Raw genomic sequence first — 107493 nt, 5'->3', positions numbered from 1 at the left:
AATAGATTATAGCATCCGTCTATTTAATTGGGAACACCATGAAAAGTACGAGAAATGCGTAATAAAAATAGAAATGAAGAATGAAACCTATTTTTACGATCATACATATAGTACGAGAAAAAAGTTAGAAAATTAAAAATAGGGCTACAAGCTTGCATTTAGGTTGTATTCGACAAAGTTAGAACTTTTTTTTTGTCATTTTAGTACGTGGAATTCGTAATAAATTTATTAAGGTACGAGTTTTGAGTAATAATTATTAGAAAGTACGAAAAATAAGTGAGAATTACGTTAATATTTAGGTCCGTACCCTGTAGTGCAAAGCTTGAAACATCGAATCGAAGTACGAGTTTTTCGTAATAAAAATGAGACTGTCTTTTCAGTCCATTTTATATTGTGAATAATGAATTGAAGTACGAATAAAAAGTAAGAAAATGAAATCAGGTACGTTGTTTTCGTAATAAATTAATGTGTTGGAATTGCGCTAATGGCGTTGTAGTGGGATATTTTTTTTTATTACGAAATAAAGTACGAAAAAAAAGTAATAATATTATGGCAGTACGAGAAATGAGTAATAAAAATTCAATCAAGCAGCACTATAAAAAGCTAATATTTCTAATATGAGGGTAGATGGTGTACAGGAAAACCTACATAAGCAAAAAAAATTGGAGAATGAGGTTCATTCTCCAATAAGTTCAGTCTGTATAGGAAAGGTAAGCTGAATAGGCGGCTCGGCTTGATCGAAAAAGTCATGCATTTCCGTGTGTGTTAATGGAATAAAAGAGATCTCAAAAGAGGAATGAAGTCGCTTATAATCGGCAATCAGGAAATTCAGGCTTTTGAACTCCTCTAGCGCGTCCTGGATCTTTTTCATGTTTTGTTCCGTTTTTCTTTTGTCCATTCGGACTTTACGCAAGAAGTAGCTCAGCGGGAAGATATCGATGAATTGGTTCCCTTGTACATACCGCTCCAGACGCTCTTTCTGTAATGCATGGACCAAAATTTTAGAGATGTTTCCTTCAATGGAGTTGAGGCTGTCTCTATAGATTTTGACGGTCTGTTGATTAATGTATTGCTGGTGGAAGTACGTACCGATAACAATTTCGGCATAACGTCTGCCATTGGGATTGGAGTTGATGACAACCGAGTCAAATATGGACCAGTCGGCAGAACCGGATCTTGCCTTTTCGGACTTCTTCTTAATCACGGCCTGGAAGCCAAACGACCTGATTTTACGCAATCTTTTCTCAATTTCAACGTAGTTTTTTACCCCAGAAGAATTATAAGCTTTGCTGACCAGCTTGGATATATCAACCGTGATCGTCCGATCCGTGTAAAAGGATTCATCCTTCTGGGAAAGGACATAGAAAATGATATCCCGATCAGTACCATCCAGTGATTTCGTAAGACTTTTATCCGCGAGCAGGAAATCTCCATCTTCAACCTTGATAATGGTGCGCAGGAACTCATTGTCACTGATCTCATAATCATCAAAATAGGTTTGTTTGTTGGTGATTTCGTCCAATTCCATTCGGATCTTCAGGTTAGTTGATTTTTCCGCAAAAACGACATCTTCGATCAGGCCATGAGGCTGCACATCGACGGCATTGGTTAGATCGTGTTTATCAATAATATCAGCCACAATAAAGTGCAGATCGGTGTCGATGGCCTTTTTGATCTGATTGGTTTTTTTACTCGACAAGTAACGATAGTCCGTGAGGTAGGTGGAGCTGGTGGTTGCCCACTCACTAATTTGTTGCAAGCGTAAAGCGGGTAAATCATTCAGGTCCTTTACGCCAATCAATCTTTCGGATTCAGCAACGATATCCAGCCCCGCATTCGATGCTTTCATTTGCTCCAGCGCAAGTTTCCAAGAGCTAATCTCAATCAGAACAGGATTGTTTGGCACCGAATCCAGTTCCTCTTTAAATTTCTTGAGCCAGTACTTTTTGCTCTGTTGTCTTTTGCGATAATTTTTATCCCGAATCTCAACGTGGTCTTCCAGATGAGGCGTATCAAATCCAAAATTCTGGATTAAGAGTTCCTTGATGAGCTCAAACAGCCACGTCTCTTTTGAGGTGCTGGTCGTTTCCTTGTATACGTACATGTATAGATGATCGACAATTCTTGGTGGTAAGCACTCAATTGTCTTGGTAATTGCAAAAAGCGAAAGTTTAACCATAACCATTCTCCCTTAAAAAAGCTTCTCCTTAAAAATATATCATAACTTCATATCCATTAGGGGAGGGATTATCATGGAAATGGATTTAGTTTAGGGAAAAGATGATGCATCAATGTCTATCTCTTTATCAATGCTGTTTCTCATTCTATGCTGCAAGGCAAGAGGACAACAGTCAGATTCGTCGAACCATAAGGAGTAGATGGCCCAAAGGAGGGACTATAAATGGATAGAACGTTAAATGAGCTTCTAATAGAGGCAGACATCACTTCGCTACAGTCTGCGATGGAATCCGGATTGTTATCGTCCGAGGTCTGCGTTCGTTGGTATTTGGAGAGAATCGCGAGGCTCGACCCTCAGCTGAACTCGGTACTCGAAGTCAATCCGGACCCGATTGAGGAAGCTGTCGCGCTTGACGCGGAGCGGAGGGAACAGGGAGTACGCGGACCGCTTCATGGAATCCCCATCCTGCTCAAGGATAATATCGATACAGGAGATCACATGCATACCAGTGCGGGTTCAGTCGCGCTAGCAGAACATATTGCAAAGTCAGATTCAATGGTGGCTGCACAGTTAAGAGCGGCCGGAGCCGTATTTCTGGGAAAGGCAAACATGACGGAATGGGCAAATTTTATGTCGAGCACCATGTGGTCCGGGTATAGTTCAAGGGGCGGACAGACATTGAATCCTTATGGTCCTGGAGAGTTGTTCGTTGGGGGATCGAGTTCGGGCTCGGCAGCAGCCGTAGCCGCCAATCTATGTACCGCCGCCATTGGCACAGAAACATCGGGTTCCATTATTAGTCCTGCCTCGCAAAACAGTCTTGTTGGCCTTAAGCCGACGATCGGTCTGGTCAGTCGTACAGGGATTATCCCCATTACCTATAGCCAGGATTCAGCCGGCCCGATGACGCGTTCGGTCAGAGATGCAGCCATCTTGCTTGGTGCGATGACTGCAGTGGATCCGGATGATGCTGTGATGCATGAGAAAGGAAGGAAAGCTTATACAGATTATACGCCCTTTCTGGATGCGAACGGACTGCGAGGCGCAAGAATTGGCGTTCCGCGATTCTACTATAAGGATCTGGATGAAGCACGGGCAGCAGTTATCGAACGAGCTATCCGTGTATGTAGAGAACAGGGCGCAATCATTATTGACCCGGTGTCATTGCCTTGTGAGAGTGCGAAGTGGGACTGGGACGTAATGCGATATGAATTTAAAAAAGGGTTAAATAACTATCTGGCCAAAGCGGGTTCCGGTGCTTACGTTCAAACGTTAGATGAGCTTATCACTTATAATAAGGCAAATGCTGATGTTGCACTTAAGTATGGTCAGGATACGCTGATCTGGTCGAATGAAACAAGTGGTACCTTGTCTGAACCGGAGTACGCCGAGAGTTTGCAGCTTAATCGTCAGCTTTCCCGGGACCAAGGTATTGACTATGCAATCCGTGAGAATGAGTTAGATGCGCTAATATTCCTGGGTAACGAGGAAGGGCTCGATTTGTCTGCACGCGCAGGGTATCCTGTAATAACCGTTCCGGGTGAATACGTCGACACAGGTATCGTTGGTGAAGATGGTTATACGACCAAAGGGCCACAGGGAATTACATTTGTCGGAACTGCCTACAGTGAGCCGACCCTTTTCCGACTAGCTTACGCTTACGAACAAGCGACTCAGTATCGTTTTGCACCTAAAGATGAGCTCTAATCCGTTTGAAAATCAAACAAAATGTCTGAAATTTACATTACAGCTAAACACCAACAGACGTTAACCATAACAGGGTTGTCATGCAAAGGTTAAGGAAGTGGCGGTTATCGGAATCCCTCTCCCCAGTGAAGTTTAGGGCGATCATTCACCGAAGTGGATGATCGCCTTTTCTGTGTTCAGAATATGTTCAACTCTGCCCTGTATAATCGATTTTAGAATTTTTGGGATATGAGGTGGTTCGTTGTTAATCGGTGTATATTGCAAAAACGACCCTCTACAGATGCTGCCCGAGAGGCGCATCAACCTTAGGAGCATGATCCATACATTCGTCTGGTCCAAGACAAAAAGCCGTCCCCAAAATCAAATGACTTTGGAGACGGCTTATTATTGTTTGTTAGGCCACAAGGGAGCTTAAGCTTATAAGCTCAAACAATGAACCGATGTAAATCTTATTTTAGTGTTTAACTGCTTCGCCAGCAAAAACTTCCACGTTCATCGGTGCAGCCATGAATGCTGCTGCTTGTTGAACAAATCCTTGGAAATGAGCACTCGCGTTGTGAGCTGCTGTAGCGGCTTCGTCTTTCCACAACTCGATCATGACATACTGATGTTCTTGCTCAGTGCTTTTGTTCAGATTGTAGCTGATGTTGCCTTCTTCATTGCGAGTTGCTGCAACGAGTTCTTTGGCTGCTGCAAGGAATGCTTGCTCTTGATCCGGTTTGATGGACAGGTGTGCGTGAATGATAATCATGTGTGTTTACCTCCGTAATGTATATAAATTGTTGGATTGTTGCCAAAAGTTAATGGTGACGCAGTTCAATGAAAATTGCGATACATCAATTATGCCCAAGTTGTAATCGTATCAACTGGCAGACGGTAGGATGGATGACCTTCTTTGGCTGATTTACCCATGGAGATCAGCATAACCGGTTGATAGCGTTCTTTGTCCATACCGAACGCTTCAGCGATTTGATCTTTTTCGTAACCGCCAATAGGGTTTGTATCATAACCGTGAGCACGGGCAACCAGCATCAATTGCATGGATACCAGACCTGCATCAATCAGGTTGACATCGCGAAGAGCAGATTCTGGCATAGCCTTGTAATAAGGCATTACTTTGGCCAACTGCATATCTTTTACTTCTTGTGGCATATAACCAAGCTCTACCGCTTTGCCGAAGATTTCTTCCATATATTCGATGTTGTTCATGTCAACAAATACGCCGATAACTGCAGAAGAAGTCAACACCTGATTTTGATTGAATCTGGCAAGAGGAGCAAGCTTCTCTTTACCTTCAGCTGTGTCCACAACCAGGAAACGCCAAGGCTGCAGGTTGATGGAGGATGGGGCACGAGAAGCTTCGGCCAGAATCTCGGTCATCTCTTCACGGCTGATTTTTACCTCTGGATCATACAGTTTAACGGAACGACGGCCGTAAGTGATCTCGTTAAAATCGTTTGTTTTTTGAAATGTACTTTGAAAGGTACTCATTCAGTGGATCTCTCCTCTATATATAAGGTATCAAAAATTGTTCTGCATGCGTTCCAGATAACTCGCAAGATCCTGAATTTCATCTTCACTGAAATCATGTAGTATTTGATGAATAAAATTTTTCTTCTCTACTTTGTAACCCTCAATATGTTTCCGGCCATTATCGGTCAGACGAACAAAGGTAACCCGGTTATCTTCCGGATTTTTGCGTCTGGTCACCATGCCGTCCGCTTCGAGCTGTTTCAGATGGCGGGTGATGGCAGCACTGTCGATATTGATGATTTTTTGCAGCATCGATTGGTTGATCTCATCGACCTGATCCAATTCATACAGAATCTCAAAGCGAGATGAACTGATTCCTGTGCACCGCTCGAACTTTGGGCTGACTTTGTTGCCAAGTGCATTGAGCAGATTGATAATCTGCTCTTCCTTTGAAACGATACGTGTCATGACTAGACCTCCCGGGTGAATCTGGACATGAACAACGGCTTATGTTCACACAATCCGATTGTGGCTTATTTACGATGCCAGTGTGATAAAAAAATAATGGATGCCTCAACAATTGATGTGTCAATCATTGACTGCTCAACTAATATATCATGCCACTTCTCGTTTTGCAACCCAAAACAATATGAAAAAATATGCACATTAATCGATTCCTGTGTAATCACGCTATGCAGTAGGATGTCCTGTTATAGTCATAAATATTGAGAATATATTGAAGTCAGAATGGCTATCAACTATAAAAATGAAGAACTTTTGAGTAGAAAAGGGCTATATTTTACAAAGACAGCTGTTATCCTATATACTTTAAGCTATTGATCAATTAATTACTACAGTTAGAGGTGAAGTGACATGGCCAAAGATACAACAGCTTCAGTTAATCGACGGAACGATATTATCTCAGCGGCAATTGACGTATTTGCAGAAATCGGATACTACCGTGCAACGACAGCACAAGTGGCTGAGAGGGCGCAGATTTCGCAGCCTTATATTTTTCGCTTTTTCAAAACGAAGGAAGCACTGCTGTTGTCTGCATTGGAAGTATCATGGACGCGAGTCATTGATTCATTTCGACAGGTTGTAGAGACAGCAGCATCGGATCAACTGGAGCGCGAATTGATAGACGCATACGAGAAAATTCTGGAATCGCACCAAAATGAAATCCTGCTTCAGATGCAAGCTCAGACCATTCAGGAAGATGTAATTCGTCAGGCGATGCAGAAAGGGTTCAGTGAAGTGAGAACCATGGTCCTGAATGCTTTTAGCCATGCCGGCATTGCCGAAGCGAAGCAAAGAACGTTGGTTTTCCTGGCGATCGGCATGTTGTGCAATGTCTCGATAGCACTGGATATGCCTGAGCTCAAAGAGAGATAGGAAGGGTAAATACCCTTTTTCAAAATTAGTTATTGATCAATTACTAAATATGCGTTATATTGTTTTCAGGAGTTGTAAGTAATTGATCAATAACTAAATGAGTGAGAGGATGTATGGAGATGAAAAAGGCAATTGTTATTGGTGCAACAGGCGGAACGGGTGCTGCCATTACACAGGAATTGATTAAGCGGGGGATCGCAACGGTTGCTTATGGACGTTCACGGCATAAATTGGAACAGCTTGCTGCTAAGCTGGGTTTCCCGGGTCATCTTCAGCTCGCTGTGGGAGATGCATTTAACCCGAATGAAATAGTCGCTGCTTCCCAGAATGCGGATGTGATGTTCCACTGTGCCAACGTGCCATACCATGAGATGGAGAGCAGACTTCTACCACTGGGTGAATCCGTTATGAAGGCAGCTGAACAGCTGGGATTGAAAGTAGTGGTCATTGATGGGATCTACCCCTACGGGAGAAGGCAAATGAACGAAGTAACGGAAGAACATCCGAAACAACCGCATACCCGCAAAGGAAAAACAAGACTCGCCTACGAGCAGATGTTATTCAGCAGCAGGTGGTCCAGAGCACAGGTCATGATTGTACGTTTGCCTGATTATTATGGTCCGACCGCGAATGAAGCCTCTTATCTGGGATCAACACTTGAATCGATCGCAAAGGGGAAAATGGCTTTTTTCATCGGCAATATGAAAACACCTCGGGAATATATCTATCTGCCTGATGCAGCGGTTATGGTAGTGGAACTGGCAAGCAGGGAGAACACATACAATCAGAACTGGAATATTCCCGGTGCTGGCATTATTGCAGGCAAAGAGATCGTTAGGATCGCACAGAGGGCGGCGGGTGTGACAAAACCAGTCATGGCACTTGGGAAAATAGGACTGTCCCTGATTGGACTGGGGGTCCCGGTCATGAAGGAAGTCGTAGAGATGTTATACTTAACCAAGGAGCCTCTCGTCTTAAGCAGGCAGAAGTATGAACGCAGCATTGGTCCTGTGCAGGCGACGCCTTTCGCAGAAGGAATTACTGAAACCATTGCACAGCTTCAGAAAAAGTAAGTTATATTTTTGATGTTTAGTAATTGATCAATCACTAACAAAGCGTATAAATGAATACTGCTAATGAATGACAGACAGATCCGGAAGCATTACCCGGGTCTTTTTTATATTTGCACGCCTTGGTCATAACGATGACATCCAACTTTCAGTAACGGACAACATTTATTTGGAGGTGTATTTCGTAACGGTCAACAAGCATGTTAGCTATTTTTAGATTGGATGACAATAAAGCTTCCGTTATATTCAAAAAAGTAAAGGCAACCCATATACTAACGCTAATATAAATGTCGTAGATGCAGCGATAGCACTAAAAAATGAATTAAATATAACATAAACTTAACGTATGACTGAGATTGAATCGAAATCGATTAATGTACCTTGAAAGGGTTGGGGATCATGAGCCTGGAAGCTTTGAATCAACGAGTAAAAGAAGATCTCGCATATTTGGCCTATGGCGGTGCAAACTGGGTGCGTTCCATGGAACATGCTGAGGGTCATGTATATGACGTGATTATTGTAGGAGGAGGACAGAGCGGCCTGGGAGCAGCTTTTGGCCTGCTGCGTGAGCGGATTTCTAACATTTTGGTTATTGACGAAAATAAAGCCGGACTGGAAGGCCCATGGGAAACATATGCCCGTATGACGACTCTACGTACCCCTAAACATCTGACGTCCATTGATCTGGGTATTCCATCCCTAACCTTTCGTTCCTGGTGGGAGGCTCAGTTTGGACTGGAAGGCTGGGAAGCGGTGGACAAGATTCCACGCGGAGATTGGATGAATTATTTGCGGTGGTATCGAGACGTGCTGAATCTGCCTGTAATCAATGAAGTAAAGCTAAAATTGATCGAACCCGCCTCTGAGGGGATTCACCGACTTCATGTGGAGGGTTCCGGTGTCGATTCCGGCACGCTGCTGGCGCGAAAGGTCGTGCTGGCTACCGGCATACAGGGAGGGGGAGAATGGCATGTACCTCCGATGATTGCAGAACGACTGCCGAGAGAACTGTATGCACATACTTCCGAGGCTATTGATTTTGAGCGGCTGCGCGGCAAAAGAATTGCCGTATTGGGGGGAGGAGCTTCCGCTTTTGATAATGCGAGTTTTGCGCTTGCTGCAGGAGCTGCTGAAGCACATGTGTTTGTGCGGCGAGCACAACTGCCAAGTGTCAATCCCATACGCCAGATGGAGCAATCCGGGATGATTGAACGTTTTCATGCATTAGGGGCAGCTGATAAATACGCGGTCATTTCACACTTTTTTCAATATAATCAACCCCCAACCAATGATACCTTCAACCGGGCAGCAGCCTGGCCGGGCTTTGAACTGCATTTGAATTCACCCTGGCTCGGTGTGGAAGCAAACGAGGATGGAGCCGTAGTGACAACAGCCAAGGGGAAATTTGCTTTTGATTTTCTGGTGATTAGTACGGGGCTGCTAAGTGATCCTGCTTTGCGGCCGGAACTTAAACTGGTGGAAAGTCATATTGCTCGTTGGGCGGATTGTTATGAAGCGCCGGCTGAACAGCGCAATGAGCTGCTGGATACCCATCCCTTTCTTACTTCCGGATTTGCCATGACGAGCCGAAGTGAAGCAGGCGAGTCACAGCTGCACGGGCTGTTTGTTTTCAATTACTCTGCACTTGCAAGCTGTGGTCTGTCCGCTTCTGCTATCTCGGGTACCAAAAGCGCAGTTCCCAAACTGGTGTCAGCCATAGCGGACCAGCTGTTTTTGGATGATCGGGAGACGATCTTACAGCAATTTTTTGATTACGATGAGCAGGAGTTCACAGCATCTTGGGTAAAAAGCAGCGTTCCCAGCTGAACCAACTTTATTCTAGATTACAAACCGTACAGTGAGTTTCTGCTGTGCGGTTTGTTTATTTTGTAGGAGAACTTACACTCTGCATGGTTTTGTTGTAAAATGTCGAATGGAACATGTAAAGGGCAGGTGTACGTTGATGAAAGAAATGACCTACGAACAGTTTAGAGCTCACTTAAAGAAAGCTTCACGTAAGCGAGGTGTACCCATAATCAAGATTGTTGCATTCCAGGAGAAATACATGAAGATCGAAGATATTCAGTTCTTCGATGTCGAGCAAAATTATATGAGTGTACAGGCTTGTAATACACTTTGGATGAATCTGGAGAACAAGTCTTTTCGAAATATGGTATCTCATCCTCTGCAGTTTTATAAGGATATGGAGGATCTGGGAAGACAATCGTTTGAAAATATGATGAAGGAATTGTATGATACGGCGGTTCCACTCTGGTTGGAATATGACCCCGATGATTATTACACCTCTGAACAGCTCGCTGAGATTCTGGCTACCGATGAGCAGAAGCTGATTGAACAGCTCGAAATGGGGCGTTTCAAGGGTGCGTTTATAAATGAAGAAGGAGAATGGCTTAAACCCAAACCGGGAATAAACCAGTAATGCCTGAGATGATCCTGTATGCGATGAACGGCTGCAGGATTTTTTGATGTAAACAGGCAAGGGATAGACTTGGTAAGATACAGGGACACAGGTATAGGATTTTAGTATTGGATGATTGTGAACGTTTTAGTTAATATTATGGGAGATAATGGAGTGCAAAAGTCGAAAGATGCAAGTTTCTGAAGGTTTATAAATTATTTTGAACGAAAATGATTGTTTTTTGCGGAATTTATGTTACTATAGAAGCAGTTGGAGGAATGAAGATGCTGACTGAAGAACGATATGCTGCAATTATAGAGCGCTTACATCAACAAGGGATAGTTAAATTACAGGAACTTGTCGACGTGCTTGGTGCGTCCGAATCAACGATAAGACGCGATTTAATTGACTTGGAGAGCCGTCAGATGCTGAAACGCATCCATGGCGGGGCAGCGCTGATGAATGAAAAAACGCTTGAGCCAGGTATGGAAGAGAAAACATCCAAAAACATTCAACAAAAAGTGACGATTGCTCGTTTGGCTGCACAGGAGATCGAAAATGGCGATTGTATCTATCTGGATGCAGGTACGACGACGCTGGCCATGATCCCCTATATTGAAGCCAAGGACGTAACCGTGGTGACCAACGGTTTATCCCATGTGGAAGCGCTCGTTAGCAAGCGGATTCGCAGTTATTTGCTTGGTGGCATGATGAAAATCCATACCAAAGCCGTCATCGGAAGTATTGCATTACAAAATATGGACAACTTCCGTTTTGATAAATGTTTTCTTGGAACCAACGGTGTAGATCCCGAGATGGGGTATACAACTCCTGACCCGGAGGAAGCCTTGATTAAGAGAAGGGCGCATCAATTGTCCGGGAAATCTTATGTGCTGGCAGATTCCAGCAAGATCGGTGAAATTACGTTTGCCAAGTTGTTTGAGCTGGAGGAGGCTGATCTGATTACCGAGCAGATGCCAGCGCACTGGCGAGCCGTAATAGAGCAGAAAACTAAAATAATTGAGGGATAACAATGATATATACGATAACACTTAATCCTTCCATTGATTACATCGTGGAAGTGGATGACCTGAAGCTCGGCGGTTTGAATCGCATGAATCGGGATTTGAAGCTTCCAGGTGGTAAAGGCATCAATGTATCACGTGTGCTGAATCAGCTGGGAGCAGATAACACGGCGATTGGATTCCTTGGTGGATTCACAGGTCGTTTCATTAATGACAAGTTGCAGGCAGATCAGATACAGACTGATTTTGTTACCATTGCGGATGATACGCGAATCAATATCAAGTTGAAGCATGGAGACGAGACAGAAATTAACGGTCTTGGCCCAGCCATTCGTGAAGAAGAAGCAGCACAACTGCTGCAGAAACTATCCTCGCTGCAAACGGGAGATATCGTCGTTCTATCGGGCAGCGTTCCCCCATCCCTGGGAACTGATTTTTATGATCGTCTCATTCAGGTCTGCAAGCAGACGGGTGCAGAGTTTGTCATTGATACCACTGGACCGGCGTTAATGGAAGCACTTGTGCATATGCCATTGCTGGTGAAGCCGAATCATCACGAGCTCGCTGAACTTTTCGGGGTAAATATCGAAACTCGGGAAGAGCTGGTCTTGTACGGTCGCAAGCTTCTGGAAGCAGGGGCCAAGCAAGTATTAATCTCCATGGCCGGAGATGGAGCCCTGTTGATTACGGGATCAGATGTGTACCACGCGAGTGTGCCAAAAGGAAAGGTGAAAAATTCGGTTGGGGCTGGAGATTCCATGATCGGAGGATTCGTAGGCACTTATGTATTAAATGGAGACATCCTTGAAGCCTTCCGAACGGGAGTCGCTTCCGGAAGTGCAACGGCTTTCTCGGATGATCTTGCTACACGCGATTTCATTGAAGAGCTTCGAGGCGAGGTTACCATCACCAAATTGTAGATCAACATTTCAGAGGTAAGCCAATTGTAATTTATAAATTCGGCCTGACAAGCGCAGGCCGACTGAACTCAAGGGGAGTGTAACAGATGAGAATAACAGACCTGATGATCCAGGAAACGATGATCATGGACCTGCAAGCCACAACCAAAGATGAAGCAATTGATGAACTCATTGCAAGTCTGAACAACAGTGGACGCATTAATGATCCAGTTCTGTTTAAGGAAATGATCTATAAAAGGGAAGCAGAGTCCAGCACAGGAATTGGCGGCGGTATTGCCATGCCCCATGCGAAGACATCTGCAGTGAATGAACCAACAGTAGTATTTGCAAAAAGCAAAAAGGGATTGGATTTTGCAGCGCTTGATGATGAGCCGGCTCATATCTTTTTCATGATTGCTGCTCCTGAAGGTGCAGGTAATACCCATCTTCGCACACTCGCTGCTCTTTCCAGGCTGCTGATTGATAGCGATTTCATTGCTCAACTGATGAATACGGATACGCCTGCAGAAGTAAGTGCATTATTTGATGCGAAGCAGGAGGAAGCGGCGGAGAAAGAAGCTGCCAAGGAGAAAGCGAAAGCCGAAAAGGCTGCAAAAGCCGCAAGCGAAGCGGGTTCTGCACCGCAGCAAACTCCTGGCGTCATTGTAGGTAATGAGAATTCCGAAGATTTCGTCGTAGCGGTTACAGCATGTCCAACGGGAATTGCGCATACCTTCATGGCTGAGGATGCACTCAAGAAGAAAGCTCAGGAAATGGGCATTAATATCCGTGTAGAAACCAATGGTTCCGAGGGAGCCCAGAACGTTCTGACCGCAGATGAGATTGCTCGTGCCAAAGGGGTTATCGTCGCGGCAGATAAAAATGTCGAGATGGCCCGGTTTGACGGCAAGCCGGTACTGCAAAGACCGGTAAGCGACGGAATTCGTAAGTCTGAAGAGTTGATTCGCAAAGCGGTGAATGGAGATGCTCCGATCTATCGCAGCCAAGGCGGCAGCAATGGGAAGGAAGACGGAGCGAGTGCGAGTAAAATGAGCGTAGGCAGCAAGATCTACAAGGATCTGATGAACGGGATTTCACACATGCTTCCGTTTGTCGTGGGTGGAGGAATCCTCCTTGCGATTTCGTTCCTGATCGAACAGCTTGCGGGCGAGGATAATCCTCTCTTCCAGCTGCTGCAGACGATTGGCGGCGGAACGGGTGCATTCCACTTCCTCATTCCGGTACTGGCCGGATTTATCGCAATGAGTATTGGTGACCGTCCAGCCCTGATGCCAGGTATGGTTGGTGGATTGATGGCCGTGAACTCCAATGCCGGTTTCCTTGGCGGACTTGCTGCCGGTTTCCTTGCTGGTTATGTTGTTATCGGTTTGCGTAAGCTGCTCAGAGGCTTGCCTAAAGCTATTGACGGTCTGAAACCCATTCTGCTGTATCCTGTACTCGGATTGCTCATTGTTGGTGCAATCAGTTATTATGTTTTCGATCCGATCTTTGGCTCGCTTAACACGTGGCTTGTAGATGCACTTGGAAATCTTGGAACAGGAAATGCTGTATTGCTTGGATTGCTGCTTGGCGGCATGATGTCCATTGATATGGGTGGACCGTTCAACAAAGCAGCTTATACATTTGCCATTGGTGTATTCACATCCAGCGGCAACACGGACGGTGCCTGGATGGCTGCCGTTATGGCAGGCGGGATGGTGCCACCTCTGGCCATCGCTCTGGCTTCCACGTTCTTTAAGTCCAAATTCACGGAACAAGAACGCAAATCCGGCTTAACGAACTATGTTCTCGGATTATCCTTCATTACTGAAGGTGCCATTCCATTCGCTGCGGCAGACCCGCTGCGTGTACTGACATCCTGTATCATTGGTTCGGCCGTTGCAGGTGGACTGACACAGCTCTGGAGCATTAACGTACCGGCTCCGCACGGAGGAATCTTCGTAGCAGCACTGGCTAACCATGCTCTGTTGTTCCTGCTAGCCGTTGCGATTGGTGCAGTAATCTCGGGTCTGATATTGGGATTGTGGAAAAAGTCACCAAAGGTTGTAAAATAAGCAGTGTTCTAATGTAACAATACCAAGGCATTTCCTGAGTGGCTTCATTCAGGGAATGCTTTTTATTTTCGCTTGGCCCTGATCTGTGCTAAAATAGTTACAATAATTTAACTTTTGAAACGATGTTTCATCTATCGGAACATTAGGCAAGGAGGAAGCAGTATGACTCATGACGGAATGAAAGGACAAGTGCAGCAGCAATTCGGCAAAAATGCCGAGAAGTATGTGACCAGTCCCCTGCATGCTAAGGGCAAGGATCTAGATGTGCTGGTGGCTTCATCTGGGGCAAGTCCTGATATGCATGTACTTGATATAGCAACGGGAGGAGGGCACGTTGCGTGTGCACTGGCCCCTCTTGTTAAGCAGGTAATGGCTTTGGATTTGACAGAGGAGATGCTTCAGGTAGCTGAACGCTTTATACGGGAGAGTGGTCATCAGAACGTGAATTTTGTACTGGGAGATGCGGAACATTTACCCTTCGAAGATGATGTCTTCGATATCGTCACCTGCCGGATCGCTGCGCACCATTTTCCCGATGTTTTTTCTTTTCTAACGGAGGCGTTCCGGGTAACGAAACCAGGCGGAAGACTGCTGCTGATAGACAACGTGGCACCGGAGCGTGATGAATATGATCAATTCTACAATGAAGTAGAGAAGCGCCGCGATCCCAGTCATGTTCGTGCATGGCGCAAGTCGGAGTGGATTCGAATGATGGAAATGGCGGAATATCGCGTGGAAGCGATGGTTTCCTTCGAGAAAACCTTCCTCTTCGAAGATTGGTGCAAGCGTGCCGGGCTGCCGGAAGCAGATGCAGGAGAGCTGGAAGCCAGCATGCTCTGTGCACCTTCGGTCATTAAAAAGTTCTTCCGGTTTGAAGAGTCAGTACCGAATAAGCTGTCAAGCTTCGGGGGAGAGAGTGTACTCATTCAAGCCTCAAAAGCGAGATAGTTCAAGAGATGCAACAAGGGTACCCATTTTCATTCAGTCTGGCATATGAATAACAACACAAAAGGCAGATGACCTGTACAAGGGCATCTGCCTTATTGCTGTGCTCATTCTCCTACATTAAGGTTTCAGCACAACTTTGGTACATTCGTCTTCATGATCGTTGAAGATCCGATACGCCTCACTGGCATTTTCCAGCGCAATGCGATGGGAGACAATCTCGGTCGGATCGAATTCACCTGCTGTAATCTTGCGGAACAATTCCGGCATATAGTGGATGACAGGAGCCTGTCCCATTTTAAGATTAACGTTGCGTTCAAACATACTGCCAAGCGGGAACATGTTGTAGGACGAGCCGTATACACCTGTAAGCTGGAATGTACCAAATTTGCGTACGGCTTTCATACCAATTTCAATAGCACTCAGGGCACCACCGTGAAGCTTCAGCTTCTGTCCGATTTCCTCCAAAGTGGATTTTTTGCCGTCCATGCCGACACAGTCGATGACCACGTCGGTACCGCCACCCGTGATTTCGCGGATATGGGCGCCCATATCATCATAGTTCTCAAAATTGAAGGTTTCCACATCATTCATGCGCTTGGCTTTGTCGAGGCGATACGGAAGGCGGTCAACAGCGATAACCCGCTTCGCGCCTTTCATCCAGGCGAACTTCTGGGTCATCAGGCCAATGGGCCCACTGCCCAGTACGGTTACCGTATCTCCAGGTTTAACACCGGCATTTTCGACACTCCAGTACGCGGTAGGAAGAACATCGGATAGAAACAGCAAGGCTTCGTCTTCCAATTCACAGGATTCCGGAATGACAAACGGCATGAAATTACCGTAAGGCACACGCAGGAATTCCGCCTGACCACCAGGGTGATTGCCATACCGTTCCGTAAATCCGAAATAACCACCGGTGTGAATATCCGGGTTACCGTTGGAATTGTCACATTGGCTTTCCATGTCGTGATTGCAATAGAAGCATTCGCCACAAGAAATGTTAAAAGGCAGGACCACACGGTCCCCCTTTTTTACGCGTGTCACTTCAGGACCGACTTCCTCCACGATCCCCATCGGTTCATGACCGATGACATAATCCTTTTCAGCTGGTAATGCTCCCTGATAAATATGAAGATCTGATCCACATATGGCTGTAGAAGTAATACGAACGATAATGTCATCCTTTTGTTGCAGTCTTGGATCTTCAACCTGCTTTACCTGAATATCCTTTGTCCCTTGAAAAGTAACGGCTCTCATCATCATATTCCTCCTATCGTATAGTAGTTCTCTGAGAATTACCCCGTTTGGGACCATTTGATAGAGGTACATATGAAATTAAACGACAGGCCATTTCACTTTGCGCAGGGCATCAAGCAGCTCCGTTGGCGCGTTCAGATTGTCGCGGACAAGTTCACGAGGTGTAAGTGCCATCCATTGGTTTAATGAGATATCTTCAAAACGGTCACTTCGGAAGATCTCCAAAAACCATAAGGTATCGCTGCCCGTGTTTTGAACATAGTGTCCCATGGCCACAGGAACATACCCTATATCTCCGGCTCTGTAATTGAATGTGCGTGCTGTACCATTGCCGCCGAACACCGTCATTCTTCCTTGTCCCGTAAGGTAATACTGCCATTCATCCGCATTCGGATGCCAGTGTAATTCACGCATGCCACCAGGCTTAATCTCGACCAGCGCAGCAGCGACGGTTGTGGAGATGGGGAAGTTGGTGGAATCCACGATTCGTACACTTCCTCCCGGCGTTATAAGCGGCTCCTGAGCCAGCAAGCGATGTTTGAATGAAAAGGGAACTGTACCATAGGGTGAAGGAATCTCCTGACTCGCGAGTGAACCTGGAACCTGATCCTGAAAAATATAAACCTGATCTGTCGGCCTGGACTGGAATGCAGATTCGGGTACTCCGAAATTGACAGACAATACCTCTGTAGGGGTGTGCGCGAACCAGTCCGAAATGGATAACGTGTTGAGATCGGAGAAGGAGCCGTCATCAAAAACAAGTAGAAATTCACAGCCCTCTTCCAGTCCTTGAATGGAATGGGGCAGACCTTTGGGAAAGAACCACAGGTCTCCAGGTCCGACATCAGCGATAAAATTCCGGCCCTCCTGATCCACAGATGTGATTCTTGCCGTTCCCCAGATCATATAAGCCCACTCGGATTGCTGGTGCCAGTGGAGTTCCCGTACGCCGCCTGGAGTCAAACTCATGTTAACCCCAGCCAGTGTCGTGGCAATGGGCAGATCGCGTACTGTAATCTCGCGTGACCATCCGCCATGGTTTAACTGCATATGTGTATCGGAAAAGGACATCTTCAGATTGGGGAGCAGCCCTGCATCCGTTGCAGGTGGAACCAGCATATCCGGATTTTCAAGGTCTCTCATGACATCACGTGGACCCAAATCAGGCCCGCCTGCCCCGTCTTTTCGGATTGGTTGTGGAACAATGGTTGGTTTACTGTTAGGTTGTGATCCTTTTGTCATTCGTTTATCCCTCCAGTTCAGATCATGCTGATGCAGACCTGGTCGTCATTCATACATTTATGAAGCAGGGCCTGGATATTATGAAAGACAGGGGGAATGACGGGATCCGTGGCTTGACTGTGCAATAGAATCTTAAGATCTGGACGGTGATGAAGACGTTTTTGTCATTTGCTTGGTTGTGGTTTGGACATAAGGATTGACGTACATCGAATTTCATAGTACCTTAATATTGTTTCATATGAAACAAAATATATGCAAGCGGTATACATACTTATTCAGAAATGAGGAAGTTCATATGACAATAGCCGATACGATTCGCTCACGACGTAGTATCCGCAGCTTTAATGCACAACCGGTCTCCACGGACTTAATTGTTGAATTGCTTAATGATGCGGTCTGGGCACCTAATCATGGCATGCGAGAACCATGGCGTTTTATTCTGGCGGAGCGTGCAGAAGCAAAAGAACATGTGGCCGGTCTGATGCTGGAATCAGTGCAAAACATGAAATTGATGAAGTTGATGCCCGGCAAACTGCAGCAGGCGCTGAAAAATAAGTTCAGCCGCATGCCTGCGCACCTTATTGTGGTAATGAAGAATGAAAAGGATCCTCATAAGCAGGAAGAAGACTATGCGGCTGTGAGCTGCGTTATTCAGAATTTTCAACTACTTGCCTGGGAAAAGGGCCTAGGTATGATTTGGTCCACGATGGAATACATTCATTCCCCCATTTTTTGCGAGGGTTTGAACGTGAAGTCAGATGAGCGAATAGTCGGTGTGCTGCATATGGGGTACTTCGACAAAACACCGAAACCCAAGTTGCGTACTTCTGCTGAACAAAAGCTTACCCTGCTGTAGTCCCGGAACAGGAGTTTGATATATATCGTATCCATTCTAATTATATTGTTTCTATTGAAACAAATTTCGGTGTATAATATATGTTATTCAAGACTAGCTTGCATAATAGACCGAGACAAGAAAAGGTTGGGGAAACTATGGATCAGGAACAGACGGATCTGCGTTACATTTATGGATTGTTTATTAAGCTTTTGCATCAAAAAGAACAAAAGGATGATCAGGAAAGTCTATTTTTCATGAATATTATTCGCAAGACTCTGTCATCAGACGCAGCTATGAACATGACAGATGTGCATGTGATTGCGTGTATTGGGGAACACGAACCCATTAATCTGACTTCCATAGCTGAACGAATGGAGCTCAGCAAGGGGAACACCTCCAAAGTGGCCCATAAACTGCTGAAGCAAGGATGGCTTCGAAAAACACAGTTAAATGACAACAAAAAGGAGATTTATTTCCGGTTAACCTCACCAGGCAAAAAGCTGTTTCATGTTCATGCCGATCTGCACGAAAAGATTGAAAATCAATTCCTCCGTTTTCTGGGCGAATATAACAAAATGGAGCTTGAATTTTTAAAGAGATTTGTACTGGATTTGACTCGTTTCTATGAGCAGTTGGATACTCGAAGTTTAATGGATGGCCTGGAGGAAGAGTGATTTGACAGGGCACAAAACGGGAATGGAGAGAACCCCGTGGTGACACGGGGAGAATGTTACTTACCAAAATACAGCATTTCCAATGGTTAATCGCTTTTTTGATTTCCACTTCCTGCAGAGGTTGAACATAGAAACTCTTGCTCATAAATTTCATGTACCCGCTTCAAAATGAAGGGACCTTGATCTTTGAAACGAAGCTCAGTTGGTTTATTTTTAATCAGGAACGTACCTGACTCGTGATTGGTCTGTGAGAATGCAGCACTATACAGTAACGAAGCACCGTGACTTGGAGGAGGAAAAAACAGTTTCATGACGGGCTTGATGTAAAAGGGCAAACCGGATTTTTTGCTGCCGCGTAAAGTATTGTTTCCTCCAGGATCTACGCTCAGCAGACGAATGCCATCGGACTTCGCCGCCTCAGCCGCCTCGCGTGTCCATAAGGAGAGGCCAAGCTTCGAGGTGGCATATGGACCAAACAGCTTTTTGAATTCCGTTGGACGTTCCAGAATGTCCAGGTTGAACTGGCGGACCATACTGAATGCACTCGTTGAAGTATTAACAACGGTCTTGAAGGTGCTTCTGCGTATAAGATCATATAACTCCATATAAATGATATATGGAACGATGGTTTGAAGTTCAAAGTGCATTTCATGCCCTTGGTCAGAAAAACGAAGCTCTGCCGCACTGCCCCCTGCGTTATTAAACAGGACATCAATCGTATCCAATTGGATTTTAATCTGATCGAGTGCGATTTTCAGACTTTCGTAGTTGGTCAGGTTAGCCTGAACCAATTGAAGCTGACCTGAACGTAATGCACGTTGAATATCGCCTTGCTCTTCCGGAAAAGGTGAACGGTTGAGGCCGATGACCTGCCATCCTTCGGCCAATAACGAGCGGGTCAGTTCGAGGCCAATTCCTGAGCTTGATCCCGTAATCAGCGCGGTGTGTAGTTTGTTTGGTTTATTCATAGTTACCTCCAGTATGTTGGGAATTACAGAACGAATCTGTATGCTGCGCTCATTCTATAATTTGGAGTCGACTCCAAGTCAAGCGGTTGGATCGAATGAATTTTGAACGTTCATGTTGATTGGTTGTAGGGCTGAAATCCGGCTTGACTTGGAGCTGACTCCAAGTTGTAAGATGAAGGTATGAGGATGAGGGAGGCTGATACGGATGAGCAATGAGGTACTGTATTCCATTAAGGAAACAGCGGAGAAGGCGGGATTATCGGAAGATACGATTCGATATTATGAGAAGATTCAGCTTCTGCCGCGGGCAGATCGGAAGGCAAACAGGCACCGTGTATACCGTCAAGAGGATATTCAGACGATGAAGCTCATTACCTGTATGAAGAAGACAGGCATGTCTCTGGAGGAGATGAAGCCTTACCTGCATATGTCGATGGATTCGAATCTTGATGAATTCCCCGAAGAGCGTGAGATGCTGGTGAACCATCGCATGAAAATAGAAGCGCAGATTGCCTCGCTGCAGCAGGTCGTTGATTTTATAGATGAGAAGCTGGAGAAGCGGAGCATGTTTCCCGATGAGTGTCCAATAACTGGAGAGAATCAGCTGTCGGTTTTTGAGAAAAAGAACATGTTCTCCTGATAGGCATCATCCAACATCCGAATACATTCATTAAGCCCGAGAACCCACGTCTTGACGACGCGGGTTCTTTTCATTGCGATTAGCACTCCATTTGCAGCGCCTGACGAAGACGTTGGATATCGCTTTTTGGTGGCAGGCCGTACATTCGCGCATATTCCCTGCTGAATTGGGAAGGGCTCTCGTATCCAACCTGAAATGCGGCATCGGCAGCATCCGTTGAACCGGCAATGAGCATATTTCTGGCTTCCTGCAGCCGGATTTGTTTTTGAAATTGTATGGGGCTCATGGCGGTGATGGCTTTGAAATGGTAGTGAAGTGAGGAGGAACTCATATTAACCATGGCAGCAAGCTGGTCCACGCGCAGCGGTTTGTCATATTCGGATTGGATCACTTCGATCACCTTGGCAATGTGCTGGGCATGGCTGTTTTGAACGGCAAATTGTTTAATCGAGTGTCCATGTTCATCCTGAATAATTCGATATAAAATTTCACGGATAAACATGGGAGCGAGTACAGGAATATCTTCAGGTGTGTCGAGCAGTCGAACCAATCGGGTGATGGCTTCAAGAAGCGGGACCTTGATAGAACTGACAAATAACCCACGCTGGGTTGAGTTGTCCGGTTTGGATTGCATCGTAGATGGACTCTGTATCAGATCAAAAATCTGGCCAGAGTCAAAATCAAGTCGCACACATAGATACGGCTTCTCTGCAGTAGCTTGAACCACTTGTCCTGAAATAGGCAAGTTTACTGAAGCGACTAAATATTGTGTCCGGTCGTAGGTGTAACTCTCTCGTCCGAGTACAACTAACTTGGATCCTTGAGCGACAATGCAGAGTGCAGGTTGATGAACAGAATAGATGGGTTGCGATATCTGCGAAGCACGAATCAAAGAAAGCGAAGGGATAGCCGTAGCATGAATTCCGTCATTTAGGGTAAAACGCCCGATAAGATGAGCCATTTCCTGCATCTGACGAGTGACATCGTTATCCATATGTAGTGATGAAACCATGGTTTCATCCTCCTTTATTCGAATCGGTTTATTTTATTCTAGAATGTTCTGGAGGAATAGGCAAGATTGTTGGGGGAATCTTCTATCTGGTGTGAGATGATCTCCTCCATAATAAGGATAAGCAATTGAAGCTTTTGAAAAACAGCAAGGAGGTTGGGAAATGGAATACAATCCATCAGGTAACAGAGCGGAACATGGACACCCTTATGTTGGCATGTGGGTGACAAAGGACGGTTATATCCGGCATGAACTGCTCTCGAATGGTCGATATGATGAAGCCAGAGGTCAAAGGAAAAGTGCATATCAAGGACGTTATGTCGTGGAAGGAGATCATATTGAATATGTGGATGATACGGGTTTTACAGCGGATGGAGACTTTGTAGAAGGTATCTTATATCACGCAGGTATGGTTTTGTACAGAGAAACAAATATCAATAACCAATAATAAAGGAGTGGATTTCACATGTTTAATGTCAAAGGAAAAGTTGTTGTCATTACAGGTGCTAGCAGCGGAATTGGAGAAGCGACGGCTCGATTGCTCGCACAGCAAGGGGCTCACGTGGTTATTGGGGCTAGACGCGTCGAACGGTTGCATGCACTCGCATCTTCCATCCGTTCTGAGGGTGAATCCGTGGAGTTTCAGGCACTTGATGTAACCCGACTGGAAGAAATGCAAAGCATTGTGGATCTGGCGCTTACCCGCTACGGTCGTCTGGATGTCGTTGTCAACAATGCGGGTTTGATGCCATTGTCTCCTCTTGAAGCCTTAAAAGTGGATGAATGGAATCGAATGATTGATGTCAATATTCGTGGAGTTTTACACGGGATAGCCGCTGGATTACCTGTCATGAGAAAGCAGGGGGCGGGCCAATTTATCAACATCGCTTCCATTGGTGCCTATGCCGTAACACCGACAGCATCTGTCTATTGTGCGACCAAATACGCAGTCCGTGCGATCACGGAGGGTTTACGTCTGGAAGTGGGTGGAGATATTCGGGTAACACTTGTTTCTCCAGGGGTAACCGAATCGGAGCTTGCCGAGACGATCACGGATGTCGGAGCACGTGAGTTCATGAAGGATTATCGGCGTGTGTCCATCCCAGCTTCGGCCATTGCCCAGAGCATCTTGTATGCAATTAGCCAACCTGCTGAGGTGGATGTCAATGAAATTGTCGTCAGACCAACAGCAACTCTCGTTTAAGGCGAATACTCTTTTGGTATATAATAGAACCAACTATACGAAAAGAGGAATAACACGTTGACTCTGCAGCAATTAAAATATGTGATTGAAGTTGCCACGCGCGGCTCCATGAATGAAGCGGCCAAAAGGCTATTTATTTCCCAGCCGAGCCTTTCGAACGCGATTCGCGATTTGGAACAAGAGATGCGCATTACCATTTTTGAACGTACAAACAAGGGAATCTCCTTATCCAAAGAAGGCGTGGAATTTTTGAGTTATGCCCGGCAGGTCGTGGAGCAGGCAGAATTGCTGGAGAATCGTTATTTGAATGCCAAGCCTTCTCCGCAGCATTTCTCGGTATCCACCCAGCATTATGCCTTTGCCGTGAATGCCTTTGTACGTCTGGTACAGCAGTATGGTCAAGATGAATATGAGCTGGCACTGCGGGAAACAAAGACATATGAAATTATCCAGGATGTTAAGAGCCTGCGAAGTGAAATTGGGATTCTGTATTTGAACGAGTTTAATGCCAAGGTCATTAACAAATTGTTAAAGGATGCCGGTCTGGTGTTCACAAGCCTCTTTACAGCCAAACCGCACATCTTCATCAGCGTGAAGAATCCGCTGGCTAAGCAAGCATCCGTGGCAATTGAGCAGCTGAAGGACTACCCTTACCTGTCGTTTGACCAAGGGGAGTACAACTCTTTTCATTTTTCCGAAGAGATTCTAAGTACGTTATCCCATCCCAAGAGTATCCAGGTCAATGACCGGGCAACCTTGTTTAACCTGCTGATTGGTCTGAATGGATATACGATTTCAACAGGTGTACTCAGCGCTGATTTGAACGGAAATGAGATCATTCCTGTTCCGCTGGAGTGCGAGGAATCGATCAATGTGGGCTGGATCAGCCACAAAAGCACCTCTCTTTCCAATCTGGGTGTGGAATATGTGAAAGCTTTGCATGAGGCCATAGGGTCCTAACTGTACGGACAAGTTGGGGTTTTCCAGAAAAATGAGCGAACCTGTTCCAAGCCCGTGTTCGGGTGGGGTCATTATTAAAATTTGTGAGCTGATCTCAAGCCATTCAAAACCGTTTCCGGGTAACCGTGAACGGTTTTTTCTCATTTTTATGGAGTACGGCGATAGAGAATTGTTATAATGAAATATAGTTTATTTGCATGTAATGGATGGAACTTGAGAGGAGTACAGCTCGTGAGGGTTTTATATCGGAATATGAGTGAGCGGCATGCGTTAACCGTATATGACACAACCAGGCTTTATGGGGAAAAGGGACATTTCCGGGTTTTGGAGTTTTCGAACGAGGCTGTTCAGGGAGCCATGGATCTCGATGAGCCTTCACGAATGCTGCTTGAATACCCAAGGGCAATGGTTCATCTAATGGAGCGGAATACGCCTAATTACGAAAAGGTTTTTGTTGTGGGGCACGGAATTGGTACGCTTTCGACTTATCTGTCAAAACGCCAAGTGAAGATCGCTGAGTTGGACGAGGAAGTGGTTGAATTAAGCAAGACTTTATTTGGATATGAGGGCAGTGAAGTCATGGTGGGAGATGGCCGGGAGCTGCTGCAGCAGGAATCACCTGGAACGTATGATTATATTATTGTCGATGCATTTACCGCAGCAGGAACACCGAAGCAGTTTACCTCCAGATCTTTCTTTACGATGGCTCAAAGCAAGCTGCGATCGGGTGGAAGCATACTGTTGAATGTATTCGGACGTGCGGGCAATGACAGACTTGTAAACGCGATATATGCAACGATGGCTGATCAGTTTGATTACACACGTTCATTCGCACTACCTACGGAAACGCAGGATGAGATACAGAATCGAATTCTGGTGGGAAGCAATGCTCCTATTGAGTTCCAATCGCGCTTTATGGCTGGGTTTGTGCAACAGGAGCCTGGGGAAGGATACATCATCGAGGACGAGCTTTGATCCTTGAGAAGAAGACAGACGCCTGATTTATGAAGTTTGTCATGGAGTTGTCAATTTTAATTGAAGAAACTGTAAAATATTCATACAAAATTAATACATTCATAACAACTTTCGTATAGAATAGTGAGAATATGCCTTTTCATGAAAATCCGGGGGAAAGCACTAATGATCGCAAAGAACAAAGCATCCAGATGGCGAAGAAAAGCGAGAACCTATAAAAAAATCAGCCTTCCCGCTTTGCTCAGTGGGCTGGTCACCATTTCGGTGCTGATGACCTTAACTATCATGTTTATTTCGTCTTACACAACGCAGAAGCAGTCTCTCATTGATAATACCTTGTCTCTTAATTATTCAAGCGCAGCTCAAATGAGTCAGACACTGGATTCGCTATTTCAGTCGATGCAGAACAGCTTGAAATATGCTGCAGACTATTTTTCGCAGATGGACTATTCAGATACGGAAAAGTTGGATTCGACGCTGGAATTGATCCAACGCAGCAGCAATTATTTTAACTCTGTAGCCCTTGTGGACGAGAAGGGTGTGGTACGCAGCATGTCGCCGTATTCGGGTTTATCCGTCGGAGTGCAGGTTTCATCAAAGGCAGCCAAAAAAGCGATGGAGCTTAAGGCGCCTTATATTTCCGAAGCCTATCAGACCCCAAGGACGAAGCGCAGAAATGTTTTTGTCAGTGAACCGATCTTTGATGCAGCTGGACGATTTAAAGGGACCATTGGCGGTAACATTTATCTGCAGGAGAATAATATCTTGAACCTCTCTTTTGGAAGTCAGCTGAGGACAAGCAATGGTTCATATTTTTTTATTGTCGATGCGAAGGGCACGCTTCTATTTCATCCAGATACCAAAAGAATTGGTGAGGACATCAGTAAAAATGAAATTGTACAAAAGCTGATGGATGATCAAACCGGTAAGGAGCAGTACAAAAATCTGGCTGGCATAGATTCGCTTGCCGGGTATCAGAAGGTGCCTGCTACCGATTGGGGGGTCGTGGTCGTATCTCCAACCCAGACGGTATATGATCAGTTGAATGAGCATATTCGCATGTTATTGCTGTATACTTCGGTTCCGTTTCTCCTCCTGACCCTGATTGTCATTCGGGTAGCGCGGAAACTGGCGAGTCCGTTTGTCTATCTGGCCGATCTGGTTAATCAGGTGGATCAGGGCAAAGTGGATCTGCCCACAATGAAACCGCATTGGAACAGGGAGGCCGATTTGCTAACCCGCACGGTTTTGGGTGCATTGGTCAATTTTCGCAAGCAAACGGATCAGCTTACCTACGATGCCAGAACGGATGTGCTGACAGGCATGACGAATCGCAGGACATTTGAAGAAGTCATTCAGCAATGGATTGATGAACAGACGCCATTCTCGATTATTGTTCTGGATATCGACCGCTTCAAATCCATTAACGATACTTACGGGCATCATGCTGGAGACGAGGTACTGAAGCATATTGCAGGTTTGATCAGGTTGGCCGTTCGGCCGCAGGATGTGAGTTCCCGCTTCGGCGGGGAAGAATTTGTCGTGCTGCTGCGCCATACCGGAGCTGAAACTGCCTATCAGATTGCCGAATTTATCCGTGTATCGGTTGAGGAGAGTATCATGCCGATCGATCGCTCCGTGACGATATCGGCAGGGATTGCCGAATATCCGCTGCATTCATCTTCAGCGACGGAGCTGTTCCATCTGGCCGACACAGCTCTTTACCAAGCGAAGGAAGAAGGGCGCAATCGTACCGTGACCATTCAGACCGTAGAAAGGTCATAAACAGTCCGGGAAGATCGCCTATGAAATAACTATAAAAAAGCTGATCCCTTATGAGAAGGAATCAGCTTTTTTGCGTTCACTATACTTCCTGTGACTTGGCTTGGACGACTTCATTCGTATAGGTTTCTCCCCAGTCCCGCATGCTGAATATGATCGGACGGAGCGTTTCCCCAAATGGCGTAAGTGAGTATTCCACTTTGGGTGGCACTTGAGGGTAGATTTCCCGGTGTACGATCCCGCTGCTCTCCAATTCTCTTAATTGCAAGGTGAGCATCCGCTGCGTAATGTCGGGAAATAACTTCCGGAGTTCATTGAAGCGCAAGGAACCTGAAAACAAGTGATACAGAATGGCTCCTTTCCATTTGCCTCCAATAACGCTAAGTGTAACTTCTACGGCGCAGCCATAGGGTTTGGGGCATGTCTCGGTTGAGATTTTTTTCATCTATCTGCACCTCCGTCAGCTATGTCTATAGTATCAATTTGAGCACTACATACCCAAAATGTGTGTATATTCTCCTCAAAGCATACCATGTCTGATTCGGATTATAAACCCTGGATATCGGATTAATGAAAAGGTGCAATGTATACTAAAAAACCCGGTTTCGTTATACGAAACAGCGGGTTGATGTAAGATTGAGGGTATACAGTAACATTTATATGTTAGACCAATGAAGACAGGATGGTATCACACAGGGCCATCGTTCCGACATTATCCTTGCCGCTTGAATGCGGAAGCGAATGATCGTGGCAGCATGACATGAAATGCGCCATCTCACCTACAAATCCACGAAGGTAGAGATCGCGGTATGCGCCAGACATGGGAGAGCTGGAAGGAGTATAGACCGTATCCTGCTCTTCAAGAGCCTTCCAGGGGAGACTGTCCGAGGTGCGAGAGTGATGGACGGTAAGTGTATTCATTTCATCTGCTGACGCAAAACCGTGATCGAATGTAACCAGTACGCTTTCGCTTTCGCGTGACCATGCACTCATGCCTGCGAAGTAGGCACTGCCCACAATACCGTTATCAAATTTCAGGGAGATGCTCTGATTAATATGTTCCCCATCCTTGACTGTGGTACCCGTCACGTGCTGTACCTCTCCGAAGAGGAAACGCATCAGATCGACCATGTGAATGGCAGCGAGCTTCATAAACTGTTCTTCATTCTTGCAAAATGGAGTACTGTCAACCGCAAATTTCATCTGAAACGAACGCGTTCTACCCATTGAACCACCATCAATCATTTCCTTTAATTTCATATAGATAGGCGCATAGCGTTTCATAAATCCTACCATTAGTACAACGCCAGCCTTTTCGGCTGCGTCTGCAATTTCTGCAGCTTCTCTGGCAGTCCAGCCAAGGGGTTTGTCAACATAGACATTCTTGCCCGCCTTGATGCATTCCATGGCGAGAGACGTTTGATCCTGAGGTTGAGCTACCACAACAACGTTGTTGCAGTCTTCATTTTGCAGCATGAGAGTTGCGTTATCATATGCTGACCCTGTACTGCCGAATCGCAGCAAGGCGGCTTGAGAACGTTCGATACTGCGAGTGGAGATGGCCTGGATGGTAGCCCCTGCTTCTACAGCAGATGGGTAGATATTGGTCGTTGCGTGAAATCCGGCACCAATAAAACAAAGATTCGTTTGAGTCATAACCATTCTCCTTCATTGTTGATCGAACCATTTTTGTCAATCTAAACAGGATTCTCGCTCAAGTGGTACAGCATCTGGCTTGCAATCTCCGAATTGACGATATGAGGAACAGGCTGTGGTCCGTTCACCAGATGCTGACGCTGCTGAACAAGATAGAGCAGGGAAGCAGCCTGGAGAGACAAGCCCAGATCCATCGTCTCGGCAGGATTTCCGCTTCCACCTGCAAGATTAAGCATCTCACCTTGGGTAAGCAGCATGAGTCGTCGGCCATTCGCAAGGGTGAATTGTTCGATATCTGTTGTAAGACGTTCGGTATGTGCAGCTTCCTGCCGAAGTCCGTCCAGGTCCAATTCCCAGGAGAAATGTCCAGCGTTGGCAAGAATCGTACCATCGTTCATCTGACTGAAGTGTTCCATTGAGATGGCATTGGGGCGACCTGTAACCGTAATGTAAACTTGGGCAAAAGCAAACGTTTCTTCCAGCTTCGCTACGCGAAATCCATCCAGAGCAGCTTCGAGTCCAGCAATAGGTTCGGTCTCAACCACAATAACCTGGCTGCCTAGATTACGCAGATATCGGGCAATCCCGCGTCCACAGGAACCATATCCTACGATAACGAAGCGTCTTGTAGGCAGAATCAGATTCGTGGTGCGCATGAATCCTTCAATAATGGTCTGACCCACGCCATGTTCATTTTCCATGATGCGCTTGAGGGGACTATCATTAATGACAATAATCGGGAAGGTCACTTCCGCCCCTGTTTCCTCACGCAGCAGATTGGCTCCTGTCGTGGTTTCTTCTGTTCCGCCAATGAGCCCACTATGGTCATAGTGCTGAATGAGAGTGCGAGCCAGATCGGCTCCATTATCCATGAGAAGATGCGGCTGGTGTTCAAGCACGTGATGAATATTGTGCATATGCTGACGGCGTTCATCTGAACGTTGTCCATACACGGGAATGCCTTCGGCGATAAGTGCAGCAGCAACTGGATCCTTGGTTGTGCCTGGGCTTCCTGTTAGTACAACGTTGGCTCCACCAGCCTGTAGGGTTCGGCATAGAACGGCCGTCTTAGGCTCTACGTGAATACAGATTCCAATGGTAAGGCCAGCAAAGGGGCGTTCTTTGGAAAATCGGGATTTTAGTGCAGCGAGGAGGGGCATATGCATTTCTGTCCAATGAATATGTCGTTTTCCTTCTTCAATAATTTCAGGTGTCATGTTCATAGGTTTGCTCATATTCCTCTCTATCCATAAGTTATCCGTCCTTCAGGACAGTTGCTGGTGCTAACGATAGGAGGTTTTTAATTTCTATAAAAGGACATATGTCCTATAAATTTCAGATTATAAAAAAGTATTGCATTCTTCTTCCAGAGCCTGTATACTCTTAATTACGGTGAAACGAGAAATGGATTAACCGGATGCTTTTCATCAAGGATGAGAAGATACATATTATGCGGTCGTGGCGGAATTGGCAGACGCGCACGGTTCAGGTCCGTGTGGGCTAACCCCCCGTGGAGGTTCGAGTCCTCTCGACCGCATCGAAGAGAAAAAGGTTCGAAGATTGCTTTTGCAATCTCTCGAACCTTTTTTTATTTTTCTACGAATTGAAATGCCCTGAAACAGGCCTTGATTATGTGTCCTCAAGTTCGGTTGTTAGTGCTGGCGCTGACGCTGGCGTAAGAAAATCGCTGTCCATAATCCGGACAAGGCACCAATAATGCCGAAAAGGGAAACGCTGCCGACCACTTCATACGCCTGAAATTGGAACAAGAACGCGATCCCGCTGCCCAGGGTCGTTCCTGCAAGAAAACCGAGAGATATGCCTGTATCTTTGCCGAGCTGCATGGGATCACCTGCTTCAAATAGTTTGTCAAAACATTTGCAAAATGCGGGTACAAGAAGTAAAGTGTGATCAGGAAAATCATTGAAATTTTTCCTATACTCATTGTGTGGCTTTTCCAGTGCAAATATGCATGAACTTAGAAACGGGAGGTTACGATCACATGGATATGAACGAACGCATTGCAGCTTGGAATGCGGAAGCGCAGCAGTGTACCTGTGGACATGATCATCGGCTGGTGCAAATGCAGGTCTTTTTGGAACATGGTGCAATTCGTAGATTACCGGGGTACCTGTCGGAACAGGGCTATAACCAGGTTACTGTGGTATATGATGGCCAGACAGGTCCGGCGGCGGGATGTGAGGTGGTAAAAAGCCTACGGGATGCGGGCCTCATAGCAGATGAATTCCAGATGCCGGAGAACAGTGCGGGGGATATCATTGCCGATGAGGCTGCTATTGTGCAGGTACTGCTTGGTGTTAAACAAATGACTCAGGCCATCATCGCAGTGGGATCGGGGACCATACATGATCTGGTGCGCTTTGTGTGTGCCAAAATGAACAAGCCATTTCTGTCTGTCCCAACAGCGGCATCGGTTGATGGGTTCACTTCAGCAGGGGCGCCGCTCATTGTAAGCGGCATCAAGCAGACGTTTCAGGCTGTACCGCCCGAAGCGATTTTTGCGGATATTGACATTACCCAGCAGGCTCCCCAAGCAATGACGGCTGCGGGATTCGGTGATATGTTAGGCAAATATACGTCTCTGGCAGATTGGATTGTGTCGCGTGATCTGGGCGGGGAGCCATTCTGTCCGGTTGCTTATCGGATGACGGAAGAAGCGCTGACGGCCTGCATCGAAAATGTACAAGCCATCGCCGAAGGAAGAGCTGAGGGTATAACCGCATTGATGGATGCGCTAATCATTTCCGGTGTCTCTATGCTAATTATTGATCATTCCCGCCCGGCATCCGGCGGTGAGCATCACATTTCTCATCGTTGGGAGATGGAATTAATGGTAGCGGGCCAGAAACCTGTTCTGCATGGGGCCAAAGTCGGCGTAGCTTGCGTGCTTCTTACAGAGCGATACAAGGAACTTGCAAGTCTGTCCCTAGAACCTGTTTTTGATGTGTATGCTACTTTACCTGATGCGTCACAGCTTATGGCATGGCTTGAGCAGGTTGGGGGTCCGACCACAGTAGATCAGCTTGGGGTTACACCGGATATGGTGGAACATGCATTTGCAACCGCACATACACTTAGAGAGCGATATACCGGACTTAAATATATTAATGAAACTCTGAACGTAGTTTAAAATATAACCAACCTGTGCATCGGATAAACTTATCGGAATGGCTCTGTGTTTTGCTCTTATTTGTACGTACAAATCATACAATGATTTATTATAGGTTCGAACAAGTTATTGGAGCAAAGTGAAGGGGATGCACGTCACAGCTATATCAAGAGGTATGTTTCATTTAAAAAGGCTCTGTCTTCCCGTGTGGGAAGAACAGAGCCTTTTGTCTGTTCGCTAATTTAGTTGTTGCGACGGTCTTTCAGGATGACATCTGCGAACAGGATGGTTTTCGGGATGCGGAAAAATTGTTCCGCTTGTTCCTGAAACGCGGCAGAAGGCAGCGTTCCCTGATGCAGCCATTTGCGGAAAGTGCCGGGATGAACCCCGATCCAGTGGCTGACATCTGTCACCGACAAATCATGGACCATACACAAGCCTGTCAGAATACGGTTGCTAACCGGAGATCGGGTCACCGTACGCTTCATGAAACGGGAAGGCTCGGGCTGACAAATGACCGGGCTTTTGCGTACCACTTCTTCATTGAAGAGGATGTGACGCGGGTAGCCTAGCAATTGGCACGCCTTGTCCAAATTGGTACTGCCGGGTATCCGCCCCTCATACACCCACGCGCTCACGCTGCGTGATGAGATGGATAGATCTTCGGCAAGCTGGGACAACTTGATATCATTGGCCATCAGCACGGCTAGAAGAACGCGGTTTCGGATTTGACAGCGTGTCGGTTTACGGAATCGTTTAACACGGACGCCTTTTCCCAAGTATTTACGGTTGATCAGAGACCACGCCTGGATGGAATGTTGTTCTGGTTGATTAGGCATATTTCCTCCGATTTTTTTAACCAAATACTACAATAAGAACCGGGGTACTTTCAAGTGCCAGGTGCACTGGTTTGGATTGGGCTCAATCCTGTGAGAATGATAAAGGAGGGAATTATGGACTAGGGTATGTGCAATTCATTTCCTAGTATATTCCTAGATTACAATGATTCACTAAATTTCAGGGATCAAAGAGAACATGAAAACCAATAAATTAGGTCTTAAAGACTATTTATAGGACTTTTATACTTTTCTCTGATTTTAGTTGATATGATGCGGATTATTACCTAAAATCCACCAAAAAATTGAGACAGAACTAATCCTTATCCCGGAATGATGTGCACAAATCCGAAAATAAAATCCGCAGGTTGAACCGGGCGATTGGTCTGTCAAAATCTCTAACTCTTACATATCTTGAATAGTGATCAATTCAGAGAGAGGGGTGAGAACGTGAGTCCAGCCGTAAATACCTTTGCTGCAATTTCCGGAGCGTTCGTTACGTTTGCTTTTGGCGTTTGGGATGAATTGCTGAGTCTGCTTGTCATTGCGATGGCTGTGGATTATGTTACAGGTCTCGCTGCAGCGGTGAGGTCGGGAACAGGGTTAAATAGCAACATCGGCTTCTGGGGACTTGCCCGCAAGGGGCTGATGCTGACCGTTATCCTTCTTGCTCACCGTATTGATCTGCTTATGGGAACAGACATTATCAAGGGAGGGGCCATCTACTTCTACTTGGTTAACGAGTTAATTTCCATTACAGAAAACTATGCCAGGATTGGTCTTCCGCTGCCTGATAAGCTCAGACAAGCCATTGCCGTACTGAAGAAACAGGAAGACCTTTCGGATCGGGAGTGGTCCAAACCACAAGTAAAAGCACCTGAAGCTGATTCGAAAACCCCTTCAGAAGAGACATCTCCTGCCCAGGATGAAGATAATGCAAAAAAGAATAGTTCAGCATAGCCTTCTTTTATCGTTTAGAGAACGTTTACAAGTATCCTTTCGCAATAACTAACGTTATGATATATTTTGGTTACACGAAAATTCATTCATTTCCACTAATATATGCAAACGGGGTGCTTGTTCAATGATTAAACATATTGTTCTTTTTAAAATGAAAGATCGTTCTCCAGAAACCATTGAGGCTGCTGCAAACGTTCTTCGTAACTTGCAAGGCAAAATTGATGTCCTGATCTCATTGGAAGTTGGCGTGGATGTGCTTCGCTCTGACAGATCTTTCGACATCTCATTGACAGCCGAATTTGCATCACTGGAAGATCTGCAGGCCTACCAGGTCCACCCGCTTCATCAGGAAGTCATCAAGTACATGAACGAGGTCAGAGAACAGTCTGTCGCAGTGGATTACGAGATCTAATTTAATTATTTCATTCTGCAGTTGTTAAAGGAGACTGGGCATGAGCGATTTAAGAGACGTTATGGAATTTTTATATATTTTTATCGTGTTTTTGATCGCTTGTCCGGTGATGCTATTCTGGCTTAAGCGAAGAGGAAAACGGAATCGATAATTCACTGAACGGGAAGTGACTGCATTGTATTACGTAAACAGAGAACAGATTGCCCGCAGACTTGCTGCCGTGCCGGAAGTAGCCGAAGGGCTTCGCCGGGCAGCGCAGGCTTGGGATGGCAGTCTTATGCTTGGTCTGGTCCAGGAGCGCTGTCTTCATCTGGCTATTGAAATTGTAACGGATGTGGGAAGTTATCTAATCGATGGTTTCATTATGCGGGATGCCAGCAGTTATGATGACATCATTCAGATCAATCACGAAGAGAAGGTATTTGACGTTTCGACTTACGAGGTGCTGAAGCGTCTCGTGTCGCTGCGCAAGCCGCTGGTACAGGATTACTTCAGCTGGGAGCGGGGAGAATTGCACCCGTTAAGCGCAGAGGTACCATCTATTCTGGAACAGTTCGCTGAGCAGGTTAGTATCTATGTGGAAAAAGAACTTGGTCCATTTCAGCAAGGTCAGACCGAGGGACAGAGTAAGGAATGAGGGGAACCAGCATGACAAATGAAAGGCAAGATGAAATAGAAAAAAATGAAGCGAATGATATTCCTTCCGGATTTCACCCTGTTTATATGGTGGAGCTGTTATTCCGAGAGCAACCTAAAATAGATCGGATCCGGTTGCAGAATGCACTTACCCGTTATACCGGAGAAGTCCGTCTGGCTGTGAAGCAGGTCAATGATCAACGCTCCTCACAGAATAAGACGGATGAAGCAGCGACGGAGATCGGGAAAAGTGAACCTTCAGAGCATAACCGGGACATGCTTGTTTTCTATCATGTGGATCATCCGGTTTCATTTGAGGAAGGGAATATACCTGCACAGACCTGCATGCTTCCTGTGAACGAGATCAAGGATCGTTCCCGCTTCGGTGGGGCAGTGCAGCAAGCCTGGCACTGGCCGGAAGCAGGAGATGCCGTCAAGTCAGCGCAGTATTCGATCCGGCTTCATGATATGTTCTCTGCAGCCATGTCTCGCAAACAGCGTCTGGAATTGTTCCAGAATACGCTCCAGGCAGTCATGGAAGTTCTGCCTTGTGAGGGGATGTATTGGTACGGCAGTGACAAGCTGGTCGAGCCGGAGGCTTACATTCAGTCACAGAAGCGGGAAGAACATCTCTATGGAGCAATGAATGTCCGCATGTATCAGGCAGGTGGAACGGAAGAACAGCGTGAACTGGTTATGGATACCGTTGGGTTGTCCGCGCTCGGTGTTCCCGATGTGCAGTGTCACTTTACGGGACTGGATCCGGATACGGTAGCCCAGACATTGCTTGGGGCAGCCTATTACATATTCGATCAGGGTGATGTTCTGCAGGACGGACAGACATTGGGCTCTTCTGGAGGAAGACGCTGGCGCTGTGAGCATCAGGCTGCGCTGATTGCGCCTGGCCGTTATGTCATTGATCTTGATCCGGGAGATGCACATGCTGCACAGCCGCTCGAATCATCTCGGCATCATTAATGCTGACATTCTAATGCGCAATACGGGATATAAAAAGTTTTTGCTATCTGGAGTGTCAGGTCAAGCCCTTGCTGCTTATACTGCATCAACAGAGTAGGCATTCGCCCGGATCAATAAGCATCAAGATGTATTGTTGCTTGGTATCCGGTACTTCATTAAGGTAAAGGGAGAGATGCAACGTGAAGGATTCAAACAAAAGTTTGTTGTGGGGAGCATTGATCGGTTCGGTAGTGGGTTCTGTAACAGCGCTGCTGTTGGCGCCAAAATCCGGACGTGAGCTGCGTCAGGATATTTCGGAAGGTGCGCGCCAGGTCACCGAAAAAGGTCAGGAACTGGCCGTTAAGGTCGGCGAACAAAGCTCACAGATCGTATCCAAAGTAAAAGAAACGGCAGACGTTGTCATTCAGGATATTCAATCCTGGCGGAATTGCGCTGAAGGGAAGGAATTACGCGTATCTGCTGTCATTACCGACTCGGATTCGTCTGTAGACTCTTCTGAGAACAAAGATGAAAATGAGTCTGGCATTAACGTTGTTGCGAAGCTGCCTGCAGATGATTCGAAAGATAATATCTGAAGCATTGCTGGGCAATAAGCAGGCTTTCCTCGAAGAATGAGGGGAGCCTGTTTGTTTGTGTGCGACAATGATGTGGAAGCCGCAGCGTGCGGTGTTTTATTTGAACCCTAAGATGAAATCGGGTAAGATGTAGGTACCTTTTTGCCGGAATAATCATACGGTAGGAAGAAAGCTCTGGAACCCAAATCGTTATCAGAACCAATTCAATGAAGAAGGAAGCGGTGTGTTCGTGCAGCAAGCAATCGCTATATTAGACTCCGGTGTAGGGGGATTGACCGTCGCCAAGGAAGTGATGCGTCAGCTCCCGCGGGAAAAGATCATTTATTTTGGAGATACTGCCCGGACACCGTACGGACCCCGTTCGTCCGAACAAGTTAAACAATTTACGGAACAAATCGTTGATTTCTTGATCCAGTTCGATCCGAAGGTTATCGTTATCGCCTGTAACACAGCCACGGCTGCAGCCCTTGACTATATCCGGGCGAAGGTGAATGTGCCTGTCATTGGGGTCATCCATCCCGGGGCGCGTGCTGCCATTACGGCTACTCGAACAGGGCGCATTGGCGTAATCGGTACAGTGGGAACGATAGGAAGTGGTGCATATACTTCAGCACTTAAGCAGTTATCCCCCTATATTGATGTCGTCAGTCAGGCTTGCCCTGCATTGGTGCCTCTGGTAGAGCAGGGTGAATTTCGTTCCGAGCAAACAACACTTGCGGTGGAGCAGTCGTTGGGTCAGATCAAACAACAGCCAATTGACTGTCTCATTTTGGGTTGTACCCACTATCCATTTCTTATGGAAACGATCCAGGAAGTCATGGGACAGGAAGTGAAATTGATCAGTTCGGCAGATGAGACGGCGAGGGAAATCAGTACGATTTTGTATGATAAACGAAAGCTGGCAAGTGGGGATGAGACACCGGTGCATCAATTTTTCTGTACGGGAGACCCACGCATGTTCCAGAATATTACCCGCCAGTGGTTGGGAGAACAGATCTCGAAAACACCTGTCGTGTGGCAGGTCACCCGATTAACGTAACTTTGCAGTATTACCCATTCATATTGGAGTTTAGGTTGAAGCTTAACCCACTGCACTCATCGGTCATTCCGGAGCCCTGGCGCTCCGGTTTTTTATTTATACGAATAACAGCACTTGGAAAGGGCTCGCGTGATTCATGGCACATGACGGACAACCGGGTTCGCATACATATTAGGGTAGCGCCATTAAGAGCATAGGATGGGGAGAACTGCATTCTCCAGCCGGGAAAGGAGACACCATGGAGCTTCAGTGGATTATTGTTCAGTCGGGGGATACCTTATCCCGCATTGCTTCTGCGCACCACATGACGAGGGCGTTGCTGGCTGCCCTGAACCCGGAGGCAGCGGCGCAACCCTACTTGCTTGCTGGACAGATGCTGCGAATCCTGCCGGGAACCGGTCGCAGATATGCTGTTCAGCCTGGGGAAGACGTGGGGTGGATCGCAGAACGTTTCGGCCTGAATGAAAAAGAGCTGCGTGACGCCAATCCCGAGTTTGCGAACGTTGAGGATTGGTGTGGGCGATGTATTCATATTCCGGATTCAAATGGCAAAACTATTGTCAGGTTACAGGGTGAATACGGTTACCGTGAATTAAGCCGGGATGTCGCTTTGCTTGAGAAGCAATATCCGTTCATTTCTACAGGTACAATCGGTGCAAGCGTCATGGGGAAGGCAATACCCTACGTAAAGATTGGCGAAGGACCGCGCCATATTCACGTTAATGCGTCCGTTCATGCCAATGAATGGCTTACGAGTGCGGTAATCATGCGTTTTGTTGAAGAATATGCGAGGTCATACACTGGCAGCGTGCCTTGGCAGCAATTCAGGACAGAGCGTTGGATGCAGGAAACGACGTTGTGGGTCGTGCCTATGGTCAATCCCGATGGAGTGGAGCTCGTTCAGGAGGGTGTTGTAAATAGACATCCACATGCCAAGCAGCTGCTTGCATGGAATGCCGGACGTCCGCATTTTACCCATTGGAAAGCCAATATTAGAGGGGTTGATCTGAACGATCAATTTCCGGCTCACTGGGAGGAAGAGGCAGCGCGGAGAGGCATTACATCACCCGGTCCCCGAGATTATGCAGGCAAGGCACCGTTATCTGAGCCAGAAGCAAAGGCACTTGCGGAGTGGACAGAACAACACAGCTTCGCTGCTGTCGTTTCCCTGCACAGTCAGGGGCAAGAGATCTATTGGAATTACCGTGATTTGGAGCCCAGAGAGAGTGCGCCGTTATCGCGCAGGCTGGCACGGGCCTCGGGTTACAAAGCCGTTAAATTAGGTGGAAGCGATGCGGGATACAAGGACTGGTTCATTCAGCAGTTTCGGAAGCCGGGCTTCACGGTGGAAGTCGGACTCGGCGTCAACCCACTACCTGTTGAACAGTTTGATGATATCTGCGTGGAGGTAGGTCTGCTGCTGGCTGAGCTGCTGTCGGATGGGGAAGCCGGAACCGAACCCCTATCATGAAACTTCTAGCTTCCCATTTCGTATAAAACATACGGGCGCTGTGACAGCGTCCCGTCTTTTTTTGGTTATCATACCATTGTTAAAAGGGTAATGAGTGGAATACGATCATGTGCCTTCATTGGCTCATGAAGAATATGGAGGGGTTCACATGAAGTGGAGAAGACTGCTGTCGTTCAAACGATGGACTGAAGTGTTCAAGAGACTGCCCCGCCTGTTGCGGGCTCCGCAGATCCCTTTGCATGAGAAACTGCTGTTCATCATCCCGGTCATACTGTATTGGGTTCTACCCGATGTCATGCCATTTATGCCTATTGATGATATTGGTGTTACTTTGCTGCTCATGAACTGGTTTGTCAGCCGTGCGGAGCGTAAATATCCGGTGCTGCCCTCACGCGCCTAAAATAATCATGAGGTGAATCGATACGGTTTACCTTTGATTTTGCATCAATGTTATTGCGAAGCGGAGTAACTTTCTTTACAATAGATGCTGGAGTTTAGAAATGCTGAAATTGTTGGAACCAGCAATTACAATATAGGAGATGAAGTCGAAATGAACTGCAAAATTACTCGTAATGCTGCCAAAGTATTGAAATTGGAGCTGGACAAGCCTGAAAACGAAGGAAAAAAACTTCGTGTAGTTATCACGCATGCTCACGGTGACCACGCTCACTACGGTCTTGATCTGGACACGCCGAAAGAAAACGATACCGTAGTATCTACGGACAAAGAGATCGATGTTATTCTTGAGAATGATCAACCGCTTTTGGATGGTGTTAAAATTGACTACCTGTACCTTCCGCAAGAAGGATTTGTCATCACGAACCCTTCCAAAGGCAACCACGGCGACCACTAAGGCCGCGAAGAAGGGGAACTCATGGCTAACGATATCCGCGTATGCGAAAAGTGTAATCATATCAGACTGAAGTCGATTGTACCCAAGCTGGAGAAAATGGCTCCCGATACGGAGATCAAGATTGGGTGCAAATCGTACTGTGGTCCGTGTGCGAAGCGTGCTTTTGTATTTATCAACGGTCGGTACATTAGTGCGCCGACAGAAGAAGAAGTGCTGGCGAAAGTTGCGAAATTCGTGAAGTAATAGAGAGGCTGATGCCTCTCTTTTTTTGTGCACAGAGATAACTTGGTAGTATTTCAATGTTCCAAGAACACTTAGGGAGGATTATAGGGGAGCGTCTTTTTTCATTTCATGAATTTCAAAGGTATCCTCACGTATTTCGATAGCGACTACCGTGTCGTTTTTTTTGAGGAAATGAACATGTCCCATTCGGTTCTCCTCCAACTCTACCCACCCTTCATCGTGTAATTTCTGAAAATAATCAGCAGGCGTATACAGGCCTTGTTCCCCTCCGATATGTTTCAATTCATACGTTTCACTTATTTTGATATTGGGGTTTGCTGAATCTGTCGTGACTTTTAATGGTTTGGCATTCGTCGGAACTGGAATATCGGCAATAATGGAGGAACTTGTATAACCCGTTATTTCATACGTTGCAGAGGCACAGCCACTGGTTATCAATAACAAAGTCAACATGATGACCGGAATCCTCAGGTTTTTCAAACAACCACCTCTTTCTTCTAAAAAGTCATCTATAAGATAAACGCAGTGAGTTAGGAGAAGGTTACAATCATGGGTATTATGAAGGTTCAAATGGAGTCACGACATGAGATTCATAAATTGTTTATGCAAAAGAAGAATAAGGTAGGACCTCATCATCCATCCTAAAGGGGTAACAGGAACATGATCCCAAGGAGGAATACTCATGCCGAAGCGTTATGATTCCAGTTTGCAAGCGAATACGACCGTATCTCAGGCGCAGAATGCAGTGAACAAACTTCATTTTGCCGTATCTCAGGCCATGTCACATCCTACAGAGCAGACCATTGAACAGGCCGAGCGCCGATTGGCGCATACGGAGCAGGCGATGCTTCAGGCTGAACGTTCGCTTGGAGGACAGGGTGTTGAGCTGGCAGAAGAGATGTTCTCTGAGGAGAAGAGAAGATTGAACTCCATCCAGAGTCAGAGCGGGCAAGGGAATCAATAGCTGTTCCTGTCACACCAGAACCCGCATGCCATAGAGCGTTGCGGGTTCTTTTTCTCATGTCGCCTTTTCAAGAATCTCCCCGAAATAGGTCGCCTGTACAGGAAGATAAGGAAACGCTTAAATTTCTGTCAGAAGGTTAATAAACCTTGAGCAGCCAAATTCCATACGGGAGGTACAGGATGACCAAACATATTACAGATTGCACGATTCTGAATAATGGGGTAACGATGCCTTGGCTAGGATTTGGGACATATAGAGCAAAGGGTAAGGAAGTGCAGCAAGCGGTTGAGACCGCATTGGAAGTAGGATATCGCAGTATTGATACGGCATCTGTCTACGGGAATGAAGAAGAAGTGGGACAAGCCATAGCAAGCAGTGGAATTGCTCGCAATGAGTTGTTCGTGACAACCAAGCTCTGGAATGAGGATCAGGGTTTCGATTCGACGCTTAGAGCATTTGAGGCCAGTCAGAAGGCGCTGGGACTGAATGTCATTGATCTATACTTAATTCACTGGCCGGGAAGAGACCAGTACAAGGAGACGTGGAGAGCATTCGAACGTCTATATAGCGAAGGAAGCGTACGGGCGATTGGTGTGAGCAATTTCCAGATCCATCATTTGCGCGAGATCATAGATGAAGGTGGAACGGTACCTGCGGTCAATCAGGTGGAACTGCATCCAGGTCTGATTCAGCAGGAACTGCAGGATTTCTGCGGGGAGCAGGGAATTCAGCTGGAAGCCTGGAGCCCCATCATGCGAGGAAAACTGAACAATGAATCCACGTTAAAGGGCCTTGCCCAAAAATATGGAAAGACACCGGCACAGATCATTTTGCGCTGGGATATTCAAAATCAGATTGTGACCATACCGAAGTCCGTTACACCCGAACGGATTCGTGAGAATGCTGACATTTTTGATTTTGAGTTAACGCCGGATGAACTCAGATCGATTGATGCCTTGGATTCTGATAAGAGAACCGGGCCGCATCCGGATCAACTCTTTTGGGATTGAGTGAAGGTATAAGGAATATCTAATTCATACACCATTCCATAAGCTAAAAGGTCCTCTTCAAAAAGGAGAGGGCCTTTTCTCTCTTTCATCATTGCTGCCCGACTTGGATTCGAGGCATGCTGCCCAAGTGAGGCTTCTGATAAAGGAAAACGTTTAACGCAGTCAACTGGAGAGATTCAGTCGTAATAACGAACAAAAATTTCCTATCACAACAATGTCAATTTGGTGTATAATCTAATATTATGTGAACGTCGTCACAAAGTGTTAAAGATTTAGCATCATAGGAGGCATATATACATCATGAGTAATTGGGCTTTATTTAAAAATATGACCCGACTGTATTCCGTAACGGTAATGGTTGTTCCCATAATACTAGGAACCATCTCTGCCTATGCTATGCAGAAAGAATTTAGTTTTCTTCTGTTTTTGCTGACGCTGGTAGGCGCGGTGTCAGCTCATATTTTTTCCAATATGGTAAACGATCTATGGGATTATCGGAACGGAACCGATACCCAAGCAACGGAGACAGAAGGCGCGATTTCGACGCACTCCGGGTTTCTGACTTCGGGAACCATGACCGAGAAGAAATTTGCGGCTATAACCTGGGGATTCCTTGTGCTGGCTGGGGCTTGTGGTCTCATTCTTACGATCGTCAGCGGTTGGCCGATCCTGGCTATTGCGCTGATCGGTGCTCTGATCGCTTATTTCTATGTTGCGCCGCCCATTAAATTCGGCTACCGCGGTAAAGGCTATAGTGAAATCGGGATATTTATTTCTTTTGGTATCCTGCCAGTTCTGGGTGCCTACTATGTACAGACAGGAGAGTTTGCGCTTGCGCCGCTGCTGCTGTCCTTGCCGGTCGGCATGCTGACCACCATGCTTCTATTTAACCATCATTTTCTGCACTGGCGTGCGGACCGTGAAATTGGCAAAAAGACGCTGGTCGTCATGTGGGGGGAAGAGCGGGCGCTTCGTCTATCCAAGCTGATGACGATCCTTGCTTATGTCCTTTTGATCGTAAGTGTGGTGTTTCATGCTTTGCCCGTTTATGGTCTTGTTGCGATTATTTCCGTTATCCCAATGTATAGGGTTTATAAATCACTGGGCAAAGTTAATCCGTCCGAGACGTATCTGCCGCTTATGGGAGCTTCCCAGCAATCATCTGTGCTCTGTGGTCTGATCATGTGCGTAGGGCTGCTGCTCTAAAAGAGGATAAATAGGGTCCGGTCCTGCGTCAGGCAGGTCGGGCTTTTTATTTATTTTATATGGATGAATTTTACGTACGAATTAATCAGATTTAAGTTGAAAAAAGCAGCAGGTTCAGGGGATTTCCCTTGCTCCTGCTGCTTTTGTGTTATTTGGATGGTTTATCGGATTGCGGTACTTCGCATCCATCATCCGTGCACACACCGCCGGCATCGGCGTTAGCTGTGCTGGATTCAACCATGGTGAAAGGGGAACGCTCATCCCACGCCTTCTGAATGGCATCCCGGAACACATCGTCCGGCTGCGCGCCTGATACCGCGAATTTGCGGTCGAATACGAAGAATGGCACGCCGCGAATGCCTAATTGCTCGCCTTCAGCCTGATCTGCACGAACCTGGTCCGCGAATTGATTGCTGGCCAACACCTCGGCAGCTGCGTTGCGATCCAGACCGACTTCCTCGGCCAGTTGAATCAGTACATCGGTATCACCAACGTGTTTGCCTTCCATGAAAATGGCTTTGAACAAACGCTCGCTGAGTTCAAGCATTTTGCCTTGTGTATCTGCCCAGTGGGTCAGGCGATGAGCGGAGAACGAGTTGGTTGGGATCATCTCATCAATGTTATATTCCAGTCCAGCCGTACGGGCATTGGCGTTCATTTGGGCATTCATGCCCTTTGCCTGTTCCACGCTCATATTGTATTTGGCAGCCAGGTATTCCGCATTCGTTTTGCCGCTGTTCAGTTCAGCATTAGTATCCAGCTCGAAGCTTTTGAATTGCAGCTTCACTTCATCCCGGTGTGGGAACTGAGCCAATACATTTTCCAAACGGCGTTTGCCGATATAACAGAAAGGACACATAAAGTCGGACCATATTTCAATATTCATTCCTCTGAAACCTCCATATAAATGAAACTATTTTAGTTACAATTATAAAGCGACTTTCTAAATAACGCAAGGCGGGTATCAGGCTGGTCCCAAAAAAGAAGTGCTAAACATGCAGTGGACTGCACGCTTAACACTTTTTGTGGGAAATCAAGGTGAAAATCCTCGATTCGAAAGTACCTGAATACTTGAATTACGTAAAGAAGCGGAATTGTATCACTATTTATCCCGGTATGCCTGGGACCAGTGGTAAGGTTGGATTTCGTCCAGTCTTTTATAGATTAACCTTCCATCCGGGTCATATACAGCGGCTTTGACATCTTCACCCCAGAAAAATAAACGTTCCTGACATACCCCGCAAGGAGTGAGAACTTTGAATTCCGAATGTTCGTCATCTCGTGCCACGCAGATGGAGTGAGTAACTCTCTCGTTTAATTTATGTGCTTCGAGGTAGGCGCCCGTCTCCATGCACAGGTGTGTGGCATCATTGATCACTTCTGGAGCAACGCTGATTAACAGCGAACCCGCTGATGTATAAACTGCTGCTGCACCACCCCAACCCTGAGGGTAGCGATGCTTCACAAAGTTTGCTGCTTCATCATATAATTTTTGTTCAATGGACAAGTTTTCTGATTGAATTGTCATGATTTTATGTTTCTCCTTTAATCGAAAACTACTATACGACGACATTGGCATTGGCTTCCTCTAGGAGGCAGGTTCTGCGCTGTTTTCTTCACGGAATCGCCGGATCAGGTCATACGTTATGACGGTATCGGACACATGCAATCTCTTCGAAGCTTCGTCATGTCCGGAATTGCACGCACTGATGTCTGTCTTGTTGCGGGTGGACAGATCATAACATGAACCGTTCTCGTAAATATAATCGTCTGAAGGAATATAAAACACCGAACCGTCAGTGAATGCACCACTTCGCAATACAACGGTACGGGATGATCCGTCATAGATGTCGTTCCCCATGTGATAATATTCATCCGGGATGCCGAGCAAATGAAGCGCTGATGGAGTAATATCCAGTTGTCCAGCAGGTTGGTCTAAGGTTCCTGCTTCGGCTCCGTCCGGCAGATGCACCAGCAGCGGGACCTCATTCATGATTTGCTCCATATCCAGTTCATTCAGGGACCGTCCAAGGAACTGCTCATACTGCGCTTGTTCTTTGATCGAATTATCGTGATCCCCATAGAACATGAAGATGGTTTTGTCCCATAATCCCCGGTTCTTCAGATCTTCCACCATACTGCCCAGCGCAGAATCCACATAATGAACGGATTGCAGATAATCACCAAACATCGTGCCCTCGAACTCACCTACATCAAGCTGCTGTTTATCCTGCGGGAGTGCATATGGATGATGACTGCTGAGTGTGATGAGGAAGGAATAGAACGGCTTGGTAACCTCGCTGTCCATCTTCTGAACGGATTGTCGGAAAAAAGACTCATCGGACAGGGACCAGCCCAGTGGATCATCCTGTTCAAAATCATTTTTGCTGTAAAATTTGTCGTAGTTCATGTTCTGATACATCGTATAACGGTTCCAAAATCCGCTCTCGTACGCATGAAATACATTGGTGCTGTAGCCATTGTCCTTCAGTATTGAAGGCAAGGAATCATACGCGTGGTCCGCGTAACGAACAAAAGCTGATCCTACAGGCAGTGGATGGAGTGAGATATTGGCTCCAAAATCGGCATCCGATGTTCTGCCCTGACCTGTTTGGTGATAAAAATGACTGTAATATTGGCTTTCCTTCATCAATTCATTAAAATGCGGCGTGATTTCCTGACCACCGATACTTTGCCCAATCATGAAATTCATGAAGGCTTCTCCTTGAACGATGATGAGATTACTATCCTTGTACTTGCCAAACAGGGCATTTTCACTAGAGGTGTTATTCTGTCTGTCAGCAAAAAAGGCTTTCGCTTGCTCGACATCTGCAGGATCCGCTTCGGGACCGGAACCGATATGGTCTTTTGCATAGTTGTACAGATCATATCCATGAAAAGCGAGAAGTCCGGTCACGTTGTACATGGAAACATTCCACCAATTATTGTCGAACAGCCCCTTGGCCCACGTTTTACTGTAAAAATAGATAGGCCCCACCGCAAGACACAGTCCAAGCACCAAGGCAATGCCGCCTGCAGTGAGTGTGCGCATGCCTCTTTTCTTGCCGCGGTAGTTGGAGTAATTCCCCAACCCGTTACTGGTTGTAGACAAACGGGAGATACGATTTCGCCTGCTGAAAAGCAGGATGGCTCCATATGGAATGATGGCAAGCCAGTCTACGAAGAACCACAAGTCACTGGCGTGTATGAGCGTAGCGATGCTGTCGCCCAGAGCATCAACTTGTCTGGCCTGCATTAACACAGGGATCGTTAGAAAGTCCTGAAAGTATCGATAATAAACCATATCGGCATAGATCAGCGCTGTGAGGAGCAGATTGATCACGACAAGAGATAATATCATACCCCGCCTAGGCAGCCACCAGGTCCAGAAGGACAGGAGCAGCAAAGAGCCGATCGCAATGACCTTATCCAGGAGACCCATGGTGATGTTATAGGCGTGCAGGTTGTGATGAAGCCACATGAGTTTCAGCAGCATCAGCACCAGAAAAATGAGATATAACGTAAGTGGATGATTAAGAAGCCTACGCGGCGTCATGCTGCGTGTAGGCTGTGAGATGACCATCTAGGTTCCCTCCCAGTTGCAGTGTTTTGTTCATCTAATGTTAACGGAATGTAAAAACAGGGCTCCATTCATTATAGCTCTCCTTCATGGCATTTCAACTATGCCCCTAGCAGAAGTGCTTCATGCAGATCGTTGCTTGCATAACCGTACAAAAAACGCCCCAGCCATGAAGGCAGGAGCGTTCAGTTTAAATCGTATCATTACTGTTTCGGTGATGAATTCCGCGGAGGCAATGGCCCCAAGTACTGATAGTATTGGGTTTCAATGCGTCCGTTAAACAGTTTGCGGCGTTTGTCCGCTTTACGGCCAAAAGCTTCTTCGAAGGATTTGGTTGAAGTGATGGCGAAAAAGGACCAGGTCGGCATCTCGAGATAACTGCGGCCTAAGGAGCGGATCAGCTTCAAGACGTCCTTCTCTTCGCTCAGGCGTTCACCATATGGCGGATTGGTGATAATTACACCATACTGCCCTTGAGGTCTGGCACGGTGTGCAGGAAGTACACTAACTTCAATATCCTTGGCAAATCCCGCACTCTTGATCGCTGCCTGAGCTACTTCGATCGCTTCAGGATCGATATCACTACCGGCAATCTGCAATGGAACATCGTCACGAACCGCATCAAATGCTTCCTCACGAGCCTGTTCCCACAGTTCTTTAGGGATAACATCCCAATTCTCGGAGTTGAAGGAGCGGCGCAGTCCTGGGGCGATGTTCCACCCGATCATGGCTGCTTCAATCAGCATGGTACCTGAACCGCAGCACGGATCATAGAAGGGACGGGATACGTTCCAACGGCTGAGCTGAATAAGCGCTGCGGCAAGTGTTTCTTTCAGCGGAGCCTCAGTCACCAGTTTACGATAACCCCGTTTGTGCAGTCCTGGTCCGGTCGTGTCGAGTGTAAGCAGGGCGCGGTCATTCAGCAAAATCACCTCAATGACATAACGAGCCCCGTTCTCGGGGAACCATTCAGTGTTATGTGTCAGCTTCAGTTTCTCAACGATCGCTTTTTTCACGATACCCTGAGAGGCAGGAACGCTGCTCAGTTGGGATTTGTGGGAGCGGCCTTCGACAGGGAATTCACCGTTCGCTGGGATCCATTCTTCCCAAGGGAGTGCCTTGGTACCTTCAAACAATTCGTCAAATGTGGTTGCCGGGAATTCACCCATCTTGATAAGGACGCGGTCAGAACTTCTCAGCCACAAGTTACAGCGGCAAATATCAATATAATCTCCAGTAAATACAACCCGGCCGTTCTCGACCGTAACATCCTCATACCCCAGCTGTTTCAGTTCCCGAGCTACAACAGCCTCAAGTCCCATTGCTGAGGTCGCAATTAATTGCAATTGAGCCATGTGTTTCATTTCAACTCCATTTCAAGCGGAAGAGGACGATGCCTTCATTCAGCTGTATAGTAACGGTGCGGCCTTGCCGCATTCCGTGAAAAAACTTACAATGAGAAATGCGGTGGAGCACTAAGCTCGCTAAGAAGCAGGTGATACTGTAGTTTAACCGCCTGTGTTGATAACAAACATTCATTATAGAACATTGGCATCCATAAGGAAAGCAGTCCAAGTGTCCAAGGAGGATATACGTGGTGAATCTTACCCCTGACGAATATGTAAATCAATTATTTCAAGAGGATGAGCTGTTATTAAAGGTGAAAGAGGCCATCCGTTCAAACAACATGCCGGAGGTATCGGTTGCACCGGCTTATGGCCGTTTGCTCACGTTTCTCGCCAAGACATCAAAGGCAGAGGCTGTGCTGGAAATCGGCGTATTGGGTGGTTACAGCGGTATTTGCCTTGCTCGCGGCATGAGGGAAGGAGGAACTCTTACGTCGCTGGAGTTGAAAGAAGAATACGCGGCGATGGCTCGTGGGCATCTGGAGGAAGGTGGCTTCGGCGAAAAGGTAGAGTATCGCATTGGCCCGGCGGCAGACAGCCTGAAGCAATTGGAACAGGAAGGTCGCACATTCGATTTCTTCTTTATTGACGCAGATAAGGAAAATTATCCGGTATATCTCGATTATGCCATTAAGCTGGCCCGCCCGGGTGCTGTCATTGTAGGCGATAATTGTTTCCTGCGTGGTCGTACGCTGAATCCGGACAAGCAAGGCCCCGCTGTGCTTGCTGTGCGTCGTTTCAATGAACAGATGGCGAGTGACCCGCGCCTGGTCACCACCATGCTGCCGGATTATGATGGCTTGGCGCTGGCCTGGGTGAAGTAAAAGTGGAAAAGTAATACACACATCTGGAAACACAAAAAAAGAGATGAACACATCCCTGATCACAGGGCCCGGGTTCATCTCTTTTTTTGCCATTTTATAAAATAAGGATAACGGTATGAGAGCTATTAAACTTCAGGTGTGCCGTATGTTTCAAACCATTTTTTGATGGTGTCAAAGTCATCACTGAATGACAGGCCGAGCATGAGCAAAATACGTGCCTGTTGAGGGCTGAGGTTGTCCCCGGCAATGACACCGTTGCCGCCGCCATATACGCTTCCTGAACCTGTACGGGTCGTGGTTACGAAGATGACGCCCTCTTCAATGGCTTTCGTACGGGCTTGTCCCATTGCTCTGGAGATGCCGCCTGCTCCGGTACCGGAGGTTACGATCCCTTGGGCTCCGCCGCGTACGAAACCTTCAATCGCTTCCCCGCCAGCTTCCTGATAGGAGATGGCAATTTCGACTTTCGCCAGATCAGCCTTCGTAATCTTGCTCAGATCAAATGCCGGCTTGGCTGTGCCTTCCGGCTTCAGCGCACGTGCCGGAGCACGGTAGATTCGGATATTTTCTTCATCGATGTAACCAACAGCACCGAGCATTGGCGTTTCAAATGTATCCGTACGATAGTCATTCGTTTTGGTTACTCCACGTGCAAGCTGAATCGTATCGTTCAGCATCAATACCGTTCCGAACGAGGTAGTGCGTCCGCTGCCCGCAAGTTTGATAGCATTGTACAAGTTCGCTTGGGCATCTGAACCGATAACGGTCCATGGTCGCATGGAGCCGGTAATAACCACAGGCTTATCGCTCTGCACCGTCATGTCAAGGAAATAAGCGATCTCCTCCATGGTATCCGTACCTGTCGTAACCACGACACTGTCATACTGTGCAAGTGCCTTGTCTACAGTAAGGGATAGATCGTATAGATCTGCCATGGTATATGAACCAGAACCTGAGTTGCCGAATTGAAGTGTGCTAACATCTGCTATCTTCTGCTTGTCGGGTAGCGCATCAACCATTTCTTCAATGGGAAGTGTGCCAGCCTTGTAATTTTGGAAGCTGGTCGCATCCTCGGATTGACCTGCAATCGTTCCCCCTGTTCCAATGACAAGTACATTAGGTAATGCAGATTGTTTGGAGGATTGAGGCAAGGCCGGAATGGTTGTATTCCGTGCTGGAGTAGTAGGTGAAGTGGACTGTACCGCACTTGTTGTTCCGCTCACTTCAACAGTAGCTGCTTGAGCGGCATAGGTTCCGACCGGGGACAAAGAAATGGTCAGAGCGGTTAAAGCAGCAGTACTCCATACAGCCCAGGGACGAAGATTTGAATGTTTACTCATAATTAGCACTCTCCTTCAGGTTAGTAACATGTGATGTTTGTTCAGAAGATTATGTAAATGAATTGAGATGATTGTATTTGATGTTAACTAATATGACAACAGTAGAAAAACGGAGATTATAAGACTATATCGATAGATATTCAGAGTAAAACTATTATTTATAAGGTTAAATGAATAAATATAAATCGCTAAAAGTTGAAATGAAAAGAAGATTAAAGCTCAATAGGGGTTTTTGTGTTATTTAAGATGACATATAAGACTTTTATCCTGATTGAAAATAGAGGTTCGTGGGATTTAGATGGCATTCCCTAGGAGAAGAGGCTCAATTATTGCCAAATATTTGTATGACCATACAGTAAAGTCTATAATATATGGTGTTTCTTATATGTAAATAAGTATATATTAGCGATTGGAGGAATGACGATGAACCGAGCACCCAGAAAGTATGCCAATTATATTCCGATCCGGGAACTGGAAGCAGTAGAGCAGCAGCTATCTCCCTTCCAGGTGTACGCCGAACTTCGTGAGAATACTCCAGTCCGATACGATGAGCACCGTGAATGCTGGGATATCTTTCGTTATGAAGATGTGCAGTACGTACTGAAAAATCCCAAGTTGTTTTCTTCCGCACGTGATCGTGCAAACACCAGTATGCTTACAACGGATCCGCCCAAACACAAGCAGTTAAGGGACTTGGTTAATCAGGCATTCACACCGAGGGCCATAGAAGCGCTTGCTCCGCGCATTCAGGAGATTGCCGATGAATTAATCACTCCCCGGTTGTCCCAAGGTCAAATGGACCTGGTCGATGATCTGGCGACTCCGCTGCCTGTTATCGTCATTGCGGAACTCCTGGGAGTTCCTGCAAAAGATCGGCAGAAGTTTAAAGTATGGTCGGACGCCTTGGTTAAGGGAGCGCGCGATGACAGTGATGAAGCTTTCCAGGAGCTTATGGAAGAGAAAAAACGAAACCAACAAGAACTGGCCATCTATTTTACAGCCATTATGGAAGAACGCAGGCAGCAACCGCAGGATGATTTAATCTCTTTGCTGCTGGCAGCAGAGATTGAAGCGAAGAAGCTGAGCGAGGAGGAACTGGTTGGTTTTTGCATTTTGCTGCTTGCAGCAGGTAATGAAACAACGACCAATCTCATTACCAATGCGGTTCGTATTCTTGCTGAACAACCCGAGCTGCAGCAGCGGCTGCGTGAACATCCTGAGCACGTTGCATCAGCTGTTGAAGAGACGCTCCGTTACTACCCGCCGATTGTTGCGATTGGACGCTTAGCCAAAGAAACGGTTGAATTGAACGGGCAGACCATCCAGGAGGGGGCTCAGGTTATTTCGTGGGTAGGTTCGGCCAATCGGGATAGCGAAGTCTTTGGCGATGCAGGACAATTTGTTGAGGATCGCAAACCGAACCGGCACATGGGATTTGGATTTGGCATTCACTTTTGCCTGGGAGCCCCGCTAGCCCGTCTGGAGGCGAGGGTTGTACTCCACACCATGCTGCAGCAGATGCAGGATATCAAGCTTGTTCCTGGAACGACACTGCAGCCGATCCAGAGTGCTTTCGTATTTGGTGTGAAGGAATATCCTATTCAATTTGAGCACCTTAAACAGTCTTGACAAAGCGGTAACGAAAAAAGCCGCATTCTTTGTCCCTAGGGCAACGAATGCGGCTTTTGTAATGCGTTCCAAATGAAGGGATGTCCTGCTCAGGATTCCCTGACGAGAGTTGGCTTTTTGTATAGTTTGAATCGGACCCATACCATATTGATTAACAGGAGTCCGCCAGATACGACAAACAATCCCTCAATGCCGATGAATCCTGCCATAAAACCGCCGATTACGGCTCCGAGCATATTCCCGAGAGCGAGCGTACTCGTATTGAAACTGAATGCACGACTGATCATGCCATCTGGAGTGTAGGCTCGAATCAAGGCGTTGACGCTAGGCAGCAAACCACCCATGAACACACCCATGGCGAAACGCACCAAAATGAGCTGCCATACCGATTGTACAAAGGCTTGTGGTATTAGCAGCAGTCCCGTGCCTATAAGAGAGAAGGTCAGTACCTTATGTGCGCCAATACGATCACTGAGCTTGCCGAGAATTGGAGACATGGCCATGTTGGATAGTCCGGTGACTGCACCAACAAGTCCGGCCCAGAATGCCACGTTTACATCCGATGCATGCAGCTTCTGTACATACAGCGGCAAGAGTGACATGGGACTAATCATCGCAAACTGCAGCAGGAACGTTACAGCAAACAATGCGGGCAGCTGGGGTGACTTGTTCAATTCCTTTAACCCGGACAATACGGATTGTTCAGGTAGTTTGGCCGCTTCCTTGCGGTCGAATTTTTCCCGAACAAGGAACATGGCCAGCAATGATGCAGCGAAGATCAGGCCGCCTGTAATGTAGAATATGGGCCGGAAGCCAACGGCATCCGCAAGCAAACCGCCGATCAGCGGACCGAGAATCGTTCCGGCTACCTGTCCGGACTGACTTATACCCATGGCGAAACCCATGCGATCCTTGGGTGTTGTTCCCGAGATCAGGGAAACGGCTGCCGGATTGAAACCGGAAATGGTACCGTTGAGCAAGCGCAACAAGAGAAGCTGCCACGGATTTTGCGCAAATCCCATGAGCGCGATCACAATCGCCATCCCGAATCCGGAGCGCAGCAGCATGATTTTACGTCCATACTTATCGGACAATTTGCCCCACAAGGGCTGGAACATAAATGAAGTGAGGAAATTGGCAGCAAATATAAATCCCGCCCATATGCCAATCTCATGCTCACCGACAACGCCTAAATCCTTGGCAAGGTATAGGGATAAAAAAGGCGTAATCATGGTCATGCCCGAATTGACCAGAAACTGTCCAAACCAAAGCACGATGAGGTTAACTTTCCAAGTTTTCAAAGTGCTTTCACTTCCTTTCTGTAATTCGTGGAAAAAACACCATTCTTTCATTATACCATAATTGGCATATGGATGAGGCGATGTAAGGAATGTCATAGTATTGTCATCGGAACAGATCGGCACGTGGTTGTTACAGCTCTTCAAAAAGGGCATAATGAGAGTTATGAGTCCAAAAACTATTGGAGGCTTCTTACATGAGCTATAATGATCGTTTGATTCGAGCCAGCTTCAAGCAACAAGTGGACCGTGTTCCTGTGTGGTACATGCGTCAGGCTGGGCGTTATGATCCTGAATATCGTAAAATTAAGGAAAAGTACTCTTTGCTCGAAATTTGCCGCAGGCCAGAGCTAGCAGCTGAAGTTACACTCATGCCGGTACGTAAACTCGGTGTGGATGCGGCTATTTTGTACTCCGATATTATGAATCCGGTTGCGTCTTTGGGCATTGATTTTGATATTGTAAAAAATATTGGTCCCGTCATTGATAACCCTATCCGTTCGGCGGCAGATGTGGATCGTCTGCGTCCGATTGACGTCGAAGGGGACCTGTCGCATATTTTGGAAACCATTCGGATTCTGGACAAGGAATTGGATGTTCCCCTTATTACATTTGCGGGCGCTCCATTTACGATTGCCAGCTATCTGATCGAGGGTCGTCCTTCAAAGGGCTACATTCGGACCAAAACCATGATGTACAGCGAGCCTGAAGTATGGCACAAGCTCATGCAAAAACTAGGTGATATGGTAATTACATATGCCCGTGCACACATTGCTAATGGAGGCAAGGCTTTTCAGCTATTCGACAGCTGGGTTGGAGCCCTTTCTCCAAATGATTTCAAAACGTATGTGTTGCCGACGATTACCCGTATCTTTACCGAATTATCGGATTTGAATGTACCGAAAATCTATTTCCCTGGTGTGGCCTCCGGTGAACTGCTACCGACTCTGACGGATCTGCAAGCCAATGTGATCGGTCTGGACTGGAGAGTTTCCATCACAGAAGGCCGCAAGAGACTGGGTGGCAAATTTGCCGTACAAGGCAATCTGGATCCCTATGTGCTGACAGCACCGATGGACTTGATTAAGCAGCAGGCCAAAGTCATTATTGATGAAGGTATCAAGGAGCCAGGTTATATTTTCAATCTGGGACATGGCTTGTTCCCGGAAGCTTCTCTTGAGAAATTGAGAGAACTTACGGCATATATTCATGAATATTCTGCAGAAGTTTTGAAGACGGGGGTGACGGTTAGCAATGACTAATACCGTAGGTGTACTGGTGATGTCTTATGGCACACCTGAAAATATGGAAAGTATTGAAGCGTACTACACACATATTCGTAGAGGACGGCCGCCTGAGCCGGAACAACTGAAGGAACTGACGGACCGGTATGAGGCTATCGTTGGGGGCGTTTTCCCGCTGCGTGAAAATACAGATAATCAGGTTAAGGCCCTGCAGGAGACGCTGAGCCAGGATGAGCGTACGAACGGAGTGGAGTTCCGTTGTTATCAAGGGCTGAAGCATGCTCATCCATTTATTGAAGATGGTGTGGAACAGATGGCGAAGGACGGAATTCAGACAGCAGTCGGTGTTGTACTTGCTCCTCACTATTCCACAATGAGTGTGGGCAGCTACATCAAGCGTGCTCGTGAGAAAGCAGAGGAACTGGGAATTCAAATGTCTTTTGTTGAGAGCTACCACCTGCATCCTAAGCTGATTCAGGCTCTCTCTTCCCGTGTCAGTGCCAAGCTGGATGAATTTGAAGAGGCTGGGGCGAAGCGCGGTGAGGTACGAGTCCTGTTCAGTGCACACAGCTTGCCGGAGCGGATCGTAAGCTTGGGTGATCCTTATCCGCAGCAATTGCTTGAAACCTCAGAAGTGATTGCATCACGTGTAGGTATCAGCAACTGGCAGTTTACGTGGCAAAGCGCTGGACGTACGGCTGAACCGTGGCTTGGACCGGATATTCTGGATACTCTTCAGGAACTGTCTCGCGAACAGGTTGAGGATGTGCTTGTTGCTCCGATTGGATTCGTCTCTGATCATCTTGAAGTACTCTATGATCTGGATATTGAGGCCAAAGCGATTGCGAAGGAGATTGACATGCGCCTAATGCGGATCGATTCGCTCAATAGTGATCCTCTCTATATGGAGACGTTAAGTGACGTCATCATTAGCCAGTGGCAGCAAGGGTCGGATGTGTAATGGAAGACCAGAAACGTCGAGTTGTTGTCGTTGGTGGAGGCCTGACTGGCCTCAGCGCGGCATTTTATATTCGGAAGCATTACCGGGAAGCCGGGATTGAACCGCAAATTACACTGATTGAGAAAAGTTCGTCCATGGGTGGAATGATTGAGACGCTGCACCGGGATGGATTTGTCATTGAAAAAGGACCCGATTCATTCCTGGCCCGCAAAACTGCCATGATTGATCTCGCCAAGGAATTGGAAATGGATCATGAACTGGTAAGCCAAAATCCGGAATCCAAAAAAACGTATATTATGCAGCGGGGCAAGCTTCACCCCATGCCTGCTGGACTTGTGCTCGGAATACCAACAGAGTTGAAGCCATTTCTGAGAAGTGGCCTGGTTTCTCCGGCAGGCAAGCTGCGCGCGTTGATGGATTTCTTTATTCCACCGCGCCGTACCGCGGAAGATGAATCCCTCGGTTACATGATCGAACGGCGTCTTGGTCCGGAGGTGCTTGAAAACCTGACCGAGCCTCTGCTTGCCGGTATTTATGCCGGGGATATGCGTCGTCTGAGTCTTCAGGCGACATTCCCGCAATTCGGTGAAGTGGAACGGGATTATGGTAGTCTGATCCGCGGCATGATGACAGGTCGTAAACCTGCGGAGACACATACGGGAACGAAGAAAAGCGCGTTCTTGAATTTTCGCCAAGGACTCCAGAGTCTTGTTCATGCCTTGGTTCACGATATGCAGGATGTGGAGCAGCGTCTGAATACGTCTGTTCTATCATTGGATGTTCAGCAAGGTGGTCAAACGAGGTACAGTGTGGAGCTCAATAACGGTGAGCGTATTGAAGCGGATGACGTGATTGTTACAGTCCCGACGTATGTGGCGTCTGAACTGCTCAAACCGCATGTAGACACCTCTGCGCTGGATGCAATTAATTACGTATCTGTAGCCAATGTGGTTCTTGCTTTTGAGAAAAAGGATATTGAACATGTATTTGATGGTTCAGGCTTCCTCGTTCCACGCAAGGAAGGGCGGAATATTACAGCCTGTACCTGGACATCGACCAAATGGCTGCACACCAGTCCAGATGACAAAGTGCTGCTGCGTTGTTATGTCGGCCGCTCGGGAGACGAGCAAAATGTTGAACTTCCCGATGATGCGCTGACAGCTCTGGTGCTCAAGGATCTGCGGGAAACGATGGGTGTAGAGGCCGTTCCGATCTTCTCGGAGATTACCCGCCTACGCAAATCCATGCCGCAGTATCCCGTAGGCCATCTTCAGCATATTGCCGCACTGCGTGAGGAACTTGGCAGTAAGCTGCCGGGTGTCTACATTGCAGGTGCTGGTTATGAAGGAGTAGGTTTGCCGGACTGTATCAAACAGGCAAAAGAAATGTCGCTTCAGGCAGTTCAGAAGCTGGCTGTGCACTAATGCAATCACTATAAGGCTGCCTCTCCCGCGGAATGAATTCATTCTGTAGGAGAGGCAGCTTTTTTCATGCAGGATATTTATTTACAAGTGAATTGAATGATGGAAATCCAGGATATGCCTGATATAATGATAAAGGATTGCTGTAGAAGAAGAGGAGCTGCCTATGTATCCCCCAAGATCAAATCGAAGTAATCAAAAGAAAAAAGAAAAACGTGCACGCAGACGTATTATCTGGATGATTAATCTGTTTCTGATTGCTGCAATCGGAGGGGTAGGCATATATTACGCAGCAGAGGTGCAGAAACAGCAAGCGGAGCTGGCGACAAATGAACCTGTAGTGAAAGAACAACAACCTGCGGATCAGGAGGATGCCAAAGGTGGCGATGTGCTGGATTCCCCTGAAGCGGAGTCAGATGCAGAGCCGGATGCAGAACAAGATTCTATGGAAGTAACCAGTCCGGAGTCAGAAACTGCCGAAGATGAGAGCGTTTCATCCGGCGTTGAAACACCGGATTCAGGCAGTAAGGAGTCTGTTAAAGGGTCCGACGAAGGAGCAACAGGGACGGGAACAGCCAAACCATCAAATCCGAAGGACAATGAAAGTTCGGGAGCCCAAACTACGGTTCCGCAGCCTACAGGATCAGGGAAGAACGTCACCATTAATTTTGTTGGTGATATTCAGTTCTCTGGCAAGGTGGCCGAATTGCTGGATAAGAATGGCTACGATTATCCTTATGCCAAGCTCGGCAGCCTGTTCAAGAATGATGATCTGACCGTAGGCAACCTGGAGACACCCGTCACCCTGGGCGGATCAGCTGCTGAGAACAAAACATATGTTTACAAATCTTCGCCAAAAGCATTGGCAGCAATGGCTGCTGCCGGATTTGACGCAGTAAACCTGGCCAACAATCACATTTTGGATCAGGGTGTTGAAGGACTGGTCGACACGCTAACCTACCTTCAGGAATATGGTATTGCGCATACTGGGGCCGGAATGAACAGGGACGAGGCTTATGCGCCTGCCTACCTGGAACGGAAAGGCATCAAGATCGCACTGCTTGGCTTCAGCCGGGTTGTGCCGGAATCGACCTGGAAAGCTGAAGGGAATCGTGCGGGTGTTGCAGAAACCTATGATTCTACAGGGGCGGTAAACGCGATTCAAGAAGCTCGTCAGAAGGCGGACCTTGTGATCGTGGTAGCACATTGGGGAGAAGAGCGAGTCAGTACACCCAATGATGATCAGACCAGGCTGGCACATGAGTTTGTGGATGCTGGGGCTGATCTCGTCATTGGTGGGCATCCTCACGTGCTTCAAGGAGTAGAGTATTATAAGGGCAAGTGGATCGCATATAGCACAGGCAATTTTATTTTTTCGAAATCAACGACGGAAGAAACCTGGAAAACAGCTGTTTTTCAGGCAGAATGCAGCGCGGAAGCGAAGTGCAGTATGAAGGTTATTCCATATGAGGCGGGGCTTGGTCAGGCCATACCAATGTTAGGTGATGCCAATAAGCTGTTATTGGAGCAGATGACTAAGCTCTCACCAGGCATTCGGTTTGATGCGAATGGAGTAGCTTCAACAAGCTGATACAAGAATGAATACATCTAAGGAGTGGGAATACATGAGTAACCTATGTGTAGCACACCGTGGATTTTCTTCCACAGCACCTGAGAATACGATGGCAGCTTTTCAGCTGGCCATGGAGCAGCCTTATGTAACATGGATCGAACTGGACGTTCAATTGTCCCGCGACGGCGTGCCTGTAGTCATCCATGACTTTTCGTTCAACCGGACGACGAATGGAGAAGGGCTTGTACGGGAGACGAACTGGTCTGATATTCAGAAGCTGGATGCAGGGAGCTGGAAGTCCAAGGCATATGCGGGGGAACGCGTACCTGCTCTCAGTGAAGTGTTGGACAGCTGTAAGGGCAAAGTACGTCTAAACATTGAGCTGAAAACACAAGGAGACATGTACCCGAGGTTGCCGGCAGCGGTTATTGAGGAAGTAAGAAAAAGAAATATGCAAGACGAAGTCGTTTTCACTTCCTTTGAACCTGCTGCGCTAACTGAATCCAAAAAAATAGCACCCGAAATCACTACAGGTCTCATCATTGATGCTCGTCCGGGAGATCTATTAGCTAGACTTCGTCAGCTGCAATGTGGGTTCCTGTCAATCGGTTACACCAACGTGGACAAATCACTGATGCGGGAAATGAAGAACGATGGCATTCAGGTCATGGCCTGGACCGTAGACGATAAGATCATTATGAAGCGCCTCGCTGCAATTGATCCTGAGCTCATGCTGTGCACGAATCGTCCGGACGCTTGGAATCAGGCATTGCAAAAGTCGAGCAACCGGGCATAAAGATTAGGGTCCATATTCGCTAATTAATCCAATAAAGGTGGTCGTATTCCGATGCTCTCAACGATTCGTAACGTATACTGTGTAGGACGCAATTATAAACTTCATGCGGAAGAGCTGGGTAACGCGGTTCCGGATGAACCGATGATCTTCATGAAGCCTTCGCATGCGGTTGTACCCATGAACGGAGAGGTGATTGCATTACCTGCTTCCCGTGGGGAAGTTCACTATGAGGCTGAACTGGTCGTTCAAATCGGCCGTAGTTATGAACCAGGGGTTGCTGTAGAGGATTTGATCGGATCGTATGCATTTGGCATTGATTTTACGCTGCGTGATGTACAGTCGGTCATCAAGAAGAAAGGCCACCCGTGGACTGCGGCCAAAGGATTCAAAAATTCCGCACCTGTAAGTGGTTTTCAGGCCTTTTCCGGTACGGAAGCTTTGCTTGAAAAAGACTTTACCCTGACCAAAAATGGTGTTGAAGTGCAGCGAGGCAACATTGGCAACATGATTTTTGACCTTCAACACATTGTTGATTATGTAGGACATCACTATGGTCTTGGCGCAGGCGATATCATCTTCACCGGGACACCGGAGGGTGTGGGACCAACCGTAGAGGGAGATGTGCTTGAGCTCGCCTGGGATGGTCAATCCGTTGGGAAATGTACCATTGCAGCAGCGAAATAATCCTGTAAGTTTCGTATGAATTATAATTATACAGTCATCCATTCAGGGGCGGGAAACCGCTCCTTTTTGACGTGATCATAGAAGATAAATGAACACCCATCTGTACACGCTTAGGCCCACTCATAAGAGGTACGGGCGCTTTCCAGAACAATTTGTTCGATTTCCGCATGTTGTGCCTCATATTGCTCTTGGGTGATACTTCCGCTTGCCAGACGATCATCCAGCTGCTGCCTGAGTTGGTTGACCTGCAAAGCCACGACCTGACTGAAATCTCCGTCATTCTCGTCCGCAATGGTTTTGAGTGATTTGCCTGTGTACAGATCCTGATACAGATCTTCCTCGGAGGAGTGGTTCAGGGCACTCAGCAGCTCATCCTTGTTATCATCTTTGGTATTTATACTTACAATGGACCACTCCGTTAAGGGGATCGGCGAAATGGCTGATTTGCTCCAGGCGGTTCCTGCAAAGGACATGGTTACAATCATCGTACCCACAAACATTACGCGTTTTATATTCATTCTTGTCATCCTCGCTTCTGTATTTAAGTACGAAGTGAATCGTAGCTTAATCTTGTTGTTTTGATCTGAGATTAGTTTAACCGGAGAAGCTGAAGTGAAACTTAAAATGGCATAAATAAATCCTAACAGGCAAAAAAATAAATAACTTTAATTCTTACTTGACAGGTTGGGTTAGTAGGTTATATGATGAACTCAATTATTTTAACACTCATTAAATGAACAGTGAAATAAATTTGAATACGGATGCGAGCTGATTGGACCACCAAAGGCTCCCGGGACTACTCCATATGGAATGTCTTCGGGAGCCTTTTTGCGTACTTGCTAACGTTTCGGTTGGATAGGAGGAAATGAAATGAACGAGAGAGATTGGGATGCGTTGGAGAAAACGGACTGGCTGTTTCGCAAGATGGTCAGACGATTCGTCAAGGAGCGGGATCGCATAACGGTGGAAGGAGTTAGCCTGCCGGGTATGCTTATCCTGCACAAAATCATTCGTGAAGGTGAACAGCGGCTCGGGGACCTGGCCGATCAATTGGACTTTACTTCCGGTGCCATTACTGCACTGACTGACAAGCTGGAGAAAAAGGGATTAACGATCCGCAGACGCAAGGAAGACGATCGCCGTACCGTCCTGCTCGATATAACCGCCAAAGGTAGGGAGATGTATGCCCGAAATAGCAATATCGGTGCCCGATGTATCACGCTTCTGTTTGAGGGATTCACCACTGCGGAACTGGAACAGCAAAGCCAATTGTATGAGCGAGTGATCGCGAATCTGGAAGGATTCTCAGATACACTGCTGGAGCTTGCCGAGAGCAACACGAGAGATGAGACAGATCCGTCTGTGGACAACGACCTTGAACAGAAGCGAAAGGGGAATTCCGGAAAGAACAACTATCTCAGTTATTAATGCTTGAACTGTAGTGAATGAATTTAACAATCCAAGGGAGAGATGAGAACGATGGGACACTCAACAATTTATCCAACGGGAGCAACGCTGTATAATCCGGAAAAGGCTTGGGGTGGTTACACCGTGTACCAGGCAGGTGAAGAAGGCGTTGTCTTAATTGATATGAACGGTAAGGAAGTTCACCTCTGGAAAGGACTGCTCGGATTTCCGGCCAAGATTTTCCCCGGAGGTTATGTGCTGGGAAGCACGGGCAGAAGAGATCCCAAGTTCGGTATTCAGGATAATGTGGACCTGGTGCAGGTGGACTGGGATGGCAACATCGTGTGGAAATACAATAGCTACGAACATATTGAAGATCCGGGATACGAACCATTGTGGTACGCCCGTCAGCACCATGATTTTCAGCGTGAGGGCAATCCGGTAGGGTATTATGCACCTGGGCTTGCTCCGAAAACGCAGGGTGGCAAGACACTGATCTTGGCTCACAAAAATGTAAGCAATCCGCAAATCTCGGATAAACCTTTACTCGATGATGCCATTATTGAAGTGGATTGGGAAGGCAATGTGTTGTGGGAATGGCTTCCGAACGAGCATTTTGAAGAACTGGGCTTTGACGAGGCAGCGCGCAATGTATTGTACCGTGACCCGAACACACGATCATTTGGTCACCTTGGTGGAGGTGTAGGTGATTGGCTGCATATTAACTCGGCTTCCTATGTTGGCCCCAACCGGTTCTATGAAGCGGGAGACGAGCGCTTTAACCCGGATAACATCATATGGGATGCCAGAGAAGCCAACATTATTGCCATTACAGACAGACAGAGCGGCAAGATTGTTTGGAAGCTCGGCCCGGATTATTCCTCTCCTGAAGCGAAGCATATCGGCACCATTATCGGACAGCATCATGCGCATATCATTCCTCAAGGCCTGCCGGGTGAGGGCAATCTGCTGGTGTTTGATAATGGAGGATGGGCAGGTTATGGTCTTCCGAATCCGGCTTCTCCATACGGCTTGAAACATGCTATTCGTGATCATTCGCGCGTGCTTGAGATTGACCCGTTGACACTGGAGATTGTGTGGCAGTATACCTCAGCCGAAGCTGGCTTTTCCGTTCCAACCGATTCGTATAAATTCTACAGCCCATATATCAGTTCAGCCCAGCGCTTGCCTAACGGTAACACGTTGATCACCGAAGGGTCCAATGGCAGATTGCTTGAAGTTACAGCAGAGCACGAGCTGGTGTGGGAGTATATTTCTCCTTATAAAGATGGGCGTAATACCAATATGGTATACCGTTCGTATCGGGTTCCATATCAATGGGTTCCTCAACTGGAGAAGCCGGAAGAGGTGGCGATCGAAGCCATTGATGTATCGGTCTACAGAGTGCCGGGAGCAGCAGCCAAAGGCTCTGACTCGGTAGTGAATGTAGAGACAACACTGCCGTTTGTTGAAGGAGCAGCTTGCGTAGCAACATCGGATGAGGGAAAACAAGGCAGTTAACGGCAGCCAGATGATAAATTGATCGAACGGGGTGCATGTTGTGAAAAAAACAGCCATTTTAAAGGGAGCATTCCTGCTGCTCCTTTCCATAACTTTTATCATCTCCGGATGTTCTTCAAACGGAACGGTATCCGAAGCGAAGGGCGGCTCCGAAGGTAGTGCCGCCAAGGTAAAGATCCGCATAGCGGATACGAGCACAAACCCGACGTTCAGGGTAGCCATTGCCAAAGGGTTCTTTGAAAGCCAAGGCATTGATGCAGAGAGTATCACGTTTGGTTCTCCGGCAGAAGGAGTGAATGCACTGTTTATCAAACAGGTCGACATTGCCTACGGTGCTGACTTCCCGGTGTTGAACGCTCTGGCCAAAGGGGATTATTCGATCATCGCTTCTGCGGGTCAGACAACGGATGAAGCAGCAGCTGCATGGAAGCTGTATGCCAAGGATGAGATTCAGACGGGTGCAGACTTGAAGGGCAAGAGCGTAAGCTTTATTCGCGGAACATTCATTCCTTATCTGTGGGATGAGTATTTGAAGGATCAGGGGCTTGCGCTTGCTGATGTGAAGCAGATTGGGCAAGGGGCCTTCGATGAGTCCTATATTGCTTTGAAGCAAGGGGAACTGGATGCCACTTGGGTTATCGGATCTGCATTAACTGACAAGTTCGATACGCTCGAAGGGGTGCACCAGCTGACAGATATGTCCCAGACTCCGGTAAGGCTTGGCATGGGACTGGTCGCAAGCAATGAGTTCATTGAGGCTAATCCGGACACGATAAAGGGTTTTCTTGTAGCCCTAGACGAAGCTTCGACATATGCCCAAGCTCATCCTGAGGAGGTAGCGGATCTAATGTACAAGGAGACAAAACAACCCAAGGAAGCAACATTGAAGGATCTTCCCATCAATCCGTGGATCGTTGGATTTACCCAGGAAGCTTATGATAGTTTGGCGGGACAGAAGCAATACATGGTGGATAACGGAATCATTGAGCACGATTTTGATCTCAAAGGCAAGTTAAACCTGGAACTTCTGAAACAGGCATTGCCGGATAAAGTAACTTATACCGAGTAACCCAAAAACGTACTGGAGGGGTCCTTATGTCATTACCCGCAGATCGTCACACGATTCATATTGAACAGCTTCGCAAAACCTATAATGCTCCAACCCATGGAGAAGTGCATTACATTATCAAGGATGTTGATCTGGTGATCAAGGGCGGCGAATTCTTCGTTCTGCTTGGTCCCAGCGGCTGCGGAAAATCAACGTTACTTAATATGATCGCGGGTTTTATCTCCAAGTCGGGCGGGCAGCTTAAAGTGAATAACAAGGAGATTGACAGACCCGGAAGGGATCGTGCGATGGTGTTCCAACAGGCAGATTCCTCACTCTTTCCGTGGCTTACCGTAAGGGAAAATGTTGAGTTTGGGCTTCGGATGTCCAAGGTGCCCAAGTCTGAACGCCGTACGATTTCGGACCGATACATTCAGCTCGTGGGGTTGGGAGGACATGAAGGGAAGTATCCGAAGGAGCTGTCTGGAGGCATGAAGCAGCGGGTACAACTGGCGCGGGTGCTTGCCAATGACTCGGCGATTCTGCTCATGGATGAACCTTTCGGTGCGCTGGATGCCATGACTCGAAGAGTCATGCAGAAGGAACTGGTGAATATCTGGAGGGAAACACATAAGACGGTTATTTTTGTCACCCATGACATCCAGGAGGCTCTATTGCTCGGTGAACGGATCGGAATCATGTCAGTGGGGCCTTCGTCGAATATAACGGATATTTACCATAACGTTCAGTCTTATCCGAGAAATATTGCTTCGGCTGAATTCAATAGCCTGTACGATCAGATTCAAAGCCATTTTGAAGAATAACTGAGGTGATCTGGACCATGAAATGGTTGGAGAAAAAGTGGGTGTCTGTACCGATATTATGGGTTACAGTCATTCTGATATGGCAGCTTGGTGCATTGCTCTACGGGCCGGACGTGATTCCTGGTCCATGGGATACTGTGCAGGGTGCTCGCGAATTAATTGCGGATGGCACACTCATGCAGTATATCGGGATTAGTTTCACACGTGTACTGGCTGGATGGGTGCTGGGAAGTGTCATTGCCATTCCGGTAGGGCTGCTTATTGGCAAGGTTCACATCATCCGTCTGTTTGCCGAACCCTTTCTTAATTTTATTCGATTTATCCCGCCAATTGCTTTCATTACATTGTTCCTGGTCTGGTTCGGCATTGGGGAACAGTCCAAGATTGCACTGATCATGTATGCGACATTTTTCATTGTTGTACTGAATACACTGACGGGTGTCCTGTCCATTGAAGAGGATAAGATTCGTTCAGCCCGCAGTATGGGTGCGAATGAGTGGCAGATTTTGCTGCATGTGGTTGTCCCTGCTACGACCCCATACATTTTCACAGGTATTCGATTGGCGATGGGAACTTCCTATATGGCCATTATCGGTGCAGAGATGATTGCTTCTAATGAAGGCGTAGGTTATCTGATCTGGAATTCACGGCTGTTTTTCCGGACGGACTGGATTTTTGTTGGTCTAATTTCATTGGGATTCATGGGTTTTCTCACGGATCGTTTGTTCAACTGGTTTGGTCGCCGTGTGTTGTATCGGTATGGCGTCATCGGCGGGGTCAAGCGAGGCTGACACTGTACGGAGCGGACGACGAGATGTTTGTTGCAAAAGGGCAGTTTTTGATCGATTATATTTCATCCAGCAGACCTGGTTCGCAGCTTTCTAAGCTGCCGAATCAGGTTTTTGTAATGCCTGCAACGGGAGTTTCGGCATTGGGCTCAAACCGTGGTATAATTGAATTTCAAAAATAACATAAACGTCATGTGGACCATAGATGCTGCCACATGCAGGAGAGATTATGGACTGGATTATCGGCGCCGTATGCGCTTTTATTGTGGCGGGTGCAGCCTACGCGAAGAAGTCGCTAACCCTGTCCGGCTGCTTGGCAGCTGTGTTGATGGGAACGATCTATTACGGGGCAGGCAACCTGTTTTGGTTTGGCACACTGCTGTTGTTTTTCATAACTTCAACCTTGTTGTCCAAGTATCGGAAGGAACGCAAGCAGGAGCTGGAGAAATCGTATGCCAAGACAGGCAATCGGGATGCAGGGCAAGTGTTTGCCAACGGCGGGATGGGCATGCTTCTATGTTTGGGATACTGGATTTATCCACACCCAGCCTGGATCTATGCTTTCATTGGTGTAATGGCAACTGTAACCTCCGATACCTGGGCTACCGAACTCGGCAGCCTGAGCCGCAAGCCGCCACGTTCCGTGGTGAGTTGGAGGGTGCTGACCCCGGGCGCTTCCGGTGGTGTGTCGTTACTTGGGACAACAGCGGCGGCAATAGGCGGAGCTTTAATTGGGGCAGGGGCATTTTTCTTTTCTTGGATCGCAGACTTTGAAACGCTCGGATTTCTGAGCTGGACGTGTGTTGGTCTTGTAGGTGGACTGGCTGGAGCATTTGCCGATTCCTACCTTGGAGCAACAGTTCAGTTGATGTATCGCTGTACTGAATGCGGCCGTGAAGTTGAGGTCAGTGAACACTGTGGCCACAAGACCGTTCGCGCACGAGGCTGGACATGGATGAGCAACGATCTGGTCAACGTGCTGAGTTCGGTGATCGGAGGATGTGTGGCTATCGGTTTGGGTATTATTTTGGCGCTGTAGGGAGGGAGTGCAAGTGAGCACTGTGCAGGGAGACAAGTCGGAGGCTATTTTGGATGCGGCTTATGGTATTTTTGGATCAAAAGGATTTTATGAGACGAAAATGTCCGATATTGCTGAGGAAGCTGGCATTGCAAAAGGCACCATTTATTTATATTTCAAAAGCAAAGAACAACTATTCGTCGCCGTTTCCAAGCGGGACTGTAACAGTTTTATCAGCAGGCTTGATTATGCCTTGAAATCTCAGGAGAATACAGGGGAGAAGCTTGGCGCAATCGCCAAGACACACCTGACTTATTATTACGAGCGGCGCAATCATACGAAGCTGTTTTTTATGGCACCTAATAACGATCCGGATCTAATGAAATTCATGAAGGCCTTTATGAATGAGTATATGAGCATGGTGTGTGAGGTGCTGAAAAGTGCAAGTGTACCTGAACCTGTGCTTTTGGCAGAAGCCTATATCGGGATTTTGGATCGATTGAAGATGGATATTATGCTGAATCCGGAGTTCAATGAGGAAGATCTGAATAAACGGATTGCTTTTGCAGCGGCACTATTTCTGGACGGTTGTCGTTCTTTTTTACAAGTGTAAGTATCATCATGAGCATGGAATCAAGAGACTCTTGAATCTCAATTTACAGAGAAGTGGGTAACGAGCAATGAACATAATGACGGTAGAGCAAATTTCAAAAAGCTATGGCGAAAAAATATTGTTCAAGGACGCTTCGTTTGGCATGGGCGACCAGGATAAGATCGGCGTCGTTGGCGTAAACGGAACGGGAAAGTCCACGTTTCTGCGTGTAATTGCAGGCATGGAACCGGCTGATGAAGGACAGATTGCCATCGGGAATGATGTCCGCATTCAGTTTCTGGCACAAAATCCCGATTTTAACCCTGACAATACCGTACTGCAGCAAGTATTCGAGGGCGATAGCCCAGAGATGAAAACAGTGCGTGAATACACGGAGACGATGGAACTGTTGGAATTGAATCCATCCGATCCTGCCTTGCAAGAGCGGTTATTACGTCTAAATCAACAGATGGAGCAGCTTCAGACCTGGCAGATGGAAAGTGAAGCCAAAAGCATTCTGTCCAAACTGGGTATTCGTCAATTTGACGCGCTAATGGGAACATTGTCCGGAGGACAACGCAAGAGGGTGGCTCTAGCGTCTGCGCTGATTCACCCCTGTGAGCTTCTTATTCTGGATGAGCCGACGAACCATATCGATAATGATTCCGTTGTTTGGCTGGAGCAATGTCTGCAAAAACGTCGCGGTGCACTCCTCATGATTACGCATGATCGCTACTTCCTGGATCGTGTGGCGAATGTGATGCTGGAGCTGGACCACGGGCGTTTATTCCGTTATGAAGCAAACTACACCCGCTTCCTTGAGCTCAAGGCAGAGCGGGAAGAACGCGAATCAGCCTCGGAGCAAAAACGGCAAAACCTGCTCCGTACAGAGCTTGCCTGGATCCGTCGCGGGGCCAAGGCGCGGACCACGAAACAAAAAGCAAGGATTGACCGTTTCGAACAGTTAAAGGATCAACAGGGGCCGAATCGCTCTGGCTCATTGGAAGTTTCGGTAGGCTCTACTCGTTTGGGCAAAAAGATTCTGGAGATTGAGCACTTATCCAAATCCGCAGGTGGTCGCAAACTAATTGAGGACCTGAACTATATCGCCGTGCCTGGTGACCGGGTAGGTATCGTGGGTCCGAATGGCAGTGGTAAATCGACTCTGCTGCAGCTGATCTCGGGTAAATTGGAACCGGATGCTGGAGAAGTCGTTCTCGGTCCAACGGTTAATCTGGGCTATTTCACGCAAGAGCATCAGGAGATGAACGAATCTCTGCGTGTCATTGAATATATCAAGGAAGTGGCCGAGAATGTGCGGACGGCGGATGGATCCCTGATCACGGCAGCACAGATGCTGGAGCGGTTTCTCTTTACTCCTGCGTCGCAGTGGACGCCAATATCCCGTCTGTCAGGTGGGGAGAAGCGTCGTCTATATCTGCTGCGTATATTGATGGCTGCGCCCAATGTATTGCTGCTGGATGAGCCAACGAACGATCTGGATATTCAGACGCTGGCGGTACTCGAAGATTACCTGGATGACTTCCCGGGTGTTGTTTTCGTTGTCTCCCATGATCGCTATTTCCTGGACCGTACAGTGGATAAAGTGCTGTCCTTCGAGGGCAATGGAGCCATCCGGGTACATGTTGGCGACTATAGTGAGTATGCCGAATGGATGCTGAAGAATGCACCGGGAGCTTCTCAGGTGGGCGATACTGCCTCAGCAGAGAAAAAAGCAAAAACAGATGAGGTTAAGCCTGCTGCAACTACGGCCAAGCCGAAGCTGAAATTCAGCTTCAAGGAACAACGGGAGTATGATCAGATCGACGAGAATATTGAGAAAGCGGAGGCTAACCTTGCGCGGATCAACACGGCGATGGAGGAATCCTTCAGCGATTCAGCCCGTTTGCAGGAACTCATGGCAGAGCAGGCTGAAGCAGAGCGTCATTTGGAAGAACTGATGGAACGCTGGACGTTCCTGAATGAGCTTGCAGAGCAGATTGAGAAAAGCAAATCCTAATCGAAAAGTACAAATCGTCATTCTTTAAAATAGGGCTTAACGCCTTGTTTTGAAGGATGGCGATTTTTTTATATGAAACGTTAGCCATATCCATTACGTTGTAAGTAGTAAGGAAATAATTCCAGCGAAAGGAGAGAACACCACATTTATGTATAAAGAATTGAATGAACAACTGGCTGTGCTCAAGGAAAAGGGGAGAATTTACGAGAAATGGAACAATCGCCTGGAGAAGTTGAACCAGGAAGAAGCTGAGTGGAAAGCGAAAGTACAGCGGCGCTTGGAGCATCTCCAGAAGGAGCAGAATGATGTGGACCGGCTGAATGGTATGACCTTATCTGCATTTTTCTATAACTTGATTGGCAAAAAGCAGGAGAAGCTGGAGAAGGAAGAACTGGAATTAATCGAGAGTAAGGCTGAGTACGATACAGCCTGCCAAATGTTACAAGACATTCATGAGCAGAGAAAAGAAGTGCAGCGCAAACTGGATGAGCAGAGTAAATATCGATTATGGGAAAATGATTACAAGGTGCTGTGGGGCAAAAAGGAAAATCAACTACTGGCGAACCACGATGAACTTAGGCAATTGGCAGAGGATCTGGAGCATTTACGCGGAGAAATGAAGGAACTTAAGGAGGCAGACCGCGAAGGGGAACGCCTGCTCAGTGCACTTAACCGTGCGGGGGATGCGCTCAAGTCTGCAGGGAATTGGGGAGTATACGACATGATGGGCGGAGGTATGATATCCACTCATATCAAACGCGGTCGCATGGATGAAGCTCAATCTGCCTTAACTGAAGCGGGAAGACATCTGAAGCGATTCCAGAAGGAGCTTGAAGATGTGAAAATGGCGGTACACGCCGACTTGGAGCTTGGGGGATTATTATCCTTTGCAGATTACTTCTTCGACAATCTTTTCGTGGACTGGATGGTGCAAGACAAAATCCGTAAAGCCGAATCCCAGGTGGAGGAGGGCAGTCTAACCGTCCGTCGTACATTGCATGTGTTAAAAAATGAAATTCGAGATCATGAGAGGCAAGTAACACAAATCGAGCAGCAATATCGTCAGTATGTGGAGCAGGCTGACTAGGGTGAATATCCAGTTAGGAAAACATGATAGGGTAAAAAAAGATGCCAGACAGCGATGTGAGCTGTTGCTGGCATCTTCCTATATTCCTGAAGTATACAGAGGGTGATTACTTGGTTGTGATGTATGAAGCGAGCAGTCTGGCTGTATTCAAAACGGCATCCTTGTGCGTGCGCTCCATCGAATGGGAAGCATGTACACCAGGACCAATCAGTGCAGCACGAATGTTGTTTCCACCTCGCAAGGCAGCACTGCCATCTGAGCCGTATTGCGGATAAATATCGACGACATAATCGAGATTTGCTTGCTTGGCAAGTTCAATCAGGCGACTCGTCATGTCATAGTCATATGGACCTGACGAATCTTTGGCGCAGATAGATACATCCGTTTCTTTACAGCTGAGATCGTCACCCATTGCCCCCATATCTACGGCGATCAATTCACTGATCTCTGACGGGATATACGAGGCTCCATGTCCAACTTCTTCATAATTCGAAATAAGCAGAGAGACGTTATGTAGAGGCTTCCAGCCTTCCCGATGAGCAGATTCCAAAATGCCGAAAAGGGCAGCTACACTAGCTTTGTCATCCAGATGACGTGACTTGATATAACCGCTTGGCGTAATAACCGCACGTGCATCGAATGAAATAAAGTCACCAACGCCGATACCCAGCTTAAGAACATCTTCCTGGGATGAAACCACTTCATCAATACGAACTTCCATATGACTTTCCTTACGCTCAAAGGTGCGGGCATCCGGGTAGACATGAACCGAAGGGTGCAGGGACAGAATTGTACCGGTGTACGTCTTGCCATCCCGTGTGTGGATCGTGCAATACTCATTTTCAATACTGTGCATGGTAAATCCACCCACAGAGGTTAGCTTGAGCGTACCGTATGAAGTGATCGAACGTACCATGGCGCCGAGCGTATCCACGTGTGCACTAAGTCCAATCGTTTTGGAAGCGTCTTGCCCAGGCAAAGTGAGCACGGCTCCGCCTTTGTTATTTAATTCAAACGAAATATTCAATGATTTGGCTTCTTCCCGGATCATCTCGATAATGTGGTGTGTGTAGCCACTTGGACTTGGGGTATCCAGCAGCTTTTTCAGAAGGTCCAGGACGTAAGATTCATTGATCGTAAAATTCATATAGTGATGCCTCCTCATAATAAGTGTTCCAAAAACAAGAATACAGCCTGTCTGGTCGAATGGGAGATCCATTCCTTATGCCAGCAGGCTGTTTGTTCTTCTTACAACGAATCTGCAGAATTTCCCTTGCGCTGCTGACTTTGGATGGAATCCGTCTCAGCCATGCGGTCCGGTTCAGTTGTTTCGAATGATTCCATTGTTGCGGTGGAACCCAGTGAAGAATAGCTCGAAGCCGTGTTCTCCAATTCGGTTACACGCAATTTCAATTGCTTGTTCTCACGCTGCAATCGATACTGACGGAAAATGCCATAGGATCCAACGATGATTCCGCCAATCAGGGTACAGCCCAGAATCAGCAAAATCAGGGGGATTTGAACCGTGTTAAACAGCAGGTTAACCTGCACGGAATCCACATTAATAACAGCGAAGATTCCGGTAAGAAGTGCAAAAACGAGACCTGCGATGAGGGTCCATTGCATTTTCATGGTGGTGCCTCCTTGTTGAACAATTCAGGAATACGAATGCATTACCCCAAAGAAGGCGCTGTGCATCTGGCTTGATTGTAAAATCCCTTGCCCGAAATGGGCAAGGGATGCAGGTTGCATGTAACAGAGAGACAACTTTATTTAGTCAATTGTTCCATCTGTTCAATCAATTCTTTGAAGACACTCATGGCTTCGCGAATTGGCTGTGGAGAAGACATATCCACGCCTGCTTTTTTTAGAATATTGATGGAGTAGTCACTTCCACCACTCTTGAGGAAACCAAGATAACGGTCTACCGCAGGCTGACCTTCTTCGAGAATCTGTTTGGAGAAGCTCGTTGCAGCAGAGAAGCCGGTTGCGTATTTGTAAACGTAGAAGCTGTTGTAGAAATGGGGGATACGTGCCCATTCCATCTCAATATCCTTATCCACAGCCATGCTGTTTCCATGGTATTGGACGTTGAGGTCGTAATAAATTTCAGACAGCAGCTGCGGTGTAAGGGCCTCGCCCTGTTCAGCACGCTCATGGATGATTTTCTCAAATTCGGCAAACATCGTTTGTCGGAACACAGTTGTACGGAATTGATCTGCATAATAGGTCAACAGATACAGTTTTTCCTTCGGATCCGTGGATTTGTTAAGCAGGTAATCCATCAGCAATGCCTCATTGGTTGTTGAAGCAACCTCTGCCAGGAAGATGGTGTACTGTGCATCCCGATATGGAAGGGTAGTATCCGAATAATAGGAATGCAGAGCATGACCCATTTCATGTGCCAGTGTAAACATGCTGTTCAGATTATCTTTATGGTTAAGCAGGACGTAGGGGTGTGTGCCGTATGCACCCCAGCTGTAAGCACCTGAACGTTTGTTTTCGTTCTCATATACGTCAATCCAGCGGTCATCATATCCAGCCTGCAATGCATTCGCATAATCCTCGCCCAGCGGTTTCAGGCCATCTTTGACGGTTTGTTTCGCTTCCTCATAAGTGATGTCCATTTTATACTCATCAACCAGAGGAGCGAACAAGTCATACATATGCAATTGATCTACACCGAGCAATTTTTTGCGCAGATCCATATAACGGTGCAGGAGCGGGAGGCTTTCATGAATGGTGTCCACCAGGTTGGTGTAAACCTCTGTTGGAATGTTGTCACCATACAGTGACATTTCCATTACGGAAGGGTACTTCCGGACATTCGCATAGAACATGTTTTTGGTGACATTGGCATTCAGGGCTGCGGCGATCGTGTTCTTCTGTTTGGCGTACGTTTCATACACCGCTTTGAAGGCACGTTCACGAACTTCGCGATTAGGGTTCTCCAGGAATTGAATGTAACTTCCGTGGGTAAGCTCCACATCGTTGCCGTGTTCATCCTTAATTTTAGGGAACTTGAGATCAGCATTATTCAGCATGCTGAAGATGGTTTGCGGCGCCTGGGACAGGTTGCCCACCTGTGCAAGCAGGGCTTCTTCCGTTTTGCTCAAGACATGCGCCTTCTCACGTTTCATCTCTTCCAGTGTGAACTTGAATGCAGACAGTTTCTCATCTGCAATGAAAGCATCCAGCTGATCATCCGGCAGAGAGAGAATTTCTGGTGTGACAAAGGAAAGAGCTTCCCCGACACGCACGCTCAGCTTTTGCGCTTTTTGGGACAGGTTTTGGTATGTAGGATTAGCTGTGTCTTCATCTTGGTGCATGCGTGCATACACAAAAAGGCGTTCAATTTTGAGACTTACCTCATCTTCGAGTTCAAAACATGCCTTAAGAGATTCCGGCTTGTTCAGCTTACCTTGAAATTCGGAGGCTTTCTTGGTCAGAGACGTTACTTCTTCGTATTCCTGATCCCAGGCTTTCTGATCGGCGAACAAATCTTCGAGTTTCCACGTATGTTCAGTTGGCACCTCGGAACGTTTCAATAATTGACTCATGGGAATCCTCCTTTGATGAAGTTGATGTATAGACCAATCTGCTCCCGTCTCGCTCGCTTGTGCGGAGAGAGACGAAGGAATCAGACTGAGTACTAGTATGACGAACAGCGATTTTTGATATTTCAACGGCCTTCCTCCTGACTATACGAGCAATTCGGTATAGTATGGCCTCGGGCCGGTTGAAATATTTGAGAGCACTAAGCTCCCATATTGGCCAGGAAATAGACGATCAGGAAAAAAGCAAAGCAAATAAGCAGTGTGGCTATTAGGGCCATTCCCCGTCGCAGTCGATCCGGGATGGAACTGCGTCCCAGAATAAGCACAACTCCCAGCGAAAAGGCAAGGATAATGAAGATGACGACATTGCTTGAGTCAAGCGTCATTCATTACACCTCTTTGAAAGCAGCCATCAGCTGACGCCATTCATCCTCGCGGTTCTCGAAATCGGCTTTTGGAAAACGGCGCTCAGCCCAGTGCATCAAGGCAGGGCGGCTAAGAAACGTATGGCATTCTTCGCCCCATTCCTCGGAAATTTCACGGAGTACGAGGTATTTGCCCTGTACTTCTACCGTCATCATATTCCACTTGTCTCTTTTGTATATTTCATGTTTTTTAATCATAGATAGTCTCCAAACTTACGGTTTTGGTAAAATGATACCGTACCCTACGTTTCAAAGCAAATTTTTTCCGCATTTATTGAAAAGATAAATTGCAAAGTGGAAAGTCATACAGTATAATAAGGGTATTCGCCATAGATGGCGATATTTTTAGGAGGTTGTTCATTTGAAAGGTACAGTTAAATGGTTTAACGCAGAAAAAGGCTATGGCTTTATTTCAGTTGAAGGCGGCGAGGACGTATTCGTACATTTCTCCGCAATCCAAGGCGACGGCTTTAAAACATTGGAAGAAGGTCAAGCGGTAGAATTCGAAATCACTGATGGAAACCGTGGTCCTCAAGCAGCTAACGTAATTAAATTGTAAGATTTTTCCGTTCAACGGATTTCTTATAAATGATTGGCTTCTAGCTGAATATAACGAACCCAAGCACAGTCCCCTACGGAGACTGTGCTTTTTTGTGTTCATTTATATAAAAGAGAGCATGGTGCGCTTATTGTGCACGTTTGGTCATACTGGATAACAGCTTCAGGATGAAGCCAAGAAGTGCAGCGAGTGAGAAAGCCATAGCTGTAAGGTAGAAGACCTGTCTGCCAGCATGATCCAATATTAATCCGCCAAAGGTTCCGCTGAGCAGACCTGAAGCACTTGACCATACGATGGTGAACAGGGCCATACCTGTCGCACGATACGTATCTGGTACAAGGCGGGTAATATATCGGACCGCTGTTACGTAGAAAATGCCAAAGGTGACGCTATGCATGGTTTGAATGGCGACAACAGCCGCGGGTGTATCTGATACAGACATCAGAAATAAACGAAGGGTATACATAAGTGCAGCAAAGGTGAGTAACGGAAGCTCCTTATACCGATTGCCATACTTGCTGAGGAGCAGGAATATAGGAATCTCGCTCACGGAAGAGATGAGCAGCGACCAGCCAATCAGGCCTTCACTGGCACCGAGATCCTTCAGCGTGATGGTGAGAAAAGCTTCGTTCATCCGATGCCCTAATGCCAGCAGGAAGACACACCCGAAAAAGCTCAGCACATCTCTTCGCTTCAGGATTGCCCAGAGCCCGGAGAGCTCCATTTTACTGCTGCTTCCAGAGGGTTCATTTTGATCCTGCAACCGGAAACCGATCAGAAGTGTAATAGCCGCAAGTGTAACGCACACCCACATCGTCCACCCGGGTCCAAAGGAACCAAGAAAATAACCAATGCTTAATGCAAAAAAAGCATAGCCAATGGAGCCGAAAACTCGAATGGACGTGAAATTTCGACCGTATTTGCTTGCGGTGGTAATCGCCATTGTATCGGCAAGCGGGTAGACCGGATAGTAGAAAAAGTAAAATAACGTCACCAGGAAAAATACTTGGCCAAAGGACGTCGCATTGGCGAGCATGACGCCTGTAATTAATTGTCCGCCGAGCAGAATGATCATGACTTTGCGAACCGTTTTGTAGCGGTCACTGGCCATGCTCCAGAACATGTTGGAAAATACAGAGATAAGTGGACCGATACCGTACAAGTAGCCAATCTCGGCCCGGCTGAATCCCAGATGACTGAAGTAAAGCTGGAGATAGGATACCACCAGCACGGTCGAACCGAAGATTGTAAACATAAGTGCCCGCAGCCAGTTTTGATCCGGGCGGGCGTTGTGACTTAATTTCATGTTGAGAGACTCCATTCTTCATTACATTTCAGTATTTAGCCTTTAAGTGAAGATGACTTGCGGGACGGTGGGGCAGACATGGAAGGCTCCTTCTGCGTGCGCCGGATAACAAGCCATACAATGATCAGTTCTGCCAGCAGACCGAGGGACTGAGCCACCGCACCAATCATGCCGTTCCAAGCTGGGAATAGGCTAACCAGAATGAGCAGGACGATCACGGTACAGATTGCATTGGCTGACTGAGAGCGGAACATCGTTTTGGTCTGTCCCCGCAGTAGGATCAGCCCGTTGCTGAAATCAAGAAAAGGCGAAATCAGCGGAAATAGCACAAAGGCTCGCAGCGTCCACAAACTTTGCTGCAGCAGGTTTCCTTGAACACTCATTACATTTTCCAGTACCCATGGACCCAGAGGTGTATAGGCTATGGCTGCTGTCATGGCAAAAGGAATAAATCCGGTCACAAGTGCAAATTTTTTCACCAGTTTGGCATCAATCTCATAGAAATTAAGCACAATTTGATGGATGTAGGTAAAAAAGCTTAACATGAGCTGCATCAAACTGCTGGCTACGGCAAAAGAAGAGATGGCCAGCGCAATACCCGTCGTTTTGCCAAGGACGATATTAATGACAGGTCCAATGAACAAGGCGACAAAACTGGATAACAGCAGCGGCTTGTAGAAGCGGAAAACGTCTCCTTTGTTTTCGACGGGATGATCCTCCAGCTTGGCTGGCATGTTTCGCTTGATGCTGTTTCCCTCAAGAAAACTGACGAGCGCTTCAATCATCATACCTGCCGCAAAAATGATAGCGCCTACACGACCGCTGTTAATACTGTCTGTATAGATGAAATACAAGGATAGGCCATACATGCCTCCAAGACGGAATAACATGCCTATCGTCAGCCATTTGGTTCGATTATTCGTAATGATAATCCCTTGATAGATATTGCGAATGACCGAGAAGATACTGACGTACATCAGGATTTCGTAGACATCGATTACTTTGGACAATAAATCGGGACTCACGCCGAACAGATATTTGAAAACCACTGTACCAATGGGGGAGTATACGATAAGGAATCCGATCAGCAGTACGCAGGCAAGAAATATTTTGGTGACGAAAGTGAGGGCCTGAAAGGACAGGCGGTCCCGTACCAGCGCAGAACAGGTCTGCCGCAGCAGTGTGGAGGGGCGTTCCGTAAGGGTCAGCAGGCTGCCTGCAATGGCGTAGCTGGCGATGACCGTCTCCGGGTGGGCGGATCTGGCGAGTGTACTATTAATAATTACGTGAGAAATGGTAACCAAAGAGGCGGATATGCCGAGCGGTACAAAAAAAGCAAATAACCGTCTCCACGAGAGAGGCTCACTTGACATCATGTCAACGACTCCTTTGATGGATGAAATATGCTTAGTATATCACAAAGGCTAGTTGGCGGAAGCGATTTTTTCCCGTGATTATGCGGTAGATCATTTGTACAATTAAGGGGTTCATATTATAATGGGATTGGTTAAAAATCGCTCTAATACGTATTCAACCAAGTGGAGGCACATTTATTTTGAGCCAATCTAATCAAAGTCGACATCAATATCCGCGGGGACCGCTGGAATTGATGAGAAGGGTGTACAAGTACACCATTCCGGAAACGCGGAAAGAACTGGCTGAGTGGAGAGCTAAAGCTGAGAAAATTCCGAATGAGGAATTGCGCAATCAGGCTCTTGCTAGTCTCAAGGACAAACAGTTTCACTGTGAGGGCGGAACGGTTTATGCTTTGCCCGATATGCCCAAGAGGCACATCTTGATTCCGCTCATCGTTTCTTATCAAACCATTAGTGATTATTTGGACAATCTGTGCGACCGCAGCACATCGATGGACCCGAATGATTTTCGGCTTCTCCATCAATCCATGCTTGATGCGGTAGATCCCGAAGCAACGCCGGTCAATTATTATGCGCTCCGTGAGGAGCAGGACGACGGTGGATACTTGCGGAATCTGGTGACGACATGTCAGGAGCTCACACGTCAGCTGCCTGGATATGCGTCCGCCAAGCCCCAAATTCAGGATCTGGCAGGCCTATACACGGACCTGCAGGTATATAAGCACATCAAACCGGAACTGAGAGAAACGGCACTGCTCGAGTGGTGGGCAGAGCATCGCCACCGTACACCTCAGTTCCGTTGGAACGAATTTGCCGCCGCTACCGGCTCTACGCTGGGCGTATTCATGCTGTTTCTGGCTGCGAGTGATGATCAGCTGACTGAAGAGCAGGCGGCCTCAATCCATACTGCCTATTTCCCGCATGTATGCGCATTGCACATTATGCTCGATTATTTAATCGATCAGGATGAAGATCGTATCGGTGGAGATCTCAACTTCTGCAATTATTACGAAAATGTGGAGACGATGCTAGACCGCATTGCTTTTATTGTGGAGATGGCCCGCAGTGATGTGCAGAATATTCCGGGAAGTGCTTTTCACCGGATGATTATCGAAGGACTGCTTGCCATTTACCTGTCTGATCCCAAAGTCAGCGAACAGCAGGAAGTTCGCGCCATATCCAAGCGTTTGATGAAGAAGAGTCCAATGACCAGAGTTTTTTTCTTTATCTTCAGTCGCTGGATTCGCAAGCATATGTAAGTCAGGCGCATTGTTGCGGAAGCCTGAAGTGAAACTAGAGGAGGAAGAAACATCATGACAGCAGTAAAAAAAATCGCAGTTTTAACGAGCGGTGGTGACTCACAAGGAATGAACGCGGCTGTTCGTGCGGTGGTTCGCAGCGGACTGTTCCACGGTCTTGAAGTATACGGTGTTCAACGCGGGTACCAAGGTCTGTTGAACAACGATATATTCCCAATGGATCTGCGTAGTGTAGGTGACATCATTCAGCGCGGGGGAACGGTTCTGCAATCCGCCCGTTGTAAAGAGTTCTATACTGCGGAAGGTCAGCAGAAGGGAGCTGACATCCTGCGTGCACGCGGCATCGATGGTCTGGTTGTAATCGGTGGGGACGGCTCTTACAATGGTGCCAACAAACTGAGTAAACTCGGCATCAATACAATGGGTCTTCCGGGAACCATCGACAACGATATCTCGTTTACGGATTACACGATCGGGTTCGATACAGCAGTAAGCGTTGTGGTAGATGCAGTCAATAAACTGCGTGATACCATGTCTTCCCACGAACGTTCTTCCATCGTTGAAGTTATGGGCCGCCACTGTGGTGATATTGCGCTTCATGCCGGACTGGCTTCTGGCGCAGAAACGATTCTGGTGCCGGAAGTTCCTTTTGACATGGATGAAGTGGCAGACCGGATGAAAGCCAACTTCGCACATGGCAAACGCCACAGTATCATTATCGTTGCCGAAGGTGTTGGCAGGGGTGAAGATGTGGCCAAAGAACTGATGGAACGCTGCCCGACATATGAGCCGCGTGTAACAGTACTAGGTCACATTCAACGTGGCGGTACACCGACTCCGTTTGACCGCAACCTTGCCAGCCGTCTGGGAGACTTTGCAGTGCGCAGCCTGATCGCGGGAGAGACCGACAAGGGATGTGGCATTATCAAAGGTGAGCTTGTTCTGACAGACATCGATAAAGTCGTTAACACCAAAAAGGATTTCGATATGAACACCTACGAGCTTGCACAACGTTTATCTCAATAAACAACAAGCAAAAGAGCACAGCGCCGTCTCAACGGGCTGTGCTCTTTTTGTATGAAGCAACATGATTTATCTGTTTATGTTATATCGATCGGTTTATCGGGATTGCTCGATCATGCGGACGGTCGCTTTTCGCTGAACCAGGAATAGCCTCCAGAGAAGTGCTGCAGCACCGACCGCGAGGCCGGCAATCAAGCCGATCCAGTATCCAAAAGCGCCAAGCGCTGTATACGTAGCTGTAATGTACCCCACTGGAAGACCAATGATCCAATAAGCCACAAACGTAATGATCAGTGCAGGATTAACGTCTTTGTATCCCCTTAGAGCACCCTGAGTCGGTGTTGCAATGGCATCGGAAATTTGAAAGAAGATGGCGTATATCAGGAAATGCTGAGTCAACGCAATGACCTCTTGCTCGTTTGAGTATATCCCTGCAATTTGTTCCCCGAATACGAGCAATACGACCGCAGTAAGCAACGAGAGAACGATGGCTCCGCCGATGCCAAGCAAGCTGTACTGTTTGGCATCTTTCAAACGTCCTGCACCCGCCTCATAACCGACCAGAATGGTGAGGGCCATACATATGCTCACTGGCAGCATGTACAGCGTAGAGGCGAAATTAAGGGCGGCCTGATGCGCAGCAATCGTGATGGTATCAAATCGGCTCATCATCAATGTGACGGCTGCAAAGATGGACGTTTCAAAAAAAGTAGCGAATCCAATAGGTACCCCGATTTTGAGCAATTCCTTCCATTTGCCCAGCGATATGCCGGAGAGATGGCGGAACACACCATACTGGGCGAAGGGTTCAATCCGGTGAACAAAGAAGATGCTGATCAAAAAAATGATCCAGTATGTACATGCGGTAGCGACGCCTGCACCTACACCTCCCAGCTGGGGGAAACCCCAACGTCCGAAGATGAGCAGATAATTCAGCAAAATGTTAACCGGAAGCGACATTAACGTAATTAACATGGTTATTCTTGTCTGTCCAAGTGCATCCATGAAACTGCGCAGCACGGTATACCCGAACAGTGGAATGATGCCAAAAGCCAGTGCGCTCAAGAAATAAAGAGCTACCCGGGCAACCCGTGGCTCCAGAGGCATCCCATTCAGAATTGGGGTGAGTACCATGGCTCCGATGGCAAGAACGGCAAGGCTCACCGCGATACCCAGATAGAGTGCCTGGATCACACTGTGGCCGATCTGATCATTGCGCTTGGAACCCAGCAGGTGGGATACCACGGGAGTGATTCCGATAAGAATACCACTAAGGCCGGTTTGTACTGGCATCCACAGACTTGTGCCAATAGCTACACCAGCGAGATCCGCGGGAGAAAACTTGCCTGACATATTGGTGTCGAAGAAAGACATGGCAGACAGGGCAATTTGTGTTGTGAATATCGGTAGAAATATGATCAGGAATTGTTTTACTTTTTGCGAAAAACGGGTGGTGGTCATGTTCACTTGAAGTGCCTCGCTATTCATAAGAGTGATCATCAAACTGTCATATCGACAGCTATTCATTGTAGTGGATTTTGCTGAATTTGAACAGGGAAAGGCCGTATTTACGTGGCAAAATAATAAAAACCCCGCTCCGCGTGAGCGGAACGGGGAGATGATAGGTAGGGGAAGAGTGCTTTACTTATAGTTCACACCTGAGGTATAACGATTGGACGCATTCCAGAGCAGATACTCATCCACATCCATGTCTTTCATAGCACGAATCTGGTCTTCAACTTGCTTTTTGCCGTATTTGATGTAGTGTCCACTGCCGAGCCAGCTGGCCGTAAAGTCCTGAATCCAAGGCCGAATTACCGGTTTGAGATCCTTGGTTGGGTCGAGTTTCTTATGTGTATCCTCCATGGAGCCTTTGATCGTTGTATAAGGGTCCTTGTCAGGATCCTTTACGCCATACCATCCTGTGGAGTAGTGACTTGGATAGACCATCGGTGAGATCACGTCCACATTTTCGGAGATTTTAACAAAGTCCTGACCGATTCCTTCTGCCGCGGGTACAGAGGCCGCATAGCCGAAAATATCAACGGAAACCCGGACACCCAGAGGCGCAAGCTCCTTGCGGGCGTATTGAACAAATTCCGCAACAACATCGACCCGCGATTTGTCGGTTTTGGTGTATTTTAATATATCGGCACGGTTCTCGAAACCTTCAGGGAAACGCACATAGTCAAATTGAATTTCCTTGAATCCAAGCTTGGCGGCTTCCTTGGCGATTTCAATATTATAGTCCCAGACTTCCTTGCTGTACGGGTTCACGAAACTGTCACCTTTGCCATTGGCCCATACCGATCCATCCTTGTTTCGGAAGGAAAGCTCCGGATTTTTCTTGGCAAGAATCGTATCTTTGAATACAACGACCCGTGCAATCGGGTAGACCTCGTGTTTCTGAAGTCGTTTCATCAAGGCGTCAATATCCCGGATAAACGGTTGGGATTTGCCCATTTTCTGTAGCGACTGGTTTTCTGTCGGGTAGGTTATGTATCCGAGGTCGTCCTTGATATCAATGACCATGGAGTTAAGCTCTGTGTTATCAATCAGATCGAGCAGCTCCTTCATCCGGGCTCCGCCGGCACTGTAAGCCGTAACATAAATTCCTTTGACAACTGGAGCATCCGGCTGAGGGTCAATTTTGGCAGGCGGATTATCCGCATCAATGACGACTTGGTCCTTTTGGGATTGAATAATGGCGGTGTTAAAACTATTGGTTAACGATTGAAGCTGCTGGTTACCCTGATCGGCTGTTGCCGTTGCTCCACTGAAGCTTCCCAAGGCCATGGCCAGTAAAGCCCAAAACGTGTTCATTTTATTCCCACTCCCTTTATGTACATTCCATGATTGAATTATATAACAAAGCCTCTGGGCTTTTAACCATATTAATCAAGTGATGAAACATTCCGGAAAAAATGAAAACCGCTTCCTGCGAGGATAACCTCCCGAGAAGCGGCGTGATCAATCAAAAAAATATTATTGAATGTAGATGTCGTTCTGATGCTCACAAATACTGTACTGAATGATTTCCATTGCGTCTCCCTGCTCCAGAATGCCCAGCCCATCCCGGAGAACAATAAGTGAATCGAGCTCATTCGGTTTCAAGAAAGGGAGCATTTCCGGGCACCATCTGTTGACGATTTCAAACAGTTTTACCGTTTCCATATCCACAATAATCACCCTTTCCTAACTCGAATTCCAAAATGGTAAGTCATTCGGCGCGAATCGGAAAAGCATATGGCCTGTGAAAGTGAAGGGCAGATCCTGCTATACATCATATTTAGGAGCCGTGCACAATTATTATACCACAATTATATAAATTGTTAACCGTACATGTGTCTCAACTTCGGCGGAAAGAACCCATGACACCGACTGTTTCAACGATATTGACGAACGCATTTGGGTCGGTTTCCTTGATGATGCGTTTAATCTCAACCAGCTCATAACGAGTAGTCACTGTCATTAACATGTCCTTTTCAATGTCGGTGTATGCTCCCTGAGTTTTGATCTTGGTGACACCACGGGGACGAACCAGCAATTTTTTCAACATGGCTTCCGTCTCGTTCGTGATAATGTACAATGTCACCTTAACATGGCTGATGTGGATCAGATCAAGCACCTTACCGGTAATATAGATCGAAACCATGGAGGCGAGAGCAATATTCCAGTCATTGTTCAGATAACCAGCGAGCATAATAATAGCTCCATTCATACCCGCCATAACGGTACCGATGGGGAAATCCCGGTAACGCGTGAAGATGGAACCCACAATGTCGAGTCCTCCAGTAGAACCACCTACACGGAAGGAGATGCCTGTACCAAGACCTACGAGCACGCCGCCGAACACACAGCTGAGCAGAGGATCTGTCGCCACGACAAAAACAGGCAGCAATCCGATAAACCAGGATGTGGCTGCTACCGACACGATGCTTAATATAATAAATCGTCGTCCAAGAATAAACCAACCTGCGACTAACAGAGGAATGTTAAGAACAAAGTACATTATACTAAGATTCAAACTTGTAAAATAACCAAGAAGCATGGAAATACCGGATACCCCGCCGCTTAGCAGCTGATGGGGGACCAAAAACCAGTTGAAGCCACAGGCAATAGCTGCAGCACCCAATATGATCACTAAAGAGTGCCATATTATTTTGGGCAATTTAATCACCTCATTTATATTTAAAACCAGATTGCTGGTAATCTTGAATTGTTTTGTGATATAATGATTTGTGGATATTCTTGAGTAGGGAACTTTTTCCAAATGGAACGATAAAATTTGAAATGTTTCAAACACATGTATGTAGTTTTAGTCTTATGTTGGGGACCCATTCACGAATTATGTTGATGATGAAAATAATTTGCCCATATGGGATACCCTATAAATATTAACGCTACTTAAGAATACAGACAACAAAGTGGATTGTCCACCATGTCCACCCTATAGAAGGAGTATGAATAATTTTGACAAATTTAAATTTCGTAGATTTCAATCTTGAACCACTGGTGCTGCAAGCCATCACCGAACTCGGGTTTGAAGAGGCGACGCCGATTCAATCCAAATCGATCCCTATTGCGCTTGAAGGCAGAGATTTGATCGGCCAAGCTCAAACAGGTACCGGTAAAACAGCTGCATTCGGTATTCCGCTGATCAGCAAAATCTCCAAAAGTGACGAAAAAATCCGCGCCCTCATCATGGCACCTACACGTGAACTTGCGATCCAAGTTGCCGAAGAGATCGAAAAACTCACCCGCTTCAAAGGTTTGCGCTCCCTGCCAATTTACGGAGGACAAGATATTGTTCGTCAAATCCGTGCACTGAAAAGAAAACCACAGATTATCATCGGTACACCTGGACGTCTCCTGGATCACATCAACCGCAAAACGATTAAACTTGAAGATGTACAAACTGTTGTATTGGATGAAGCAGATGAAATGCTCGACATGGGCTTCATGGAGGATATCCAATCCATCCTGAAACAAGTCCCTGCTGACCGTCAAACGATGCTCTTCTCAGCAACAATGCCTCCTAACATTCAAAAATTGGCTCAGCAATTCTTGAACAACCCAGAGCACGTGTCCGTTATCCCGAAACAAGTTAGCGCACCTTTGATTGACCAAGCGTACATTGAAGTGCCAGAGCGTCAAAAATTCGAAGCGCTTAGCCGTTTGCTTGATATGGAATCTCCAGAACTCGCAATCGTATTCGGTCGTACAAAACGTCGTGTTGACGAATTGGCTGAAGCTCTGCAAAAACGTGGATATTCTGCTGACGGTCTCCATGGTGACCTGTCCCAGAACCAACGTGATACGGTAATGCGTAAATTCCGTGATGGAAGCATTGATGTGCTCGTTGCAACAGACGTTGCTGCACGTGGTCTCGACGTATCCGGCGTAACACACGTTGTGAACTTTGACCTTCCGCAAGATCCGGAAAGCTACGTTCACCGTATCGGTCGTACTGGACGTGCTGGTAAAGAGGGTGCTGCTTGGTCCTTTGTTACACCGCGTGAGATTGATCACCTGCACTTTATTGAGCGTGTAACTCGTCACCGTATCCCTCGTAAGCCTCTGCCAACATTGGCTGAAGCAGTAGAAGGAAAACAACGTTTGACAGCTGAACGTTTGCTCGAAATCGTACAAAATGGCGAACTGAACGAATACAAAGGTATCGCTATCCAATTGCTTGAGCAATACGATTCTGTTCAACTGTTGTCAGCTTCCCTGAAGCTCCTGACAGGCGACAAAAAAGATGCTCAAGTTGATCTGACTCCTGAAGATCCGATCCGTGCGAAACGTCGTAAACCGGATGTTCGCTCTGGCGGACGTAAGCCATCAGGTTACAGCAGCAACCGTAGCGGTGGTGGCGGTGGCTACAACCGTGACCGCAACAGCAGTGGTGGCGGACGCGGCGGATACAATCGCGATCGCAACAGCAGTGGCGGTGGAAGCAGAGAAGGTGGTTACAACCGTGACCGCAAACCACGTCCAAGCAACAACGAAGGACGTCGTCCTGCGAAAGATTCCTCTTTTGAATAATATGCAAGATTGATTTAAGAAATGGGGCAGGCAACTGCTCCATTTTTTTTATGTCTCAACTTGCCTGAATCCGTTACGCTTTAGAACCCTTAACAAGCAGGGTTGCTGATCTGTTTTCGGGAAGTACTGGCTTTTCCTATCAATAATAAGGTATATTAATATTAGACTTCAGGTTATACGCAAGGCTGCGGAGGAGGAGAAATGTTTGGAATTTAAAGGAGCTATGGGTGGGATCTATCGGCTTACAGAGTGGATTACGAGACTGGCCGCAACCAATCTGTTGTGGGCTATTTGTTCGTCTCCGTTCTTGTTTTTCTTGATTATGAAACTGCTCGTTATGCAGCAGAACCTCGCAAATGAATCATTGCAAATGAACTGGGCTATAGCTATTGTGGCACCGCTTACACTATTTCCGGCAACATCGGCCTTGTTTACGGTCGTTCGTAAATGGAATATGGGTGACACGGATGTGCCGATCTTCCGTACATTCTTTGTAGGTTACAAAGAGAACTACAAACAAAGCTTAATCGGGGGCATATTTTATACGGTGCTGTTTGCCATCATGTATCTGGATTACACGGTATACATGACACAGTTCCGCAATATGCAGCTTGTAGGAATTATCATGCTTGTGCTGCTATTACTTTTGTTTGTTTCCTTGTTTAACTTTTTTTCGATGGTTGTACACTATCATATGTCAATCGGACTCATTATTAAAAATGCAGTACTCTTGACTCTGATCAGACCGTTTCGTGTGTTCTCCACATTGCTCGGAAGCGGACTATTGTTTTACATTGGATTCCGGTATCCGGTATTGTTTGTCTTCTTTATTATCAGTATCATTGCCTGGTTTGCATTCTTTAACTTCTACGCAACCTTCATGAAAATGCAGGAGCAGATGGAGAAAATGCAGCAGAAGAAGGAAGAGGAAGAAGCAGCGCAAAATGATGATGGAGTAGATAAAATCGGTGATCTTGAAGCCTCTGACGTGAAAAACGAAAATCTGCAAAAATAAAACATGAGGCGTCACCATTTACTTTTTACGCGGTTAGGGATATAATAACTGTACATCCTGCGATGTACGTTTCGGTTATTCGTTGTTTTGAACCAATGATGATGTCTTCGGGAGATCTACACAGAATGTTGCTGAAACGCCCTGTCTATACGACATGGGGACTTCAAATAATACATTATTGCGGTCACCCACCTGCTAAGCAGGTTCATAAGACAATGTAGCCGGACGGCATGGCGGGTTCCTATTTTACAAGTACAGCACCCTGACTCTTTCCTCTAATCCAGGAAGCTCAGGGTGTTTTTTGTTTGAACTTTTATATTTTGACTAGTGTATTTGCGTTAAAAACGCGGTACGCCCTTTTGTTACTACCTGAACAATGTTACACTAGAATACATAAATGGAACGGTTACATTCAAAGGAGGAAGGGTCTTGACCTTAAAGAGAACGCTCGTCGGTATCATCCGCAGTATGGAGGGAACCAGCGATCGAGCCAAGGATCCCAAATTAAAAACACGGTATTATAATTTATCCAAAGAAAGAGCCTGGGAAGAAGTTTCTTCAACATTGAAAAAGATTCCGGGTTATAAGGTGCTTCACGAGGTTCCTTCGGTCGGAGAGATTATTCTGGAGAAACGCACAACGTTTGGGCGGACCATGGATATTACGGTTTCTGTTATTTCGGTAAGTCCGGTTCGAAGTGCAGTAGATATGTATTCAGCTTCACGAGGTTCGCTTGGAGATCTGGGTTCCAATTATCGAACGATCATGAATCTGTTTTCTGTGCTCGATAAGAAGCTCGCCAAATATAAGGCAAACGATTGAAATAGATGGATGGTAAAACACAAAAAGCGAGAGAAGGTGAACCTTCCTCGCTTTTGTTCTGAACGTGGATTCCTTTTACAGCAAAGCTTTTACTGCAGCAATGGCTTGCTCGAAGTTAGGGGATTCTGTCATCTCAGGCAGATATTCCACATATGTAATCCGGTCTTCGGTATCCACTACGAAGATGGAACGCATGTCCAATTGGAATTCCTTGATCAGAACACCGTAGTTTTCGCCGAAAGAGCGTGTTTTGTAGTCAGACAATGTTACAACGCGGTCTACACCGGCTGCTCCGCACCAGCGTTCCTGTGCGAATGGAAGGTCAACGCTTACTGTCAAAACGACAACATTGTCGCCAAGGTCTCCGGCTTCAACATTGAAGCGGCGAGTTTGGGCATCGCACACTCCAGTATCCAGTGAAGGAACGACGCTGATTAGTTTGATTTTGCCTGCGAAGTCTTTCAGGGATGCATCTTCAAGCAGGTTTTTGCTCAATGTAAAATCGGGAGCTTGATCGCCCACTTTCAATTCGGGTCCGATCAATGTAATAGGGTTGCCTTTGAATGTGGCTGCGCCTGTACGTTCTTGTGCCATAATAATGTTCCTCCTTAAATTGGTGATCCGTGCCAAAATCCATTATAATCTTTTATGAAAGGCATTGTCCAATTCGGGCGTGCGATTATGATAATGAATACCAAGTGAAGGAAGATCTGAACAGGGTGGAGTGAAAGGGAAAACGTATGATATTTATTCGGTATGAAAATTGGAGAAGTTATTTGAAGTTTTTCCCGCTGACGTCAATTTTGTTGGTTGCCAATGTCGTGATGTTTATATTACTTGCTGCCAATGGTGGATCGACGAATACGATGACATTGCTGAGATTTGGTGCTTTGACTAACCATGAGTTTTTTTCGGGAGAATGGTGGAGATATTTTTCGTCCATTTTTCTTCATGCAGGTTTCAGTCATCTGCTGTTTAACAGCTTTGCACTGGTTGTATTTGCGCCTCCGATGGAGCGCTTGCTCGGGTCGGTAAGATATGGCTTATTATATCTGGGCAGTGGGGTTCTGGGTAATGTCTTGGCGCTTGCCTGGTATAACTCTGCAGGAGAAACAACAATCTCTGTAGGTGCATCAGGAGCCATTTACGGGATCTATGGTGCGTTTCTGTATGTTGCTCTGTTCCAGCGGACAATGATGGATGAAGCATCACGCAAAACGTTGTATACACTGCTTGCATTCGGTATTATTTTCTCATTTGCCATGTCAGGCATCAACTGGATGGCTCATTTGGGTGGATTGTTGGGTGGATTCTTTATTTACGGACTTCTTATCCGATTGTGGCGGACGAGGAAATTCAGAAAGCAATAAACACGTATGGGTGTAATGATCTGAAGACGGAATGCAGGCAGGTCTAAGAAGGGTATAGCAGAATGGAGAGATCAGGCGAGTGGAATTAAGACAGTTGCATTACTTTTTGAAAGTGGCACAGAAGGAGCATGTGACCCAGGCAGCTGAAGAGCTGCATGTTGCACAGTCAGCAGTGAGTCGCCAGATTCATCAGCTGGAGGAAGAGCTGGGGGTTGACCTCTTTATGCAAAAGGGGCGGAATCTGCAGTTGACCGCAGTAGGTCAGCTCTTCTGCAAACGTGTTGAAGGGATTTTAAAGGATCTGGACAAAGCAGTCGGGGAAGTTCATGAGTTTTTGGATCCGGAACATGGTGAAATTCGTATTGGTTTTCCTCATAGTCTGGGTATTCATCTGATTCCTTCGGTCGTGGCCGCATTTCGTCAGCGTTATCCCAATGTCAAATTCAGATTTAAGCAGGGTATGTTCCCGACGCTCATCCGTGACGTGCTGTCTGCTGAGGTGGATCTGGCTTTCATATCACCTTTCCCGGAAAAGCATGATCAGGTCGCAGGTGATATCGTACTAACCGAAGAATTACATGCCATTCTTCCTCCGAATCACCCGCTTGCAGGAGAAGAGGAAATCGCACTTGAACAGCTCAAAGATGATAAATTTGTACTGTTCAGCAAAGGGTACTCATTGCGTCCGATCGTCTGGCATGCCTGCCTGGAAGCAGGGTTTACGCCGAAAATTGCTTTTGAAGGTGAAGAGACGGATACCATCCGCGGGTTGGTAGCGGCGGGCATGGGAGTGAGTCTGTTGCCAGAAATGGCACTTTTCCAGACGAATCCACTACAACCGGCACATGTGGCCATTTCTCATCCAAAAGTAACGCGGACCATTGGTTTAATCCATCGTGCGGATGACAAATTGCCCCTTGTAGCACAGTCATTTCGTTCGTTTTTACTTAACTATTTCGGTTTACAGCAAAACAATACCCCATCCGAGTAAACGGTGGGGTATTGTTTTTTTCTATTATGTTTGATTAGTCGCGACTGTTGAAAATTCCGATGTAACGGATCAATTCAAGCAGGGAGATCAGTGCAGCGGCCACATATGTTAACGCTGCGGCGTTCAGAACCTTGGCAACGCCTTTTTCTTCTTCATTTCGAATGTAACCTTCAGAAACCATGATTTCACGAGCCCGATTGCTGGCATTGAACTCTACTGGCAATGTGATGAGCTGGAACGCAACGGTAACGGAGAAGAAGATGATACCGAGACCAACAAGGTTCATTGCGCTAAAGATGAATCCTGCAATGAGTAGAAAAGGTGCGATTCCGGATGCAAAGTTCACAATCGGGAAGATCCGGTGACGAAGTGCGAGCATCGGATAGCTTTCCTTGTGCTGTATGGCATGGCCGACCTCGTGACAGGCTACGGAAACAGCTGAAATCGAATTTTCATAATATACAGGTTCCGACAATCGTACAACCCGGTTAATCGGATCGTAGTGATCGGAGAGGGCCCCGCGCACGGGTTCAATTGGAACATCGTGCAGACCGTTGGCATCCAGCATATGACGAGCTGCATCATACCCGGTCATGCCGTTCAGGTTTTGGACACCCGACCAACGGTTGAATGTACTCTTCACGCGAAATTGCGCCCACAAGGAGAGCAAAAAGGCGATAATGATCAAAACGAACATACCGTTATTAAAACTCATATTCATTCCTCCGCTTTCTAATAATAGGCTACATCATGGTGTTCTCAAGCAAGATTTTCAAGGCTTCCATCGTACCAGCACTTTTCGTAAGTAGGCCAGCCATCATCTTACGTGCTTGTACAGGTTTCATCTCGCCAAGTAGCGGTTTGAGTTCATTGACCTCTCGCTCAAGTTGTTGAACATGAAGTTCAAGTGTTGTCAGTTTGCTGGCAACCTGCTCTTCTGTGCTAACCAGACTCCACTTCTCAAGAGATTGCTTAATCTCGTCGAGACTATATTTCTCTTGTTTCATCTGTACAATACGTTCGAGCCTGGTTAAAGTTTCATTACTATATAGACGATAGTTTTTTTCTGTCCGCTCTTCAGGAGCGATCAAACCAAGCTTCGTGTAGTAATCAATCGTCCGTTCACTCACACCAGCGGTCTTGGCAAGTTCGCCAATCCGAAACAGTTTCATATCCCCAATGGTATTCACCTCGCTTGCAAGTTCTATTGTAGGGAATTTTAGATTCCACTTGCGGCTTTACAGACTCCGCCCCATTCTTTTCTTACTATATAGTTATGATACATGATCTTTAACCATACAGTCAAACGTTATGCTTTTATTGTGAATGAGGCATGCTTCTATGTCTATGTGCTCACAGGACATGAATATGTACTTAAGTGCAAGAAAAAGACGCATGACTTTATTCCCAGAAATATTTTTCTGATTTGATTAAAATACTCTTGTCAACTTTCCTGTCTTCTGCTTATAATGACATTAAGAGTTTCACGATATGTGAAGAAACTTAACATAAGAGGGAGTGGGGTATATGAGAAAGAAATGGTTGGTTGCGGTGTTATTAATGCTTACGTTACTGGCTTTCCCAGTCAGCGCATTCGCTTCTGCGGAGGGGCCGACTAACATTGAACTTCAAACAGGTTTGAACTCAGCCTTTACGTTTTTGGCTGTTGTGCTGGTTTTCTTGATGCAAGGGGGATTTGCTTTATTGGAAGCAGGTTCAACACGAATGAAGAATGCAGGACATATTGCGGGTAAAACGATCCTGACATTGGGTATTTCGGTTATTGCCTTCTGGGCTCTAGGCTTCGGCCTTGGCTTCGGTAACGGAAACAGCTTTTTTGGAACAACAGGATTTTTCCTGAGTGGTGACCAAATGGCTGCATCCTTCGAATCACTGGCCTTCTCCGATGTTCCACTTACCATTAAATTTGTATTCCACCTCGCTTTTGCGGCAGTATCATTGGCCATTGCCTGCGGTGGTATGGCTGAACGTGCAAAAATGAGCGTATATATTGTTTTCGGAACACTTTATACCATTATCATGTATCCGGTTGTTGCTCACTGGGTATGGGGCGGCGGCTGGCTCGCAGAGCTGGGTATGCAAGACTTCGCAGGTTCAACTGTAGTTCACTTGACGGGTGCAACAGCTGCATTGGTAGCTACGATTCTGTTGAAACCGCGTATCGGAAAATACAACAAAGACGGAAAACCTAACATCATTCCGGGTCATAACCAAGTTTACTCTGTTCTCGGTGTTATCATTCTCTGGATCGGTTGGTTCGGATTTAACCCAGGTAGCACATTGTCTGCAATGGGCGATGGATTCTTCGGTTATGTTGCATTGACTACAAACGTTGCCGCTGCAGCTGGTGGTGTTGCGGCACTGTTGATCTCTTGGGCAGTTCTTGGTAAATCCGATATTCCTAGCATGCTGAACGGTGTGCTTGCAGCACTCGTTGCGATTACAGGTGCTTGTGCCTTCGTAGAACCTTGGGCAGCTCTGGTTATCGGTGCTTTGGCAGGTATTATCACATTCTTCACGGCTCAATTCTTCGATCGCAAAGGAATTGACGATCCGATCTATGCGTTCTCCGTTCATGGTATCGCTGGTATGTGGGGAGCAATTTCCACAGGACTGTTTGCAACTCCGGAACTCGCTGAAAGTGTAGGTGTAGGTCAAGCAGGTCTGTTCTACGGCGGTGGATTCCATCAGCTGGGAGTTCAGCTTTTGGGTCTGGTAGGTGCATTCGCCTTCGTACTGGTTGTTTCCTTCATAATCCTTGGCGGAATGAAAGCCATCATGGGTATTCGTGTAACTGAAGAAGAGGAAACCATGGGTCTGGATCTTAGTGAGCACGGTACTTATGGGTACCCTGAGCAAATGAAAAGTATTGAAGGTAAAACGAGTGGTGGCGGTACGTTCAGCTCCTAAGGTGAATGATGACTGAATCACGCTTCAAGGAGGCAGGACATGATGGAACCTATCCCGTTTATAAACCATTCTTGGTCCTATCAAGGGATCGATGGTGCTGCTTCAACCGAGGAGCTGCGCCAGGCACGTGTAGTATTGCAGAATGAGCTCCAGGAATTGTTGTCCGCTTCCTTGTCGCCAATCGAGTGGTACCAAACGGTAAATGAACTGCATGACCGAATATACCGGAAAGCAGTAGAGTTATGCATCCAGGGGATGGTAGAGGAAGGCTTCGGCCGGCCTCCCGTCCCCTATGCCTTTATCGTTTTTGGCAGTTCGGGCAGGGAAGAAGCTACATTATGGAGTGATCAGGACAACGGCATGATCATCAGCGATAACCCGCATGAGGGAAAAGAGGAGTATTTTGCCGAACTCGGACGACGAATGGCTGATATGCTTGAAGATCTAGGCTATGCCAAATGTGAAGGGAAAGTGATGTGTTCAGAGCCATTATGGCGTAAAACACTGGAATCCTGGAAGGAACAGCTCCGTGCGTGGAGGTCTGATCTGGCGTGGGAACCTGTGCGTAATTTGATCATTGCTTCGGATATGCGTTTTGTGGCAGGCGAGAAAGGTCTGGCGGATGAATGGATTGCTGCCTTCTATGATGGGTTCAGAGCCGTTCCCGAGCTGTCTGATGCTGTCCTGCGTAATACCGTTAAACACAAGGCAACCTTGAATATTCTCGGTCAGGTGGTCACAGAAAGGTTTGGAGAACATGCTGGCGGATTCGACGTCAAGTATGGACTATACATTCCACTGGTAAACAGTGCGCGTTTCCTGGCACTGCAGCATGGAATTAAGGAAACATCTACGCTCAAGCGAATACAGAGATTGGTTTCCCTTGAAGCGGTCCCCCTAACGCTGCTTGATGCGGCAGGGCGTGCTTTTATGATAGCGCTGAAGTTTAGACGTAGTACACCAGTCGTCATTAGAGGTGGGTTGCAGCAGAGCAGTGGTTTTCTGGATGAGAAACAAATGAAGCAAAAACAGATGCATTATGAATTGCGGGATACATTAGGACAGGTGCGGCGTGTGCATCGTGCACTGCAAAGACAACTTCGTTTTGCAGAAAGGAGACGTCCATGAGAGAGCCGGCAAGGGGCAATACTGGATTTTGGAATTCGCTGCGTCAGGGAGGGGTTCCTTCTGCCATCGCTTCCATAATGGGGGCCCCAACGGCGCAACACATGGCGTTCATTCGTTCAATGATGAGGGAGCAGCGCAGACCGGAAGTTCTGCATACGCCGCTGAATGAATTGGATGCTGTTGTATTTGATCTGGAGACGACAGGTTTTTCTCCGCAGCATGGAGACGAGATTCTATCATTTGGCGCCGTGCGCATCAGTGGTGGTGTAGTCCTGGAAGGAGAACAGTTTTATACACTCGTTCAATCCAAAGCTGCAATACCAGAACACATTACCGAACTTACAGGCATCACAGAGCAGATGTGCGTTGATGCACCTACTTTGCTGGAGGGCCTGCATGATTTTATGTCTTTTGTTGGAGGCAGTGTACTGGTTGCACATGCAAGTGCGCATGATCGGGCATTTCTGAATGCTGCTCTGTGGCGTACCTCCAAAGTGAGGCTGACCCATCGGCTGATCGACACCATGATGCTGGCTCGCTGGCTGGAGCCGGGAAGACCAGGTTATGGTCTCGATGAACTGCTGGAATCAAGGGGGATACCGATATACGGACGTCATCATGCATTGGAAGATGCCAAGATGACCGCGCAGCTATGGTCCTGTTATTTGGAGGATATGACTCATAAAAATGTAGAAACACTGGGTGACTTGTATACCCATTTAAGTCATGCGTAGTTGTGCTGGCTGAAGATCATGGCGTGACTTACTTGGGTCTTCCACGTTGTACAGGATCTCATAACCATTCAAATGCATACAAGGTTCTGACTTGCTTGTCAGAGCGGGCGTGCCGATCAGATACACCTTGATTAATTCGGCGTAAGCTGGAAGGGCCATGAGGTCCTGATGGGACGGTACGGGACTGGTTTGTGGATGTGAGTGGAAGATACCAATGAGCTGTGGCTCGTTAAATATGCAACGAATCCATTCCGCCTCATCCAGGCTGAAGTGATGCAGCGGGTTAGGCGCAACGTTGCGAATTGGCTGAAACCGACTGATTCGTATGCCGCCCGCTGCAGCTTCACCCAGCACAACCCCGCAGGCTTCCTGCGGCAGCGAATTGTACATGTGTTTCGACATTTCTTGCTCTACGGAAGAAGGAATGAAGATCATGTTTTGCTGTCCGTGAAGTGCTGCCATTTTGTATTCACCCCTCTCTCTTTGGCTCCTGCTTAGGCAGGGGTCCTTTTTTGTTTAAATTTGTATGATCCCTGATTGTAAAATTTTAAAGGAAAAGGGTACAATATTAAAGAGAGTATTTTACAACAAGGATAAGTGACATCACCATGTGCAAACGTATCAAGTGGTTAGGACCGCTTGCAATGAGTGACGGTAATAGAGTTATACCTGAGATGCTGATTCTACAAGAAGGTGGCTAGCCATGAAACGAAACATATACATACTGCTTGCTGTTGTATTGCTCATTGGGGTTGCACTGGCTCAAAATGTGGATAACGGAATCGCTGCCGTGTTCAAACAAGAAGAGCCGCTTCCAACGGAAACCGGACCGAGAGCTGGATTACTGGCCCCAGCGTTCTCTCTTAAAGGCATGGATGGCAAAACATATACCGCAGGAGGAGCGAAGGAAAAGGCTGTATTTGTCAGCTTCTGGGCTTCCTGGTGTGAACCCTGCAAGGAGGAAGCGCCAGCGCTTAATACCTTGGCGGCTAAATATAAAGATGAAATGGATATGTATGGAGTCAATGTAACCCCTTACGATAAGCTGAAAGATGCTAAAGCTTTTGTGGAGGAATACAAACTGACGTTCCCTATTTTGCTTGATGAAGACGGGGAAGCCTATGCCAAGTATAATGGTGTTGCTTTTCCTACAAATGTGCTGATTGACAAGAATGGGGTAATCCAGGAAGTCATACTCGGCATTTTGCCTGAGAAGGAATTGGAGCGTAAAATCAAGAAAGTCATCAACTAGTGAGTCGAATAAAAAGCGCCTGTCCCCAGTGATTTTGGAGACAGGCGCTTCTTTTATTTTCCGGGAAATAAGCGTTAATGGTTGCTTAGCCCATGCATGGCTGTGTGGACAACATTTGGCTCGTCCTGTAACTTTTCCTGAAGCAGGGCATAACGGAAACTGTGAACAAGGGCTTCCCAGCTGGCTTCAATGACGTTTTCGGAAACGCCAACCGTATTCCATGTATTCTCTGTATTTTTGGATTCAATTAATACACGTACTTTGGCTGCCGTGGCATCCTTCTCATCAAGTACACGAACTTTATAGTCAGATAGATGCATGTTAGCAAGCGAAGGGAAATACTGGACGAGCGCTTTCCGAAGAGCGTTATCGAGAGCATTCACCGGACCATTACCCTCTGCAGCGGTATAAACGCTTGTTCCAGCAACATTGAGCTTAACGAATGCTTCGGAGACAACGGACTTGTCGGCCGCTTTTTCCACAAGCATTTTGAAGGATTCAAATGTGAACAGTTCCTTCATATCTCCGTTTGCTTCGCGAATGAGCAGCTCAAGGGAAGCGTCCGCACCTTCAAACTGATAACCTTGATGCTCCAAATCTTTGATTTTTTCAATGATCTGGCGTGAATTGGCGCTGCTTGGATCGAACTCCAGTCCAAGTTCCTGTGCCTTGGAGACGATGTTGCTCTGTCCAGCCAACTCCGAAACGAGTACACGCTGTTTGTTTCCGACAAGTTCAGGTACGATATGTTCGTAAGTACGGGAATCACGCAGGATAGCAGAGACGTGAATGCCGCCCTTATGAGCGAATGCTGCATTACCGACATAAGGCTGGTTGATCGGCATGTTCACATTGGCAATCTCGCTAACATAGCGGGCTACGTTTGTGAGCTGTCTCATCGAATCTTCGGACACGCATTCATATCCAAGCTTGAGCTGTAGGTTCGGAATAATGGAGGCCAGATTGGCATTGCCGCAACGTTCTCCATAACCGTTCATCGTGCCTTGAACCTGTCTGGCCCCGGCTTGTACAGCGCTAAGCGTATTGGCGACAGCCAGTTCACAGTCATTATGTGTATGAATTCCGAGATGAGCATGAGGGAGACTTCCAGAGAGTCTGGATACAATCTCGTATACTTCATGCGGCATGGTTCCGCCGTTGGTATCACACATCACGAGCCAGTCTGCACCGGCTTGATGAGCTTTCGTTAACACAGCTTGAGCATACTCCGGGTTATGCTTGAATCCGTCGAAGAAGTGCTCGGCATCGAAAATAACTTCCATTCCATTTTGCTTCAAGTAAGCAATAGAATCATAGATCATGGATAGATTTTCTTCCAAGGTGGTTTGCAAGGCAGTATGGACGTGGAAATCCCACGATTTACCGACCAATGTTGCTGCTTGTGCACCGGATTCGATCATCCGTTTCAAATTGGCGTCTTCGCTGGCGATGCTTCCTTTGCGACGTGTGCTGCCAAAAGCAACGACCTTGGCATTGAGATTTAATTCTTTTACTCTTTTGAAAAACTCAATGTCCTTGGTGTTGCTGCCCGGAATTCCGCCTTCAATATAATGAGCACCCAGGTCGTCGAGTTTCTTGGCGATTTTAAGCTTGTCATCTGCCGATAAACTGACTCCCTCCCCTTGTGTGCCGTCACGTAAAGTCGTATCGAAGATGGAAATGGCCTTTGACATGAAGATCCTCCTTTGAGATAAAGCGGTTTTTTTAAAAGTTGAATTTTGTGTTGAGGAAGCGTGCGAATAAGTTTGCATATGAATCCTTCGGTTCTGCAACGCTACACTGTATTAAACTCTATGCGTTGATTTGTCCGAAAGTCGCGAAATTGTATAATTAATTATTATAGCACCATTATGGCCAAATGCTACACAGAAATCGCAGTTTCGTGTAACAAATTTTTGTTTCTCCATGATCGGAAAAGTGATTGATACTAAAATGTATGTTATATTGAAATTTGACCGTTAAATGGGATATATGGAAAAAGAGGAGGGGTATATATGACTTTTGTATGGGAAAATATAGTTATTTTCTTGATTACTTTAGTCCTTTTTGCAAGTGTAGGGTGGCTAATTATACGATCGATCATCCGATCCATTCGGAAATAAAACGTAACTGATTTTACATAACGAACTTGATATAATAGGGTGAATAGATATTTAAGCTTCATTAACTAGAAGTACGAAAGGGCGGAGGTATATGTCTGGGGATGGAACCCGTCACACGAATGTGGATCGATATTATCCTGCCGCCGGAAGGGTCATTTTGCATGTCGATATGAACGCATTTTATTGCTCGGTGCATGAAGCCGAAGAGCCGGAACTATACAGAGGTAAAGCAACAGCTGTTGCAGGCAGCAGTGAAGTGAGAAAAGGCGTTATAGTTACGTGTTCATATACGGCTCGAAGAAAAGGCATCTCAACAGGCATGGTGGTGCATCAGGCGATGAAAAAATGTCCGGAATTAATCGTCATTCGTCCTGATTTTCATCTATATCGTCAATATTCAAGAGCATTTATGAAAATAGCCTACAGTTATACACCACTGCTGGAGGCAACCTCAATAGATGAATGTTATCTGGATATCACAGGCTCTAAACAGTTCGGCACACCCATGGAAATTGCGGAGAGCATCCAGCAACGAATACGGGAAGAACTGGGACTTCCATGTTCCATCGGCATTGCACCCAACAAACTGCTGGCGAAGATGGCTTCCGATCTGAAGAAACCTAACGGCATTTCCATCTTGCGAATGAGGGATGTACCTCGGATTCTCTGGCATAGACCCTGCAATGAGTTGTTCGGGATTGGCAAAAAGACAGCTGAAAAACTGAAAAAGCTGGGCATCGAAACCATAGGACAGCTTGCAAAATCGGATGAGCGGATGTTGACGGATGTATTCGGAATTAACGGTACCTGGCTGAAGAATTCAGCCAATGGCATCAATCATTCTACCGTTCAGCCAGAGCGGGAAGCGAATAAATCCATCGGGCATACCACAACATTACCAGCGGACATTACCGAGATGGACGATGTACACCGGGTATTGCTCAACATTAGTGATCAAGTGGCCAGGCGTTTGCGCAAGCACGAGATGCTGAGTCAGGGGATTCAGATTACAATCCGAACACCGGATATGAAAACGATCACCCGTTCACGGATGATGGAAGTTCCTACGGAGGATGCAACGATAATCTACCGGGAAGCCTGCGCTTTATTTGCCAAGCACTGGAGTAGTGGGAAGCCTGTACGCATGCTGGGAGTAACTCTTCAGAATTTGATTCCACGTGAGGAATCAGCTGTACAGCTGGATCTGTTTGAATACGAACAGAAGCCGAAAAAGGAGAATCTGATTCGCATTATGGACCAGCTGCGTGACAAATTTGGAGAGAATGCTGTTGTAACAGCGGGCATGCTTGGGGATGACCCTTCCGTTTTGCTCCGTAATCACAAGGTGAGGGGCACGTCTCTGCAAAAAGATAACTTGCAAAGTCTTGATTAAATAGGGCATAATATACTCTTGATGTTGTCAAAATAATTTGAAATTACTTTTACTTTGGTTTAATATGTTTTCTAGATAAAAACACTGTACGTTTCGAATTTTAGGAGGAGAGATTGTAATGAGTAAGTACACTTGGGTTGAAAAAGACACATGTATTGCATGTGGTGCTTGCGGAGCAACGGCGCCTGACATTTATGACTATGATGATGAGGGCTTGGCAGAAGTGATTTTTGATGGCGATGCTAACCAAGGAATCAAAGCGATCCCGGACGACCTGTTCGATGATATGCAAGATGCTTGTGATGGCTGCCCAACGGATTCCATCAAAGTAGCGGATGAGCCTTTCAACAAAGAAGGCTAATCATACACCATATAACCAGGAAGAAGCACATTCCTCTGTCTTAGGGCAGTGGGACGTGCTTTTTTTAGTGCGTAGAAATTCATGTTGGCACGGTTTTATCGTTTACCAGGTTGTGATATTTTGTCGAATGCTTTGCGTTTCATCCGGGTACTCAAGTCCTATGGATTTCATTCCGTTCTATGCCGATATAATAGATAGAAACGGAAAAAGCGAAATCAAGCGGAGGATCGGATGCAGAATACTCACCTAAGAACATATGTTAAGAAACATCCTGATAATAAAATGGCCTGGTATTTGCTCGGTAAGGAGTATGTGCGTGAAGGTCAGGAAGGCAAGGCCAACTATTGTTTTCAGCAAGCGGGCGAAGTTTACGAAGCATTTGAACGGAGTAAGGCTCCTGCAGACATATGGGTGGATTATCAAAACAAGCTGGTGGAGATGGGAGAACAAAAGGAGAGGAAGCAGCGTATTCGCAAAATGTGGCTGACCCTGCTAATGCTGCTTGTGTTCGCTCTGGTACCGCCTGCAGATGCTCCAGGATTCAACCGTGATGCAGCTGAAGCGTTGGCATCGGCTTTGGAAGCCGAGGATGATTGGGCGGATGGCCCAATCTCTGATGGTCGTGAAGCTGCTTCAGCTCCTATCACCAATTCGAATGTTTTTACAGCTGCGAGATTCGGAGGGAACCATCAGGGAGAAACGGCGCTTGCTGCTGCATGGTCAGGTGCGGGACCCAAGGTGGAGACATCCGCTGTTCTGGGCATGGAGACTTCTGACGAATGGGCGCTATGGAAACGAAATATGCCGGTGAAATATATTGTCCAAACGAATAGCAGCGGCAGATTAACCGCCCAAAGTTACGATGCGGACCAGTGCAGCTGCGAACCGCCGGAAGTTTCAAAAGACATCAAGCATCTTGCACAGGCGTGGACAGCCAAACAAGAATCAGCTGCATCATTGTCCAGTGCAATCCATACATACTATAAGCAGAACAAAACCTGGCCCAAGAACGTAAATCAGCTTGCGCAGCCTTTTCCAAACAACATTTTGGGTGAGACAGCACCGGGGATGAAAGACATGTTTCCGGCAATACTTGCGATGCAGCAGCAAGGAATGAAAGAGGCGGGACAACAAGCGGGTCAGGAACAAGCCGGACAATCACCTGCTCTGCAAGCGAATGGTCCGTTTGCAGACACGCTTGGAGGGGAACTCTTTTTACAGGATCAATTGGAGATCGTAGTTGATAAAAGCAACCACAGACTTGCGCTTATTAGCGGCAATACCATCATACGCAATTATGAGGTGGGGCTAGGGGGAGGACGAACACCCGAAGGTACCTTTGTCATTACGGATAAAGTCGTGAATCCAAATGGTCGCTCTGATGGAGAATTTGGGACAAGAGGCATGCAGCTGTCGGATACGAATTATGCCATCCACGGGACCAACGAGCCAGACAGTATTGGGCTGGATGAGTCCCTTGGATGTGTGAGAATGAGTACTGGGGATGTGGAGGAACTGTTTGCACTCGCACCTCAGGGCACCCCGGTACGCATTGGAACGAATCTGCTGCCAGAGACCATCCTTGTTCCGGGAGCGAAGGATCGCTATCAGCATACGCTTGTTCCCAAACAAAACAATCCAAACAAGACGTATCATTGGCTGAATTAATCGATTCCTGTAACCTGTTACGATGGCGTGTACTCCAGCTGAAACTTTATGTACTGCACTGGCAGTCGGCTTGACCGTTTACATATTGGCGATAATGATGAGTGCGCCGATAATAATGATCAATCCGATGACGCTGGCCGCTGTCCAAGCAATGGCTTTCCGATTGACTTCTTCTTTCTTTTGCTGCAAAGCAGGCGGTTTACGTTTGGGAGCCATGGGCTGTTCCTCCTTCGTTCGTTGGGGCTGGTATAACGTAGCCATGCTCCCATTGTAAAGAATTCACCACTCCATTTCCAGTATGCGGGATTATTTCTTCCATAAGGCTTAAAGTGGCTTGCAGACATGGGCAAAATGAGGATGTCTATGCGCAAACTACTTTCCTTTTGATGAAGAAACGGATAGACTTGTGTGTAGAGTGTTTTTTTACATATGAAAAAGACGGGAAAGCATCTTTACGGCGTACCGGACGAGAACGGAGTGAGTGATTTGTTATATAGAAGTCTTGCTAAACCCTTGTTGTTCAAAATGGACCCTGAACAGGCCCATCATCTGATTATTGGCGGTCTTAGCGGCATGGGCAGTATTCGCCCGGTGCCTTCCGGCTTGCGGGTGATGTATGGCGTACGTGAAACGGAAGATCTGGCTGTCGACATGTTTGGCTGTCATTTTCCCACCCCAGTGGGCCTCGCAGCGGGTCTGGACAAAAACGGACAGGCCGTAACGGGTTTCTCATCCATTGGATTTGGGTTCATGGAAGTCGGCACCGTAACACCGCTTCCGCAGCCAGGCAATGATCAGCCCCGTCTGTTCCGTCTGCCTCCAGATGAAGCTTTGGTGAACCGGATGGGGTTCAACAACCTTGGGGCGGAAGCAATGGCAGGTGAATTGGCACGTCTGAAGGAGCGTCGTATTCCCGTTGCAGTCAACATTGGCAAAAACAAGGCTACACCTAATGAAGAAGCACACCTGGATTATGAAAAATGTATTCGGGCGCTGTATGATTATGCGGATTTGTTCGTCGTGAATATCAGTTCACCAAATACACCGGATCTGCGTAACCTGCAACATGGGAATGAATTGAAGGAACTGCTTGCAGCAGTGATGAGTGAAATGGAAGCACAACGCACAAAAGCAGGCGGATCTGTCAAATCGGTTCTGGTCAAAATCGCACCGGATGTCAACGACCAGGAGCTTGAATATATGGTTAGCACGATCACTGATAGTGGTGTTGCTGGCATCATTGCCACCAACACGACGGTTAACCGGGATGGTCTGTCCCATCAGCATGCCAAGGAAACCGGTGGACTTAGCGGCAAACCGCTGCGGGATCGTTCCACGGAGGTTATTCGGCGCATCTATCGTCAAACTGAAGGGAAGCTTCCGATTATCGGTTCCGGCGGTATTTTTACAAGCGAAGACGCATACGAAAAAATTAAAGCCGGTGCAAGTCTGGTGGAAATATACACAGCTCTGATCTATGAAGGACCTGAAGTGAATCGGCGTATCCATGCCGGATTGCGTGAGCTATTGCGCAAAGACGGCTATCGTCATATCTCCGAAGCTGTCGGTGCAGAGCACAGATAAGAACATAAAGGATAAGAAGTTCCCCGGAGCGAAAATATAGAAGCTTGGAAGAGGGGATTGCGTACGGGACTCTTCCCCCCGCTGAACATCATGTATAATAGACTAGAACAGGGGACGCTATAGAGACAGGAGGCATAAGCATGGACGGTAGAGACTGGGGTACATTTTTACTTCCTTATGAACAAGCGGTAGAGGAATTGAAAGTCAAATTCAAGACAATGCGAGCGGAACTGAAGAAACGGGAAGAATACGCCCCGATTGAATTCGTTACCGGTCGTGTCAAAAAAATATCCAGCATTCTGGAGAAATCCAGACGTCTGAATGTGCCACTTGATCAGGTAGAGACGGGAATTGAGGATATTGCGGGAATTCGTATTATGTGTCAATTTGTGGATGATATTCGAAGAGTGGCGGAGTACATTCGCGCACGCAAGGATTTAACGGTATTGATTGAGAAAGATTATATTACGAACTTCAAAGAGAGCGGTTATCGAAGTTTCCATATGATTATTGAATATCCTGTTCAGACGGCTCTGGGACAGAAGAAAGTGCTGGCCGAGATTCAAATCCGGACGCTGGCCATGAACTTCTGGGCTACGATTGAGCACTCGCTGAGCTATAAATATCGTGAAAGTCTGCCGGATGATATGCGGGCAAGGCTGAAGAAAACGGCAGAAGCCGCTTTTGTATTGGATAATGAGATGTCAGCCATCCGGCTGCAGATCCTCGAAGCGCAGAAGGAGTTTGAAGATGATTCAAACATCGTCTCCAAGACACTGTCCATCATACATCAGTTGTATTTCTACCATCTCGTCAATGAGGCCATTGAGGCTCAGAAGCGCTTTAACGACTGCTGGGAGCGTCATGACATGGAAGCACTTAAAGATTTGTTGGACGATGTGAAAGCTCTTCTGAATTCGGCTAGGAAGGGCGAAAATCCCGATGAGCAGCTATGAGCCGCTGTATATTGATTATTTGATCTATTTTAACCGTGATCAGGACTACTTCGAATGCCATGAGGTATTGGAAGAGTTGTGGCTGGAACAGGCTCGGGACCCTTTCTACAAAGGCTTGCTGCAGATTGCAGTTGGCTTATATCATTTCAGAAACAACAATCTTCGTGGCGGCCGGATGATGCTGCAGAGCTCGGTTGAACTGCTGGAGCATTATCCTGATCGTACAAAAGGGATTGAACTTGGAGAATTGGTCGAGGAAGTGAAGAGACTGGTCAGCGGACTAGCTGGTCCTGAATCGCAGCATTTTCCATATAAGGATCTGACCATACGGATCTGGGATGAGACTTTGACTAGTGCAATTCAAGAACGATCTAAGGAACTGAAACCCAACATTCCGCAGCGTCGCAGCCCAACACGGGGACGCATCTATGAAGAGAAAATGAAAGCAATGCAGCAGGCGAACAATTTCGGCGAAAATTAGAATTAGTATAGATGGCATGATGCATATCGGGTATAACAAAAATCACCTCGGCTGATCCTTGGATAAGGATTGGCCGGGGTGATTTTTTGGTCTGCGTTTATTAGCTACGAAGCTCTGAGTAAATACGGAAGAGCCTGTCCACCTGAACATCTTAAAGTGAGATGTTAACTTGTAGTCAACGATTATTTCTTAGCTTGCCGAAGCAGCAGAGCTGCCTTTGTACTTGTCAAAAAATTGTCTGTAGTCATCCAGCGTATAACCGTTGTCACTACCGTTCTCCTGAAGTCCGCCAACCATGCGATCCTTCTCTACGCCATCTTGATAATAAACCAGCGTAGGTGTAAATTCGATATTATAATCTGTCCAGCCTGAATCGAACTCACGCAGATTGAATTGCGGCAGCTCAATACCTACTTCGTCTACCAGCGGCATCAACTGTGGTGTCGTTGCCCGGCAATGTGAGCAATCGGAGGCAAAGAAATAAACGAAAAAGCTTTCCTTATTGTCAATTTTGGATTTGAGATCATCCGGCAGAATAATCTGTTGATAGTTAGGATCATCGAGCAATTCGCGTGTAGCTGGATTAAGCTTGGAAGCTGCAATACCATAAGCATTCTCCACAGCATCCATTTGTTTCTTGGATTGTTGGTTTACTACGACAAGCGCTGCAATTAGGACCACGAATATACCCAGGAAAATCAGGATTGAGGCACTTTTCTTTTTCTTCGATTTCATTGGACATCCCCCATCGATCATATCAAAATATAGTTTTGGCAAAAATAGAGGTTGGGATAATATACATAAACACCCGTTTTTTGCGCGATAATCAACCTACTTGTCATTATACAACATTACACGCTGTAGTGGAATATGCAGCGAATCAATAGGAAAGCTGTACCGGGATATGATAACATAGAACAATATGCATTTTAACAGGACAGGATGAGTGAATATGGCTGTACAGCTACCTTCAATCTTCGCCGAGCGCATGAAAAATTTGCTCGGAGATGAGTTTGAACAATTTATGAAATCATATGAACAGTCTCCGCATGCGGGACTTCGAGTGAATACGTTAAAAATATCCATGGAGCAATTTGATGAATTGGCTCCATTTGATTTACGGCCCATTCCGTGGTGCGGGACGGGCTTTTATGTGCCGCATGGCGTGAAACCAGGCCTACATCCGTACTATCATGCAGGTCTATATTATATTCAGGAACCAAGCGCGATGGCTCCGGTGGAGTTGCTGGGCGTTCAGCCAGGGGATTATGTACTGGATCTGTGTGCAGCACCTGGCGGCAAGTCTACCCAGATCGCAGCAAAGCTGCAGGGCAAGGGTGTGCTGGTGACCAATGATATTCATTCCGAACGGACCAAAGCACTTGCCAAAAACGTGGAGTTGTACGGTGTGCGAAATGCGGTTGTCCTGAATGAGTCGCCGGAACGGATTGCCGGTGCATTTCCGCATTATTTTAATAAGGTACTAATTGATGCTCCTTGTTCAGGTGAGGGAATGTTCCGAAAAGATGAAGACATGGTGAAGTCATGGGAGCATCATTCGGTAGAGAAGTGTGTGCTAATGCAGCGAGATATTCTGGAGACAGCTGCGAAGCTGCTCGCTCCGGGAGGGACGATCGTATATTCCACGTGTACGTTTGCGCCGGAGGAAAATGAAGCCATGATCGCCGAATTTCTGAATCTCAATCCAGACTTCACTGTTCATGATATTCCGGAAACAGCCGGATTCGCTCCGGGAAGACCGGAATGGGTACGCCAGATGCTGCCTGAAACGGCAGAAAAAACAGGTGCTGTACTTGATCAGACGCGTGGTACAGCGAGATTGTGGCCTCACTTGTTGGAAGGGGAAGGGCATTACGTAGCTGTATTGCAGCATCATCCTGAGACTTCTGCAGAGCGGATCAGCAGCAGCGTTGAGGATGAGAAGGAGACTGTATCCAAGATCCCCGAGGATCAAGGGATTGCTGTAACTCAGCCGCTCAGCAAAGCGGACCGAAAACGCGAACGATTGATGAGAACTGAATCGAGAGAACGGAATGAAAGGCCAGCTCGAGGCGGCAAAAATGAGGGGAAAGCGGGAAGGAACAACGAGCGTGATGCGCGTAAGTCCAATCGTGGAAAAGGTCGAGGAACCGATCAGGTGAACATTGATCCGGGGACCGTGTATCAACAATTTATTGAAGAGCATCTGGAACTTGAGCTCCCCGGGGAAACGGTATTTTACGGTGACCGTGTATATCAATCTTCTGTTGGCGCATCGCGTCTGGAAGGGCTCAAAGTGATCCGGCCCGGATGGTTTATGGGTACCGTAAAGAACGGAAGGTTTGTCCCGTCTCATCCACTGGCTTGTGCGTTGAACCGCTCTGAGGCGAAAAGGGTTATAAACCTCGCTTCTGCGAGTGGAGAAGCGGTAAGGTACCTGAAGGGCGAAACGCTGAATATTGAAGAAGCGCGCGTCGAGTGCAAGCCTGAAGCAGCTGCCAAAGGTTACGCGCTGGTATGCGTGGATGGATACGCTCTTGGTTGGGGGAAATGGCTGGATGGCGTATTGAAAAATGAGTACCCTGCTGGCTGGAGGTGGACATCGGTATGAGTGACAAAGGAAAGAAAACACAGCGTCTCGACAAAATACTGAGTCACATGGGTGTGGGCACCCGGAGTGAACTCAAGAAAATGGTAAAGCAGGGAAGAATTCTTGTCGATGGCAAAGCTGTGAAGGATAGTGGTATGCAGGTGAATACAGAGACCAATGTCATTGAAGCCGATGGAGAGCGTATCGTTTACCGTGAAACGATCTATTTGATGCTGCATAAACCTCCGGGTGTTGTGTCCGCAACGGAAGACGCCAGGGATAAAACGGTTCTGGATCTCCTCCGCAAAGAGGACAGGATATTCGATCCGTTCCCGGTAGGGCGGCTGGATAAAGATACAGAGGGATTGCTCATTCTGACGAATGACGGTCCGCTTGCGCATGATCTGTTATCTCCACGCAAGCATGTACCCAAAACATACGAAGCCCGTGTGTTGGGGAAAGTGGATGACGAGGATGTTCAACGTTTCAAGGCGGGCATACAGCTGGATGACGGTTATGAAGCCATGCCAGCCGAATTGACCGTGCTTCATTATGAGGAGACGGAGGAGGGAGTGACTTCTTCGATCTCTCTCATTATCCACGAAGGTAAATTCCATCAGGTAAAACGGATGTTCCAGGCTGTAGGCAAACGAGTGGTTTATCTGAAAAGGGTAGCCATGGGCGACCTTAAGCTGGATACGGAGCTTCCGATCGGCAGATACCGCGAACTAACCGCAGACGAGCTGGCCTGTCTGCGTAAGTAAAGCTCCCG

107 protein-coding genes, 1 tRNA gene, 1 other RNA gene and 1 pseudogene are annotated in these 107493 nt (G+C 46.9%); 71 read left to right on the top strand and 39 right to left on the bottom strand.

Translation table 11 applies throughout. The features are described from left to right. Positions 1–676: 676 nt before the first annotated feature. Positions 677–2179 (bottom strand): hypothetical protein, encoded by a 1503-nt coding sequence (locus CHI14_RS08975; protein ID WP_095288093.1) that lies wholly within the window; start codon positions 2177–2179, stop codon positions 677–679. A 222-nt stretch (positions 2180–2401) separates the two neighbouring features. Here CHI14_RS08975 and CHI14_RS08970 point away from each other — a divergent pair, with 222 nt between their 5' ends. Beyond that, positions 2402–3886: an amidase family protein gene (locus CHI14_RS08970; RefSeq protein ID WP_095288092.1), complete on the top strand. Its 1485-nt coding sequence runs from the start codon at positions 2402–2404 to the stop codon at positions 3884–3886. Between the two features lie 454 nt (positions 3887–4340). Here the strand turns inward: CHI14_RS08970 and CHI14_RS08965 are convergent, their stop codons facing one another. From CHI14_RS08965 to CHI14_RS08955, 3 genes are all read right to left on the bottom strand, one after another. Next, positions 4341–4637: a putative quinol monooxygenase gene (locus CHI14_RS08965; protein ID WP_095288091.1), complete on the bottom strand. Its 297-nt coding sequence runs from the start codon at positions 4635–4637 to the stop codon at positions 4341–4343. Between the two features lie 89 nt (positions 4638–4726). Then, a complete protein-coding gene (locus CHI14_RS08960; RefSeq protein ID WP_095288090.1) occupies positions 4727–5377 on the bottom strand; it encodes a nitroreductase family protein in 651 nt (216 codons plus the stop codon). A gap of 30 nt (positions 5378–5407) precedes the next feature. After that, positions 5408–5827: a MarR family winged helix-turn-helix transcriptional regulator gene (locus tag CHI14_RS08955; protein WP_095288089.1), complete on the bottom strand. Its 420-nt coding sequence runs from the start codon at positions 5825–5827 to the stop codon at positions 5408–5410. A 405-nt stretch (positions 5828–6232) separates the two neighbouring features. Between CHI14_RS08955 and CHI14_RS08950 the strand changes: the two genes are divergently transcribed. From CHI14_RS08950 to CHI14_RS08915, 8 genes are all read left to right on the top strand, one after another. Continuing rightward, positions 6233–6754 carry a TetR/AcrR family transcriptional regulator gene (locus CHI14_RS08950; RefSeq protein ID WP_095288088.1) on the top strand — a complete coding sequence of 174 codons (522 nt, stop codon included), beginning with the start codon at positions 6233–6235 and terminating at the stop codon, positions 6752–6754. Between the two features lie 119 nt (positions 6755–6873). Then, the gene (locus CHI14_RS08945; RefSeq protein ID WP_170948063.1) at positions 6874–7827 is read left to right on the top strand and encodes an SDR family NAD(P)-dependent oxidoreductase; all 954 of its coding nucleotides are present in this window, start codon (positions 6874–6876) and stop codon (positions 7825–7827) included. A 396-nt stretch (positions 7828–8223) separates the two neighbouring features. Beyond that, entirely contained in the window at positions 8224–9651 is a 1428-nt protein-coding gene (locus CHI14_RS08940; protein WP_095288086.1) for an NAD(P)-binding domain-containing protein, read from the top strand. Between the two features lie 238 nt (positions 9652–9889). After that, on the top strand, positions 9890–10264 hold the full coding sequence (locus tag CHI14_RS08935) for a hypothetical protein (protein WP_141236651.1): 375 nt from the start codon (positions 9890–9892) through the stop codon (positions 10262–10264). Positions 10265–10527: 263 nt separating this feature from the next. After that, positions 10528–11274, top strand: a complete 747-nt coding sequence (locus tag CHI14_RS08930) for a DeoR/GlpR family DNA-binding transcription regulator (RefSeq protein ID WP_095288084.1) — start codon at positions 10528–10530, stop codon at positions 11272–11274. A gap of 2 nt (positions 11275–11276) precedes the next feature. After that, entirely contained in the window at positions 11277–12188 is a 912-nt protein-coding gene (gene pfkB / locus CHI14_RS08925) for a 1-phosphofructokinase (protein ID WP_095288083.1), read from the top strand. Between the two features lie 86 nt (positions 12189–12274). After that, on the top strand, positions 12275–14242 hold the full coding sequence (locus CHI14_RS08920) for a PTS fructose transporter subunit IIABC (RefSeq protein ID WP_095288082.1): 1968 nt from the start codon (positions 12275–12277) through the stop codon (positions 14240–14242). 162 nt (positions 14243–14404) lie between these two features. After that, positions 14405–15190: a class I SAM-dependent methyltransferase gene (locus tag CHI14_RS08915; RefSeq protein WP_095288081.1), complete on the top strand. Its 786-nt coding sequence runs from the start codon at positions 14405–14407 to the stop codon at positions 15188–15190. Positions 15191–15307: 117 nt separating this feature from the next. On the opposite strand, the gene CHI14_RS08910 is transcribed toward CHI14_RS08915, so the two are convergent. Beyond that, complete coding sequence (locus CHI14_RS08910) at positions 15308–16447, bottom strand: zinc-dependent alcohol dehydrogenase (protein WP_095288080.1); 1140 nt, start codon at positions 16445–16447, stop codon at positions 15308–15310. 78 nt (positions 16448–16525) lie between these two features. Beyond that, the gene (locus CHI14_RS08905) at positions 16526–17689 is read right to left on the bottom strand and encodes an oxalate decarboxylase family bicupin (RefSeq protein WP_095288079.1); all 1164 of its coding nucleotides are present in this window, start codon (positions 17687–17689) and stop codon (positions 16526–16528) included. Between the two features lie 295 nt (positions 17690–17984). Here CHI14_RS08905 and CHI14_RS08900 point away from each other — a divergent pair, with 295 nt between their 5' ends. Beyond that, complete coding sequence (locus CHI14_RS08900) at positions 17985–18545, top strand: nitroreductase family protein (protein WP_095288078.1); 561 nt, start codon at positions 17985–17987, stop codon at positions 18543–18545. Between the two features lie 137 nt (positions 18546–18682). Continuing rightward, positions 18683–19201, top strand: coding sequence for a MarR family transcriptional regulator (locus CHI14_RS08895; RefSeq protein ID WP_095288077.1), 519 nt, complete (start codon positions 18683–18685; stop codon positions 19199–19201). Positions 19202–19287: 86 nt separating this feature from the next. Here the strand turns inward: CHI14_RS08895 and CHI14_RS08890 are convergent, their stop codons facing one another. After that, positions 19288–20169, bottom strand: a complete 882-nt coding sequence (locus tag CHI14_RS08890; RefSeq protein ID WP_095288076.1) for an SDR family NAD(P)-dependent oxidoreductase — start codon at positions 20167–20169, stop codon at positions 19288–19290. Positions 20170–20374: 205 nt separating this feature from the next. On the opposite strand from CHI14_RS08890, the gene CHI14_RS08885 reads away from it, so the two are divergent. Continuing rightward, a complete protein-coding gene (locus CHI14_RS08885) occupies positions 20375–20809 on the top strand; it encodes a MerR family transcriptional regulator (RefSeq protein WP_095288075.1) in 435 nt (144 codons plus the stop codon). 79 nt (positions 20810–20888) lie between these two features. On the opposite strand, the gene CHI14_RS08880 is transcribed toward CHI14_RS08885, so the two are convergent. After that, positions 20889–21821, bottom strand: coding sequence for an AraC family transcriptional regulator (locus CHI14_RS08880; RefSeq protein ID WP_249281052.1), 933 nt, complete (start codon positions 21819–21821; stop codon positions 20889–20891). A 160-nt stretch (positions 21822–21981) separates the two neighbouring features. Between CHI14_RS08880 and CHI14_RS08875 the strand changes: the two genes are divergently transcribed. From CHI14_RS08875 to CHI14_RS08855, 5 genes are all read left to right on the top strand, one after another. Further along, complete coding sequence (locus CHI14_RS08875) at positions 21982–22266, top strand: Atu4866 domain-containing protein (protein WP_095288074.1); 285 nt, start codon at positions 21982–21984, stop codon at positions 22264–22266. An 18-nt stretch (positions 22267–22284) separates the two neighbouring features. Beyond that, positions 22285–23022: an SDR family oxidoreductase gene (locus CHI14_RS08870; protein ID WP_095288073.1), complete on the top strand. Its 738-nt coding sequence runs from the start codon at positions 22285–22287 to the stop codon at positions 23020–23022. Positions 23023–23079: 57 nt separating this feature from the next. Continuing rightward, on the top strand, positions 23080–23982 hold the full coding sequence (locus CHI14_RS08865) for a LysR family transcriptional regulator (RefSeq protein WP_095288072.1): 903 nt from the start codon (positions 23080–23082) through the stop codon (positions 23980–23982). 231 nt (positions 23983–24213) lie between these two features. Next, the gene (locus CHI14_RS08860; RefSeq protein ID WP_249281051.1) at positions 24214–24957 is read left to right on the top strand and encodes a spermidine synthase; all 744 of its coding nucleotides are present in this window, start codon (positions 24214–24216) and stop codon (positions 24955–24957) included. 165 nt (positions 24958–25122) lie between these two features. After that, positions 25123–26742, top strand: a complete 1620-nt coding sequence (locus tag CHI14_RS08855; RefSeq protein ID WP_095288070.1) for a sensor domain-containing diguanylate cyclase — start codon at positions 25123–25125, stop codon at positions 26740–26742. Positions 26743–26821: 79 nt separating this feature from the next. Here the strand turns inward: CHI14_RS08855 and CHI14_RS08850 are convergent, their stop codons facing one another. From CHI14_RS08850 to CHI14_RS08840, 3 genes are all read right to left on the bottom strand, one after another. Next, positions 26822–27184 carry a winged helix-turn-helix transcriptional regulator gene (locus CHI14_RS08850; RefSeq protein ID WP_095288069.1) on the bottom strand — a complete coding sequence of 121 codons (363 nt, stop codon included), beginning with the start codon at positions 27182–27184 and terminating at the stop codon, positions 26822–26824. 218 nt (positions 27185–27402) lie between these two features. After that, positions 27403–28395 (bottom strand): Gfo/Idh/MocA family protein, encoded by a 993-nt coding sequence (locus CHI14_RS08845; protein WP_095288068.1) that lies wholly within the window; start codon positions 28393–28395, stop codon positions 27403–27405. Positions 28396–28436: 41 nt separating this feature from the next. Further along, entirely contained in the window at positions 28437–29630 is a 1194-nt protein-coding gene (locus CHI14_RS08840; RefSeq protein ID WP_095288067.1) for an adenosylhomocysteinase, read from the bottom strand. A 217-nt stretch (positions 29631–29847) separates the two neighbouring features. Between CHI14_RS08840 and CHI14_RS08835 the strand changes: the two genes are divergently transcribed. Beyond that, positions 29848–29932: transfer RNA gene (locus tag CHI14_RS08835), tRNA-Leu, on the top strand. Positions 29933–30047: 115 nt separating this feature from the next. On the opposite strand, the gene CHI14_RS08830 is transcribed toward CHI14_RS08835, so the two are convergent. Then, on the bottom strand, positions 30048–30239 hold the full coding sequence (locus CHI14_RS08830; RefSeq protein ID WP_095288066.1) for a hypothetical protein: 192 nt from the start codon (positions 30237–30239) through the stop codon (positions 30048–30050). A gap of 158 nt (positions 30240–30397) precedes the next feature. Here CHI14_RS08830 and CHI14_RS08825 point away from each other — a divergent pair, with 158 nt between their 5' ends. Then, the gene (locus CHI14_RS08825) at positions 30398–31546 is read left to right on the top strand and encodes a sn-glycerol-1-phosphate dehydrogenase (protein WP_095288065.1); all 1149 of its coding nucleotides are present in this window, start codon (positions 30398–30400) and stop codon (positions 31544–31546) included. A gap of 221 nt (positions 31547–31767) precedes the next feature. Here the strand turns inward: CHI14_RS08825 and CHI14_RS08820 are convergent, their stop codons facing one another. After that, a complete protein-coding gene (locus CHI14_RS08820; protein WP_095288064.1) occupies positions 31768–32364 on the bottom strand; it encodes a helix-turn-helix domain-containing protein in 597 nt (198 codons plus the stop codon). A 447-nt stretch (positions 32365–32811) separates the two neighbouring features. On the opposite strand from CHI14_RS08820, the pseudogene CHI14_RS08815 reads away from it, so the two are divergent. From CHI14_RS08815 to CHI14_RS08770, 10 genes and pseudogenes are all read left to right on the top strand, one after another. Continuing rightward, positions 32812–33195 (top strand): annotated as a pseudogene (locus tag CHI14_RS08815) (phage holin family protein); the annotation flags it as partial. 250 nt (positions 33196–33445) lie between these two features. After that, complete coding sequence (locus CHI14_RS08810; protein WP_095288062.1) at positions 33446–33733, top strand: Dabb family protein; 288 nt, start codon at positions 33446–33448, stop codon at positions 33731–33733. A 175-nt stretch (positions 33734–33908) separates the two neighbouring features. Then, on the top strand, positions 33909–34370 hold the full coding sequence (locus CHI14_RS08805) for a DUF86 domain-containing protein (protein ID WP_095288061.1): 462 nt from the start codon (positions 33909–33911) through the stop codon (positions 34368–34370). A gap of 11 nt (positions 34371–34381) precedes the next feature. Beyond that, a complete protein-coding gene (locus CHI14_RS08800; protein ID WP_170948062.1) occupies positions 34382–35347 on the top strand; it encodes a DUF4261 domain-containing protein in 966 nt (321 codons plus the stop codon). A 179-nt stretch (positions 35348–35526) separates the two neighbouring features. Then, entirely contained in the window at positions 35527–35922 is a 396-nt protein-coding gene (locus CHI14_RS08795; protein WP_095288059.1) for a YtxH domain-containing protein, read from the top strand. Positions 35923–36151: 229 nt separating this feature from the next. Next, positions 36152–36961, top strand: a complete 810-nt coding sequence (racE, locus tag CHI14_RS08790; RefSeq protein WP_095288100.1) for a glutamate racemase — start codon at positions 36152–36154, stop codon at positions 36959–36961. A 238-nt stretch (positions 36962–37199) separates the two neighbouring features. Then, the gene (locus tag CHI14_RS08785) at positions 37200–38432 is read left to right on the top strand and encodes a M14 family metallopeptidase (RefSeq protein WP_095288058.1); all 1233 of its coding nucleotides are present in this window, start codon (positions 37200–37202) and stop codon (positions 38430–38432) included. Between the two features lie 148 nt (positions 38433–38580). Next, positions 38581–38832, top strand: a complete 252-nt coding sequence (locus CHI14_RS08780; RefSeq protein ID WP_095288057.1) for a hypothetical protein — start codon at positions 38581–38583, stop codon at positions 38830–38832. Between the two features lie 150 nt (positions 38833–38982). After that, a complete protein-coding gene (locus CHI14_RS08775) occupies positions 38983–39285 on the top strand; it encodes a heme biosynthesis protein HemY (protein WP_095288056.1) in 303 nt (100 codons plus the stop codon). Between the two features lie 21 nt (positions 39286–39306). Next, positions 39307–39528, top strand: coding sequence for a YuzB family protein (locus CHI14_RS08770; RefSeq protein WP_095288055.1), 222 nt, complete (start codon positions 39307–39309; stop codon positions 39526–39528). Between the two features lie 81 nt (positions 39529–39609). Here the strand turns inward: CHI14_RS08770 and CHI14_RS08765 are convergent, their stop codons facing one another. Next, positions 39610–40008 carry a hypothetical protein gene (locus CHI14_RS08765; RefSeq protein ID WP_095288054.1) on the bottom strand — a complete coding sequence of 133 codons (399 nt, stop codon included), beginning with the start codon at positions 40006–40008 and terminating at the stop codon, positions 39610–39612. 202 nt (positions 40009–40210) lie between these two features. On the opposite strand from CHI14_RS08765, the gene CHI14_RS08760 reads away from it, so the two are divergent. The 3 genes from CHI14_RS08760 (at position 40211) to CHI14_RS08750 (ending at position 42708) form a co-directional block, all read left to right on the top strand. Next, positions 40211–40492 (top strand): hypothetical protein, encoded by a 282-nt coding sequence (locus CHI14_RS08760; RefSeq protein ID WP_095288053.1) that lies wholly within the window; start codon positions 40211–40213, stop codon positions 40490–40492. Between the two features lie 179 nt (positions 40493–40671). Continuing rightward, positions 40672–41502 (top strand): aldo/keto reductase, encoded by an 831-nt coding sequence (locus CHI14_RS08755; protein WP_095288052.1) that lies wholly within the window; start codon positions 40672–40674, stop codon positions 41500–41502. A gap of 300 nt (positions 41503–41802) precedes the next feature. Next, the gene (locus CHI14_RS08750; RefSeq protein WP_095288051.1) at positions 41803–42708 is read left to right on the top strand and encodes a prenyltransferase; all 906 of its coding nucleotides are present in this window, start codon (positions 41803–41805) and stop codon (positions 42706–42708) included. A 148-nt stretch (positions 42709–42856) separates the two neighbouring features. On the opposite strand, the gene CHI14_RS08745 is transcribed toward CHI14_RS08750, so the two are convergent. From CHI14_RS08745 to CHI14_RS08730, 4 genes are all read right to left on the bottom strand, one after another. Further along, entirely contained in the window at positions 42857–43594 is a 738-nt protein-coding gene (locus CHI14_RS08745) for a DsbA family oxidoreductase (protein WP_095288050.1), read from the bottom strand. A gap of 216 nt (positions 43595–43810) precedes the next feature. Beyond that, positions 43811–44215, bottom strand: a complete 405-nt coding sequence (locus tag CHI14_RS08740; RefSeq protein WP_095288099.1) for a cytidine deaminase — start codon at positions 44213–44215, stop codon at positions 43811–43813. A gap of 81 nt (positions 44216–44296) precedes the next feature. After that, positions 44297–46291, bottom strand: coding sequence for an LTA synthase family protein (locus CHI14_RS08735; RefSeq protein ID WP_095288049.1), 1995 nt, complete (start codon positions 46289–46291; stop codon positions 44297–44299). 200 nt (positions 46292–46491) lie between these two features. Beyond that, the gene (locus CHI14_RS08730) at positions 46492–47643 is read right to left on the bottom strand and encodes a THUMP domain-containing class I SAM-dependent RNA methyltransferase (RefSeq protein WP_095288048.1); all 1152 of its coding nucleotides are present in this window, start codon (positions 47641–47643) and stop codon (positions 46492–46494) included. A 242-nt stretch (positions 47644–47885) separates the two neighbouring features. On the opposite strand from CHI14_RS08730, the gene CHI14_RS08725 reads away from it, so the two are divergent. Next, positions 47886–48518, top strand: a complete 633-nt coding sequence (locus CHI14_RS08725) for an O-methyltransferase (protein ID WP_095288047.1) — start codon at positions 47886–47888, stop codon at positions 48516–48518. Between the two features lie 125 nt (positions 48519–48643). Here the strand turns inward: CHI14_RS08725 and CHI14_RS08720 are convergent, their stop codons facing one another. Continuing rightward, a complete protein-coding gene (locus tag CHI14_RS08720) occupies positions 48644–49858 on the bottom strand; it encodes an asparaginase (protein ID WP_095288046.1) in 1215 nt (404 codons plus the stop codon). Between the two features lie 423 nt (positions 49859–50281). Here CHI14_RS08720 and CHI14_RS08715 point away from each other — a divergent pair, with 423 nt between their 5' ends. Beyond that, complete coding sequence (locus CHI14_RS08715; protein WP_095288045.1) at positions 50282–51487, top strand: cytochrome P450; 1206 nt, start codon at positions 50282–50284, stop codon at positions 51485–51487. An 89-nt stretch (positions 51488–51576) separates the two neighbouring features. Here CHI14_RS08715 and CHI14_RS08710 read toward each other — a convergent pair whose 3' ends face one another. Next, complete coding sequence (locus CHI14_RS08710) at positions 51577–52839, bottom strand: MFS transporter (RefSeq protein ID WP_170948060.1); 1263 nt, start codon at positions 52837–52839, stop codon at positions 51577–51579. A gap of 143 nt (positions 52840–52982) precedes the next feature. Here CHI14_RS08710 and hemE point away from each other — a divergent pair, with 143 nt between their 5' ends. The 6 genes from hemE (at position 52983) to CHI14_RS08680 (ending at position 59464) form a co-directional block, all read left to right on the top strand. Further along, positions 52983–54047: a uroporphyrinogen decarboxylase gene (hemE, locus tag CHI14_RS08705; RefSeq protein WP_095288043.1), complete on the top strand. Its 1065-nt coding sequence runs from the start codon at positions 52983–52985 to the stop codon at positions 54045–54047. After that, positions 54040–54990, top strand: a complete 951-nt coding sequence (hemH, locus tag CHI14_RS08700; RefSeq protein ID WP_095288042.1) for a ferrochelatase — start codon at positions 54040–54042, stop codon at positions 54988–54990. The genes hemE and hemH overlap by 8 nt, the downstream gene beginning before the upstream one ends. Beyond that, on the top strand, positions 54990–56414 hold the full coding sequence (gene hemY / locus CHI14_RS08695; protein ID WP_095288041.1) for a protoporphyrinogen oxidase: 1425 nt from the start codon (positions 54990–54992) through the stop codon (positions 56412–56414). Before hemH ends, hemY begins: the two co-directional genes overlap by 1 nt. A gap of 163 nt (positions 56415–56577) precedes the next feature. After that, on the top strand, positions 56578–58002 hold the full coding sequence (locus tag CHI14_RS08690) for a CapA family protein (RefSeq protein WP_095288040.1): 1425 nt from the start codon (positions 56578–56580) through the stop codon (positions 58000–58002). A gap of 34 nt (positions 58003–58036) precedes the next feature. Next, entirely contained in the window at positions 58037–58780 is a 744-nt protein-coding gene (locus CHI14_RS08685) for a glycerophosphodiester phosphodiesterase (protein ID WP_095288039.1), read from the top strand. Positions 58781–58831: 51 nt separating this feature from the next. Continuing rightward, on the top strand, positions 58832–59464 hold the full coding sequence (locus CHI14_RS08680; RefSeq protein ID WP_095288038.1) for a fumarylacetoacetate hydrolase family protein: 633 nt from the start codon (positions 58832–58834) through the stop codon (positions 59462–59464). A gap of 110 nt (positions 59465–59574) precedes the next feature. Here CHI14_RS08680 and CHI14_RS08675 read toward each other — a convergent pair whose 3' ends face one another. After that, entirely contained in the window at positions 59575–59982 is a 408-nt protein-coding gene (locus CHI14_RS08675) for an SHOCT domain-containing protein (RefSeq protein WP_095288037.1), read from the bottom strand. Positions 59983–60334: 352 nt separating this feature from the next. Between CHI14_RS08675 and CHI14_RS08670 the strand changes: the two genes are divergently transcribed. The 10 genes from CHI14_RS08670 to CHI14_RS08630 all read left to right on the top strand — a co-directional run bounded on the left by CHI14_RS08670 (position 60335) and on the right by CHI14_RS08630 (position 69769). Then, positions 60335–60892, top strand: coding sequence for a MarR family winged helix-turn-helix transcriptional regulator (locus tag CHI14_RS08670; protein ID WP_095288036.1), 558 nt, complete (start codon positions 60335–60337; stop codon positions 60890–60892). A gap of 51 nt (positions 60893–60943) precedes the next feature. Beyond that, entirely contained in the window at positions 60944–62392 is a 1449-nt protein-coding gene (locus CHI14_RS08665) for an aryl-sulfate sulfotransferase (RefSeq protein WP_095288035.1), read from the top strand. 40 nt (positions 62393–62432) lie between these two features. After that, positions 62433–63461, top strand: coding sequence for an ABC transporter substrate-binding protein (locus CHI14_RS08660; RefSeq protein WP_095288034.1), 1029 nt, complete (start codon positions 62433–62435; stop codon positions 63459–63461). A 26-nt stretch (positions 63462–63487) separates the two neighbouring features. Beyond that, positions 63488–64264, top strand: a complete 777-nt coding sequence (locus CHI14_RS08655) for an ABC transporter ATP-binding protein (protein ID WP_095288033.1) — start codon at positions 63488–63490, stop codon at positions 64262–64264. 17 nt (positions 64265–64281) lie between these two features. After that, positions 64282–65055: an ABC transporter permease gene (locus CHI14_RS08650; protein WP_095288032.1), complete on the top strand. Its 774-nt coding sequence runs from the start codon at positions 64282–64284 to the stop codon at positions 65053–65055. 23 nt (positions 65056–65078) lie between these two features. Next, the gene (locus CHI14_RS29915; RefSeq protein WP_170948059.1) at positions 65079–65234 is read left to right on the top strand and encodes a hypothetical protein; all 156 of its coding nucleotides are present in this window, start codon (positions 65079–65081) and stop codon (positions 65232–65234) included. 47 nt (positions 65235–65281) lie between these two features. Next, on the top strand, positions 65282–66091 hold the full coding sequence (locus tag CHI14_RS08645) for a DUF92 domain-containing protein (RefSeq protein WP_095288098.1): 810 nt from the start codon (positions 65282–65284) through the stop codon (positions 66089–66091). 13 nt (positions 66092–66104) lie between these two features. Continuing rightward, the gene (locus CHI14_RS08640) at positions 66105–66683 is read left to right on the top strand and encodes a TetR/AcrR family transcriptional regulator (RefSeq protein WP_095288031.1); all 579 of its coding nucleotides are present in this window, start codon (positions 66105–66107) and stop codon (positions 66681–66683) included. Between the two features lie 67 nt (positions 66684–66750). Further along, positions 66751–68682: an ABC-F family ATP-binding cassette domain-containing protein gene (locus tag CHI14_RS08635; RefSeq protein ID WP_095288030.1), complete on the top strand. Its 1932-nt coding sequence runs from the start codon at positions 66751–66753 to the stop codon at positions 68680–68682. 148 nt (positions 68683–68830) lie between these two features. Beyond that, a complete protein-coding gene (locus CHI14_RS08630) occupies positions 68831–69769 on the top strand; it encodes an AAA family ATPase (protein ID WP_095288029.1) in 939 nt (312 codons plus the stop codon). Between the two features lie 106 nt (positions 69770–69875). Here CHI14_RS08630 and CHI14_RS08625 read toward each other — a convergent pair whose 3' ends face one another. The 5 genes from CHI14_RS08625 to CHI14_RS08605 all read right to left on the bottom strand — a co-directional run bounded on the left by CHI14_RS08625 (position 69876) and on the right by CHI14_RS08605 (position 73949). Beyond that, positions 69876–70916 carry a M42 family metallopeptidase gene (locus tag CHI14_RS08625; protein WP_095288028.1) on the bottom strand — a complete coding sequence of 347 codons (1041 nt, stop codon included), beginning with the start codon at positions 70914–70916 and terminating at the stop codon, positions 69876–69878. Positions 70917–71017: 101 nt separating this feature from the next. Further along, complete coding sequence (locus tag CHI14_RS08620; RefSeq protein ID WP_095288027.1) at positions 71018–71401, bottom strand: LapA family protein; 384 nt, start codon at positions 71399–71401, stop codon at positions 71018–71020. Positions 71402–71538: 137 nt separating this feature from the next. Further along, positions 71539–73329 carry an oligoendopeptidase F gene (pepF, locus tag CHI14_RS08615; protein WP_095288026.1) on the bottom strand — a complete coding sequence of 597 codons (1791 nt, stop codon included), beginning with the start codon at positions 73327–73329 and terminating at the stop codon, positions 71539–71541. A 197-nt stretch (positions 73330–73526) separates the two neighbouring features. Beyond that, positions 73527–73712, bottom strand: a complete 186-nt coding sequence (locus CHI14_RS08610; RefSeq protein WP_095288025.1) for a hypothetical protein — start codon at positions 73710–73712, stop codon at positions 73527–73529. Between the two features lie 3 nt (positions 73713–73715). After that, positions 73716–73949 (bottom strand): hypothetical protein, encoded by a 234-nt coding sequence (locus CHI14_RS08605; RefSeq protein ID WP_095288024.1) that lies wholly within the window; start codon positions 73947–73949, stop codon positions 73716–73718. Positions 73950–74112: 163 nt separating this feature from the next. Between CHI14_RS08605 and CHI14_RS08600 the strand changes: the two genes are divergently transcribed. Continuing rightward, positions 74113–74310: a cold shock domain-containing protein gene (locus tag CHI14_RS08600; RefSeq protein WP_095288023.1), complete on the top strand. Its 198-nt coding sequence runs from the start codon at positions 74113–74115 to the stop codon at positions 74308–74310. 127 nt (positions 74311–74437) lie between these two features. On the opposite strand, the gene CHI14_RS08595 is transcribed toward CHI14_RS08600, so the two are convergent. Next, positions 74438–75616 carry an MFS transporter gene (locus tag CHI14_RS08595; RefSeq protein WP_095288022.1) on the bottom strand — a complete coding sequence of 393 codons (1179 nt, stop codon included), beginning with the start codon at positions 75614–75616 and terminating at the stop codon, positions 74438–74440. A 35-nt stretch (positions 75617–75651) separates the two neighbouring features. Continuing rightward, positions 75652–76992, bottom strand: coding sequence for a polysaccharide biosynthesis protein (locus CHI14_RS08590; protein WP_095288021.1), 1341 nt, complete (start codon positions 76990–76992; stop codon positions 75652–75654). 233 nt (positions 76993–77225) lie between these two features. Here CHI14_RS08590 and CHI14_RS08585 point away from each other — a divergent pair, with 233 nt between their 5' ends. Next, positions 77226–78251 (top strand): tetraprenyl-beta-curcumene synthase family protein, encoded by a 1026-nt coding sequence (locus CHI14_RS08585; RefSeq protein ID WP_095288097.1) that lies wholly within the window; start codon positions 77226–77228, stop codon positions 78249–78251. A 54-nt stretch (positions 78252–78305) separates the two neighbouring features. Continuing rightward, entirely contained in the window at positions 78306–79277 is a 972-nt protein-coding gene (gene pfkA, locus CHI14_RS08580; RefSeq protein ID WP_095288020.1) for a 6-phosphofructokinase, read from the top strand. A gap of 93 nt (positions 79278–79370) precedes the next feature. Here pfkA and CHI14_RS08575 read toward each other — a convergent pair whose 3' ends face one another. From CHI14_RS08575 to CHI14_RS08560, 4 genes are all read right to left on the bottom strand, one after another. Further along, the gene (locus CHI14_RS08575) at positions 79371–80762 is read right to left on the bottom strand and encodes an MATE family efflux transporter (RefSeq protein ID WP_481856395.1); all 1392 of its coding nucleotides are present in this window, start codon (positions 80760–80762) and stop codon (positions 79371–79373) included. A 153-nt stretch (positions 80763–80915) separates the two neighbouring features. Continuing rightward, positions 80916–82097 carry a putative glycoside hydrolase gene (locus tag CHI14_RS08570; protein WP_095288019.1) on the bottom strand — a complete coding sequence of 394 codons (1182 nt, stop codon included), beginning with the start codon at positions 82095–82097 and terminating at the stop codon, positions 80916–80918. 162 nt (positions 82098–82259) lie between these two features. Further along, on the bottom strand, positions 82260–82448 hold the full coding sequence (locus CHI14_RS08565; protein WP_170948057.1) for a hypothetical protein: 189 nt from the start codon (positions 82446–82448) through the stop codon (positions 82260–82262). A gap of 175 nt (positions 82449–82623) precedes the next feature. Further along, positions 82624–83445, bottom strand: coding sequence for a YitT family protein (locus CHI14_RS08560; RefSeq protein WP_095288017.1), 822 nt, complete (start codon positions 83443–83445; stop codon positions 82624–82626). A gap of 302 nt (positions 83446–83747) precedes the next feature. On the opposite strand from CHI14_RS08560, the gene cshA reads away from it, so the two are divergent. The 4 genes from cshA (at position 83748) to CHI14_RS08540 (ending at position 87159) form a co-directional block, all read left to right on the top strand. Further along, on the top strand, positions 83748–85322 hold the full coding sequence (gene cshA / locus CHI14_RS08555) for a degradosome RNA helicase CshA (protein WP_095288016.1): 1575 nt from the start codon (positions 83748–83750) through the stop codon (positions 85320–85322). Positions 85323–85527: 205 nt separating this feature from the next. Then, positions 85528–86337 (top strand): YesL family protein, encoded by an 810-nt coding sequence (locus CHI14_RS08550; protein ID WP_095288015.1) that lies wholly within the window; start codon positions 85528–85530, stop codon positions 86335–86337. A 51-nt stretch (positions 86338–86388) separates the two neighbouring features. After that, a non-coding RNA gene (gene ssrS, locus CHI14_RS08545) (6S RNA) lies at positions 86389–86581 on the top strand. Positions 86582–86766: 185 nt separating this feature from the next. Next, positions 86767–87159 (top strand): DUF1499 domain-containing protein, encoded by a 393-nt coding sequence (locus CHI14_RS08540; RefSeq protein ID WP_095288014.1) that lies wholly within the window; start codon positions 86767–86769, stop codon positions 87157–87159. Positions 87160–87234: 75 nt separating this feature from the next. Here CHI14_RS08540 and tpx read toward each other — a convergent pair whose 3' ends face one another. Beyond that, on the bottom strand, positions 87235–87753 hold the full coding sequence (gene tpx, locus CHI14_RS08535) for a thiol peroxidase (protein WP_095288013.1): 519 nt from the start codon (positions 87751–87753) through the stop codon (positions 87235–87237). A 146-nt stretch (positions 87754–87899) separates the two neighbouring features. Between tpx and CHI14_RS08530 the strand changes: the two genes are divergently transcribed. Beyond that, a complete protein-coding gene (locus CHI14_RS08530; protein WP_095288012.1) occupies positions 87900–88529 on the top strand; it encodes a rhomboid family intramembrane serine protease in 630 nt (209 codons plus the stop codon). A gap of 79 nt (positions 88530–88608) precedes the next feature. Beyond that, on the top strand, positions 88609–89520 hold the full coding sequence (gene gltC / locus CHI14_RS08525; protein WP_095288011.1) for a glutamate biosynthesis transcriptional regulator GltC: 912 nt from the start codon (positions 88609–88611) through the stop codon (positions 89518–89520). 34 nt (positions 89521–89554) lie between these two features. Here the strand turns inward: gltC and CHI14_RS08520 are convergent, their stop codons facing one another. Then, positions 89555–90235, bottom strand: a complete 681-nt coding sequence (locus tag CHI14_RS08520; RefSeq protein WP_095288010.1) for a zinc metallopeptidase — start codon at positions 90233–90235, stop codon at positions 89555–89557. A gap of 28 nt (positions 90236–90263) precedes the next feature. Next, positions 90264–90692, bottom strand: coding sequence for a MerR family transcriptional regulator (locus CHI14_RS08515; protein WP_095288009.1), 429 nt, complete (start codon positions 90690–90692; stop codon positions 90264–90266). A 355-nt stretch (positions 90693–91047) separates the two neighbouring features. On the opposite strand from CHI14_RS08515, the gene CHI14_RS08510 reads away from it, so the two are divergent. The 3 genes from CHI14_RS08510 to CHI14_RS08500 are packed head-to-tail and all read left to right on the top strand — an operon-like array spanning position 91048 to position 94313. Continuing rightward, the gene (locus CHI14_RS08510) at positions 91048–92451 is read left to right on the top strand and encodes an ammonium transporter (RefSeq protein ID WP_095288008.1); all 1404 of its coding nucleotides are present in this window, start codon (positions 91048–91050) and stop codon (positions 92449–92451) included. 42 nt (positions 92452–92493) lie between these two features. Then, on the top strand, positions 92494–93579 hold the full coding sequence (locus CHI14_RS08505) for a DUF294 nucleotidyltransferase-like domain-containing protein (protein WP_095288095.1): 1086 nt from the start codon (positions 92494–92496) through the stop codon (positions 93577–93579). Further along, positions 93576–94313 carry an exonuclease domain-containing protein gene (locus tag CHI14_RS08500; protein ID WP_095288007.1) on the top strand — a complete coding sequence of 246 codons (738 nt, stop codon included), beginning with the start codon at positions 93576–93578 and terminating at the stop codon, positions 94311–94313. Before CHI14_RS08505 ends, CHI14_RS08500 begins: the two co-directional genes overlap by 4 nt. On the opposite strand, the gene CHI14_RS08495 is transcribed toward CHI14_RS08500, so the two are convergent. Then, on the bottom strand, positions 94299–94775 hold the full coding sequence (locus CHI14_RS08495) for a M67 family metallopeptidase (protein WP_095288006.1): 477 nt from the start codon (positions 94773–94775) through the stop codon (positions 94299–94301). The genes CHI14_RS08500 and CHI14_RS08495 overlap by 15 nt on opposite strands. Positions 94776–95016: 241 nt before the next feature. On the opposite strand from CHI14_RS08495, the gene CHI14_RS08490 reads away from it, so the two are divergent. Further along, positions 95017–95565, top strand: coding sequence for a TlpA family protein disulfide reductase (locus CHI14_RS08490; protein ID WP_095288005.1), 549 nt, complete (start codon positions 95017–95019; stop codon positions 95563–95565). A 74-nt stretch (positions 95566–95639) separates the two neighbouring features. Here CHI14_RS08490 and cimA read toward each other — a convergent pair whose 3' ends face one another. Then, a complete protein-coding gene (gene cimA, locus CHI14_RS08485) occupies positions 95640–97259 on the bottom strand; it encodes a citramalate synthase (RefSeq protein ID WP_095288004.1) in 1620 nt (539 codons plus the stop codon). Between the two features lie 520 nt (positions 97260–97779). Here cimA and CHI14_RS08480 point away from each other — a divergent pair. From CHI14_RS08480 to CHI14_RS08470, 3 genes are all read left to right on the top strand, one after another. Continuing rightward, positions 97780–99081 carry a DNA polymerase IV gene (locus CHI14_RS08480; protein ID WP_095288003.1) on the top strand — a complete coding sequence of 434 codons (1302 nt, stop codon included), beginning with the start codon at positions 97780–97782 and terminating at the stop codon, positions 99079–99081. 118 nt (positions 99082–99199) lie between these two features. Then, entirely contained in the window at positions 99200–99442 is a 243-nt protein-coding gene (locus CHI14_RS08475; protein ID WP_062322102.1) for a ferredoxin, read from the top strand. A 231-nt stretch (positions 99443–99673) separates the two neighbouring features. Further along, complete coding sequence (locus CHI14_RS08470) at positions 99674–101110, top strand: L,D-transpeptidase family protein (RefSeq protein ID WP_095288002.1); 1437 nt, start codon at positions 99674–99676, stop codon at positions 101108–101110. Positions 101111–101188: 78 nt separating this feature from the next. On the opposite strand, the gene CHI14_RS29675 is transcribed toward CHI14_RS08470, so the two are convergent. Beyond that, the gene (locus CHI14_RS29675) at positions 101189–101371 is read right to left on the bottom strand and encodes a hypothetical protein (protein WP_141236650.1); all 183 of its coding nucleotides are present in this window, start codon (positions 101369–101371) and stop codon (positions 101189–101191) included. Positions 101372–101596: 225 nt separating this feature from the next. Between CHI14_RS29675 and CHI14_RS08465 the strand changes: the two genes are divergently transcribed. From CHI14_RS08465 to CHI14_RS08455, 3 genes are all read left to right on the top strand, one after another. After that, positions 101597–102694 carry a quinone-dependent dihydroorotate dehydrogenase gene (locus CHI14_RS08465; RefSeq protein ID WP_095288094.1) on the top strand — a complete coding sequence of 366 codons (1098 nt, stop codon included), beginning with the start codon at positions 101597–101599 and terminating at the stop codon, positions 102692–102694. A 140-nt stretch (positions 102695–102834) separates the two neighbouring features. Beyond that, a complete protein-coding gene (gene yjbM, locus CHI14_RS08460; RefSeq protein WP_095288001.1) occupies positions 102835–103650 on the top strand; it encodes a GTP diphosphokinase in 816 nt (271 codons plus the stop codon). Continuing rightward, positions 103637–104131: a DUF309 domain-containing protein gene (locus CHI14_RS08455; protein ID WP_095288000.1), complete on the top strand. Its 495-nt coding sequence runs from the start codon at positions 103637–103639 to the stop codon at positions 104129–104131. Before yjbM ends, CHI14_RS08455 begins: the two co-directional genes overlap by 14 nt. Before the next feature lie 189 nt (positions 104132–104320). On the opposite strand, the gene CHI14_RS08450 is transcribed toward CHI14_RS08455, so the two are convergent. Beyond that, on the bottom strand, positions 104321–104866 hold the full coding sequence (locus CHI14_RS08450; protein WP_095287999.1) for a thioredoxin family protein: 546 nt from the start codon (positions 104864–104866) through the stop codon (positions 104321–104323). A 217-nt stretch (positions 104867–105083) separates the two neighbouring features. Between CHI14_RS08450 and CHI14_RS08445 the strand changes: the two genes are divergently transcribed. Together CHI14_RS08445 and CHI14_RS08440 are read left to right on the top strand one after the other, a co-directional pair. Next, on the top strand, positions 105084–106742 hold the full coding sequence (locus tag CHI14_RS08445) for an RsmB/NOP family class I SAM-dependent RNA methyltransferase (RefSeq protein WP_095287998.1): 1659 nt from the start codon (positions 105084–105086) through the stop codon (positions 106740–106742). After that, complete coding sequence (locus CHI14_RS08440; protein ID WP_095287997.1) at positions 106739–107485, top strand: pseudouridine synthase; 747 nt, start codon at positions 106739–106741, stop codon at positions 107483–107485. Before CHI14_RS08445 ends, CHI14_RS08440 begins: the two co-directional genes overlap by 4 nt. Positions 107486–107493 lie beyond the last annotated feature (8 nt).

Origin of the sequence: Paenibacillus sp. 7516, assembly GCF_002272715.1 — a bacterium.
Taxonomy (GTDB): Bacteria; Bacillota; Bacilli; order Paenibacillales; family Paenibacillaceae; genus Paenibacillus; species Paenibacillus illinoisensis_A.
The sequence above is the reverse complement of the archived record's forward strand: the minus strand, read 5'-3'. Positions and strand labels throughout refer to the sequence as shown.

Coding starts and splice junctions, on each gene's coding strand:
- CHI14_RS08715 (WP_095288045.1), top strand. CDS start 50,282: ATGAACCGAGCACCCAGAAAGTATGCCAATTATATTCCGATCCGGGAA.
- CHI14_RS08850 (WP_095288069.1), bottom strand. CDS start 27,184: ATGAAAAAAATCTCAACCGAGACATGCCCCAAACCCTATGGCTGCGCC.
- CHI14_RS08480 (WP_095288003.1), top strand. CDS start 97,780: ATGTCTGGGGATGGAACCCGTCACACGAATGTGGATCGATATTATCCT.
- CHI14_RS08655 (WP_095288033.1), top strand. CDS start 63,488: ATGTCATTACCCGCAGATCGTCACACGATTCATATTGAACAGCTTCGC.
- CHI14_RS08635 (WP_095288030.1), top strand. CDS start 66,751: ATGAACATAATGACGGTAGAGCAAATTTCAAAAAGCTATGGCGAAAAA.
- CHI14_RS08855 (WP_095288070.1), top strand. CDS start 25,123: ATGATCGCAAAGAACAAAGCATCCAGATGGCGAAGAAAAGCGAGAACC.
- CHI14_RS08755 (WP_095288052.1), top strand. CDS start 40,672: ATGACCAAACATATTACAGATTGCACGATTCTGAATAATGGGGTAACG.
- CHI14_RS08495 (WP_095288006.1), bottom strand. CDS start 94,775: ATGGCAGCACTTCACGGACAGCAAAACATGATCTTCATTCCTTCTTCC.
- CHI14_RS08515 (WP_095288009.1), bottom strand. CDS start 90,692: ATGAAACTGTTTCGGATTGGCGAACTTGCCAAGACCGCTGGTGTGAGT.
- CHI14_RS08685 (WP_095288039.1), top strand. CDS start 58,037: ATGAGTAACCTATGTGTAGCACACCGTGGATTTTCTTCCACAGCACCT.
- CHI14_RS08440 (WP_095287997.1), top strand. CDS start 106,739: ATGAGTGACAAAGGAAAGAAAACACAGCGTCTCGACAAAATACTGAGT.
- CHI14_RS08680 (WP_095288038.1), top strand. CDS start 58,832: ATGCTCTCAACGATTCGTAACGTATACTGTGTAGGACGCAATTATAAA.
- CHI14_RS08950 (WP_095288088.1), top strand. CDS start 6,233: ATGGCCAAAGATACAACAGCTTCAGTTAATCGACGGAACGATATTATC.
- CHI14_RS08710 (WP_170948060.1), bottom strand. CDS start 52,839: ATGAAAGAATGGTGTTTTTTCCACGAATTACAGAAAGGAAGTGAAAGC.
- CHI14_RS08520 (WP_095288010.1), bottom strand. CDS start 90,235: ATGAGTTTTAATAACGGTATGTTCGTTTTGATCATTATCGCCTTTTTG.
- CHI14_RS08745 (WP_095288050.1), bottom strand. CDS start 43,594: ATGAATATTGAAATATGGTCCGACTTTATGTGTCCTTTCTGTTATATC.
- CHI14_RS08650 (WP_095288032.1), top strand. CDS start 64,282: ATGAAATGGTTGGAGAAAAAGTGGGTGTCTGTACCGATATTATGGGTT.
- CHI14_RS29675 (WP_141236650.1), bottom strand. CDS start 101,371: ATGGCTACGTTATACCAGCCCCAACGAACGAAGGAGGAACAGCCCATG.
- CHI14_RS08645 (WP_095288098.1), top strand. CDS start 65,282: ATGGACTGGATTATCGGCGCCGTATGCGCTTTTATTGTGGCGGGTGCA.
- CHI14_RS08955 (WP_095288089.1), bottom strand. CDS start 5,827: ATGACACGTATCGTTTCAAAGGAAGAGCAGATTATCAATCTGCTCAAT.
- CHI14_RS08785 (WP_095288058.1), top strand. CDS start 37,200: ATGGAGCTTCAGTGGATTATTGTTCAGTCGGGGGATACCTTATCCCGC.
- CHI14_RS08675 (WP_095288037.1), bottom strand. CDS start 59,982: ATGAATATAAAACGCGTAATGTTTGTGGGTACGATGATTGTAACCATG.
- CHI14_RS08570 (WP_095288019.1), bottom strand. CDS start 82,097: ATGAACACGTTTTGGGCTTTACTGGCCATGGCCTTGGGAAGCTTCAGT.
- CHI14_RS08670 (WP_095288036.1), top strand. CDS start 60,335: ATGAACGAGAGAGATTGGGATGCGTTGGAGAAAACGGACTGGCTGTTT.
- CHI14_RS08490 (WP_095288005.1), top strand. CDS start 95,017: ATGAAACGAAACATATACATACTGCTTGCTGTTGTATTGCTCATTGGG.
- CHI14_RS08470 (WP_095288002.1), top strand. CDS start 99,674: ATGCAGAATACTCACCTAAGAACATATGTTAAGAAACATCCTGATAAT.
- CHI14_RS08775 (WP_095288056.1), top strand. CDS start 38,983: ATGAACTGCAAAATTACTCGTAATGCTGCCAAAGTATTGAAATTGGAG.
- CHI14_RS08820 (WP_095288064.1), bottom strand. CDS start 32,364: ATGCCTAATCAACCAGAACAACATTCCATCCAGGCGTGGTCTCTGATC.
- CHI14_RS08500 (WP_095288007.1), top strand. CDS start 93,576: ATGAGAGAGCCGGCAAGGGGCAATACTGGATTTTGGAATTCGCTGCGT.
- CHI14_RS08800 (WP_170948062.1), top strand. CDS start 34,382: ATGACAAATGAAAGGCAAGATGAAATAGAAAAAAATGAAGCGAATGAT.
- CHI14_RS08890 (WP_095288076.1), bottom strand. CDS start 20,169: ATGAATAAACCAAACAAACTACACACCGCGCTGATTACGGGATCAAGC.
- CHI14_RS08760 (WP_095288053.1), top strand. CDS start 40,211: ATGCCGAAGCGTTATGATTCCAGTTTGCAAGCGAATACGACCGTATCT.
- CHI14_RS08960 (WP_095288090.1), bottom strand. CDS start 5,377: ATGAGTACCTTTCAAAGTACATTTCAAAAAACAAACGATTTTAACGAG.
- CHI14_RS08565 (WP_170948057.1), bottom strand. CDS start 82,448: ATGGAAACGGTAAAACTGTTTGAAATCGTCAACAGATGGTGCCCGGAA.
- CHI14_RS08590 (WP_095288021.1), bottom strand. CDS start 76,992: ATGATGTCAAGTGAGCCTCTCTCGTGGAGACGGTTATTTGCTTTTTTT.
- CHI14_RS08620 (WP_095288027.1), bottom strand. CDS start 71,401: ATGAAAATGCAATGGACCCTCATCGCAGGTCTCGTTTTTGCACTTCTT.
- CHI14_RS08965 (WP_095288091.1), bottom strand. CDS start 4,637: ATGATTATCATTCACGCACACCTGTCCATCAAACCGGATCAAGAGCAA.
- CHI14_RS08475 (WP_062322102.1), top strand. CDS start 99,200: ATGAGTAAGTACACTTGGGTTGAAAAAGACACATGTATTGCATGTGGT.
- pepF (WP_095288026.1), bottom strand. CDS start 73,329: ATGAGTCAATTATTGAAACGTTCCGAGGTGCCAACTGAACATACGTGG.
- CHI14_RS08665 (WP_095288035.1), top strand. CDS start 60,944: ATGGGACACTCAACAATTTATCCAACGGGAGCAACGCTGTATAATCCG.
- CHI14_RS08895 (WP_095288077.1), top strand. CDS start 18,683: ATGGATCAGGAACAGACGGATCTGCGTTACATTTATGGATTGTTTATT.
- CHI14_RS08450 (WP_095287999.1), bottom strand. CDS start 104,866: ATGAAATCGAAGAAAAAGAAAAGTGCCTCAATCCTGATTTTCCTGGGT.
- CHI14_RS08885 (WP_095288075.1), top strand. CDS start 20,375: ATGAGCAATGAGGTACTGTATTCCATTAAGGAAACAGCGGAGAAGGCG.
- CHI14_RS08825 (WP_095288065.1), top strand. CDS start 30,398: ATGGATATGAACGAACGCATTGCAGCTTGGAATGCGGAAGCGCAGCAG.
- CHI14_RS08770 (WP_095288055.1), top strand. CDS start 39,307: ATGGCTAACGATATCCGCGTATGCGAAAAGTGTAATCATATCAGACTG.
- CHI14_RS08455 (WP_095288000.1), top strand. CDS start 103,637: ATGAGCAGCTATGAGCCGCTGTATATTGATTATTTGATCTATTTTAAC.
- CHI14_RS08575 (WP_481856395.1), bottom strand. CDS start 80,762: ATGAATAGCGAGGCACTTCAAGTGAACATGACCACCACCCGTTTTTCG.
- CHI14_RS08750 (WP_095288051.1), top strand. CDS start 41,803: ATGAGTAATTGGGCTTTATTTAAAAATATGACCCGACTGTATTCCGTA.
- CHI14_RS08920 (WP_095288082.1), top strand. CDS start 12,275: ATGAGAATAACAGACCTGATGATCCAGGAAACGATGATCATGGACCTG.
- CHI14_RS08880 (WP_249281052.1), bottom strand. CDS start 21,821: ATGGTTTCATCACTACATATGGATAACGATGTCACTCGTCAGATGCAG.
- pfkA (WP_095288020.1), top strand. CDS start 78,306: ATGACAGCAGTAAAAAAAATCGCAGTTTTAACGAGCGGTGGTGACTCA.
- hemH (WP_095288042.1), top strand. CDS start 54,040: ATGACTAATACCGTAGGTGTACTGGTGATGTCTTATGGCACACCTGAA.
- CHI14_RS08870 (WP_095288073.1), top strand. CDS start 22,285: ATGTTTAATGTCAAAGGAAAAGTTGTTGTCATTACAGGTGCTAGCAGC.
- CHI14_RS08720 (WP_095288046.1), bottom strand. CDS start 49,858: ATGAGTAAACATTCAAATCTTCGTCCCTGGGCTGTATGGAGTACTGCT.
- CHI14_RS08905 (WP_095288079.1), bottom strand. CDS start 17,689: ATGACAAAAGGATCACAACCTAACAGTAAACCAACCATTGTTCCACAA.
- pfkB (WP_095288083.1), top strand. CDS start 11,277: ATGATATATACGATAACACTTAATCCTTCCATTGATTACATCGTGGAA.
- CHI14_RS08970 (WP_095288092.1), top strand. CDS start 2,402: ATGGATAGAACGTTAAATGAGCTTCTAATAGAGGCAGACATCACTTCG.
- CHI14_RS08505 (WP_095288095.1), top strand. CDS start 92,494: ATGGAACCTATCCCGTTTATAAACCATTCTTGGTCCTATCAAGGGATC.
- CHI14_RS08945 (WP_170948063.1), top strand. CDS start 6,874: ATGAAAAAGGCAATTGTTATTGGTGCAACAGGCGGAACGGGTGCTGCC.
- CHI14_RS08690 (WP_095288040.1), top strand. CDS start 56,578: ATGTATCCCCCAAGATCAAATCGAAGTAATCAAAAGAAAAAAGAAAAA.
- CHI14_RS08530 (WP_095288012.1), top strand. CDS start 87,900: ATGATATTTATTCGGTATGAAAATTGGAGAAGTTATTTGAAGTTTTTC.
- CHI14_RS08585 (WP_095288097.1), top strand. CDS start 77,226: ATGAGAAGGGTGTACAAGTACACCATTCCGGAAACGCGGAAAGAACTG.
- yjbM (WP_095288001.1), top strand. CDS start 102,835: ATGGACGGTAGAGACTGGGGTACATTTTTACTTCCTTATGAACAAGCG.
- CHI14_RS08930 (WP_095288084.1), top strand. CDS start 10,528: ATGCTGACTGAAGAACGATATGCTGCAATTATAGAGCGCTTACATCAA.
- CHI14_RS08875 (WP_095288074.1), top strand. CDS start 21,982: ATGGAATACAATCCATCAGGTAACAGAGCGGAACATGGACACCCTTAT.
- CHI14_RS08845 (WP_095288068.1), bottom strand. CDS start 28,395: ATGACTCAAACGAATCTTTGTTTTATTGGTGCCGGATTTCACGCAACG.
- CHI14_RS08605 (WP_095288024.1), bottom strand. CDS start 73,949: ATGATTAAAAAACATGAAATATACAAAAGAGACAAGTGGAATATGATG.
- CHI14_RS08625 (WP_095288028.1), bottom strand. CDS start 70,916: ATGAATTTTACGATCAATGAATCTTACGTCCTGGACCTTCTGAAAAAG.
- CHI14_RS08630 (WP_095288029.1), top strand. CDS start 68,831: ATGTATAAAGAATTGAATGAACAACTGGCTGTGCTCAAGGAAAAGGGG.
- CHI14_RS08780 (WP_095288057.1), top strand. CDS start 38,581: ATGAAGTGGAGAAGACTGCTGTCGTTCAAACGATGGACTGAAGTGTTC.
- hemY (WP_095288041.1), top strand. CDS start 54,990: ATGGAAGACCAGAAACGTCGAGTTGTTGTCGTTGGTGGAGGCCTGACT.
- CHI14_RS08595 (WP_095288022.1), bottom strand. CDS start 75,616: ATGAAATTAAGTCACAACGCCCGCCCGGATCAAAACTGGCTGCGGGCA.
- CHI14_RS08730 (WP_095288048.1), bottom strand. CDS start 47,643: ATGGCTCAATTGCAATTAATTGCGACCTCAGCAATGGGACTTGAGGCT.
- CHI14_RS08830 (WP_095288066.1), bottom strand. CDS start 30,239: ATGCAGCTCGGCAAAGATACAGGCATATCTCTCGGTTTTCTTGCAGGA.
- CHI14_RS08610 (WP_095288025.1), bottom strand. CDS start 73,712: ATGACGCTTGACTCAAGCAATGTCGTCATCTTCATTATCCTTGCCTTT.
- CHI14_RS08940 (WP_095288086.1), top strand. CDS start 8,224: ATGAGCCTGGAAGCTTTGAATCAACGAGTAAAAGAAGATCTCGCATAT.
- CHI14_RS08910 (WP_095288080.1), bottom strand. CDS start 16,447: ATGAGAGCCGTTACTTTTCAAGGGACAAAGGATATTCAGGTAAAGCAG.
- CHI14_RS08900 (WP_095288078.1), top strand. CDS start 17,985: ATGACAATAGCCGATACGATTCGCTCACGACGTAGTATCCGCAGCTTT.
- CHI14_RS08840 (WP_095288067.1), bottom strand. CDS start 29,630: ATGAGCAAACCTATGAACATGACACCTGAAATTATTGAAGAAGGAAAA.
- CHI14_RS08935 (WP_141236651.1), top strand. CDS start 9,890: ATGAAGATCGAAGATATTCAGTTCTTCGATGTCGAGCAAAATTATATG.
- CHI14_RS08975 (WP_095288093.1), bottom strand. CDS start 2,179: ATGGTTAAACTTTCGCTTTTTGCAATTACCAAGACAATTGAGTGCTTA.
- hemE (WP_095288043.1), top strand. CDS start 52,983: ATGAGCTATAATGATCGTTTGATTCGAGCCAGCTTCAAGCAACAAGTG.
- CHI14_RS08810 (WP_095288062.1), top strand. CDS start 33,446: ATGATTAAACATATTGTTCTTTTTAAAATGAAAGATCGTTCTCCAGAA.
- CHI14_RS08735 (WP_095288049.1), bottom strand. CDS start 46,291: ATGGTCATCTCACAGCCTACACGCAGCATGACGCCGCGTAGGCTTCTT.
- CHI14_RS08915 (WP_095288081.1), top strand. CDS start 14,405: ATGACTCATGACGGAATGAAAGGACAAGTGCAGCAGCAATTCGGCAAA.
- cimA (WP_095288004.1), bottom strand. CDS start 97,259: ATGTCAAAGGCCATTTCCATCTTCGATACGACTTTACGTGACGGCACA.
- CHI14_RS08510 (WP_095288008.1), top strand. CDS start 91,048: ATGAGAAAGAAATGGTTGGTTGCGGTGTTATTAATGCTTACGTTACTG.
- CHI14_RS08445 (WP_095287998.1), top strand. CDS start 105,084: ATGGCTGTACAGCTACCTTCAATCTTCGCCGAGCGCATGAAAAATTTG.
- tpx (WP_095288013.1), bottom strand. CDS start 87,753: ATGGCACAAGAACGTACAGGCGCAGCCACATTCAAAGGCAACCCTATT.
- CHI14_RS29915 (WP_170948059.1), top strand. CDS start 65,079: ATGTTTGTTGCAAAAGGGCAGTTTTTGATCGATTATATTTCATCCAGC.